This window comes from Mycobacterium sp. IDUB_37 (assembly GCF_055419245.1).
Genome location: NZ_JBVAXG010000010.1, coordinates 57,672 through 156,484 on the forward strand (window position 1 = coordinate 57,672; position 98,813 = coordinate 156,484).

Consider the following 98,813-nt stretch of genomic DNA (forward strand, 5'->3'; position numbering starts at 1 on the left):
ACGCCGATCCTGCGCAACTTCGAACTCGCCAAGCTGATCAACCTCAACCCCGAGGACGAGGTCAACGGACGCCCGCATGGCATGCGTTCGGAGGTTGTTCGCTGCCTGTACCGGGTGGCCGAGGGTGGCGCCGGCCTGGCTGCCGCGTTGGACGAGGTGCGTGCCCAGGCGTCCGCGGCAATCGCCGGCGGTGCGCGGATCATCATTCTGTCCGACCGTCACTCCGACGAGGAGTGGGCGCCGATACCGTCACTGCTGGCGGTCGGCGCGGTGCACCACCACCTGGTGCGGGAACGCACACGTACCCACGCGGGACTCGTCGTCGAGTCCGGTGACGCGCGCGAGGTGCATCACATGGCGATGCTGGTCGGGTGTGGCGCCGCTGCCGTCAACCCCTACCTGGCGTTCGAGTCGATCGAGGACATGCTCGACCGGGGCGTCATCGACGGTGTCGCTCGCACCAAGGCACTGAACAACTACATCAAGGCCGCGGGCAAAGGCGTCCTGAAAGTCATGTCCAAGATGGGCATTTCGACTTTGGCGTCCTACACCGGCGCGCAGTTGTTCCAGGCGGTCGGCATCTCCGAAGAGGTGCTCGACGAGTACTTCACCGGGTTGGCTTGTCCCACGGGTGGTATCACCCTCGACGACATCGCCACCGATGTGGCGGCCCGGCACGCGCTGGCCTACCTGGACCGGCCCGACGAGCGCGCGCACCGCGAACTCGAGGTCGGTGGGGAGTACCAGTGGCGCCGCGAGGGCGAATACCACTTGTTCAACCCGGAGACCGTCTTCAAGCTCCAACACTCCACCCGCACCGGGCAGTACAAGGTATTCAAGGAATACACCCGCCTGGTCGACGACCAGAGCGAGCGGGTGGCATCGCTGCGCGGCCTGTTGAAGTTCCGCGCGGGCATGCGGCCGCCGGTGCCGATCGAGGAGGTCGAACCGGCCAGCGAGATCGTCAAGCGCTTCTCAACCGGCGCGATGAGCTACGGGTCCATCTCGGCTGAAGCACATGAGACGCTCGCCATCGCGATGAACCGGCTGGGTGCCAGGTCCAACAGCGGTGAGGGCGGCGAGAACGTCAAGCGGTTCGACCCTGATGCCAACGGTGACTGGCGCCGAAGCGCGATCAAGCAGGTTGCCTCGGGGCGGTTCGGTGTCACGTCGCACTACCTGACCAACTGCACCGACATTCAGATCAAGATGGCTCAGGGCGCCAAACCCGGTGAGGGCGGCCAGCTTCCAGGTCATAAGGTCTACCCGTGGGTGGCCTCGGTGCGGCACTCGACGCCCGGCGTCGGGTTGATCTCACCGCCGCCGCACCACGACATCTATTCGATCGAGGATTTGGCGCAGCTGATCCACGACCTGAAGAACGCGAACCCGTCCGCCCGGGTGCACGTCAAGCTGGTCTCGGAGAACGGCGTCGGCACCGTCGCCGCCGGTGTCTCGAAGGCCCACGCCGATGTGGTGCTGATCTCGGGCCACGACGGTGGGACCGGCGCGACCCCAATGACGTCGATGAAGCATGCGGGCGCGCCCTGGGAGTTGGGCCTGGCCGAGACCCAGCAGACGTTGCTGCTCAACGGATTACGTGACCGGATCGTGGTCCAGGTGGACGGCCAGCTCAAGACCGGGCGCGACGTGATGATCGCGACGCTGCTCGGTGCCGAGGAATATGGTTTCGCCACAGCGCCTTTGGTGGTGGCCGGCTGCATCATGATGCGGGTCTGCCACCTCGACACCTGCCCGGTCGGAGTGGCAACCCAGAACCCGGTGCTGCGCGAGCGGTTCGCCGGCAAGCCCGAGTTCGTCGAGAACTTCTTCATGTACATCGCGGAGGAAGTCCGGGAATACATGGCGCAGTTAGGCTTCCGCACCATCAACGAGGCCGTCGGCCAGGCGGGCGCACTGGACACCACCCTGGCGCGTGCGCACTGGAAGGCGCATCGGCTGAACCTGACTCCGGTGTTGCACGAACCCGAATCGGCGTTCATGAACCAGGACCTGTACTGCAGTTCGCGTCAGGACCACGGTCTCGACAAGGCACTCGATCAGCAGTTGATCGTGATGAGCCGCGAGGCACTGGATTCGCAGAAGCCGGTTCGCTTCTCCACCACGATCAGCAACGTCAACCGCACGGTCGGCACCATGCTCGGCCACGAGGTGACGAAAGCCTATGGCGGCCAAGGGTTGCCGGACGGAACCATCGACATCACGTTCGAAGGTTCGGCCGGCAACAGCTTCGGAGCCTTTGTGCCCAAGGGGATTACATTGCGTATCTACGGTGATGCCAACGACTACGTCGGAAAGGGGTTGTCCGGCGGTCGGATCGTGGTGCGACCGTCCGACAAGGCACCGCAAGACTATGTCGCCGAAGACAACATCATCGGGGGCAACGTGATTCTGTTCGGTGCCACCAGCGGCGAGGCTTACCTGCGCGGCGTGGTCGGCGAGCGGTTCGCGGTCCGTAATTCCGGAGCACACGCCGTGGTCGAGGGCGTGGGAGATCACGGTTGCGAGTACATGACCGGCGGTCGGGTGGTCATCCTGGGCGCCACCGGCCGCAACTTCGCCGCCGGCATGTCGGGAGGTGTGGCATACGTCTATGACCCCGACGAGAAGTTGCCGGACAATCTCAACACCGAGATGGTCGCGGCCGAAGCCCTCGAAGAGGACGATGTGGAGTACCTGCACGGCACCCTTCAAGCTCACGTAGATGCCACCGATTCCGCGGTGGGCCAACGCATTCTGACTGATTGGCAGGATCAGCAGCGCCACTTTGTGAAGGTGATGCCGCGGGACTACAAGAAGGTTCTGCAAGCGATCGCCGATGCCGAGCGCGACGGACAGGATGTCGACAAGGCGATCATGGCGGCGGCTCATGGCTGACCCGACCGGCTTCCTGAAGTACACCAACCGGGAACTGCCCAAGCGGCGTCCCGTTGACCTGCGGTTGAAAGACTGGAACGAGGTCTACGAAGAATTCGATACCGGGGCCCTGCAACATCAGGCAACCCGGTGCATGGATTGTGGCATTCCCTTCTGTCACAACGGTTGTCCACTGGGCAACCTGATTCCGGAATGGAATGACCTGGTCCGCAGGGGACGTTTCCGTGACGCGATCGAGCGTCTGCACGCCACGAACAATTTCCCCGACTTCACCGGCCGGCTCTGTCCGGCGCCCTGCGAGCCGGCCTGCGTGCTCGGCATCAACCAGGATCCGGTGACGATCAAGCAGATCGAGCTCGAGATCATCGACAAGGCGTTCGATGAAGGCTGGGTTGAACCGGTGCTGCCGCACTGCGAGACCGGACGGGCGATCGCCGTGGTGGGGTCCGGCCCGGCTGGATTGGCTGCGGCCCAGCAGCTCACGCGTGCCGGGCACCAGGTCACCGTGTTCGAGCGGGACGACCGCATCGGTGGCCTGCTGCGCTACGGCATCCCGGAGTTCAAGATGGAGAAGCGAATTCTCGATCGACGGTTGGACCAGATGGTGGCCGAGGGCACCGAGTTCCGGGCCGGCGTCAATGTGGGTGAAGACATCACCGCCGAGCAGTTGCTGGCCGACTTCGACGCGGTGGTGCTGGCCGGTGGTGCGACCGCATGGCGCGACCTGCCGATTCCGGGCCGCGATCTGGGCGGCATTCACCAGGCGATGGAGTACCTGCCCTGGGGTAACCGGGTGCAGGAGGGCGATGACGTGCTGGGGCCCGACGGCGAGCCGCCCATCACCGCCAAGGACAAGAAGGTGATCATCATCGGCGGCGGCGACACCGGTGCCGACTGCCTGGGCACCGCGCACCGTCAGGGCGCGGCCAGCATTCACCAGTTTGAGATCATGCCGCGACCGCCCGAAACCCGTGCCGCATCCACCCCGTGGCCGACCTACCCGTTGATGTACCGGATCGCGTCGGCGCATGAAGAAGGTGGCGAGCGGATCTTCTCGGTCAATACCGAGGAGTTCGTCGGCGAAGACGGCCACGTGACCGCCCTCAAGGTGCACGAAGTGCAGATGCAGGACGGCAAGTTCGTCAAGGTCGACGGGTCCAACTTCGAACTCGAGGCAGATTTGGTGCTGCTGGCGATGGGGTTCGTCGGTCCGGAAAAGCCTGGCCTACTGACCGAGCTTGGGGTCAAGCTGACCGAACGCGGCAACGTTGGCCGTGGCGACGACTTCGACACCTCGGTGCCCGGCGTGTTCGTGGCCGGCGACATGGGGCGCGGCCAGTCACTGATCGTCTGGGCGATTGCTGAAGGTCGCGCCGCGGCGGCAGCCGTGGACCGCTATCTGATGGGTTCCAGCGCGCTTCCAGCACCGATCAAGCCGACGGCCGCGCCGTTGACTTAGACAGGGTATAACCACACCAGTCACATCTGAAACATTTGATAAAACTTCGGCGCGTCGTCGCGGGTTTGCTCGTTACCAGGGTGTCTAATTGCTGACTGTGGGCTTGATCACACCAGGGGCACGTCGGGTAGCCCTCGAGCCTAGGTTGCAGGGACCGATCGCAGGAGTAATGACCGTGCACATGAACCCAGTTCCCCAGTCCAAGATGGCGCGTATCGCCTGGTCATTGCTTCGGCATCCGGTGAAGAGCCGCGAGTTCCCGGCCAGGAGTGAGCGCCTGGTCACCGCAGCCGATCTGATGCGATTCGCCGTCTAGCTACCTGACGCGGGGGAGTGCGGTCCTTGCCGCCGCCCGGTTGGTGGTTTGCTCAGCTCAACAGACCGGACTCGCGGATGGCCTCGGCCAGCGGCTCCAAAACTGCGGGATCGTGCGGTGGCGCCAGGTAGACGATACCGAGATCGAGTCCCTCGGCTCCCAGCGCGGCAGCATTGTCGATCAGTTGCGCATAGTTGAGATCTGCGCCCAGGCCCAGGTGGGCCGACAAGGTGATCTCTTTGGGGTCGCGGCCGATGTCCGCGCAACGCGCCGCCAGGACTTCCCGCTTGCGGGCGAATTCCTCGGGCGTGCCGCCGGCGAAATTCCAGTGCTGCGCGTAGCGCGCCGTGATGGGCAAAGTGCGCTTCTCACCGCTGCCACCGATAGCGATGGGAGGGTGCGGCCGCTGGGGGCCCTTCGGCTCGTTGCGCGCGTCCTTGAGTTGGTAGAACTTGCCGTCGAAACTGGTCGTCTCCTGGCTGAGCAGGCCGATCAGCACCTGGCAGGCTTCCTCGAACCGGTCGAAGCGCTCCTTGACGGTGCCCAGTTCGATTCCGTAGGCACCCGACTCTTCTTCGTTCCAGCCGGCGCCGATGCCCAACTCGAGTCGCCCGTTGGAGATGACGTCCAGGGTGGCGGCCATGTTGGCCAGCACTGCTGGGTGGCGGTAGTGGATACCGGTGACCAAGGTGCCGAGCCGGAGTCGCTTGGTGGCCTGGGCCAGCGCTGTCAGAGTGGTCCAGCCTTCGAGGCAGGGGCCGGTGGAATCGCTGAAGATCGGATAGAAGTGGTCGAACGTCCAGCCCGACTCGAAGACATCGATCTCGTCAGCGGCCTGCCAGACGGACAGCATGTTCGGCCACGTGGTGTTCTGCGGTGAGGTTTTGAACGCGAATCGCATGGCATCGACATTAGGCCGCGATTCTTATGGGTTGCTGTTGTCCCAGTAAACTCGAGGTCGCGATGACCCTAGGAATGGATACCAAACTCACCCTGTTGGCTGCCGGCCTGATCTTCCTGCTGGCGCTCGGCCTCGGGGTGTGGAAATACCGCCAGATCATGGTCACCGAGGACCACCGAGCGCATGTCTACGTCGACATCGCGCACCGCGCGGCGCTGCTCTACGCCTTCGCGACCATGCAGTTCGCGGTGTTCGTGGAGCTCAGCGCCTGGCCCACCTGGGTTAATCTCACTGCGACCGGGGTGGCGGTCTTCTTCTTCGTCGCGGCCATCGTCGGTTACATCTTCCACGGGGCCCGTCGCGACACTGAGAACCAGTTTGAGCATCCGGTGCGGGGTACCGGTTTGTTCATGGCCCTGCTCATCGTTGGCGAAATGGGTGGATTCGCCGTGGTTCTGGCCGGTTTCGTCGTCAAGCAGTTGCTCTGATGGATCCGGTAGCCGCACTGCGAGAGATCGCCTATTACAAGGACCGGAGCCGTCAGGAGTCCCGGCGGGTGATGGCCTATCGCAATGCCGCCGACATCATCGAGCGCCTCGACGAGGCCGCGCTCGAGCGTCACGGCCAGGCCAACAGCTGGCAGTCGATTCCGGGCATCGGGCCCAAGACCGCGAAGGTCATCGCGCAGGCGTGGGCCGGCCGCGAGCCCGACCAGCTGGCCGAATTGCGTGCTGCGGCACAAGATCTCGGTGGGGGAGAGATTCGATCGGCGCTACGCGGAGATCTGCACCTGCATTCCAATTGGTCGGACGGGTCCGCGCCGATCGAGGAGATGATGGCCACTGCCGCATCTCTCGGACACGAATACTGCGCGTTGACCGATCACTCGCCGCGACTGACCATCGCCAACGGTCTGTCACCGGACCGGTTACGCAAGCAACTCGACGTCATCGACGGGCTGCGCGACCAGTTCGCGCCGATGCGCATTCTCACGGGGATCGAGGTCGACATCCTCGATGACGGCAGCCTCGATCAGGAGCCGGAATTGCTGGACCGCCTCGACATCGTAGTGGCCAGCGTGCATTCGAAGCTGGCGATGGACGCCGCGGCGATGACTCGACGGATGGTGCGCGCCGTCTCCGACGGTCAGGCCGATGTGCTCGGTCACTGCACGGGCCGGCTGGTTGCGGGCAACCGGGGGATCAGAGCGGAATCCAAGTTCGACGCGGAGAAGGTCTTCACCGCCTGTCGAGACCACGGCACCGCGGTGGAGATCAACTCCCGTCCGGAGCGTCGCGATCCACCGACTCGCCTGCTCAACCTTGCCCGCGACATCGGCTGCGTATTCAGCATCGACACCGACGCGCATGCGCCCGGCCAACTGGACTTCCTCGGCTATGGTGCGCAACGGGCGCTGGACGCCGAGATTCCAGTCGAGCGGATCGTCAATACCTGGCCGGCCGAGCGGTTGTTGGAGTGGGCTTCTTCCTAGGCCGCAGTTGCCTATCGGCAGCGTTTCGCAGACTGACCTGGTTTGAGGACCGCGGTGCCCATTTGCCCTGCAATACTGCCTGATCATGGGCGACTCGTTCGACGCGTGCGACATGCAACTTGCCGAGATTGCCTCACTCGTGCGACAGCGCAATTCGATCGACGCGCGAATCGGGGACATCCTGGATCGCCCCGCGTCCGTGGGCAATATCGGCGAATGGATTGCCGCCAAGGTCTTCGACATTGAACTCGTTGCCGCTGCGAACAACGCCGCGTTTGACGGTTACTTCACCAACGGACCGCTGACGGGTCGTACGGTGAACATCAAGGCTTACGGGGGCCAGGAAAGCCTGCTCGACGTCACCAGGAACCCGACGCTGGACTACTACCTTGTACTGACGGGACCGAAAGGTACGCCCCTTTCCCTACGAAAAACGTTGCGACCGTTCTGCATCGAGTCGGTGTACCTCTTCGATGCGGTTGCATTGTTGGCCGCGCTGGAGGCGACCGGAGTCAAAATTGGTGTCGCAACCAGTATTCGTGCCGTGCAGTGGAATGCAGCAGAGATCTATCCCCGCGCGGCGAACCCTTCGTTGATCCCAACCGACAGACAGAGAACACGGTTGGCGATGTTTCGTGCCAAGGACGACGCGATCTGCCCGCGAGAGGGGCCCGTCGTCGCCACGGCCGAGCGCGGCGTCGGAGCGTCCGAATGGCTGAGCGTCTATGACAACCGGGAGCAGCCGGGACCTATGGGCGTCGATAGTCACGTCACCGTATTTGCGGCCTTCACCGTTACCGAAGGTTTGATGATCAACGGATCGGACTCCGTTCAATGGCCGCTGCGTGACCTTGACTGGAAGGTCCGCGTCGGCGCGGATCAGACCGAGCAGCTACTCATTGCTCTGGGGGCGCAGTCCGTCCACGACATTCTGAAGATCGTCGCAGAACGGTTCGGGGACAGCACATTCCGGCCAGTCCCATCTGGTCTTGATGACTGGCTCACCAAGCGCGGTGTGAGGTTTTCCCGTTCCGAGGAATGGCACGACAACTGATTTGCCTAGCCATGTTCGTCAGTCCGGCAGTTGCGGCATCTCCAATCCTGGGTCGCGCCCGACGAGCACGGCGCGCGTCAGCGCCGATCTGCCATAACGGCGGTGGATCTCATCGATCGCGGCATCGACCGCGAGCGAGTCGTCATTGAAAGGCAGCATCAGTTGCTGGGCGCCGCTGCGGTCGATGCCGGACACCGCGAAACCGATTAGGGTTAAACCCTTCTGGCCGATGACGGGCTCTGCTGAGGCGATCAGATGCCGGGCTGTCGCGAGAATGGGTTGCGTCGACGAGGTCGCCCACGGCATGGTCTGCGAACGGGTGGCCCGGCTGAAGTCTTCGAACCGCAGCCGCAGCACCACCGTTCGGCCGGTGCGCCCGGCAGCGCGCATCCTGCCGGTGATCCGGTCGATCAGGTTGACCACGACCGCGTCCTTCTCAGCGGGAGACATGTTGGTGCCTGCGCGACCCAACGCCCGCTGCGCGCCTACCGAGCGACGCCGCACTCCGGTGGTCACCCGACGGCGATCGATGTTGCGGGACAACGCAAACAGTTGGCGACCCATGGCCCGACCGACGATCGTGGCCAGCATCGACTCGCCGAGCTCGGCGACCTGTGCGACGGTCGTGATCCCGTGCGCGCTCAATTTGTCGGCGGTGACCGCGCCCACCCCCCAGAGTCGGCGCACCGGCAACGGGTGCAGAAATGCCAGCTCCTGATCGGGCGGTACCAGCAGTAGGCCGTCGGGCTTGGCTTCCTGACTGGCCACCTTGGCGAGGAACTTCGTGCGGGCGATCCCGACCGTGATGGGCAGACCGACCCGTTCGCGCACGTCGACGCGCAGTTGGGCGCCGATCTCGACCGGCGTCCCGCTCACCCGACCCAGCCCGCTGACGTCCAGGAAGGCCTCGTCAACCGAGAGCGGCTCGACGATCGGGGTGCAGTCGCGGAACACCTCGAACACGGCGTCGCTGGCTTTCGAGTAAGCGCTCATCCGCGGCGGAACCACCACCGCACGCGGACACAACCGGCGTGCCTGGGTCCCGCCCATCGCCGTACGCACGCCGTAGGCCTTGGCTTCGTAGCTGGCGGCCAGCACAACTCCGCCGCCGACGATTACCGGGCGGCCCCGTAGTCCCGGGTCGTCCCGTTGTTCGACGGAGGCATAGAACGAATCCAGGTCCGCGTGCAGGATGGACGCATCAAAGCGCACGAACATATGTTCGCATGGCGTACCGACAGGTGTACTACTGCTGCTCGCCGTAGATGCTGCTCAGCCAGATGTGGGTGAGGGTGTCGACGATGCGGTCTTCGGCGACTGAGGGCTGCTCGGCCGCGAGGGTGGTCATGATGGTGCGCTCGTTCATCAGGTTCAGCGACGTGGCGAGATCTGCTGCAGGAATGGTCTCCGGTGCGGCACCACGTGCGCGTTCGGCAATGATGAGGGCCTTGGTGTGGTCGATCCAGCGCTGCATGAAGCCCGACCACATGATGCGGAACTCAGGACTGGTGGCCAGCACCCCGAGGCCGGCTCTTGACACCGCGCGGTGGGAACTGAACGCGGTGAAGAATGCTTTGATGCCGCCGCGCCACATCCGTCGGGGATCCGTGGGCACCCGCTGCACAGCTCCGTCGAACTCGGCGTCGGCGCGAGCGATCAGGGGCTCGAGCAGTGAGAGCAGCACTGCCTCTTTGGACTTGAAATAGAAGTAGAACGTCGGCCGGGAGAGCCCGGCGCCCTTGGCGAGGTCGTCGACAGAGATGTCGGCGAACTGACGGTCCTCGAGTAGCCGTTCGGCGGTGGCGAGAATGGCCTGCTCGCGGTCGTCGCCAGAGGGTCGGTTGGAGCGGCGGCTTCGCGAGGCACGCCCCGTACTGACACTGGTCACCCGCGCCACTCTACCTGGAGTCGACAGCCCGTTGACGTCCTCAACACCATGTAGATAGCGTGGCTACATGACGGAGCACCTTGACGTTGTCATCGTGGGCGCCGGTATCTCGGGGGTGAGTGCCGCCTGGCACCTGCAGGACCGCTGCCCGACCAAGCGCTATGCAGTTTTGGAAAAGCGCGCGAATATGGGCGGCACGTGGGACCTCTTCCGCTATCCCGGCATTCGATCCGACTCCGACATGTACACGCTGGGATTCCGCTTCCGCCCCTGGACCGAGCGCCAGGCGATCGCCGACGGTGGGCCGATTCTGGAATACGTCAAGAGCACCGCGGCCATGTACGGCATCGACAAGCACATCCGTTACAACCAGAAGGTCCTACTTGCCGACTGGTCCAGCGCCGCGGACCGCTGGACCGTTCATCTCGAAACCAACGGCGAGCTGAGCACGCTCACCTGCTCGTTTCTCATGTTGTGCAGCGGCTACTACAACTACGACGAGGGCTTCACCCCCGACTTCACGGGTGCCCAAGACTTCGCCGGTCAGATAATCCACCCGCAACACTGGCCCGCGGATCTCGACTACGAGGGCAAGAACGTCGTCGTGGTCGGCAGTGGCGCTACCGCCGTCACTCTGGTTCCGGCGCTGGCGAATTCGGGCGCGAAGAACGTCACGATGCTGCAGCGCTCGCCCACCTACATCGTGACGCAGCCCGAGCAGGACCCCATCGCCAACAAGCTCAACCGCTGGCTACCTGAGAAGCAGGCCTACACCGCGATTCGGTGGAAGAACGTGCTGCAGCAATCGATCATGTACAACGCCTGCCAGAAGTTCCCGCGCCGCATGCGGAAAATGCTGATGGGCTTCGCGCGGCGGCAACTGCCCGAAGGTTACGACGTGCGAAAGCATTTCGGCCCGCATTACAACCCGTGGGACCAGCGGCTGTGTCTGGTGCCCAACGGCGACTTGTTCCGCGCCATCCGGCACGGGAAGGCCGAGATGGTCACCGACACCATTGAACGGTTCACCGCAACCGGAATCCGATTGAACTCAGGCAGCGAGCTTCCGGCCGACATCATCGTCACCGCAACGGGTTTGAACTTACAGCTGTTCGGCGGTGCGACGGCCTCGATCGACGGGCGGCCGGTCGACCTGACCAAGACGATGGCCTACAAGGGGATGATGCTATCCGGCATCCCCAACATGGCCTACACGGTGGGCTACACCAACGCATCGTGGACCCTGAAGGCGGACCTGGTTTCCGAATTCACCTGCCGTTTGTTGAATCACATGGACGACAACGGTTTTGATACCGTCGTGGTCGACAAGCCGGCAGCCGATGTCGAAGAGCGGCCGTTCATGGAGTTCACTCCCGGCTACGTGTTGCGTTCCCTCGACGAGTTGCCCAAGCAGGGCTCACGCACGCCGTGGCGGCTGAATCAAAACTACCTGCGCGACATTCACCTCATCCGCCGCGGAAAGATTGACGACGAGGGTCTCCGGTTCGCCAAAAAGCCGGTAGCGGTGGGTGTTTAGTCTCCTGCAGCGACGACGACAATGCCGTCGTCGTCGCTGTAGGCCAGATGGCCCGGTACGAACGTCACCCCGCCGAGTGTGACTTCGACGTCGCGCTCGCCGGCGCCGGTCTTGGTGCTTTTGCGGGGATTGGTTCCCAAAGCCTTGATGCCGATCTCGATTCCCCGCAATGCGGCGGCGTCGCGCACTGCACCGTTCACTACCAAGCCTGCCCATCCGTTGGCTCGCGCCAATTCGGCGATCAGATCACCGACCAGCGCGGTATGCAGGGAACCGTCGCCGTCGATCACCAGCACCCCGCCGCTACCCGGCTGTGACAGCACTGATTTGAGGAGCGCGTTGTCCTGAAAGCACCGGACAGTACTGATGGGGCCCACGAATTCGTCGCGGGCTCCGAACTGGCGAAATTGCAGATCGCAGCTGCGTACGTCGGGGCCGATCTCGTCGACTAGGTCGGCCGTCGGGCGGAATGACGTTGTCAACTTCGTTAACTGCCGGTCTAGCGGCGGCGCAACTGCCGGACCAACAGAATGGCCAGCAGACTGAGGGTGAGCGCGACCGCCCAGGGCAACGGAGATTGCAGCGGCGAAGTCTCGGAGACCTCTGCGGGCAGCGGATTCTTCGCGCGCTCGACAGTCGATTTAGCTTGTGCCGCGGCATCTTTGGCGGCGTCCAGTTGTCCATTTGTTTCAGCATGTTGTTGCAGGGCCGCCGGCTCGATGGCCGGCCGCTCGGCGGGCGGTGCTGCTACCGGTTCAGCCTTCTTGGCGGGCACCTTCTTAGCGATTGCCTTCTTCGCGGGTGCCTTCTTGGCCGGCACCTTCTTGGCGGGTGCCTTCTTCGCGGGAGCCTTCGCGGCCTTGGCGGGTGCCTTCTTAGCGGGCTGCTTCTTGGCCGGCGGGTTAGGTTCGGATTCGGGGTTATTGTCGGGTCGATCCTGCGGGTCTGCCATGCGGCCGCTCCTTTGCAACGTTGTCGTCGCTTACCAATGCGCTGAACGTGGGTCCCATCATGCCAGCCCAGCGCGCGCTGCCGTCCGGGCTGTCCGGCCTAGCCTGCAGCTCCTAGGGCCTGCGTCGTATCTGCCAGATTGCGGCTACAGCGACGGCGGCGATCGCGGCGACGGCGAAGGCCCAAGAGGGCGGGCTCGGGTCGGAATCAGGGGGAGCGGGGCTCGCCAGGGTGGTGGCGAACGAAGACTGAGGCTGCGCAGCGGCGACACTCGGCGTGAGGAGAGCGCACCCGAGCATGAAGATGCACAGCAGTGCCAGCCTCGCGCTTGCGTACATCAGGAAAGCCCGAGGCGTGCCAGCAGGTCAGCTTCGATGCCGTCGAGTTGCGCCGAGATGGCCGCGTGGGCGGCACGGCGACGCTGCGTCGGCATGTTTTCCGCGGCCGTGACGGCCACCGACATGTCGGATAGCCGGTCACTGATTGCCGCGACGAACTGCTTGGTTTCGGGATCCCTCGGCTTCTTCTCTTGCACCGCCCGCAGCGACTGCTCGGCCCCGGCAATTCGAGCGGACAACTGTGCCCCATGCCCGGAGAACTGGCCGATCTGAGCCAACGGTATGCCCAGTTGGTCGGCGCGACGCTGATCGATCAGGCCGCGCGCGGCGATGGCAGCCCGGTAGATCAATGGGGTCAGAATCGGAGCCAGCAAACGTGAAACCGTCAACGCCCGACGGATCCGGGTGGGCGACAACAACTTGCCTTCCTGAACCGCCTTAAGCTCGGCCTCGGCGACCTTCAATGCCGATCGGTCGCTGTCCTTCTGCGACCTGACCTGCGCCTTGAGCGCCTTATCCGCAGACTTCTCGGTCGATTTGATGCGTCGCCGCTCGTTCTTGGCCGACAACCTCGCCTCTAGCTTGGCGCGGGCCTTGATCGCGCGGGCTTCGGCGCGACGAGTCGCGCGGCTCTTTCGCTTGCCGAACAGGCCCATTCCCGGCCGCCCTCCCGGTATCTCGTGGACTAACGCGTGTGCGCGAGCGCTGGGCCAACCCTAATCCGCACAGGCTGTGGTCAGCCCGCCAGGTCATTGATCCGGTCGCCGGATATGTGGTTAGGCGGGATCAGAAGCGGGGACGTGACGATCGCAAGCGCGGCCGTGACGATCGCAAGCGCGGCGTGAGTCGGGCGCAGCGGGTCGTCACATTGGGGCCAGCCGAGCGCGGCGGGTCGCGACTTCAGACTAGGCGTCGAGCCCCTCGGCGCGGCGCAACTCGTCGATCCGCTCGATGACCTTCTCCTGGGCAGCCGCTGGCAACCCGTACGCTCGCGCAGCAATCCTGCGGACGCCGTCTTCACGCACCGTGGAGAAGAACTGCAATTCCTTGTCGAGCTTCTCGTAGAACTCGTCGTCGGTGAAGAACGACGCCTTGATCCGGAAGAAGTTGGCGAGGGCCGCCATGGTTGCGGACGACGGGTTCGTGCGGTTGCCCGAGCGTAGCTGCGACAGGTAGGGAGCCGACATCGTGATGCCCTCCGCCTTGAGAGCGGCAATCACCTCGGCGGAGGTGTGCGGGCCCCTGCCCGGAGGGTAGACGGTGTCGAACAATCGGTTCAGGCGGGCAGCGAACGTCGTGCTCATCGATATGACCTCCACCGGGCTTTAAGCGCAAACGGTTACTAATAGTTATTTGCTGACTATGGTAGCGACTGTTTCTGTCGACCACCAAGTGCAAACGCGGGCGTATTCAGTGCGGGCATTGCGGGCGACCGTGTAGGACGCCCCCGACGAGCATCCAAACGAAACGGCTGGGTGTCCACCAATTGGCCGAAGTTCACAGGTTACCCGCAGAATCCGCGGTCAAGCAGAGCGCAGTCGCCAGCCTGGTACGTGGCCGCTGAATCGGCCGCGCAGCCAATGTCGATCCCAAAGAACTGCCTCCCGGCAACCAGTGCACGATCGGGACGCTCAGACCATCTAATTTGCTGCCCAGCGTAACTGAACACACGTCAACGCGATGCGACGGGGTCCGAAACGCGCTGCGATGGCGTTGAGGAGGGAGTTCGGTCCGATTGCGACCGAGATTGACACCCGTCGGATGATACTAGCCGGAAGCGTTCACTCTAGGGGATGTCCGATACCGCGGCGGGCGACTTTCGCCGCCGCCGAAGAGTTTGCGCTACGGCAACCGTTGCCGTCGCAAGCAGGACGGCAGCTGTAACCCAGATGGCCACCCAGCGCCATCCCAGCGCAGTGTCGAACAGCATCCACAACCCGAAGAGCAGAAACAGCAGGCTGGCCAGCAAGTGCAGCAGCTGCTCGGGCAGCCGTTGGTGCAGCAACAGTCCGGCGCCGATCGCCAGACCGTCGGCCAGGAGCATGCCAACGGTGGAGCCGATCCACACACCGACCCAGTTGTGGTCGCTGGCCAACGTCACGGTGGCCAGCGATGTCTTATCGCTGATCTCGGCAAGCACGAACGAGGACACCACGGTCAACAGTGCGAAGCGGGGCTCGTGCGGCGCAGAAACGTCGTCGTCGCTGTCGGAGCCTTCGCGCCATGCCCACACCGCGAAGATCAGAAATGCGATCGCCGCGGCAAAGGCCATCGGGCGGGCCGGCAGCGTCGCTCCGAGGAAGTGGCCGATGGCCACCGAAATCCCGTGCACGCTGAACGATGCGATGGCAACCCCGGTCAGCACCACCCACCAGCGGTAGCGCAACGCGTAGGTCATGGTCAGAAGTTGAGAACGGTCGCCCAATTCGGCAAGGAATACCACGCCGAGGCTCAGGAGGGTGGCTGCGAGCATGGCGGGCGACCTTTCGACGCGCGTGCAATGGCCGTCTATGGGTCATTCGGTCAGAGCACATCGGTCGAAGGTCTCGCCCACCGTCGGTTCGGATCGGTTCGTCGGCCGGGCTTGCGCCAGTATGTCGACACGACGATTTGGGGCTACTCCCCTTCGCTAACGAATTCCAGGCTAGCGGGCGTTTCGACCCCCCGCTAGCTGAGCGCGGAAGTTCGGATACCCGTATTAATTGGTTTGAATTCGCTTATGCGGCAAGCAGCATCGCCAGAATTGCGGTGTCGGGATGGCTGATCGGGTCGACCCCGACACGGCTCACCATCGACGTGATGGTGCCGTCTGCTTCGGCCTCGACCCATGCGGCCCGGTGTTCCAGACCGAGATACGGCAACCCCGGCAGCAGGACGCAACCTGACGCAGCTCCTGTGCACTCCGGAAGCGACGGCGTCGTCTCCGAAGGCGGATGCAACATCAGTAGCGCGGGCGGCTGGTGCTCTGCGAAATACCCTGGCCTGATTGCGCTTTCGCCAACGACGGTGCCTTCGGCGAGGACCAGGCCGACGGTGCCGGGCACGGGTTCGTCGGGCAGTTCCTCGCGAGCGCCGAACACTGTTGTGGTGGAGAGCAGACCGGGTAATGACGCGACCCGAACCGCAACCATCAACAGTTGCGCCCATTCCTTGGTGGAATCGGGCCAACGCCCAGAAATGACAAACCCTTTCAGCGCACCACGAGCGTGAAAGGGGGCGACCCCAATGGGACTATGTGATCCAGCATCCATCTTGCCCTCCGTGACGCCTTCAATCCGAAGTAACCACGCTGGTAGATCGAATAAATGGTAGCTCGAATAATCAAGGATGCGCGGGGTTTTGGCGTACTGCAACTCGACACGGCCACTGCATGAGAGCGTTACAAATTAGCAATGCAATCGCCAAGCGGCATGCCAAAAAGGCGAGGGCGCCGCGCAATTTCGCGCGACGCCCCAACCCTGACATGAAACGAACTACGGGAAGATCAACCCCGAGGTCTTCGAAGTGGCTGCCTCGTAACGGGACTGAACGTCTGCCCAGTTGACGACATTCCAGAAGGCCGTGACGTAGTCGGCCTTGACGTTCTTGTACTGGAGGTAGAAGGCGTGCTCCCACATGTCGACCTGCAACAGCGGGATGATCCCGAGCGGAACATTGGCCTGCTGGTCGTACAACTGGAAGGTCAGTAGCCGGCCGCCCAGGGTGTCGTAGCCCAGAACTGCCCAACCCGAACCCTGCAGACCATTGGCCGCCGCGCTGAACTGGGCGCGGAACTTGTCGAACGAGCCGAACTGGTCGTCGATGGCGGCGGCGAGATCGCCCGTCGGCTTGTCGCCGCCGTTCGGCGACAGGTTTTTCCACCAAATCGAGTGATTGACGTGGCCGCCCAGGTGGAAAGCCAGGTTCTTCTCATTCAAGAAGATTGCGGAGTGGTCCTCCTTGGCGCGCGCCTCCTCGAGCTTTGCAACCGCGTCGTTGAGACCCTTTACATAGGTGGCGTGGTGCTTGCTGTGGTGGATCTCGTTGATCTGACCGGAGATGTGCGGCTCTAGTGCTGCGTAGTCCCAGTCCAAGTCGGGCAGGGTGTATTCAGCCACGGCTTTCCTTCCTTCGATGAGCGGATCGTCTGACGTACCGTTCGCAGGGCCCCGCCGTGCGGCGGCCTCACATATTCAACCCTGCTCTATGACCGCTTATGCCGCAAGGACGACCCCCGCGTAAGTGAGCCCAGCGAGGTATACCCAGTCGTGGCGATCGCAAGCGCGGCGCGTGGCGATCGCAAGGCCGGCGCGTGGCGATCGCAAGGCCGGCGCAGCCGGCCGCCGCGGGTCGCCACCATGGATGCAGCCGGCCGCCGCGGGTCGCCACCATTGAAGTCGTGACGATCGCAAGCCCGGCTTCCCGCTGCCGGGCCGGCGAGCGACCGTATCTACACAGGGACGGTGTTGGCTCGGGATCAGCCGCCGCGCGCAGGGGTTGAGTTCATTGCAGGGCCGGCCGAGCCGACCCCGGGCGAAATCAGGAGAGTGCGATGAGCGCGAGGATCCCCAGCAATGCCAGAGCGATCAAGCCGGCGCGCAGCGCGGCGACGACGTAGGCCTGGTTCCACGCGGGAGATCCCGAGTATGAAGACGACGGCGTCGATCCTGGGCCGAACGAATGTGTGGCCATCCAACGCCTTCCACCTGACAAGTCCATCACGCTGAAAAAGGTTCAAGTGAGTTGAATCACAGAACCATCTCGTGTACGCGAGCATAGCGCTAAGTCGACGACTTGGAAAACCGGCGGACGGCGCGCCAGGCCCCCGCGATCGCAGGACACTGAGCTGCGGATACGTACCTTTGGGCCGATCTCGGTCGCTAGTCGGATACGGCCGGTTTGGTCTCACACGAGGACGGGTAGACCCTCTGGTTAGAAGTGCTATCCATTCGCTCGAACTATTGTCAAACTGACAATTCCCGTGGTCCGTTACCGCGATGTTATCCACAGTTGCGCCTCAACCGGGCCGATAGAGGCTGTGTCCAATGCCTAGTGAGGTTGTGGATAAACCTGTGGAAATTGTGGATAGCTTTTAGTTGCTGTGGCTTAGGTCACGTGTGTCGCTGCGCACTCGGGCGCCAGCAAAAATGGACAACATCGAAGCGCCAAAATCACGCTTCGGCGCCAAGCTGCCGCTGACTCGCGCCACTCTCGGCGCCGCGCGCCGCGGCGCGGTTAGGCTAGTCCGGTGATCCAGGTGTGCTCCCAGTGCGGCACTCGATGGAACGTGCGCGAAAAGCAGCGCACGTGGTGCCCCCGCTGTCGAGGCGCGCTGATGGCACCGCTGGTGGATACACCGCCGGCCGATCCCCGATGGGCCACCCAGGCCGGACCGCAAGCCGCGTCGCCGAGGCGTCCGGCGCCACGGCTGCCACCGGGATTCCGCTGGATTGCGGTGCGACCTGGCGCCGCACCGCCAATGCGCGGCGGCCGACGTCCACTCGGGCCGACGCCCCGCTACGCTGTGATACCACGCTGGGGTCTGGCAGATCGGTCACCCCAGTCGCTGCCCAGTTCGACGGAAGCCGAGGCGGTCAAGACCGGACCGAGCCCTCATGCCGTACGCATTCTGCTGTTCGTCGCCCAGTTGGTGCTCGCTGGTGCGGCGCTTGTGTACGCGGCGCGGTACGTGTTGTTGATCATCAACCGCGGCATGCTGTTGCACTCCCTGCTGGCCGGCGCTGCGAACTATTTGGGGATCGCCGCGAGTGTGGCCGTTCTGGGGACGACGCTGGCCTGCTACGTGGTGCTGATCATGTGGTTGATCGGCCGGCGAAGCGCAGCGTTCAAGCATCACGGGCTGCCGGAGCATCGCACGACCCGTCGGTTGTGGGCCGGCTGCCTGCTGCCGTTCGCCAATCTGGTGATGGCGCCCGTGTACGTCATCGAACTCGCACTCGTCGAGGACCACTATGCGCGGCTGCGGAAGCCGATCACCTTCTGGTGGCTTGCCTGGGTCGCCAGCTACGCGGTTTCGTTGTTCGCGATCCTGACCTGCCTCGCCAGCGACGCCCAGGGCATCGCCAACAACAACGTCACGGTGGTCGTCGCGTACCTGGTTGCGGCAGTCACTGTGGCCGCTGTCGGGCGGGTCTTTGAAGGCTTCGAACGGAAACCGGTCGAACGCCCCGCCCATCGCTGGCTATTCGTAGAACGCGACTCGTCCGACCGGCCAGCGCCGCCCGTATCTTCCGCAGCGGTTGAGCTGGAGGGACAGGAACCGGCAGCATAGTGCTATGACGCGGGCGGATGAGCTCCTCGCCGGACACCCCTTCGTGGTGGCGCATCGTGGTGCGTCGTCTGCCCGCCCGGAGCACACGCTTGCCGCCTACGATCTGGCGCTCAGAGAGGGCGCCGACGGCGTCGAGTGTGACGTCCGGCTGACCCGCGATGGCCATCTGGTTTGCGTGCATGACCGCCGCCTGGACCGCACCTCGTCCGGGGCGGGGCCGGTCAGCACTTCGACACTGGCCGAGATGCATGAGTTGGAGTACGGCTCCTGGCACGACAGCTGGCGTCCAGACGGAACCCACGGCGACACCAGCCTGTTGACGCTGGACGCGCTCATCGAGCTGGTTCTGGATTGGAACCGGCCGGTGAAGATCTTCGTCGAAACGAAGCACCCGGTGCGCTACGGCTCGTTGGTGGAAACCAAGTTGCTGGCACTGCTGCATCGTTACGGCATTGCCTCGCCGGCCTCGGCGGACCGTTCCCGCGCCGTGGTGATGTCGTTTTCGGCAGCCGCGGTATGGCGAATCCGGCGCGCCGCGCCCATGCTGCCCACTGTGTTGCTCGGCAAGACCGGGCGCTATCTGACCAGCAGCGCGGCCACCGCTGTCGGAGCGACCGCGGTGGGTCCGTCGGTGGCTGCGCTGCGGGACTACCCGCAATTGGTAGATCGCTCCGCAGCGCAGGGCCGGTCGGTGTACTGCTGGACCGTCGATGCCTACGACGACATCGATTTCTGCCGTGAGGTCGGGGTGGCCTGGATCGCCACAAACCACCCCGGCCGCACGAAGGCACGGTTGGAGAGCAGAAAGGCGGACGAGAAGAGCGGCTGAGCCGCTCGCTGCCGTTCGGTGTGCTTAGAGGTGTCCGCCCGCAGCGTGCGGCGCGCCCGGACCATCCGGAGCCCTCTGCACGTCGCGGGCGACAAAGGTCTCCAATTCGAACATGTTGGAGCCGGCCCGATCGGCGACTCGCACCAGGGTGGACATCAGCGCCACTTCCTCAACCTGCTCCTTGAGGAACCACTGGATGAACTGCTCGCCCAGGTAGTCGTTCTCGTCGCGGGCTACCGCGGCCAGCCTGCTGACCTGATCGGTCACTGCGCGTTCCTGATCCAGCGCGAGCGCAAGCGCCTCGCGCGGCCGGTCGAACTGATTGCGCACGCCGTCCACACCGGGGATTTCCACCCGCAGATCGCGGTCGAGCAGATGCTGCACCAGCATCATCGCGTGATTCCGTTCCTCGACCGCCTGCGCGTAAAAGTGCTTCGCCAACCGTGGCAGGTCCTCACTAGCAAAATAAACTGCAATGGCAATGTATTGCTGTGCGGCCGTGAATTCATTGAAAATTTGTTCCTGCATTAGTGCATGGAATTTCGTCTTAGGGCCGTCGTAATCCGTCATGAATCGAAGGTTATCCCAGCTAGAAGCGCATCTGCAACGAAGGTGTGACTTACTCAGGAAAGGTTTTCCTAAGTGTGAAAGCGAGATAATGTCATTCTCGCGCAGGCCAGGTTTACCTAAGTAAGGCAAGGCTGTATTGAAATTCGGCAAACCATCAAAGGCCATTCCATATGGCGAATGTCACACTCGGTGACGCTCAGGGTTGTGCGTCGAGCGCGGCGGCCGGAACCGCCTCATCTGCGGCCAGCGCTTCGAACAACTCGCGGGCGGCGTCGTGATTCCACACGACCACCGAACCAACACCGTTGTCGGTGAAGTCACCGATGGGAACCGTCATGGGAACGGTCCGCCCGTGCAGTGCCCAGCCGAGGCGGGCCAGGTCCCAGGTGTGGTCGCCGCGGTCAACGGTCAGGGCGCTTGCGGTAGCCCGTGGCACGCTGAACCAACGCCACGGATTCAGCCAGACGGCGGGGCTCTCGGCGCGATGCAGCAGCGCCGACATGAACTGACGCTGGTTGATCATCCGGTCCAGGTCGGCGCGCGGTGTGGCCCGAGTCCTGACGTACCCGAGGGCGCTGCGGCCGTCCAGCTTCTGGCAGCCGGCATGTAGATCGAGACCCGCCAACGGGTCGCGAATCGACTCGGTGGGACAGACCGTCACCCCGCCGAGCGCGTCGACCAGTGCGGCAAATCCGCCGAACCCAACCTCCGCGTAGTGGTCGAGACGCAACCCGGTGGCTTGCTCCACTGTCTGCGCCAGCAGTGGCGCGCCGCCCAGCGCGAACGCGGCGTTGATCTTGTCCTTGCCGTGTCCGGGAATTGGCACATACGAGTCACGCGGTATGGAGACCATCGTTGTCGCAGTGCTGGACCCCAGCCCCGCCACATGCACCAACATGATCGTGTCGGTACGACCGGTGCCGACGTCGCCACCGGTGGCCAGATCCTGTTGCTGCTCGGCGGACAGATCTCCACGGCTGTCCGAACCGACAAGCAGCCAATTGGTGCCGCGTCCGGGCGCTGGCCGGTCAGGGTAGTCGGCCAGCACCGTTGCGCGGTGCACGGCGCCGTCGAACCAGAGCATGCCGGCCAGGACGCCGGCGGTGGCCAGAAGGAGCAGGACCACGGCACCTAGCGCCGCGGTCCGCAGCCAGCGCCGCTTGCCGCGCTTGCGACGCGTTTTCGGGGCGACCGGTCGTGGTGGCGCGGCGGTGCGTGCAGGCGGTGGCCCGGCGGCTGGCGGCGCCACTCCGGAGGGTGGGACGGAGCGGGCTGAAACAGAGGGGGAGGGTCGTGGCGGCGGGACCGGACGGGCCGGCGGCGCTGGCGGCCGGGTTTCACGGCGAATGACCTGCGACGGTTCCCGATGCGGGGGTGGTGGGATCGGACGCGATCTTCGGGGATCTGGCCGCTCCGGTGATCGATCGCCGTTCACCTGGATAACTTACGTGGTGGAAGCCCCTCCGGGCAGTCACCGACAGGTGGGTCAGGGGCGGGCGCGCAGCCCATTGACGAACGGGCAGCCCATCAGGACGCGGATGGCTTGGCTGAGGCCGTTCATGTCGTCGACCGGCTTGTGAAAAGCCAGCCGGATGTCGCGGTCGCCGTCGCTTCCCTCGACGCGGAACCGCACGCCGTACCGATCAAGGCCGAGGGGACGAACGTGCCCGCGGCGCATCGGTGCCGGCAGCCGGGACACCAGGCGTGCGACCACATCGTTGTGAGCTGTCGCGAGGTGCCACAGCAGCGTCGACTCGATCTCGCAGAACGGGTCGGGCCGGGCCGACAGTAGATCGCCCACGCTGACGGGTTCAGCCCCGGTGGCGTCGGTCACCACCACCGAGTCGATCTCGAGGCGCAGCAAGGTGTACCGGGTGTCCTCCTCGTCGACCGGACTCGATTTTGGCGTATCGATCTGCAAGAGAACCGGATTGGGATTCTCGGTTGCGATCAGATCCAGCAGTTTGGTGACCGCTCCGGGAGGAATCTGGTGCAGTCGACCACGGACCCACACCAGCGAGCGGACGGGTTCACGCACCGGAAGCGGCGCGTAGTCGGTCAGCTCGAGGAGCGCTTGTGATCCGCAGACCGCGCTCGACGTGTCCGCGGTACTCGGAACCGCGACGGCGAAGGTGCCGTCGTAGAGCAGGTGGTGGACCGGGGTGGCTACCGGATCCGCACCATCGACCGCGAGCAGGGCGCCACCGGCCCGAACACAGGCGCTGCGAATGCGTTCAGCAGTCGTCGGCGTGGGTTGTGTGACCGGTAGCACAGTTACCTCCAGCTTTTTAGGTAAGCCTAAGATAACTAATTCGGTAGGAGGTCGCAAGGGCCGGTTCCCACCGGGACGCCGTTAGGGTTGTTACGTGACCCGTATCGCTTACCTCGGTCCGGAGGGGACGTTCACCGAGGCGGCGCTGCTTCAGATAACGGCCGCCGGGCTGGTTCCCCGCGCCGAGCCTGAAGCGGTCGAGCGCGTACGGGTCGCGAGCACGCCCGCCGCGCTGGACGCGGTCCGAGATGGCGCAGCGGAATACGCGTGCGCGCCGATCGAGAACTCGATCGATGGATCGCTGGCGCCGACATTGGACAGCCTGGCCCTCGGTTCGCCGTTGCAGGTGTTCGCCGAGACGACGCTGGACGTGGCATTCAGCATCGCCGTTGCGCCCGGCCGCAGCGCCGCCGACGTCCGCACCGTGGCCGCCTTTCCGGTCGCCGCTGCGCAGGTGCGGCAGTGGCTAGCGGCCAATCTGCCCGCCGCCGAGCTGTGCCCCGCCTACTCCAACGCCGATGCCGCGCGCCAGGTGGCCGAGGGTCAGGTCGACGCCGGCGTGACCTCGCCGTTGGCCGCCGCGCACTGGGGTGTGGCGACGCTGGCCGAGGGAGTGGTCGACGAGTCCAACGCGCGGACCCGGTTCGTCTTGATCGGGCCGCCGGGGCCGCCTCCGGCGCGAACCGGGGCCGATCGCACCTCGGCGGTTTTGCGGATCGAGAATGCGCCCGGCGCTCTGCTGCAGGCGTTGACCGAGTTCGGCATGCGCGGGATCGACCTGACCCGTATCGAGTCCCGGCCCACCCGCACCGGCCTGGGCACGTACATGTTCTTCGTGGATTGTGTGGGGCACATCGACGACGACGCCGTCGCCGAGGCACTCAAGGCGCTGCACCGCCGCTGCGCAGATGTGCGCTACCTCGGTTCCTGGCCCACGGGTCAGGCCGCGGGGGTGTCGCCTCCCGCTGCGGACGAGGCATCAAGGTGGTTGGCGCGACTGCGGGCCGGCCAGTCGGATTCGGGACCACTGGGGGATTTGAAGTAATGAGCGGGCGGTTAATTCTGCTGAGGCACGGCCAGTCGTTCGGCAACGTCGAACGCCGGTTGGACACCCGGCCGCCGGGTGCGGAGCTGACGGAGCTGGGGCGTGACCAGGCTCGGGCGTTCGCGCTGGGCGGGACCGAACGTCCGGCGATCCTCGCGCATTCGGTTGCCGTTCGCGCGCTGCAGACGGCAGAGGTAATCGGCACGGAGCTGAAGGTCGCGCCCATCGAGCTCAGTGGAATCCACGAGGTGCAGGTCGGCGACCTGGAGAACCGCAACGATGACGAAGCCATCGCCGAATTCAACGCCGTCTACAAGCGATGGCATCTCGGTGAGCTCGACCTGCCGCTGCCCGGCGGCGAGACCGCAACCGAGGTGCTGGACCGCTACCTGCCGGTGCTCACCGATCTTCGGATGCGCTACCTGGACGACGACGGGTGGGATGGCGACATTGCGGTGGTCAGCCACGGCGCCGCAATCCGATTGGCCGCTGCGGTACTTGCGGGTGTGGACGGCAGTTTCGTGCTGGACAACCCGCTGGACAATGCCGACTCCGTGGTCTTGACGCCCATCACGGATGGGCGGTGGAGCTGCGTTCGGTGGGGGACGCTGATGCCGCCGTTTTACCCGGAATCGGCCGCGACGCCGGTTGAGGACGCCGTCACATCAAGCTCCGACCCGATGGGCTGACCGGATCCCGATTTCCACGCAGTCGCAGCCGACCGCATCGCAGTCCACGACGAAAGCGTGGCTGAACAGCTCGGGAGCGACGCAATCCGGCTCGGTGCATTCCGACCGGCCCAGCGAGTGACGAATGAAGGTGCCGTGGCAGTGATCTAAGCCTGCCCGGCAGTCGCGGCAGCCTGTGCTCATATCCCGTTCATAGCACTAGCCGCGGACAAACCGGGGATGCACGCCGCGCGGTAGCCTGCAGATCGGCTCTCTGCGATCAGCCCCAGCCCAATTCGTGGAGCCTGTCGTCGTCAATGCCGAAGTGGTGCGCGATCTCGTGGATCACGGTGATGGCGACCTGTTCGACCACCTCATCGTCGGATCGGCACACGTCCAGCAGTGCGTCGCGATAGATCGTGATGGCGTCCGGCAGTGCCCCCGCGTAGTCGGAGTCGCGCTCGGTCAGCGCGACCCCCTCGTACAGGCCGAGCAGATCGCCCTCGTCGGGATGTCGGTCGGTGACCAACACCACGACGTTGTCCATCGCAGCCGTCAGTTCGGCGGGTATCAGGTCGAGCGCGTCGGAAACCAGCTCGTCGAACCGCTGTGGATGCATCCACACGGCCACGGATCAGTTCGCCGGTGGGGCCTCGGCAGGCGGTGCCCCGCCCCCGCCGTCAGCCGGCGGTGGTTCCGCGGGCGGCTGTTGCGCCGGCGGGGCCTGGGTCGCTGGGGATGAGGGTGCGCGGGTAGGCGTCACCACCGGCTGCTGATTGGGCAGGTGCTGGTTGCCGGGCGGAGCGGTCGGGGTCTGCTGCTGTTGGGTGGGAGCCGACGGCTGCTGGGTTGGCACCTGGACGGGGATCGAGGGCAGCGTGAGCCGCTCTTCGGGGATGTCGGGCGGCGGCACCGGCGATTGCCCGTTGATCAACAGCGGTCCCTTGGCGCTGTTCAACAGCGTGGCCCAGCCCCCGTTGCCCAGTGTCGCGCCGATGCTGCAGGCGACCTCACGGTTGCCGGCGGCCCAACTGGGCAGCGACACCGTGGGGTAGATCAGGGTCAAGGTGGTGGTGCGCAGCTTGATGGGTGCGAGGTAGGCGTCGGTCAGCCGCGTGCACGAATCCTTGATGAAGCCGTCCTGCTCGGCCTCGGGCGGCACCGCGGCGGGGAACTTCTCCGCCAGGTTGACCGTCCCGGTGACTTCCATCGCGTGCGGGGCCCCACACTCGACCGGAACGTCGACCGGCTGGTTCGTGGTCGAGTCGATACCCAGGCAGGTGCCGGCCGGCCAGACCTTGGACTGGTCGATGTCGGCGACCTTGCCCTTGAACGCGACCTGCTCGTTGTTCGGACCGGGCAATTGCAGACCGCACAACATCCGGCGTTCGCCGCCTTGCCGCCATGCCCGGTCACCCGACCACAGCATGCTGACGGTGAACTTGCTGTTGGGATCGAACTTGGCGCCCAGGTAGCGACGGACAGCGGGCTCGCATTGTTCCGAGTTGATCTGCTGAATGCGGGCTGGTGATGGTGGTGCGGCGGTGGGCCCGTATTCCGAGCCGGGGAAGGTCCGCATGTCGATGGACTCGGCGACCTCGAACCGGTGGTCAGCGGCGCAGTTGACGATGGTGGCGGACTCGGGCGTGCCGTTCGGCCAGGTGAGGCATTCGCCGCTGTTGGCGCGGTTGAAGGCAGCGTTGGACTTGGAACCGGTACTGGGTATTGGGTCGCTGTTCATGAAACCGGCGAGCCGGCCGGGCCCGGTGCCTATCGCGGGAAGGGCGGTCACCAGGCCGGCGATCAGCAAGCCGCCCAACGCGGTGAGGAGCAGACCGCGCCGGGTGGCCGACGCCTGCAGAGCGTGTGGCCAGCGAACCCCGCCGGACGGCGTCGCCGCGGGTACGTCAGCAGCTGCGGTCTCGTCGGCGACGACGGTCGAGTCTTCTGGCACGTGGGTTGCAGCGGGCGCTTCATCGGCTGGATCGATGACGTCTGTCGTGTGGGGTGCGTCGTGCGTCGCGGCGGCAGCCGTCGGCTCATCCACCTCGCCACCGGCGGCGTGGTCTGGCTCCGATTCTTTTTGGGACGCGTCCAACATCCGCTCCATTCTGACAGGGCTTACCCAGGAGCGTTACTAATGTTGCAGATGTGATACCCCGGGTGGGCTGCGAGCCGCCCCAGAGTCGTCCAACGACCTAGCTGACGCGATCCGACTGCCCCGCCAAAAGTAGTCTTGCGGCCGTGATCGACCTCAAGCAGCTCCGGGAAGACCCCGACGTGGTCCGACGTTCCCAACTCAGCCGTGGTGAAGACCCGGCCCTGGTGGACGCCCTATTGACCGCAGACACCGCGCGCCGGGCGGCGATCTCGTCCGCCGACTCGTTGCGCGCCGAGCAGAAGGCCGCCAGCAAGAGCGTGGGCAAGGCGTCGCCAGATGAGCGTCCCGCCCTGTTGCAGCGCGCGAAAGATCTTGCCGAACAGGTGAAGGCCGCCGAGACGGATCAAGTTGCCGCCGAGACCGCGTTCACGGCGGCGCATATGGCGATCTCCAATGTCGTCATCGAGGGCGTTCCCGCCGGCGGCGAGTCCGACTTCGCGGTCCTCGACGTGGTGGGCGAGCCCCCGCGGCTGGACAACCCGAAGGATCACCTGGAACTCGGCGAGGCGCTGGGCCTGATCGACATGGCGCGCGGCGCCAAGGTGTCCGGGTCCAGGTTCTACTTCTTGACCGGCCGCGGCGCACTGTTGCAGCTGGGCCTGCTGCAACTGGCACTGCGCGTGGCGGTGGAGAACGGCTTCATCCCGATGATCCCGCCGGTGCTGGTGCGTCCGGAGGTGATGTCGGGCACCGGATTCCTGGGTGCTCACGCCGACGAGATCTACCGCTTGGAGGCCGATGACCTGTACCTGGTCGGAACCTCTGAGGTGCCGTTGGCCGGCTACCACTCCGACGAGATCCTGGACTTGTCCAACGGGCCCCTGCGCTACGCGGGCTGGTCGTCGTGTTTCCGGCGGGAGGCCGGCAGTTATGGCAAGGACACCCGCGGCATCATCCGAGTGCACCAGTTCGACAAGGTCGAAGGCTTCGTCTACACCGTGCCGGACCAGGCCGAGGCCGAGCATCAGCGGTTGCTGGGTTGGCAGCGAGAGATGCTGGCGCACATCGAGGTGCCCTATCGCGTGATCGACGTGGCCGCGGGTGACCTCGGCTCGTCGGCTGCTCGCAAGTTTGACTGCGAGGCGTGGGTGCCGACGCAGGCGACCTACCGGGAGCTGACCTCGACCTCGAACTGCACCACGTTCCAGGCGCGCCGGCTGGCAACCCGCTATCGAGACGCCAACGGCAAGCCACAGACGGCCGCGACCCTCAACGGCACGCTGGGCACGACGCGCTGGTTGGTCTCGATCCTGGAGAACCATCAGCAGCCGGACGGCAGCGTGCGGGTGCCGGCCGCGCTGGTTCCATTCGTCGGAACTGAAGTTCTGGAGCCGGCCTGAATCCGTTTCGGGGCGCTCGCGAGCAGGTATTCCTCAGCTAGACATTTCACCTTGCAGGTGCCATCTTCGGGATAACGCCTGTTGACGCGGTTGGGAAGCTGGGGGAGTTTGCGATGAGCTGGCTCGTCCGCTGGTGGCGGCAGCCCGATCACTACGAGCAGCTGAGTTCGCATCTGCGTGCACGGGGTATGGCCACCATGACGCGCGTCTCCACCGCGTCCATCGCCATGTCCCTGTCGCTGGTCGCGCTGGCAACGATATGGGCACCGACCGGGCCGCACGGATCGGTCATGATCGCGTGTGCCCTTGCAGCGTGTGTCGGAGCTGCCGCCAGCGCCCTGCTGTGGGTCTTGCACTGGCCCACCCGCGCGCAGGCGATCTCATTCGCAGTTCTGTCCAATGCCAGCATCGCGCTGTCCACCCTGGCGCAGAGCCACCCGGTTGCCGCAATGCTGAGCTGCACGACCTTCGCAACGATGGCGACGTATATCGCGCTGTTTCATACGGCGCCGCTGATGGCTTACAACTTCGCCGTCGCGGCGCTGGTGGGAGCCTTCGAGGGCGTTCGGATGGCCCATGCATACAACCTGGTGGCAGCGTTGTGTGCCTACTCCGTGGTCCTGGCGCTGAATCTGGCGGTCCCGGTTGGCTTGCAAACGGTGGTGCAGGTGCTAGGCGTCGATGCCGTGCGAGCCGAACGCGACCAGCTCACCGGCTTACTGAACCGAGGCGCATTCCACCGGCGCGCCAAAAGACTCCTGAATCGCGGTGGCGAGCGACCGGCACATCTTGTGGTGACGGTGATCGACCTGGATCGCTTCAAACAGCTCAACGATAAGTACGGGCACAGCGCCGGCGATGATGCGTTGGTCTCGGTGGCGCGGGCCCTCCGGGAGAACACCGACGACACCGCCGTGATCGGCCGGGTCGGCGGCGAAGAGTTCGTCATTGCCGACCGGTGGGATCCCGAGGAGACCACACAGCGGGCGCGCGCACTGTGCGAGGCGATCGCCGCGCTGCCGTTGAACCTAACCGCCAGCCTGGGCACCGCGAGTATCTACCTTGGTGGCCGCGTCGGCCCCAACGGCGACCTACTCCTCGAGCTGATCTCAGCGGCCGACGCTGCGATGTACGTCGCCAAACGGGAAGGTGGGAATCGTGCCCGCCATCACCGCCAACCACCCGTCAAGGGAGTTGACTACCTCGGCGGTGAGATTAGCGCCTGAGCGACGGCCTAACGGGCCCCTCCCGGACCATAACCTTGCAATCTGGTGGCTAAACATTCGAAATCAATGGTTTTGGGTACCCCAACCGAACTAGCATTCGGCTGAACGAAAGATCCGGGGACCGAAATGTGATCCTCGGCGCTGTCGTTCAGGGGGAGCAACAATGGGGCGGCTCGGATTGTGGTGGCGTCAGGCCGATCACTATGACCAATTGAGTACCTTCCTGTCCGGACGTCGAATGTGCACCCTGGCCCGGACAGTCATCTCGCTGATCGCCGGGTTTCTGGTAATCGACGCCCTCGCGACCATCTGGACGCCCACCGGACCGAAGACAACCGTTCAGATCACCTGCGCCGTCGTAGCAGCCGTCGGCGCCGCCGCGGGATCGGCCTTATGGGCGCTGCGCTGGCCGAATCGCACCCAGGCGATCGCATTCGCGATCGTCTCCAACTTGAGCATCGCGCTGGTTGCGCTGGGCCAGAGCGATCCGATCGTTGCCATGCTCACGTGCACCACGTTTGCAGCCATGGCGTTCTACATCGCCCTCTTCCACACACCGATCCTGATGGTTTATAACTTCGCTGTTGCCATCGCGGTGGGCGCTTTCGCGGGTCAGCGGATCGCGGCTACGTACAACTTCCTCACCGCCGTGTGCGGAATGTCGTTAGTCCTGCTGCTGAATCTGGCCGTACCCTTCGGCATCCAGACAGTGGTGCACGTACTTGGAGCTGATGCGGTACGCGCCGAACGCGATCAGTTGACCGGGTTGCTGAACCGCCGCGCATTTCACCGACGGGTCAAAGCCCGCATCGTCGGGGATTTCGAACAGCTGCCGCATCTGATCATCGCCATGATCGACCTGGACCGATTCAAGCTCATCAATGATCGCCACGGGCACATGGCCGGCGACAAAGCGCTGGTCGCGGTAGCACGCGCGCTGCGTAGCGGTGCGCAGGAGACCGCGATCATCGGTCGGGCGGGAGGAGAAGAATTCGTCCTCGCCGACTACTGGTCCGAGCCCGACATCGACCGGCGCGCACGTCTTCTGTGTGAGGCGATCGCTGCGCTGCCGTTCCGCATGACGGCAAGCATCGGCACTGTCCGCGTGCCGCTCCACGATGCAGTCGGCAATCTCGACGACTTGCTGGTCGAAATGATCGCCATGGCCGACACGGCGATGTACATCGCCAAACGCCGAGGTGGAAATCAGGCTCATCACCACGGTTCCCCGGGGTCGCGAAAGTCAGGTGTCCGAGCCGACGGAAACGACTACGGCGGCATCAGCGCCTAGTCGGCCTGGTCCATTTAAGCCGCGACCTTGGGCTTCGGCACCTCGGCGGTCCGCTCGTGCCGGTGCTGGCGCTCGATGGTGGCGAAATAGAACGCGAACGCGAACGCGAAGCTGGTGAACAGGCTGCTCACGAAGAACAGCCAGGGCCGCTTGAAAGCACGCCGGTAACCGTCGGTGATCGAGAACAGCGGCAGCAGAATGACGTTCGCGATCGTGTAGTCCTGACTCGCGGACCCGGCGGCCGGGTTGGTGAACATCAACTGGATGTACTGCGTCCAACTGCCCGGACCCCAAATCGGGTTGTGGGTGCCGGTGATCCCGTGTGGTGCGTATCCCTGCACGAAGCGGATGTTGAAATACCAGCCCAGCGCGACCGAGGCGACACCGACGACGTAGTACACGATTTCCAGTGGCGAGAACAGCGGCCCGTTCGCGGGCCTGGCGTAGACCGCCGGATTCGACTTGACGATCCACAGGATGACGGCGATACCGAGGACAGCATGAGCGATGAGCGACACCATGGCCGAAGTCTCACCCCGCGGCCAAAGTTTTGTCAATATTGTCAAAACAAGTTCACAAGGTAGGTTACGTAGGTGGTCCGGCCAGCACAGACGGTGCGCAGCGAACGCACCCGCGAGGCGCTGCGACAAGCTGCGCTGGTGCGGTTCCTGGCGCAGGGGGTCGAGGACACTTCGGCCGAACAGATCGCTGCGGATGCCGGCGTCTCGCTGCGCACCTTCTATCGCCACTTCAGCTCCAAGCACGATTTGTTATTCGCGGACTACACGGGATTGAACTGGTTCCGAACCGCGCTGGATGCCAGGCCCGTCGACGAGTCGGTCATTGAGTCCGTGCAGGCGGCCATCTTCGCGTTCCCGTATGACGTCGAGGCCGTGACGAAAATTGCAGCTCTGCGGGGTGACGAGATCGATCCGGGCCGGATCATCCGACATATTCGCGACGTCCAGGCCGATCTCGCCGACGCCATCCAGGCCCAGCTGCAACGGCGCCGTCGCACGGTGGAACAAACACCCGACGCCCAGTTGCGTATCACCGTGACCGCTCGCTGCATTGCCGCCGCGGTCTTCGGGGCGATGGAGGCCTGGATGCTCGGACCCGAGTCCGGCCAGGATCGGTCGCTCGGTGAGTTGGCCCGGGTGAGCCACGTGGCCCTCGAGGCCCTGCGGGCCGGTATCACCGACACCTGGGCAGCGCCACAAGTTTCGTCATAATTGACAAAACTTGGCGTGCGTGACAGCCTCCGATTCGGGAGGTCAGCATGTCTGAAACGGAAACCGGATACGACGCGATCGTCATCGGCGCAGGCCACAACGGACTCACCGCGGCGGTACTGCTGCAGCGGGCCGGGCTGCGCACCATCTGCCTGGACGGCAAGCTGTATGCGGGCGGCATGGCGTCAACCGTCGAGCTATTCGACGGCTACCACTTCGAAATCGCCGGATCGGTGCAGTTCCCTACCTCGGCCGAAGTGATCGGCGAGTTGGGTCTGGACACCATTCCGACGGTCGACCTGGAGGTGATGTCGGTAGCGCTGCGAGGCGTCGGCGACGATCCGCTGGTCCAGTACAGCGACCCGATGAAGATGTTCGCTCACCTCAACGAGGTGCACGGGGCGGACGCCGTCGCCGGCATGGGTGGGCTGCTGATGTGGGCCCAAGCGCCGACACGTGCGCTGGGCCGCTTCGAGGCAGGCACCTTGCCCAAGACCTTCGACGAGATGTACGCCTGCGCCACCAACGAATTCGAGCGCTCCGCGATCGACGACATGCTGTTCGGGTCGGTCACGGACGTCTTGGACCGGTACTTCCCGGACCGCGAGAAGCACGGCGCCATTCGGGGCTCGATGACCGTGCTGGCGGTCAACACCCTCTACCGGGGTCCGTCCACCCCGGGCAGTGCCGCTGCGCTCGCCTTCGGCCTCGGCATCCCCGACGGCGACTTCGTGCAGATGAAGAAGCTGCGCGGCGGCATCGGCGCGCTCACCGGGCACTTGGCCGGCGTCCTGGTGGACAACGGCGGCGAAGTCAGACTGCGCTCCAAGGTGAGCGAGATTCTCGTCTCCGACGGCCGGGTCCACGGAGTGCGCACCGAAAGCGGTGACACGCTGACCGCCCCGATCGTCGTCTCCTCGATCGCGCCCGACGTCACGCTCAACGACCTGATCGACCCGTCGGTGCTGCCAGCGGAGATCCGAGAGCGCTACTCGCGGATCGACCACCGCGGTAGCTACCTGCAGATGCACTTCGCGCTCGAAGAGGCGCCGGAATTCGCCGCACCCTACGAGGCGCTCAACGATCCGACCATGCAGGCGTCGATCGGCCTCTTCTGCACACCGGAAGAGGTCCAGCAGCAGTGGGAGGAGTGTCGTCGCGGCATCGTGCCGGCCGACCCGACGCTGGTGTTGCAGGTCCCGTCGGTGCATGATCCGGATCTCGCGCCGGAGGGCAAGCACGCGGCTTCGGCGTTTGCGCTCTGGTTCCCGATCGAGGGCGGCGCAGACTACGGCCAGGCCAAGGTGGAGATGGGCCAGCGGGTGATCGACAAGATCACGCGGCTGGCACCCAACTTCGAGCGCAGCATCATCCGCCACACCACTTTCACGCCCAAACACATGGGTGTCATGTTCGGCGCACCGGGCGGTGACTACTGCCACGGCCTGCTGCACTCGGACCAGGTTGGCCAGAACCGGCCCGGCCCCAGGGGCTACATCGGGCAGCCGATCCCGGTGCAGGGTCTGTACCTGGGCAGCGCCGGCTGCCATGGGGGCCCCGGGATCACCTTCACGCCCGGTTACAACGCCGGCCGAGCGGCACTCGAGGACCGCTAGCCGCGATTGCAAGGCGGCGGTACGCCGGGCGCAGCCGACGCCGAGCGTGCGCCCAGCGCGGCGAGCGTGCGCTGAGAGCGAGAAATTCGACGGGAGGGCACTCTGGATGCACTTTCGGCGCGGTGACCGCGCGCTTGGCGCCCATGGTGATCGCAGGGGCGGGTCGTCACAACAGGCGAAGCGGGTCGCAGCGGGTCGCGACGATCGAACTAGAGTCAGCCGCGGGCGTCCAGCAGTTCTTCGAGGCAGGCGATGAATTCGTCGGGACGTGCCGGGGTGAAGGCCGGCGCCGAACCGTCGATATCGAGTGTGATCAACGTGGACCTGATCGGCCGATAGATGTCCAGGGGCAGCCAACGGCGAAAGTCCGGGCTACCCCAGAGGTTGAACCGAACCGTGAACAGGCCCAGCGCCTCGACCTTGTAAGCCCGAATCCGATTGAGCCCGATCACTTTCGCGGTGCCGGAGGGGAAGTGGTAGCGGCGCAGTGTGATCGCCATCTGGTCCAGTTGCACCGCACCGTCGTCGTAGCAGAGTTCCACTGGTGTGCTCATGCCCGCGCGCTCCTCAGCTCATGACCTTTGGTGGTCAGGCAGCGGCCATCGGTGAGTCGCCATTGCCACCCATGCAGGTTGCAGGTCAGCGTATTGCCCTCGACGACGCCGAACTTTGACAGGTCGGCCTTGAGGTGGGGGCAGCGACGCTGCATCTCCCAACCGTCGAGCGTGATCGACGCGGAGTCGTCGTGGGTCTCGGCGAACCAGCCGTCGGCGTAGGCGATTCGTTCGTCGGTCAAGCACTTGAAGAACGTGTAGAGGTACTCGTTGTAGCCACCGACGCGCCAGGCCTTGAACCGGGTGGACAGGAAGATGGTGTTGACCCAGTCCGGCTCGTTGTCACGCAGCACGGTCCGCACCAATTCGGGTTCGATCGCAAACCCGTACCGGACCTTCTCGTCGGGAATGCGTTCCCGCACGGCACGTTTCGGAAAGTCCAGCACCACCGTCTCCGGGCCGATCACCAATTCCGCCGGATAGCCGATGCCGTCGCAGATCTCGTTGCTGCCCAACATGATCGGCTCGAACAGGGCGCGCAGCGGCTCCAGCAGCGGCTCGCCGGTGGCGGACGCCCAGCCCGCCTTCTCGGCAGCAAGGACGGGAGCCATGCGTTCGGCGAAGTCGGCGATGTAGGCCGCTTTCCCGGTGGTGAAAATCGCCTCGACCTGCTCGGTGGGTAGTGGGTGGTTCAGCGACGTCAGCGTCGTACCGGTGAAATCGGCGACCGATCCGGGCATCATCAGCAGGCCACCCGCATTGCCATGAATGCGCATCTGGTCGAGGAACACCATCTGGTCGGGGAAGATGTTCGCCGGATCGCCGCAGTCGTCGTTGAGGTGGCGCAGTTCGGGATCCAGGAAGCACGGCGGCCCCGCGGACGGCACCACCCAGGTCGCCCCGACCTGGGCGATGTATTGGCGGGCGCGGTCCATCTGGCGCTGCCGCTTCTGGGTGCCGAATGCTTCCTTGGCGCGGGCGGGCATGTCGTAGACCATCGGGTACCAGATCGCGCCGGAATATTGCAGCAGGTGCACATCGATATGACCGAAGTCTGCAGCCAGCACGTCCAGATCGACCGGACGGGCGTCGTTCATGTTGAAAACCGTGGTGTCGCCGTCAGACACCACCAGCGCGGAGTCGCCGATCGGGCCGTCCGCCGGAGCGCGCAGGGCGATGATCATGATGTCGAGGTCGCCCTTGGGCCCGGACAGTTGGTGCTGGACGGAGTCCGTCGTCTCGAAGAACCGGTGGAAGCCGAGCTTCTGCAACTCGCTGCGTAGATCGGGCACCGGGAAGTCGGGCAGCAGCACTACGGCGTCTTTGTTGACGTGCGCGGTCAACAGCTTCGCGTCGAAGTGGTCCTTGTGCAGGTGCGACACATACAGGTAGTCGCAGTCGCCCAGCGCGTCCCAGTCCAGCGCGGTGTTGTCCGGGAACGGGATCCAGGACGCGAAGTACGCCGGGTTGACCCACGGATCGCACAGGATGCTGCCCGCCCGGGTTTGGATCAGAAAGCCGGCGTGGCCGACGCTTGTGACCTGCACGAATGCCTTTCCAATACGCTGCAGACGCGCTTGCGGCTGCCGCGTCTTCAGCGCCCCAGTTTAGCTTGAGTCAGAGGTCCGGGTCCTGCCACAGCCGCCGGTAGTAGTCGATGCGTACCGGATCGGGCTCGATTCCGTAGGCGTCGAAAAACTCTGCCTCCCAGCTTCGGCCGGGATAGTTCCAGCCCAGCGACAGCGTTGCCACTGCCAGATCAGCCCACCGGTCAGCGACGCCGAGTTCCCCGAGGTCGACGTGCCCGCAGTAGTTGCCGCGAGGGTCGACCAGTGTGTTGGGTGCGCACGCGTCGCCGTGGCAGACGACGAGGCGGTCAATCGGGGGTGGATCGGGGAGGTTCGCTCGATGCGCCGGGCGCAGGACGGGCAAGCGACTGCGCACCGACCAGTCGAACGGGCACAACGAGACCGGCAGGCTGTCGTGCATTGTGCGCAACCCCACACCGATCGCCCGGACCGGAACGGCGGGCGTCTCCTGCCAACGGGGATGCACCGCCGACACCCCGGGTAGCCCACGGGTGTGCAGCCATGCGTGTCCCTCGTCGTATCCGGAATCCAGGACCTGCGGCACCGGGATATAGCCCGCGGCCCAGCGCAACCGGCGCGCTTCATTCGCGAAGTCGGCAGCGTGCGGCCCGCCAACTTTGACGAATTCGGCTCCCGAATCCACCCGAAAGGTGATGTCGCCCAGTTCGTTGAGCCACACCGCGCGCACCGGCCGGCCGGCCGCGAGCCGCCGCACCACCTCGGGCACCACAGGTCGAGACAACGGATATCCCATGCTCACCTCGCCCTGTTCGCGGTCAGGTTCATCCCACTTCGGACGGCGGACAGCTATGAGCATTACGCTGAACAGCTGTGGAACCGGCCTACGGCACTGCCATAACGATCGCCCGCCTGATATTTCGCATACAGGGTCTCAAGATCACTGTGACCGGGATGGAGAACTTACCGCCTACCGGCGGCGCCGTTGTCGCCATCAATCACACGGGTTATCTGGACTTCACCCTGGCAGGTTTGCCGTTCTACCGGCAGAAGCTTGGTCGCAAGGTGCGCTTCATGGCCAAGCAGGAGGTGTTCGACCACAAGATCACCGGGCCGCTGATGCGCTCCTTCCGCCACATTCCGGTGGACCGGGAAAGCGGCGCCGCCTCTTACAACGCGGCCGTGGAAAACCTCAAGGCTGGTGAGCTGGTCGGCGTTTATCCCGAGGCGACGATCAGCCGCAGCTTCGAGATCAAGGAATTCAAGACCGGTGCTGCCCGAATGGCGGTCGAGGCCGGCGTCCCGATCATCCCGCATGTCGTCTGGGGCGCTCAGCGGATCTGGACCAAGGGACACCCGAAGAAGATCTTCCGCCCCAAAGTGCCGATCCAGGTGATCGTCGGCGAACCCATCGAACCCACGCTGCCCACTCCCGAGCTGACCGCGCTATTGCACTCCCGGATGCAGCACCTGCTGATCCGCGCGCAGGAGCAGTACGGACCGCACCCCGCAGGCGAGTTCTGGGTCCCGCACCGACTGGGCGGCGGCGCCCCGTCGTTGGCCGAAGCGGCGAGAATGGATGCTGAGGAAGCCGCCGAGAAGGCGGCTCGCCGGGCACAGAGGGCTCATCCGACAGATGGACGCTGACGAAGCCGCGGCCACTGTGGTGGCACCGCATCGATCGAGGCAGGGGTAGAAGGAGAAATCAACGATGGCTGAGCCAGTCTTCCGGTTTCTGGAGTATCTCGTTCCGTCGGCCATGGCGCTCAACGGCAACAAAATCACCTACCAGGGCCTGGAGAACATCCCCGAGACCGGCGGGGCGATCATCGCTCTCAACCACACCAGCTATGTGGACTGGATTCCCGCGTCGCTGGCCGCCAAAGCACGTAAGCGTCGACTGCGGTTCATGATCAAGGCAGAGATGCAAGAGGTCAAAGCGGTCAACTACGTGATCAAGCACATTCAATTGATCCCGGTGGACCGCACCCTGGGGGCCGAGGCCTATGGGGTTGCCGTGCAACGGTTGCGGGAGGGCGAACTCGTCGGGGTGCACCCGGAGGCGACCATCAGCAGGAGCTTCGAGCTCAGGGCCTTCAAGAGCGGCGCGGCTCGCATGGCGGTCGAAGCGCAGGTGCCGATCATCCCGATGATCGTGTGGGGTGCCCACCGGATCTGGCCCAAGGATCATCCGAAGAAGCTGATCCGCGGCAAGGTTCCGATCATGGCGGCGATCGGGCCGCCACTGCAGCCGGGGACCGACCCTGCTGCGCTCAACGCCACGTTGCGCCAGGCGATGAACGCGATGCTCTATTGGGTGCAGGAACAATACCCACATCCGGAAGGTGAGTACTGGGTGCCGCGGCGGTTGGGCGGCAGCGCACCGACGCCGGACGAATCCAGGGAATTCCGCATTGCCGAACTGACCGAGCGAGCGCAAAAGCGTGGCTATGACGGCGTGACGTCGAAGGAACCGAAAGACAAAGGCGAACCGCGCTGACGACACCTGCCAGCTACGACAACCGAATCACTGCAGTGGCTCAATGACGGATGCCAAGCGGTTCCCGCTGCTGAACCAGCCGGCGCTCATCGGGTGCGATGTGGACGGCACCCTTTTCACCGACGACGAGACCCTCAGCCCGCGCACCCGTGCGGCCGTGCGGGCCGCGGTGGCCGGCGGAGCGCACTTCGTATTGGCCACCGGTCGTCCTCCCCGCTGGATCCGGCCGGTTGTCGAGCAACTCGGGTTTGCACCGACGGCGGTCTGCGCGAACGGCGCCGTCATCTACGACCCCGAACATGACACGGTGATTGCGGCGCGGACGCTGAGCGTTGACACGCTGGCAGCACTGGCCGAGATCACCGCGCGCGTCATCCCCGGTGCCGGACTGGCCGTCGAACGGATCGGCGCCCGCGCTCATGACACGGCGACCCCGCAGTTCGTCAGTTCGCCGGGCTACGAGCACGCGTGGCTGAATCCGGACAACACCGAGGTTTCTTTCGAGGACCTGCTCAGCACGCCGGCGATCAAACTGCTGATCCGCAAGGCCGGCGTGCTCAGCGCGGACCTGGCTGCCGCGATGGCCCCGTACGTCGGCGACGAGGGCGATCTGACCTATTCCACCAACAAAGGTCTGCTGGAGGTCGTGCCGCGGGGCGTCAGCAAGGCCACCGGCCTGCGCGAGGTCGCCGAACCGCTCGGGATCGCCGACCGGGACATGATCGCTTTCGGCGACATGCCCAACGATGTCCCAATGCTGCGCAGTGCCGGTCTCGGTGTGGCGATGGGCAACGCGCATCCCGAGGCGCTGGCCGCCGCGGACGAGGTCACGACATCCAACACTGACGACGGCGTGGCACGCGTACTGGAGCGGTGGTGGTCTTGATGATCAGAGCCGGGATTGTGTGGGAGACTGCCCGCGTGTTCGCGAATCGGCAGGTGGCGTGCCGCCGCTGCGATCGGAGGGGACCGGAGGACAGCTAGTGGGTTCAGAACCAGACCCACCGAAGGGTGGTGGGACCGAGGGCAGCGGCCCAGGCAAGCCCGACACGCCGCCCAAGCTGCTCCCGCACGGCAAGATCGAGCCCCAAGGCCAGCCGAAGCCCGACCGGCCGACACCGCCCAAGCTGCTCCCACACGGTCAGACCGAATCCCAGGACGCGGCTGGTCCCGGCAAGCCGGACCGGCCGACGCCACCCAAGCTGCTCCCGAACGCAAAGGCTGAGCCCGGGGACGCGGCCAGTCCCGGCAAGCAGCCGGACAAGCCGCCGCAGCCACCCCAGGCGGGCGGGCCGCGCAAGAGCTCTCTCGGTGCGAACCGGCCGGTCAAGAGTGGGTCCCCGATACCGGAGCCGCCGCCGGCACTGAAACCGTTGGGCAGCATTCAGTTTCAAGACGCGGGCACAACCAAGCCGCGTCCGCCGACACCCGCCGAGTTGCGGGCCCGGCAGAAGATCGAGGACCAGGAGCGCGAGGCCGAAGAGGCGCGACTGGCGGCCGAGGCCAAGCGCCAGAAGCAGAAGCGAATCCTGATGGGCTCGGCGGCTGCCGTCGGCGTGGTGGGCCTGGTGGCAGGCCTCGGCTATTGGTTGTTGTCACCGGACAACGTCACCGCGCAATGCGTCCAGGAGGATGCGAACGGTCAGCCGGTGATCGTCCCCGACAGCTACTGCACCGGCCACACCCCGGGAATGAACGGCTTCTTCTTCTGGGGCGGCCACCAGTACCGCTACTACTACGGCAGCAGCGGATCGGTCGGACAACGGCCGATTGGCGGCTCTACGTCCATACCGGGCGGTGCGCACGTCACCACCAAGTCAGGCACCACGATCCAACGCGGCGGCATCGGCGGCAGCGGCGGTAAAGGCAGTGGTGGCTCGTGAAACGTTTCAGGGCTGAGCCGCGCGCGAATTGGTCTTCAATCGTCGAATCGCAGGGACTCGTCTACGGGACACCGGCGCGGGACGCGCGCGGGGCCGACCGGCCGTACTGGGACGAGTCGGTCTACTACGAGTTCGAGATGGACGAGATCCTCGCGCTCGAAGCCGATGTCGAGCTCTTGCACTCGATGTGTCTGAATGCCGTCGAGCAAGTGGTCTTGTTGGAGCGGTACGCGGATTTTGGCCTGCCGCAATGGAGTTGGCCCCACATCGCCGAATCGTGGCGTCGATCCGACCCACATGTGTACGGCCGCTTCGACTTACGCTACGACGGGCGACGACCGGCGGTGCTACTCGAGTACAACGCCGATACGCCGACCACACTGCTGGAAGCCAGCATCCTGCAGTGGTACTGGCTCAAAGACAAGTTTCCCCATGACGATCAGTGGAATTCGTTGCACGAGCAGCTCGTTGACCGCTGGAAGGCGCTCACCGACATTCTTCCCAGCAACGAGTTGCACTTCGCCTGGTCGGGCGTGGAGGCCACCGGTGAAGACCAGATCACCACGACCTACATGATGGAAACCGCCGCCGAGGCTGGATTTCAGACTGTCGGGCTGCTGATCGAAGACGTTGGCTGGGACTCCGCCCTGAAGCGGTTTGTGGATCTCGAAGAGGACCCGATCCGCGCCATCTTCAAGCTGCACCCGTGGGAGTGGGTGCTCGACGACCAGTTCGGCAAGCACGTGGTGTCAACCCTGCCGCAGACGATGTGGATCGAGCCGCTGTGGAAGACGCTGCTCTCTAACAAGGCGATCCTTGCAGTCTTGTGGGAGATGTACCCCGGGCATCCGAACCTGCTGCCCGCCTACCTCGACGATCCGCACGAACTCACCGAATACGTACGCAAACCCAAGCTCGGGCGGGAAGGCGCGAATGTCACCATCGTCGGTGCTGGGATGGAGACCGCGACTGGCGGCTTCTACGGCGAAGAGGGTTTCGTCTATCAATTGCTGGACCCGCTGCCGGAATTCGACGATATGCGACCGGCATTGGGCGCCTGGATTGTCGGCGACACGTCCGCCGGACTTGGCATCCGCGAGACCTCCGGACTCATCACCGACGATGGCGCGGCTTTCGTCCCACACCGGATCCCTCTCAAATGACGTCTACCGAAATGACTTCCACCGAAATGAACGGAGTTGATCCTCGATGACGACAAACGTCGTGGCGCTGCATTCGGACAACTATTGGACCGGTCTCGGTGCCGGCGCCGCCGCCATCGTCCTCTACTCGATTGTCGGACTTGTCCTGATGCTCATCGGGTTCTACGCCATCGACCTGACCACGCCGGGGCCGCTGCGCAAGATGGTCCAAGCGGGGAAGCCGAACGCCATCATCGTGGCCTCGGCCGGGATGGTCAGCATGGCCTTCATCGTGGTGCTGGCCATCTATACGTCCTCGGGCAGGCTTGCCGAAGGGCTCGGTGCGTCGGCGGTTTTCGGCCTGGTCGGGATTGCCGCGCAGGTGGTGCTGATGCGGGTCGCTGCTGTGGTGATCGGTGTCGACATGCACGCGTTGTTCGATTCTGACGAGTACAGCTACGACTCGCTGATTGTGGCCGCGGCGCAGTTCGCACTGGGCATTGTGGTGGCCGTCGCCATTCTCTGACGTTGCTGCACTAATCCGCGGACATGATTCCCGCGGCAAGCCGTTGCGGCAGGTAGTGCATCAGCAGCGGAACGAGTCCGGCAAAAGGCGTGCCGCCGATGTGCAGTTCCACTGGATCTATGTCGAGTGGGCGCAGATCTATGGTTGCCGTGACGTGTCGCGGGGGAACAAGAAGCCCGCTGAACGGCAAGTGCACCACCAGCGGAATCGTCGTGCTCAATGGCGCCGGCAGTGAGATCGGTATCGTCTCGTCGACAATATGCTCCCCATTCAGAAAGCCGTCCGCCGCGACGGCGGGAGCATCGATCAGTGCACCCAGGGCTGCCAGTCCGTTGCCGGTCGCCAACGCTTGCTTGAGCGTCTCGGCGGTGCCGGCCATCGCGTCGAGCATCGTGACCGGCGGTCCCACAAGCGCATACGTGAGAACCAACGGCAGCCCGAATTCCGCGTTGGAGTGCGCGCCTATCGGGGTGAGGCTCGCGAAAACGATCCCGGTAACGCTTGGCACTGCCAGCGCATTGATCGTGTGAGCGGCGTTCTGGGTAACTAAGCGAGGTAGCGTCTCGGGCGGCATCAGATCGGCGAGGTACTGCAGATTCTGCCCAGGAATGTGGGCGACTCCGAAGATGTGTCCCAGTGGGCCGACCAATGAGGGGCGCACCGCGACTTCGAAGGAGTCGCCATCAACGGAAAGCGCGACGTTGTTGACATCGTAGCCGGTGATGAGCAGGCGTAGCTGGGCTTTCGCCACGTCACCCACAGCGGCACCGAAATCCCCCGCCACAGCTTTGGTGCACGCCTTCTGCAGGGTCTCCGAATAGGTCGGCAATCCATTCACAATTCCGGTGGCAGCGCTATTCAATTCGGTACCGAGGGCCTGTCCGAACCCGACCTGGGTGGTTATCAATTGTTGCGCGTGGTAAGCCGCGTCGAAGGCCAAGACTTGTTGGGTGCTGACCGCGACGGTCGTCGGTGCCGACACGATAGGGATGTTCTGAGCCAAATTGCTAAATTGCGAAGCCAGGTGCCGTCCGTAACGCTGCTCATTGGCAATGACCTGGTTCAGGAATGGGAATGGCCGAGCGGACCAACCGGCGCCGAGGGCCTGCAGGTTCACGGTGGTGTTCTCGAAAAGTCGCTGGTATCCGCCGCGTCCTGCCCCGCTCTCGGCGGACTGCACGACGCTCCCGGCGTTGGCCTGCTCGGTGCTGAGGTACGCAGCCGCACTGCCGTTCATCACGCCGACGAACTCGGCGTAGAAGGCGCCCGCTCGGGCGGTGACGGCTTGGAACTCTTGGCCGTAGCTACCGAAGAACTGGGAGACGGCGGCTGATACGTCATCAGCCGCGGCGGCTGGGATACCAGTTGTCGGGTTGGCCGCAGCGGCGGCTGCCCCCTCGAGCGCGGAGCCGATTCCGGCCAACTTTCCGGCCGCGGCCACCACCGCATCCGGCGTCGAGACCACGAATGACACGGCTTCCCCCAACTGGCTCGAACCACCCGGTGACCACAAAGGGTACCGACCAATCCGGTTGCGGGACAGACCGAATGATCCCGTGCGCTAGGACGGGTTAGTGATTGCCAGCGCGAGTTGCTGTGGAACGTAGTTGATCAGCAGCGGAACCAGTCCCATGAACGGGGTGCCGAAAACCGTGGCTTCAAAGTTGACGTTGGGGAGGGTGATTGTGGGAGGGAACGGTGGCGGTAGCTGGGTCGCGATCGTCTCACCCGGAATATCTACTGTCGCCGACAGGTAGTGCGGCGGCACGAGGAGCCCATAGAACGGAATGTGCGGAGTGATCGATCCGCCCTTGGGTGTCGGGATGACGATGTTAGGAGGGAAAGGAGGAGACGGCAGCGGCGCTGTTGGGATAACGATGTCCGGCAACGGCACCGGAATACGTTCATCGACAAGCACCTGGCCGTTCAGGAAACCGTTCAATATATTGCCCGGCGCATCAACCAGTGCGCTCGCCGCGGACAGCAGGTCCCCGGAGAAAACGGCCTGATTGATCGAGGTCAGGCTCGATAATGCAGCATCAAGCGCCGCGAACGGAGGTCCCGCCAGAGAATATGTCAATACCAGGGGCAACGAGTAGGTGAGCGAGGTGAATCCGGTTTGGGGAGCCGTCAACGGAATCGTGACCTGCGCCTCCACGTTGGTCAGCGTCAGCGCGTTCAGTACGTTGGAGAAATTCTGCGCGATCTGCCGGAAGGTGGATGGTGGCATCAGGTTCGTCAAGTATTGAGCCTCTTGCCCAGGGAGATTGAAGACCGTGAAAAAATCCTCCAACGGGCCGATCAAGCGAGGGTATGCAACGCCGGTCACGACTGGCGGATTGGTCGGATCGAGAATATTTCCATTCAGCGCAAATGAATAGTTGCTGGTGTCGTACCCGGTGATTAAGAGGTCGCGGTAGCCGCCGGCCAGTTGAGTTATTGCGGCCTGGTAATTGCCGGTCTGCGCGAAGGTTTGAAAGGCCGAACCGGCGGTGGAGAAGAATTGCGGCAATCCCGCTACCAGAGACGTGAGACCGGCGGAAGACGCGGTGAAAAATGTTTGGGCAAAGTAAAGCTGCGTGTCGATGAAATTCTGAATGTAGTAGGCCGCGTTGAACGATTCGAGTTCCGCAACGGCGACTTGGAAGGCTGCGGGGAGCGTGGCTGCGTTGGTCGGGAAATTCCGCACAGCGCTGGCCAGTGCGGTCGCGAACCCTCGTGCGTAAGTTCCCTGGTTGGCCAGGAACTGCCGCAGGAAGGGCAGCGGGTTAGCGGCCCAACTGGCGCCAAGTGTTTGCAGGTTGGTTGCGGTGCTGGTGAGGAGCTGCTGGTAGGCGCCGCCCGGGACGGTAGCGGCGGCCGCGGCGTTAGCGGCGTCGGCTGACAGATAGGCCGCCGCGCCGGCGTTCAGCCGCTGTACAAATTCGGCTTGGAATGCGGCACCTCGGGCGCTGAGTTCCTGAAACTCTTGGCCGTACGATCCGAAAAGCCGAGCAACGGCCGCCGATACCTCATCGGCCGCCGCAGCTGCGATACCAGTCGTTGGACTCGCCGCGGTGGCGGCCGCGCCTTGCAGTGCGGCGGCGATACCCTCTAGGTCCCCCGCCGCCGTAGTCAGCAACTCAGGCGTTGCGACCATGTATGACATGGCCATTCCTCTCAGCTGACTTCCCCTGTTGGTGCTGGAATCAGCAAATCCAGCCTAAGCTTGGCGACGCTACGCGCGTTGGGTTTTGAGGTTTCCCGTCGGCGTCGGCTCCAAACGTCGTCCGTCGACCTCATCGCGTAGGCAATCGATCGCCGTGACTGCCTCGAGCCGACGAGGTGAGCGCCTAGGCAGAAGTGTAGGTCGTGTCCGAACGCGAGATGGCCGGTGGTGTCCCGGCAGATGTCGAAGCGGTCTGAGCCGGTGAACCTGCCGGGATCGCGATTGGCCGATGCGCAGCAATACCCTTGCGCCCTTGGGAATTACCGTGCCGACGATCTGGCACTCTGACGTCGCCCTTCTGGTGGCCGTGTCGACTACGACACCATGGAGCTGGTCGAGCGCAGCTCGCGGAGCGCGCTGATCATTCCGGCTGCGCTCGTCAACCAGCCCAGGCCGGCGGTTGATGCGCGGCCTGTTGCGATATGCATCCACCAATGCGAGGAGCTGTCGTATCGGCGGCGCGCGGCATTGGCCGGTGCGTTGCTGAACTCAGGGCTCACCGTTTCCGAAACCGCACGGCGGCTCGGCTACTCGGAGACCGCCGCGTTCACCCGCGCTCATGTTCGGTGGAGCGGGTCGCCGCCGAGCGTATCTCGTGGCGTGCGGTCAATTCGGGGCCGCTCGAAAACGCGGCTAGATCAAGCCGTTGACCTTGTTGTCGCCGAGAAATAGCCCGCCCTTGCCGGCCGCCACCGCTGCCAGGCGTCAAGCCGACCCCGCCGTTGCCGCCGTCGCCGCCTACTCCGATCAGTACTGCATCGCCGCCGGCCCCGCCGTCACCGCCCGTTCCGGCGGTTTCGCCGGTACCGGCGTTGCCGCCCGCTCCGCCAGCGCCACCGGAACCGAAGATCGCCCCAGCGGCTCCGCCGTCGTCGTTGATGGTGCCGGGAATGATGCCGCCGTTGCCGCCGGCACCGCCATTTCCGAACAGCCTGCCGCCCCTACCGCCATTCACGCAAAGCTGGGAATTGGACACCAGCCGTTGGCCAATTTGGCGGCATATAATTCTATCGGAGGGGCGATATTATCAATGGTAAACGCCTTCACATAATCCGCAAAGTTTTTGGCGGGACCGTGCACGCCACCAATGAAGCGACATCGATGGTGTGCGGCCGGTACGCCAGCCCCGGTAACCGTGCGGCCATCATCGCCACCGGATCGCCGAGGACGGGACCCGAAAGGCCGCTCAGAAACGCCCACTCGTGCTCGTCGCTGCCGAAATAGACTACGGTGTCGAAGGTTTCGTGGAACCGGCGCCATGACCAACGCAGGGTCTCATTGCGCCATAGTGTCTGGCAGCCGGCCTGGTCGACGACCACCTGGCCGATCTCGCGGCATCGCTGCAGAAAGCCGAGGTCGTACAAGCGGTTGTGTTGAGCCGGCTCGGAGCGTTCGTCGGGGAGGTCGACCACCACGATGTCGTATGACTCGATTGACTGGTGCACGAAGTCCCAGCCGTCGCGGTAATGCACGGTGATCGGGCCGATTCCCGCTTCGGCCCTGCGCAATTCGTCGATCGTGTAGCCGTAGGGCAGGTGTTCTGCACACAGCCGTACCGCTTCGCGGTCGATATCGACGTGATCGACATGCGTGGCCCCGGCGGCTACTGCCAGTTGGCTCACCACGCCCTCGCCTGAGCCGATCACGAGCACCCGATTGATCTTCTCGGCGAGCAGCATTGCCGGTACCAGCAGTGCCTCGTGATAGACGAGCTGACTGAACTCGGTGCTTTGTCGTTCGTCGTCGCTGAACAATGCGATGCCTTGCTCGGTACGGCCGATCACCAAATGTTGATACTCGGTGTGCACTTCGCAGATGACCTTGGACATATTCCAATGTCTGGTCAGGCCCGGCGCCAACGGCTCGGCAATTGTCCGTCCGGTTTCGACCTCAGACGCGAAAGATGTTGGCAACGGATGAAACCCATTGAAGTCCACCGATGCATAACTGGCGGTATACGCGCCGGAATCCTCGATCTGCACGCGATCGCCGGGACACAGTGTGACCGGAAGTGGATAGCTTTGATAGAGCACATCGTCCCCGTCGCAGGTCGGACCCGCGAGCACGGCATCCGCGGTGGGGTCACCACCACGCGACGTCCTCAGCCGGTACCGGATGTACTCGTTCTCGGTTTCCGCAAGGCCGCCGTACCGTCCGATATCGAGGTATACCCAGCGCCGGCCGTCGGTGCCCGTTCGGACCGAGACCACTTCGGATTCGATGGTTCCAGCCGACCCGACGATGACGCGGCCCGGCTCCGCTACGAGTTGCGGTGTCTGAGAACCGAAATGACGTACCACGGCCGCGGCGATGATGTCAGCAATGGTTGCCAGTGCCGGCGCGCCCGCCACATAGGGAAGAGGGAATCCGCCGCCGACGTTGAGGGTCGAGATGCCGCCTACCGCGTTGAATACTTCTGCTGCACAACGGATGCCGAGATCCCATGCGCTGGGGTCGAGTTGCTGGGAGCCGACGTGAAAGCAGACACCTTGGGCCTGAAGTCCGAGTTGCCGGGCACGGTTGAGTAAGCCCGCGGCCGCATCAGGGGTACAGCCGAACTTGTGCCCGAACGGCGTCACCGACGACGGAAATGCCGGTGCTATACGACATTCCACGCCCGAACCAGGGGCGTGCTCGGCGATCGCGACCAGATCGTGTTCGGTGTCGAAGGCGAAGCGGCGAACCCCACGGGCGAACGCCTGAGCGACCGCCGACGGCTTCTTGACGGTGTTCCCGAACGCCAGAAGCGCGCTGTCGATGCCGGCAGCCACGCAGGTGTCGACTTCTCCGACCGATGCGACATCGAATGTGGCGCCCTCGGTCGCGAGCAGGCTCAGGATCGGTGCTGCCGGATTTGCTTTGACGGCGTAGCGAATCTGCGCGTCCGGCAGGGCGGACTGTAGGGAACGGTAGTTCTCCTGCACCCGGCCGAGATCGATACTCAGGTAGGGCGTGTCGGGCACATTGGCAGGGTAGCGGCCAACTAGGTGTCGACCTACGTGGCCAGGATTGTGCTGGTCGCGCGGGCTACCTGCGTTCGTTGCGCAGTATTCAGTTCGCGGTCATAATTTTAGGAGTGCATGTCGGGCATGCCGTGGTGATGAGGTTTCAGGCATTCGACACAGGAATCAACGATCATTTCTGACCTTCCCCGCTCCGGCGACGCTGCGGAGTCTGCGCGGATGCAAGCCGTGGAGCGCTTTCGCGTTCTTGCTGCACCTGCTGACCCGGTCTTCCAGCGGCTCGCAAGGCTGGCCGCCTGGACCTTGAAGGCGCCGATGGCCGTCGTGTCGATCGTCGATTCCGACCGAGTCTGGTTCGCCGGTGCGTGCGGGCTGGACGCTGGGTTGCGCTACGTGGCGCGCGACCAAGGCTTGTGCGTAGTGCTCATTGAGGGCGTTGTTGACCACGTGGTGGTCGAGGACGCGTTGACCGACCCTCATACCATCGACAACCGGTTGATCAGCGAGTATGGGATCCGGTTCTATGCCGGCGCTCCGATCGTGGACTTGGGCGGGCACCGGTTGGGTGCCGTAGTGGTGATGGATACTGAGCCGCGCACCGCGTCCGGCGAGCAACTCGCTGCTCTCGACGACTTCGCTGCTCTGGTGATCGAACAGCTGGGATTGCGGTTGTCAGTGGTGGACTCACCGCGGGTGGAGCGACGATTGCGGGTGGCCGCCGAGTTCGCCCTTGATGACGCCCGCTCGGATCGGGACGCCGCCCGCCGCGACCTCGACATGGCTCGGCAGGCGCGCGACGATGCCCGTCTCGACGGCCTCGAAGCACGCCAAGACCGCGACCTTGCCCGTTCTGATCGTGACGATGCGGTGCGGGATCGTGACATCGTCGAGCGGGAACGAGATTCAGTCGAGGCCTATGCGGCGGTCCTGCAAAAGACCTTATTGCCGCCGTCGCTGCCCGCCATCGACGGATTGACCCTCGCGGCGAGCTATCACCCGGCATCCTCGCGTCGGGTCGGCGGGGATTTCTACGACGTGTTCGGTCTGGGCGAGAATCGGTGGGCATTCTTTATCGGCGATGTCGAAGGCCATGGCGCGGACGCCGCGGTGGTGACGTCGCTGATTCGGTATACGTTGCGTTCGGCCGCGCTGCATCATCGCGATCCCGTGCAGGCACTGGTGGAGTTGAATTCGGTGATGTTGCGTGAGGCGGTCCCGCGCCGGATGTGCACGGTTTTGTTGGGAACGATTCAGCCGTCGGGGGACCACGACGGTTTCTGGGTGACTATTGCCACCGGTGGCCATCCGCCGGCGCTGCTCGTGGACGCCGTGAGCGGGACCGTTGCCCCGGTTCGCTCCAGCGGCGGAATGCTGGTGGGCGTAGTACCGGATGCAACATTTGATGCCTGCAGCGTGCGCCTGCGCCTGGGTCAGAGTCTTCTTTTCTATACCGATGGTCTCGTTGAGGCGCGTCGCGGCGCCAAGCCGTTTGACGACGACAGTCTGACCGCCTTCGTCGCCGAGCGGGCAGAGTTGGCCCCCGGCGCCCTGATCGACGAACTTGCCACGTTGATTCCGAAGCTCGATCCCGACGATGACGTCGCGGTGCTGAGCATCGGCGCCGACCGGCGGGGGATGTAGTTCGCGTCAGTTCGGCGGGTGCGACGGCAGCGAGAAGTGTTCGGCGGGGACGTTCGGGCCGCTCGGCGGTTCCGTCGAAAGCGGAGTGGTGATGCCGTCGAGGACGACGTTGATATTGCCGGTGAGCCGCTCGAAGTTCAGCGTCCCGTGTTGGAAGTTCTGCGTGACCTGCAACGGCTCTTGGATTTCCGCGCTGGTCGGCAGCCCTAACGGACCGCGCTCGTAGCTTTGCGCTGCCCACGCGTCGTAGATGGCGCCGGTGACCGGTTGGGGTCCGGTCGCAGGAGAGTAGTACATCGCGCCCTTCGCGAAGGTCGCGTACCGAGCCCCGCCCTCGGCGTCCAGCTCCGGTGAGGTCGGCGCGCCCAGCACGCTGGTCATGCCGCCGATCTCCTGCCAGTGCTGGTAGATCGCGCCGCCCTCCAGCGCCTTGATCAGTTCCTCGGGCGGGTCCATGAAATGTGCGGCGATGTCGCGGATCTCGTCCATCAGTGCGTATGCGGCGTTACCCGGGCAGTCGGTGTTGCCGACGTCGCGGTGAGTGAAGATGGTCGGCAGCTTGGCGATCGCGCCGCCCGGATAGACGGTGTAGGAGCTACCGGCCGACTCCAGTTCCACGGTGCCCTTCGGGTCGACCTCGTCCAGGCCGAGCCGCCAGCCCAGCAGGCGGCCAACCGTGCGAATCTGGATCGGAGTCGGCGGCACGTCGTCGAAGTTGCCGAGCATCGCCACGCCCCAGGTTTCCCGGTTGAATCCACCGGTGTGGAAACCCTGGACCGGCTTGGTGAGCCCGCCAGCGCTGCCTTCGAACACCTGGCCGTACTTGTCGACCAGCGCGTTGTAGGCAATGTCGCACCAGCCCAGCGTTTTGCTGTGATACGTGTAGATCGCCTTGACGATGCCGGCTGACTCCAGCGGTGAGTAGTCGTTGCTACCGGCGGTGTGGTGCACCACGCCTGCCCGCACAGACCGGCCGTACTCGGGGCTCCCACACCGAAGCGACTCGTCGGCGCCCCACTGCGCACGGCTGATGATGGCCGGTGCCTGACCCGCCATGGTGACGCCGACGGGCGGATTCCAATGCGTTTCCGGCGCCAGCGGCGGCGAGATGAGTACGGCCGAAATGTTCTGTCCGAAAGGCTGTTCCTTGGTGGCCGGCCGGTAGCCGAGGCCGCCTTTCTCCGACGGGGCCGGTGCCGGCGGTGCCTCAGTCACCGGCGCGTCGGTCGGTCGGGTGACGGCGATCTGCACGGTCGTCGTGGTGCCGACGAACACCGGGTCGGTTCCGCGCGGTGCCCCGCTTGTCTCGCCGACCCGGCCGGGGTCAGGCGCGGCGGTTTCATATTCGGTCTGATACCAGGGACCCCACGATCCATCGGGGCGTTTGGCGCGCACCCGGGCGGACGTGCCGACCAGATCTCCGGTCAGCGCTACCAGTGAAAAAGGGGTGTCCTGGCTGAGTTCCCGAATGGTGACCCCGCCGCCGAGCCCGACCAGGGGCTGTTCGGCGAGTTTGGTGTCGCGAGGCGTCGGAGTCGGACTGCTGCCGGTGGGGAGGCACACCAGGACCCACGAGACGATGACCACCGTCGCTAAGACGGCGGTGAGCATCATCGTGGGCGCACGGCGGCGGGACACCAGGCCGATGTTACGTGTGTGTCTAATGTTTCTTATGTGGCGACACGGGCTAAGCGGCCCGAAACCTGTCGACGACACCGCAGAGGATTTGTGTCTGGATGAGGTGACGTGACCCAGTCCAGTGCGACTCTGCGGTGTCGTCAGGTGACAGGCTTATCGGCCTAGTCGCGATCGCAAGCTCGGCGTAGCCGGGCGCAGCGGGTCGCGACCATCGAACATTGAATTAGACGGGCGGCAGCGCTGCTGCGGCTACCCCGGGCAGGGAAGGCACGGCCGCGGCCGCCGCCCCCGGAAGGGCTGTCGCCGCGCCGGCTGCCGCACCGGGCACGGCTGCTGCCGCGCCCGGAAGTGCTGCTGCCGCACCGGGTAGTGCTGCCGCGGCACCGGGAAGTGCGCCGGCGGCACCGGGAAGAGCGCCGGCAACGCCGGGTAGTGCGCCGGCCGCGCCGGGCAATGCACCAGCCGCTGCACCGCCTTGAACCTGTTGCATGATCGCCGGCATTATCAGGCCTTTGAGCAGGTCGATGGCCTGAGTGGCGCCCAACTGGTTCGCCATTTGCATGACGTCGCTGACCAGTCCGCCGCTGCCGCCGCCACTGCCGCCGCCGACCGGCGACAGGCCGGTGCCGCCGCCGAGGCCGGACGTGTCCCCAAGGATCGGATAGGTGCCGTCGGCACCCGGGTCCAGTCCGACCGGCGCCGAAATCGGAACCTCGCCGGCGCCGGTGGCCGGGCTGAGCGCTGACGGGCTGGTGAGGCCCGGCGCTACCCCGGTCGGGCTGGTGAGGCCGGGATTGGCCAGCGCGGGGTTGACGCCCGCGCCCGCCGGGGATGTCAAGGTGGTGCCCGGCAACGCGAGCGAGCCGGGAGTGGTCGGCGTCAGAGCAGTCGCGGGACTCAGACCGGCGCCGCCCAGGCCTGGGCTGGCCAACCCTGGGGTACCGAGGCCGGTCGTCCCGAGGCCTGAGGTGGCAGCGCCAGTGCCGCCGAGGGAGGGTACCGGCGGGATGTTGACCCCGAACTGCGACAGCCCTTGCGACAAGGCGGAAATCAACTCGTTCGGCAGGTCGGTGACGCTGGCTGCCCGCTTGAACTCGTGATGTTCCGTCGGCTTGATGTCGGCGGTCGACTCGTAGACGAGAAAGTATGCGCACGGACTTGCGACTGCCAGGGCGGCGACCGCGCTCATGGCTTTCGAAAGCTTGCGTCGGCGACGATTCGGCACGGAAGTCTCCTCAAATGTGGACAACTCAAAACTGGGTCGAGATTCGTACGAGGGGCATGAAGCCCACATGACTGATGGTACGAGTGAGACTGATGTGACTAGAGTGGCGAGATCGAATTGTGAGGTGAGTGGTTCGAAGGTGTGACGTTCGACCGAACAATCGGCCCCGGCGGGCCCCACTCACGGTCATCTCGAACGGTCCAAAAGACCACTACACGGCCCCAGCCGGGACTCTTGTCAGACCACGGAACGACCTTTCCCGGTCTGGCACTTGGGAAAAGCCTGCCTTGTGCGACCCGCCAAATCGGGTTTTGCTGGCAAGGTCGGATACCCTAGGCAACCGATGACTTCTCCTTCCGGTCGTTATGACCTCTATGTCGTCGGCTCCGGATTTTTCGGCCTGACGATTGCCGAGCGCGTGGCCACCCAACTCGACAAGCGGGTTCTTGTTGTCGAGCGGCGCCCGCACATCGGCGGTAACGCCTATTCCGAAGCCGAACCGGAAACCGGCATCGAGGTGCACAAGTACGGCGCGCACCTCTTTCACACCTCCAATAAGAAGGTGTGGGACTACGTCCGCCAGTTCACCGAGTTCACCGGCTACCAGCACCGGGTGTACGCGATGTACAACGGGCAGTCCTACCAGTTCCCGATGGGGCTGGGCCTGGTGTCGCAGTTCTTCGGCAAGTACTTCACCCCGGAGGAAGCGCGCCAGCTGATCGCCGAACAGGCTGCCGAGATCGACACCGCAGACGCGAAGAACCTTGAGGAGAAGGCGATCTCGCTGATCGGCCGCCCACTGTACGAGGCGTTCGTGAAGGGCTACACCGCCAAGCAGTGGCAGACCGATCCCGCGGAGCTGCCGGCCGCGGTGATCAACCGGCTGCCGGTGCGCTACAACTTCGACAACCGGTACTTCAACGACACCTATGAAGGCCTGCCGGTGGATGGTTACACCGCGTGGCTGCAGAACATGGCTGCCGACGACCGCATCGAGGTCAGGCTCGACACAGACTGGTTCGAGGTTCGCGACGAACTGAGCGCCCTCAACCCGGACGCTCCCGTCGTGTACACCGGGCCGCTGGACCGCTACTTCGACTACGCGGAGGGTCGGCTGGGTTGGCGCACCCTGGACTTCGAGCTGGAAGTGCTGCCGGTCGGCGACTTTCAGGGCACACCGGTGATGAACTACAACGACTTCGACGTGCCCTACACCCGCATTCACGAGTTCCGTCATTTCCATACCGAGCGTGACTACCCGACCGACAAAACGGTGATCATGCGCGAGTACTCGCGCTTCGCCAAAGATGAAGACGAGCCCTACTATCCGATCAATACCGACGCCGACCGCGCCCTGTTGGCTGCCTATCGGGCCAGGGCGAAGTCCGAGACTGCGGCAGCCAAGGTGCTGTTCGGCGGACGCTTGGGCACCTACCAATATCTGGATATGCATATGGCCATTGCCAGCGCTTTGAGCATGTACGACAACGTCCTCGCCCCGCACCTGCGTGATGGGGCCGCGCTCACTGAAGGGGCCAGCTGATGACCGCCGTGAGCCTGCTGTACCGGATCATCCTGCCGCGCCCGGGCGAACCCCTCGATGTGCGCAAGCTGTACCTGGAGGAGTCGACCACCAACGCGCGGCGTGCCCACGCGAGCAGTCGGACGTCGCTGCAGATCGGCGCGGAGTCCGAGGTGTCGTTCGCGACGTACTTCAACGCGTTCCCGGCCAGCTACTGGCGGCGCTGGTCCATCTGCAGCTCGGTAGTGCTGCGGGTCGAGCTCACCGGAACCGGCCGCGTGGACCTCTACCGCACCAAGGCCACTGGGGCCCGGATCTACATCGAAGGGCACCCGTTCGCCGGCACCGAAGAGAGCCCGGCAGTCCTCGAGGTCGAGGTCCCGCTCAAGCCGTTCGAAGACGGCGGCTGGATATGGTTCGACATCACCACCGATACCAAGGTCAGCCTGCTCAGTGGGGGTTGGTATGCCGACGTTCCGGCGCCGGGGACGGCGAACATCGCGGTAGGCATTCCGACGTTCAACCGGCCGTCCGACTGTGCCAACGCGTTGCTTGATCTCACCGCCGATCCGTTGGTGGACGCGGTCGTGAGCGCCGTGATCGTGCCCGACCAGGGCACCCGTAAGGTCCGTGACCACCCGGATTTCCCGGCGGCCGCGGAACGACTGGGCAATCGCCTATCCATCCACGACCAGCCCAACCTCGGCGGCTCCGGAGGCTACAGCCGGGTGATGTACGAGGCGCTGAAAAACACCGACTGCCAACAAATCCTGTTCATGGACGACGACATCCGCCTCGAGCCGGACTCGATCCTGCGGGTGCTGGCGATGAGCCGGTTCGCCAAGACCCCGATGTTGGTGGGCGGCCAGATGCTCAACCTTCAGGAGCCGTCGCACCTGCACATCATGGGCGAGGTGGTCAACCAGGCGAACTTCATGTGGACCGCCGCCCCGCACGCCGAGTACGACCACGACTTCGCCGAGTACCCGCTCAACGACAGCGAGGACAAGAGCAAACTGCTGCACCGGCGCATCGACGTCAACTACAACGGCTGGTGGACGTGCATGATCCCGCGTCAGGTCGCTGAGGAGCTGGGTCAACCGCTGCCGCTGTTCATCAAGTGGGACGACGCAGACTACGGACTGCGTGCTGCCGAGCACGGCTACCCGACGGTCACGCTGCCCGGTGCGGCGATCTGGCACATGGCCTGGAGCGACAAAGACGACGCTATCGACTGGCAGGCCTACTTCCATCTGCGCAACCGACTGGTGGTTGCGGCGATGCACTGGGACGGCGATGTCACCGGGCTGGTCCGCAGCCACCTGAAGGCGACCCTGAAACACCTTGCCTGCCTGGAATATTCAACGGTCGCAATCCAGAACAGGGCGATCGACGACTTCCTCGCCGGCCCGGAGCACATCTTCTCCATCCTGGAATCGGCACTGCCGGAAGTGCATCGGCTGCGCAGGGAATATCCGGATGCGGTGGTCTTGCCGGCCGCCAGCGAGCTACCCCCGCCGGCTCACCAGAGCAAGGCGATGAAGCCGCCGGTGAACCCGTTGACGATCGGCTACCGACTGGCCCGCGGGATCGTGCACAACCTCAAAGTCGCCGACCCGACCGCCCACGAGCGTCCCGAGTTCAACGTGGCGACGCAGGATGCGCGTTGGTTCCGGCTCTGCACGGTCGACGGCGTCACCGTCACCACGGCCGATGGTTGCGGCGTGGTGTACCGGCAGCGCGACCGCGCCAAGATGTTCTCGTTGCTGTTCCAGTCGCTGCGTCGGCAGCGTCAGTTGACCCGCCGTTTCGACCAGATGCGCCGGGCCTACCGCGACGCCTTGCCCGTGCTGTCCAGCAAACAGAAGTGGGAGATGGTGTTGCTGCCTGGTCCCAACCAAGAGTCGGCGCATGGCTGAAGTCCTTTCCCCAGCGGAACCGCCGCACGGCGAAGTCGCCATGATGGTTGCCGTCCAGTCGGCGTTGGCGCAACGCCCCGGGGTGCTGCCCACCACTCGCGCAATGTCGCACTTTGGTGAGCACAGCATCGGCTGGCTGGTCGTAGCGCTGCTCGGGGCGATCCTGTCGCCGAGCAGGAGGCGCGACTGGGTATTGGCCGGCGCCGGCACTTTCGCGGCACACGCCGCAGCCGTCGTGGTCAAGCGGATAGTCAGGCGCAAGCGGCCGCATCATCCTGCCGTTGCGGTCAATGTCGGCACCCCGAGCCAGCTCAGCTTCCCGTCGGCGCACTCCACGTCGACGACGGCTGCGGCGATCCTGCTGGGCCGGGCCGGCGGGCTGCCCGCCGGTGTCCTGCCCGCGGTGCTGGTGCCGCCGATGGCGTTGTCGAGAATATTGCTGGGTGTGCACTACCCCAGTGACGTTGCCGCCGGCGTCGCGCTCGGCGCAGGGGTTGCTGCATTAGCCGTCCGGGTGGACAAGAGGTGGGTGCGATGAGCGAGGACACCGCAGAGGTGACTGGATCTCCGAAGAACATTGTGACCGGGGTGATCAAGGCGATGCGCCCACGTCAGTGGGTGAAGAACGTGCTCGTGCTGGCCGCGCCATTGGCGGCGGCGGGACGCGGCGGCCGCTACGACCTCTTCGATCTCGCAGGCAAGGTTTCGATCGCCTTCGTGGTGTTCAGCCTGGCGGCCTCGGCGGTGTATCTGGTCAACGACGCGCGCGACGTCGAGGCTGACCGGGAACACCCCACCAAGAGGTTCCGGCCGATCGCCGCCGGCGTGGTGCCCGAATCGCTGGCCTACTCACTGGCGGTGGTGCTGGCCGCGGTATCGCTGGGCCTCTCCTTCTGGCTGACGCCCAACCTGGCCGTCGTGATGGCGGTCTACCTGGTCATGCAGATGGGCTATTGCTTCGGCCTCAAGCACCAAGCTGTCATCGACATCTGCATCGTGTCGTCGGCGTATCTGATTCGTGCCATCGCGGGCGGCGCGGCCACCGATATCCCACTGTCCCAGTGGTTCCTGTTGACGGCCGCCTTCGGATCGCTGTTCATGGTGGCCGGCAAGCGCTACGCCGAGTTGCAACTGTCCGAACGAACCGGCGCGGCGATCCGCAAATCGCTGGAGAGCTACACCAACAGCTACCTGCGATTCGTCTGGACGTTGTCGGCCGCCGCAGTGGTCATGTGCTACGGACTGTGGGCATTCGAGCGCGACCGCTACTCGGGATCCTGGTTCGCGGTATCGATGATTCCGTTCACCATCGCGATCCTGCGCTACGCCGTGGACGTCGACGGTGGTCTGGCCGGCGAGCCGGAGGACATCGCGCTGCGCGACCGCGTGCTGCAACTGCTGGCACTGGCGTGGATCGCATCAGTTGGTGCCGCCGTTGCCTTCGGCTAGTCAACGACTCAAAGCCCTGCAAGTCGCTGCCCTGCAAGCTCGGGCCCGCCGGCCGGCGGCCCGCCGGGTCAAGTGGCCCGTTTTTCCGTACCAGATCGTGGTCCGGATCAGCCTGTGGATCAGCGTGGTGGTGGTTGCCGTGCTGTTCGGTTGGGGCGCTTGGCAACGGCGCTGGATTGCTGACGACGGTCTGATCGTGCTGCGCACGGTGCGGAATCTGTTGGCCGGTAACGGCCCGGTCTTCAATGCCGGCGAGCGGGTCGAGGCCAACACCTCGACCGCCTGGACATATTTGCTCTACGTCGGCAGTTGGTTGGGCGGGCCACTACGGCTGGAGTACGTGGCGCTGGCTACCGCGCTGATCCTGTCGGTGCTGGGCGTGGTGCTGCTCATGTTGGGCACCGGCCGGTTGTACGCGCCCAGCCTGCGCGGCCGTCGGGCAATCATGCTCCCGGCCGGGGCTCTGGCGTACATCGCGGTACCGCCGGCGCGTGATTTCGCCACTTCCGGGCTGGAAGCCGGGCTGGTGCTGGCCTATCTGGGGCTGCTGTGGTGGATGATGGTTTGTTGGGGGCAGCCGCTGCGGGTCCGCGCGCAGAGCCGCTTGTTCATCTGCGCGCTCGCCTTCGTCGCTGGATGCAGCGTGCTGGTGCGGCCCGAGTTGGCGCTGATCGGCGGCGCGGCATTGATCATGATGCTGATCGCGGCGCGAAGTTGGCGGCGTCGGGCACTGATTGTGGCGGTCGGCGGAATCCTGCCGGTCGCTTACCAGATCTTCCGGATGGGCTACTACGGGCTGCTAGTGCCGGGGACCGCGTTGGCCAAAGACGCCGCCGGGGACAAGTGGGAACAGGGCTTCACCTATCTGGCCAACTTCAACGGGCCGTACTCGCTGTGGATACCGGTCATCGTGCTGGTGCTGCTGGGCGTCGTGGTGACGGCCTCCCGACGGCGTCCGTCGTTCATGCGTCCCACCCTCGCGACCGACTACGGCCGGGTGGCCCGGGCGGTGCAAAGCCCCGCCGCGGTGGTGACTTTTATGGTCGTCAGCGGGTTGTTGCAGGCGTTGTACTGGATCCGGCAAGGTGGCGACTTCATGCACGGCCGGGTGCTGCTCGCGCCGCTGTTCTGTTTGCTGGCTCCCGTTGCCGTGGTGCCGGTGGTGATCCCCGATGGCAAGGATTTCTCGCGGCGGACCGGGTACTGGCTGGCCGGAGCCATCAGCGTGCTGTGGCTGGGCGTCGCCGGCTGGTCGCTGTGGGCAGCAAACTCACCGGGGATGGGCGACGACGCCACCCACGTCAGCTACGCGGGCATCGTGGACGAACGGCGCTTCTACGCACAGGCGACCGGTCGAGCGCACCCGCTGACGGCGGCCGATTACCTCGACTATCCGCGGATGGCCGCGGTGCTGGTGGCGCTCAACAACACTCCGGACGGCGCCTTGCTGCTGCCGTCGGGCAACTACACGCAGTGGGATCTGGTGCCGATGATCCCGGCGGGCAGTGCCCCGGGCATTCCGGCCAACCAGAAGCCGCAACACGCAGTGTTCTTCACCAACCTGGGCATGCTGGGCATGAACGTGGGGCTCGATGTCCGGGTGATCGACCAGATCGGGCTGGCCAACCCACTCGCCGCACACACCGAGCGGTTGAAGCACGGCCGCATCGGACACGACAAGAACCTGTTCCCGGACTGGGTGGTGGCCGACGGACCGTGGGTCAAGTGGCCGCCGGGCATCCCGGCCTACCTCGATCAACAGTGGGTAGCCGAGGCCGAGGCAGCCTTGAAGTGCCCGGCCACGCAATCGGTGCTCAACTCGGTGCGCGCACCCATGAGCGTGCGCCGGTTCGTGTCCAACGTGCTGCATGCCTACGAATTCACTCAATACCGGATTGACCGGGTTCCGCTTTATGAACTCGTCAAATGCGGTCTCGAGGTGCCGCGGGTGCCACCCACTCCGCCGCATGAATAAGTGATGGCTCACAATTTTTTTAGCTTTCTCTCAAGACTGCTCGACACGGTCTTCGGCTTGCCGACCGATATGGCCAGCAACGTCGTATTTGCGCTCAACCAGCGCGCACCGTGCGGTGGGCACATTTCGAGACGCCGTTTTCGAATCGGATTACACGTTTGAAAGTCGCGTCAGACCGCCGCCGAAAGACGCCACGACCGACGGGCTGGAGGAGAGCTGGAGCCTCAAGGTGTGGTTGACTACACGAGCACTGCAGCGCCGCGTGCGTGCAGTCTGACCCAGTTCGGGACGCGACCCCCAAGCATCGTGATGCGTAAGGGCGCGCCCACAAGGATGAGGATGAGGAAGCAAGGATGAAGCTTGTTGACAGGTTTCGTGGCGCCGTAACCGGTACGCCACGCCGACTCATGGTGGGTGCCGTCGGCGCGGCCCTGCTGTCGGGTCTGGTGGGCTTCGTCGGCGGTTCGGCGACCGCGAGTGCGTTCTCGCGTCCCGGTCTGCCGGTGGAATACCTGCAGGTGCCGTCGGCCGCGATGGGCCGCAACATCAAGGTCCAGTTCCAGAGCGGTGGAGCCAACTCGCCGGCGCTGTACCTGCTCGATGGCATGCGCGCCCAGGAAGACTACAGCGGCTGGGACATCAACACCCCGGTTTTCGAGTGGTACCTGCAGTCGGGCATCTCCGTGGTCATGCCGGTCGGCGGCCAGTCCAGCTTCTACAGCGACTGGTACAACCCGGCTTGCGGTAAGGCCGGTTGCACCACGTACAAGTGGGAGACCTTCCTGACCAGCGAGCTGCCTGCCTACCTGGCGAGCAGCAAGAGCGTCAAGGCGACCGGCAGCGCTGCCGTCGGTCTGTCGATGGCCGGCTCGTCGGCTCTGATCCTGGCCGCGTACCACCCGGACCAGTTCATCTACGCCGGCTCGCTGTCGGCGCTGCTCGACCCCTCGCAGGCCATGGGCCCGTCGCTGATCGGTCTCGCCATGGGTGACGCCGGTGGTTACAAGAAGGACGACATGTGGGGCCCGGTCGAAGGCGGGGCTTGGCAGCGTAACGACCCGACTCTGCAGGTCGGCAAGCTGGTTGCCAACAACACCCGCCTCTGGGTTTACTGCGGCGACGGCAAGCCGTCGGACCTCGGTGGCAACAACCTGCCCGCGAAGTTCCTGGAAGGCTTTGTGCGGACCAGCAACCTGAAGTTCCAGGAGGCGTACAACGGCGCTGGTGGCCACAACGCCATCTTCAACTTCGACGCCAACGGCACGCACGACTGGCCGTACTGGGGCGCTCAGGTCCAGGCGATGAAGGGTGACCTGCAGTCGACCCTGGGTGCGACCCCCGGTGCCGGTCCGGCCACCGCGGCAACCGCCCCGACCCCGGGCACCTAAACCGTTGTCTGAACCCTTCGGGGTTTGAGAACAAATCAAAACTGACGGCGGCGACCCACCCGGGTCGCCGCCGTTAGTTATTGGCACGTTAGCTCCGCTATACCCCGTCGATACCGGGTGTGGTTAGCTACCTTGCGGGTTGTGCCTTGCCGCGCACCCACCACGAGCTGAACGCAGAACGCTGCAATACACGATGGAGGGTGGACATGAGGGGTCTGTCGGTGCTGCTACGGCTGCTCTGCGTAGCCGTGATCGCTGTCGCATTCGGTGGGGCGATGACCGGAGCACGTATTGGCCCCATGGGCCCCGCAGGTACGGCGCAGGCGGCCCCCTACGAGACGCTGATGGTGCCATCGGGCGCGATGGGCCGCGACATTCCGGTGGCCTTCCTCGCCGGCGGGCCGCACGCGGTGTACCTGCTGGACGCCGCCGACGCGAACCCCGACGTGAGCAACTGGGTCACCGCGGGCAACGCGTTCGGCACGCTGGCCGGAAAGGGCATCTCGGTGGTGGCGCCGGCCGGTGGCGCATTCAGCATGTACACCAACTGGGAGCAGGACGGCAGCAAGCAGTGGGACACGTTCCTGTCTAGCGAGCTGCCTGACTGGCTGGCTGCCAACAAGGGCCTGGCTCCCGGCGGACACGGCGTCGTCGGCGCCTCGCAGGGCGGTTATGGCGCGATGGCGCTGGCTGCGTTCCACCCGGACCGCTTCGGCTTCGCCGGTTCGTTGTCGGGCTTCCTGTACCCGTCGGAGACCTTCACCAATGGCGCGATCCTGGCCGGGCTGCAGCAGTTCGGTGGCGTGGACGGCAACGGCATGTGGGGAGCCCCACAGTTGGGTCGCTGGAAGTGGCACGACCCGTGGGTGCACGAGGCCTTGCTGGCCCAGAACAACACCCGCGTCTGGGTCTGGAGCCCGACCACCGGGGCGGCCAGCAATCCCGCTGCCATGATGGGCGCCGGCGAGGCGGCGATGGGTACCAGCCGGACCTTTTACCAGCATTACCGCGAGGTTGGCGGGCACAACGGGCACTTCGACTTCCCCGGTGGCGGCGACAACGGCTGGGGTTCGTGGGCCGGACAGCTCGGCGCCATGTCAGGTGACATCGTCGGCGCGATTCGCTGATCGACCATTGATCTAGCTGGCCGGCGCCGCGTCAAACGGTGCCGGTTCAGGACGGATGGCTCCGCGCAACGAGCCGGTACCGTGTAGGCAGTGCAGCAGAGCGGTACAACCGCATCATGCCTGCGCCGGTGAGTTTAGGGCGCGACGGTGCGCTTACCTTGCACCACTCGCCCAGCCCATTGCCCGGGGCCTTTCCGGGCCCCTACCGGACTTCGTTAGCAGGAGAACATGGCCAATACCGCCCGGCGCAAACGCCGCCGACTGCTCGCCTGGGCAGCGGCGGCCTCGATGGCTCTGGTTGTGGCCTTGGTCATCGTGGCCGGGGTCATGTTGTTGCGGCACCACGACGTGCCGCCCAGCGCGGTGCCCCCGGGCGTGCTGCCTCCATCGCCCACCACGTCCCATCCGAGCCATCCGCGTCCTGCCTCGCAGGACGCTTCCTGCCCCGATGTGCAGCTGATCTCCATTCCCGGTACCTGGGAGTCCTCCCTGACCGACGACCCGCTGAACCCAGTTCAGTTTCCGCGGGCCTTGCTGCTCAACGTGACCGCACCGATCGCTCAGCAGTTCCCTGCGGGCCGGGTGCAGACGTACACCGTGCCCTACACGGCGCAGTTCCGGAATCCGATGTCCGCCGACAACCAGATGACGTACAACGACAGCCGCGCCGAAGGTACCCGCGCGACGGTCAAGGCCCTGACCGACATGAACACCAGGTGCCCGTTGACCAGTTACGTGATCGTCGGCTTCTCGCAAGGCGCGGTGATCGGCGGTGACGTCGCCAGTGACATTGGTAACGGCCTCGGTCCCGTCGACGAGGATCTGGTCCTCGGTACCACGTTGATCGCCGACGGGCGCCGCCAGGACGGGGTGGGCAACAACGTGCCCCCCACGCCGCCAGGTGTGGGAGCCGAGATCACCCTGCACGAGGTGCCGATCCTGTCCGGGCTGGGGTTGACCATGACCGGCGCGCGACCGGGCGGCTTCGGTGCGCTCGACACCCGGACCAACGAGATCTGCGCCGAGGGCGACTTGATCTGTGCCGCCCCGAAAGAGGCATTCAGCCCCGCCAACCTCCCGGCCACCATGAATACGCTGGCCGGAGGCGCTGGTCAGCCCATCCACGCGATGTACGCCACTACCGACTTCTGGAATTCCGACGGACTGTCCGCCACGCAGTGGACGTTGAATTGGGCGAAAGCCGTCCTGGACAAGGCGCCGCACCCGAAGCACAGCTGACACCAGACTTGCGATCGGCCCGCGTCTGGCCTTGCAGGCCGTTCAGTCACAGCTTGGCCACGATCCGGTCTCAGTAGCCGCCCCACTGGAGCGGGAGCAGTCGACACAGCCCCTCTCGATGGGGCAGCGGACGCGCCCAGGCGTACCTTGTGATTTGGTCTGCCGCCATCCGGCCCTTAACATTAAGAGAAAATTAAGAGCATGTGGTTGACCCGGCTGGGTCAAAGTCGGCAATGACGAGCGCCCGCGTGAGTGGAAGCTGGTTGGGGCCGGGCCGCGCGTAGATCTTTAGTCGGCTGGATCGTCAGTAGCCGACCCGGTGGCGCAGGTCATCGGATAGGTGAGTACCCGTCGGTTCAGGCCGGCAAAACAGAGCTCGCCGGCTCGGAGAGATCAGGGTCGGCAACTAAAGAGTTTGTGACAGGAGAGGGCGGAATGGCCTACCACAACCCGTTCATCGTGAACGGAAAGATCAAGTTCCCCAAGAACACCAACTTGGTCCGCCACGTCGAAAAGTGGGCCAAGGTTCGCGGCGACAAACTGGCCTACCGCTTCCTGGACTACTCCACCGAACGCGACGGCGTGGAGCGCGACATCTCGTACTCGGACTTCAGCTCCCGCAACCGCGCCGTCGGAGCACGCCTGCAGCAGGTCACCCAGCCGGGCGACCGGATTGCCATCCTGTGCCCGCAGAACCTGGACTACCTGGTTTCCTTCTTCGGCGCGCTGTACTCGGGCCGGATCGCGGTGCCGCTGTTCGACCCTGGCGAGCCGGGTCACGTCGGTCGCCTGCATGCGGTGCTCGACGACTGCACTCCGTCCACGATCCTCACCACCTCGGACTCCGCCGAGGGAGTGCGCAAGTTCATCCGCGCCCGTTCGGCCAAAGAACGTCCCCGGGTGATCGCCGTCGACGCGGTGCCGACCGAAGTCGCCTCCACCTGGGTGGAACCCGACGCCGACGAGACCACCACGGCCTACCTGCAGTACACCTCCGGCTCGACCCGTACTCCGACCGGTGTGCAGATCACCCATCTCAACCTGCCCACAAATGTGCTTCAGGTACTCAATGCGTTGGAGGGCAACGAAGGTGACCGCGGCGTCAGTTGGCTGCCGTTCTTCCACGACATGGGCCTGATTACCGCCCTGTGCGCCCCGGTGTTGGGCCAGAGCTTCACGTTCATGACGCCGGCCGCGTTCGTGCGCCGGCCCGGCCGGTGGATCCGCGAGCTGGCTCGCAAGCCCGGAGAGACCACGCAAGGCACCATTTCGGCCGCCCCTAACTTCGCGTTCGAGCACGCCGCCGTTCGCGGTCTGCCTCGCGACGACGAGCCGCCACTGGACCTGAGCAACGTCAAGGGGATCCTCAACGGCAGCGAGCCGGTCTCGCCGGCGTCCATGCGCAAGTTCTATGAGGCGTTCGCGCCTTACGGTTTCCGGATGTCCTCCATCAAGCCCTCCTACGGCTTGGCAGAGGCGACGCTGTTCGTGTCGACCACTCCGATGGATGAGGAACCGAAAATCATTCACGTCGACCGCGACGAGCTGAACAAGCAGCACTTCGTCGAGGTGGCCGCGGACGCGCCGAACGCCGTCCCGCAGGTCTCCGCCGGCAAGATCGGCGTCGATGAGTGGGCGGTCATCGTCGACGTCGACACCGCCAGCGAACTGCCGGACGGACAGATCGGCGAGATCTGGTTGCACGGCAAAAACCTGGGCGTCGGCTACTGGGATAAGGAACAGGAGACCGTCGACACCTTCAAGAACATCCTCAAATCCCGCGTATCGGAGTCACACGCCGAAGGCGCCCCTGACGACGGCACCTGGGTGCGCACGGGTGACTACGGCACCTACCACAACGGGCACCTCTACATCGCGGGCCGAATCAAGGATCTCGTCATCATCGACGGGCGTAACCACTACCCGCAGGACCTCGAGACCACCGCACAGGAGGCCACCAAGGCGCTGCGGATCGGCTACGTCGCCGCGTTCTCGGTATCGGCGAACGAGTTGCCGCAGAAGGTATTCGACGACCCGCACGCCGGCCTGAAGTACGAGTCCGACGACAGCTCCGAGCAACTTGTGATCGTCGGTGAGCGGGCGGCGGGTGCGCACAAGCTCGAATATCAGCCGATCGCCGACGACATCCGGGCGGCCATCGCCGTCGGGCACGGGGTGACCGTGCGCGACGTGCTGCTGGTGCCGGCCGGCACTATTCCGCGAACTTCGAGTGGCAAGATCGGCCGCCGCGCCTGCCGCACGGCCTACCTCGACGGCAGCCTGCGCAGCGGCGTCGGCTCCCCGTCGACCTTCGCCACGTCCGACTGACGTCGGATCCAACACGATCAAGGTAGCCATGGCTGACACAGAAGACGCTCAGGAGAACTCGCCCGCCAAGAAGACCGAGCTTACGGTCCCCGAGATGCGCAAATGGTTGCGCGAATGGGTGGGCAATGCCATCGGGAAGTCGCCTGATTCGATCGACGAGTCGGTGCCGATGGTGGAGCTGGGCCTGGCGTCGCGTGACGCCGTGGCCATGGCCGCCGACATCGAAGACATGACCGGTGTCACGCTCTCGGTGGCGGTCGCGTTCCAGCACCCCACAATCGAGTCGCTGGCGACGCGGATCGTCGAGGGCGAGCCTGAACGGCCCGAGGACGACGACGCCGATGCCGCCGACTGGACCCGCAATGGTCCCGCCGAGCGCGTCGACATCGCGATCGTCGGCCTGGCGACCCGCCTGCCCGGCGACATGAATTCCCCGGATGAGACCTGGGCGGCGCTGATGGAAGGCCGCGACGCGATCACCGACCTCCCCGAAGGCCGCTGGTCAGAGTTCCTCGAGGAGCCCCGCCTGGCCGAGCGCATCGGACAGGCGCGCACCCGCGGCGGCTACCTGAAGGACATCAAGGGCTTCGACTCCGAGTTCTTCGCGGTCGCCAAGACCGAAGCCGACAACATCGACCCGCAGCAGCGGATGGCGTTGGAGCTGACCTGGGAGGCGCTCGAGCACGCCCGTATTCCGGCGTCGAGCCTGCGTGGCGAGTCCGTCGGCGTGTACGTCGGGGTCACCAACAACGACTACGGATTCCTGGCCATTTCGGACCCGACCGTCGCGCACCCCTACGCGATCACCGGTAACTCCGGTGCGGTCGTCGCCAACCGGGTTTCCTATTTCTTTGACTTCCGTGGACCGTCCGTCATGGTCGACACCGCGTGCTCGAGTTCGTTGGTGGCCATGCACCAAGCGGTGCAGGCGCTGCGTAACGGCGAGGCCGACGTAGCGATCGCCGGCGGGGTTAATGCCCTGGTCACCCCAGCTGTGACGCTTGGTTTCGACGAGATCGGTGCCGTGCTGGCACCGGACGGCAAGATCAAGTCGTTCTCTGCCGACGCCGACGGCTACACCCGCTCCGAGGGTGCCGGCATGCTGGTGCTCAAGCGGGTGGACGACGCCCGTCGCGACGGCGACCAGATTCTGGCTGTTATCGCCGGTAGCGCGATCAACCACGACGGCCGCTCCAACGGCCTGATCGCTCCCAACCAGGACGCCCAGGCCGATGTGTTGCGCCGGGCCTACAAGGACGCCGGCATCGATCCGCGCACCGTCGACTACATCGAGGCGCACGGCACCGGCACCATCCTGGGCGACCCCATCGAGGCAGAGGCACTGGGACGCGTCATCGGCAAGGGCCGTGCGGCGGATCGTCCCGCGCTGCTGGGTGCCATCAAGACCAACATCGGCCACCTGGAGTCGGCCGCCGGCGTGGCCAGCATGGCCAAGGTGGTGCTGGCGCTGCACCACGACAAGTTGCCGCCCTCGATCAACTTCGCCGGGCCCAGCCCCTACATCGACTTCGACGCAATGCGGCTGAAGTTCGTCGACACCGCGACCGACTGGCCGCGTTACGGCGGCTATGCACTGGCCGGGGTATCCAGCTTCGGCTTCGGCGGCGCCAACGCGCACCTGGTGGTGCGCGAGGTCCTGCCGCGTGACGTGATCGTGCGTGAGCCGGAACCGGAGACGGTTCCCCAAGCTCCGTCGGTGTCGTCCGGTGGCGGCCTGATCGAGGGTGAAGGCCACTCGCTGCGCTTCGACGACTTCGGCAACATCATCACCGACGATGTACAGGCTGCCGATGAGCCTGAGTACGAGTTGCCGGGCGTCACCGATGAGGCGCTGGCCCTCAAAGCCGCCGCGTTGGAAGAGCTTGCCGCAGAAGGACTCCCGGACCCCGTGTATCCGTTGGTGATTTCGGCGTTCCTGACCTCACGCAAGAAGGCCGCGGCCGCTGAACTCGCGGACTGGTTGGAAAGCCCCGAAGGCCAGGAGTCATCCCTGGAGTCGATCGGCCGCGCACTGTCGCGGCGCAACCACGGCCGGTCGCGCGCGGTGGTGCTAGCCCACAACCATGAAGAAGCCATCAAGGGCATGCGCGCTGTCGCCGAGGGCAAGCAGAAGCCCAACGTCTTCAGTGTCGACGGTCCGGTGACCAACGGTCCGGTGTGGGCCATGGCCGGTTTCGGTGCCCAGCACCGCAAGATGGCGAAGAGCCTGTACCTGCGTAATGAGGTCTTCGCGCAGTGGATCGAGAAGGTCGACTCGCTGATTCAGGACGAGCGCGGTTACTCAGTGCTCGAGCTGATCCTGGACGACTCGCACGACTACGGCATCGAGACCAGCAACGTCACCATCTTTGCGATCCAGATCGCGCTGGGTGAGCTGCTCAAGCACCACGGCGCAAGGCCTACCGCGGTGGTGGGCCAGTCGCTGGGCGAGCCCGCATCGGCGTATTTCGCGGGCGGGCTGTCGCTCGAGGACGCGACCCGGGTGATCTGTTCGCGCTCGCACCTGATGGGTGAAGGCGAGGCGATGCTGTTCGGCGAGTACATCCGGTTCATGGCGATCGTCGAGTACTCCGCCGACGAACTCAAGACGGTGTTCGCGGACTTCCCGGGTCTCGAGGTGTGCGTCTACGCCGCGCCCAGCCAGACCGTCATCGGCGGGCCGCCCGACCAGATCGACGCGATCGTCGCCCGGGCTGAATCCGAGGGCAAGTTCGCCCGCAAGCTTCAGACCAAGGGTGCCGGCCACACCTCGCAGATGGACCCGCTGCTCGGGGAGTTCTCCGCGGAGTTGCAGGGCATCAAGGCGAAGACCCCTTCGATCGGCATCTTCTCCACGGTGAATGAGGGCAGCTTCGTCAAGCCCGGTGGCGAGCCCCTCCACGACGTCGACTACTGGATCAAGGGCATGCGCCACTCGGTGTACTTCACCCACGGCATCCGCAACGCCGTGGACAGCGGTTTCACCACCTTCCTGGAGCTGGCTCCCAACCCGGTCGCGCTGATGCAGATCGGTCTGACCACAGCGGCGGCCGGCCTGCATGACGCCCAGTTGATCGCGACCCTGGCGCGTAAGCAGGACGAGGTCGAGTCGATGGTGTCGACGATGGCCCAGCTCTATGTGCATGGCCACGCTCTGGACGTACGCACGCTGTACAGCCCGGCAGGTGGTCCGCAGGATTACGCGAACATCCCACCGACCCGGTTCAAGCGCAAGGAACACTGGCTGGACGCGCACTTCGCCGGCGACAACTCGGTGCTGATGCCGGGTAACCACGTCGCACTGCCGGACGGCCGGCACGTGTGGGAGTACACGCCGCGGGAGGTCACGCCGGACCTGGCTGCCTTGGTGCGTTCCGCCGCAGCGGCGGTGCTGCCGGACGCCCAACTGACGGCTTCGGAAAAGCGCGCGGTGCCGAGCCAAGGCGCCCGGTTGGTGACGACGTTGACGCGTCACCCCGGTGGTGCGTCGGTTCAGGTGCATGCGCGGATCGACGAGTCGTTTACGCTGGTCTATGACGCGCTGGTGGCGCGCAGCGGTTCCGTTGCGGTGTTGCCCGTTGCGGTCGGGGCCGGCACGGCGATCGCGGGAGGCGAGGCCGGCAGCCCGGCCATCGCCGAAGCTGCCGTCGAGGACGAAGCTGAGACGCTGACCGACACCCTGACCAACCGCTACCTGCCGTCTACCGTCGGTAGATGGTCGGCGGAGTCCGGTGAAACGATCGCCGAGCGGTTGGGCACCATCGTGGCGGCGGCCATGGGCTACGAGCCCGAGGACCTGCCGTGGGAAGTGCCGCTGATCGAGCTCGGCCTGGACTCGCTGATGGCGGTACGGATCAAGAACCGGGTCGAGTACGACTTCGACCTGCCGCCGATCCAGCTGACCGCTGTCCGGGACGCCAATCTCTATGCGGTCGAGAAGCTGATCGAATACGCGATCGAGCACCGCGAAGAGGTCGAGCAATTGCACGACTTCCAGAAGACGCAGACGGCCGAGGACATCGCGCGGGCGCAGGCCGAATTGCTGAGCGGGGCTAAGCCGTCAGCGGTGACCGCGCCGGCACCGGATGCGGAACCGGACCAAAAGGCCGAGCCGGAGCCGGAGACGGTTCCGGAGGCGACCACTGCGCCGCCACCGTCGGACGTGCCGATTCCGCCGCCGCCGACCAACCCGGCTGGACCTTCGGGCTCCAACGGCAACTCCAACGGCGAGGCTGACAAGCCGAATCTCGCCGGTGCTGCCGAGGCGCTCAACTCCGAGGCCGTCGCCAAGGCGCTGAACTCCGACGTGCCGCCGCGTGATGCGGCCGAGCGGGTCACGTTCGCCACCTGGGCGATCGTCACCGGCAAGTCCGCGGGTGGCATCTTCAACCGGCTGCCCAAGCTGGACGAGGAGAAGGCCGCCAAGATGGCGACGCGCCTTTCCGAGCGCGCCGAAGGTCCGATCACCGTCGACGACGTGCTGAGCTCGGAGAACATCGAGGCGCTGGCAGACAAGGTGCGCGGCTATCTGGAGGCCGGCGTGGTCGACGGGTTCGTCCGCACCCTGCGGCCGCGGCCGGAAGGCAGTACCCGGCCGCCGGTGTTCGTGTTCCACCCGGCTGGTGGATCGACCGTCGTGTACGAGCCGCTGCTCAACCGGCTGCCGGCCGACACCCCGATGTTCGGTCTCGACCGTGTCGAGGGCTCGATCGAGGAGCGTGCCGCGCAATACGTCCCGAAGCTGATCGAACTGCAGGGCGACGGGCCCTACATCCTGGCCGGCTGGTCGCTGGGCGGGGTGCTGGCCTACGCGTGCGCGATCGGGCTGAAGCGGCTGGGCAAGGATGTCCGGTGGGTCGGCCTGATTGACGCCGTCCGCGCCGGCGAGGAGATCCCGCAGACCAAGGAAGAGGTCCGCAAGCGCTGGGACCGCTACGCCAAGTTCGCCGAGAAGACGTTCAACGTCACCATTCCGGCGATCCCGTACGAGCAGCTCGAGGAGCTCGACGACGAGGGCCAGATTCGGTTCGTCCTCGACGCCGTCGGCCAGAGCGGTGTGCAGATCCCGGCCGGGATCATCGAGCACCAGCGCACGTCGTACCTGGACAACCGCGCGATCGACACCGCTGAGATCCATCCATTCGATGGGCATGTCACCCTCTACATGGCCGATCGCTACCATGACGACGCGATCATGTTCGAGCCGCGGTACGCGGTCCGCAAGCCGGACGGCGGCTGGGGTGAGTTCGTTGCCGACCTCGAGGTCGTGCCGATCGGTGGCGAGCACATCCAGGCCATCGACGAGCCGATCATCGCCAAGGTGGGCGAGCACATGACCGGAGCCCTGAACGACATCGAGGCGCAACGATCGAGTGAGGTAGGCAAGTAGTGACGGATATCGTTCCAGACCCAGCTCCCGTAGTAGTGCATTCCACCGCCGAGAAGCTGGCCGAGCTGCGGGCTCGTCTGGAACAGGCCAAAGAACCCGGCGGCGAGAAGGCCGCCGCCAAGCGCGACAAGAAGGGCATCCCGAGCGCCCGCGCCCGCGTCCATGCGCTGGTCGATCCCGGGACTTTCTTTGAGATCGGGGCGCTGTGCAAGACCCCGGGTGACCCCAACGCGCTTTATGGCGACGGCGTTGTCACCGGGCACGCACTGATCGACGGCCGACCGGTCGGGGTGTTCTCGCACGACCAGACGGTGTTCCAGGGCACGGTCGGCGAGATGTTCGGCCGTAAGGTCGCCCGGCTGATGGAGTGGTGCGCGATGGTCGGCTGCCCGATCGTCGGTATCCAGGACTCCGGTGGAGCCCGCATTCAGGACGCGGTCACCTCGCTGGCCTGGTACGCGGAGTTGGGCTCGCGCCACGAAGCTTTGTCCGGAGTGGTGCCGCAGATCTCCCTGATCTTCGGCAAGTGTGCCGGGGGAGCGGTTTATTCGCCTATCCAGGACGACCTACTCGTCTCGGTGCGTGACCAGGGCTACTTCTTCGTCACCGGTCCTGACATCATCCGTGAAGTCACCGGCGAGGACGTCACTCTTGACGAACTCGGCGGCTCCGATGCGCAGGCCAGTTACGGCAACATCCACCAAGTGGTGAATTCCGAAGCCGAAGCGTTCCAGTACGTGCGCGAGTTCCTGTCGTTCCTGCCGTCCAACTGCTTCGGCACGCCGCCCGTCATCAATCCCGGAATGGAAACCCAGGTCACGCCGACCGACCTGGAACTGGACTCGATCGTGCCGGACTCCGACAATGCTGCCTACGACATGCACGAGATCCTGCTGCGCATCTTTGACGACGGCGACTTCCTCGACGTCGCGGCGCAGCACGGGCCCGCGATCATCACGGGGTATGCCCGGATCGACGGGCGCCCGGTGGGCGTGATCGCGAACCAGCCGATGTACATGTCCGGGGCGATCGACAACGAAGCCTCCGACAAGGCGGCGCGGTTCATCAGGTTCTGCGATTCGTTCCAGATTCCGCTGGTGTTCGTGGTGGACACGCCCGGCTTTCTGCCGGGGGCCGAGGAAGAGAAGCGCGGCATCATCAAGCGCGGCGGCCGGTTTCTCTACTCCGTGGTCGAGGCGGACGTGCCGAAGGTGACAATCACGATCCGCAAGTCATACGGCGGTGCCTACGCGGTGATGGGCTCCAAGCAGCTGACCGCCGACTTCAACTTCGCCTGGCCCACCGCCCGTATCGCGGTGATCGGCGCCGAGGGGGCCGCGCAGTTGCTGATGAAGCGCTTCCCGGACCCGACCACGCCCGAAGCGCAGCAGATCAAGAAAGACTTCATCGAGGGCTACAACCTCAACATGGCGATCCCGTGGACGGCCGCCGAACGCGGCTTCATCGACGCGGTCATCGACCCACACAGCACCCGGCTGCTGTTACGCAGGTCGATGCACCTGTTGCGGGACAAGCAGAACTGGACGCGGTTGGCGCGCAAGCACGGCCTGATCCCCGTTTAGAAGCTAGCTCCCGCCACTGACGGTGGCGCCCGTGGCGCCGGTGGCGCCCGGCGTACCGCCCGCACCCGGTAGGCCGCCTGCCCCGCCCTTGCCGCCGACCACGGTGTCCAAGCCCGTCGCCGACTTGGCGACGCCGCCCGCACCGCCGGTGCCGCCGTTGCTGCCCGAATTCAGGCCATTGCCGCCTGCGCCACCCTCGCCTCCGGTGGCGGTAATTCCACCCTTACCGAAAGCGGAGCCCAGGCCGCCCACTCCACCGGTGCCTCCACCAGCCCCGCCATTGCCTCCGACACCACCGGCGCCGCCGGTCGAGTTTCCGGTTCCCGGAGTGTCGGCGCCGCCGCCGGCACCGCCGGTCCCTCCGAAACCGGTAATCCCGAGGCCGCCCGCGCCGCCTTTGCCGCCGGTCATGGCGTCGCTGTTGAACGCATTCAGAAATACGAAGCCGTTCCCGCCCAGCCCACCGGTGCCGCCGTTCAACTGACCAGTCCCGCCGGCGCCTCCATTACCGGCTGAGACCGATGCATTGACGTAGGTAAAGGCGGTTCCGCCGATCCCCCCGTTGCCGCCATTGCCGCTGCTGCCAGTGCCGCCGACACCTCCATCGGTAGCGACGGCAGCAGCTGCAGCTGCGCCGTTTTGAACACTTGCGCGACCGCCTGTCCCGCCTGTCCCACCAGTGGTGCCGTTGCCGCCGACTCCCGCCTTGCCACCGGTCGCGGTCGCCGTCGACGTAGCGTTGCTGATTGTCGCCTCACCGCCGGTTCCGCCGTTTCCTCCTTTGGCGGTCATGCCGCCGCTAGTGCCGTCCGCACCCGTCCCGCCAGTGGCGTTTCCGGTGCCCGCGTTGATGGCACCGCCACCATTACCACCGCTTCCGCTGGTGCCGGTGCCGCCTACGCCGCCCTTGCCGCCACTCGCGCCGACGACATCAACCGTCCCGTTCGGGTTGAAGATTCCAGCAACCCCGGCATTGCCACCGTTGCCGCCGTTCACCGAACCGGCGCCGCCGTTGCCACCCGTGCCGGCTGCGACGGGCCCTAACCCGGCCGACCCTAGGACGCCCTTGGACGTGGCTTGCCCAGCATTTCCACCATTGCCGCCGTTTCCGCCGTTCGTGCCTGATCCGCCGGCCCCGCCATTTCCGCCGGTGGTGATTGCCGTAGAAGTGGCGTTGGTGATGCTGGCATTGCCGCCGTTCCCGCCGGCTCCGCCAGTGGCGGTGGCGACGCTGGCGCCTGTCCCGCCGGCTCCTCCGGTGGCCGCTCCGGTGCCGTTCGCCGTTGCAGTGCCGCCGTTTCCGCCGGCCCCACCATTACCTGAGCTCACGCCGATGCCCGCTGCGCCGGTGCCGCCAATAGCGGCACCGGCGCCGTCCGCCACTGCGTTTCCGCCGCTTCCGCTCGCCCCGGCCCCGGTAGTCCCGACCCCACCGCTGCCACCGAGGCCCCCGAGAGCGTTACCCGCACCGGTGCTGTGCGCGCTGCCGCCGCCGCCGCCGCTGCCCCCGGTGCCTGCGCTGCCGACTCCGCCCTTGCCACCGACTCCACCGACGGCGTCTCCGGGACTGGTGCTGTAGCCGCCGGCGCCCCCTGTGCCGCCGGCACCACCGTTGGCACCCGTACCGCCGTTCCCGCCGACACCGCCGTTGACACCGGTGCCGCCGTTGCCGCCGCTGCCGCCGTTACCCAGGCCGCCGGCGGTGCCGCCGATACCGGTGAGGCCACCCACACCGGCCGCGCCGCCGACTCCGCCAGCGCCGCCATCGCCATAAACCGGGCCCGCATCGACGCCGTTGCCGCCCTGGCCGCCGGTGCCGCCGGTCCCGCCCACGCCGCCGTTGCCGCTGAACCCGCCGTTGCCAACACCGCCGGCACCACCGGTGCCGCCGGCGCCTCCGTTACCGGCCTGGCCGCCCGCGCCGGCGCCGGGGCCGCTATCGACTGCTCCGTTCCCGCCCTGGCCACCCGCGCCGCCTACGCCGCCGGCGCCGCCGGCGCCGCCGACGCCCTGCGCCCCGGCCACACCCTGGAACATGCCGGCCTTGCCACCGGGGCCGCCAACGCCGCCCTGGCCGCCGGTGCCGCCGGTGCCGCCATCAGTGCCGGTACCGCCCATACCGTTGTTCGTGCCCGCCAGCCCTGCTGCACCGACGGCGCCGGCACCCCCGGCGCCCCCGGCGCCGCCAAAACCGCCCGGACCGCCGACGCCGCCGTTGCCGAAGAAGAACCCGCCGTTGCCGCCGGCCCCACCGTTGCCCCCCGCCAAGCCGGTTCCGCCCATGGCGCCTGCGCCGCCGACTGAGCCCGCGACACCCGAGCCACCCGAGCCGCCATTGCCGCCGTTACCGAACAAGCCGGCATCGCCACCGCGGCCGCCCGCTTGCCCGACCGCTCCCGAGCCGCCGTTTCCGCCGTTGCCCCACAAAATCCCGCCTGCTTGACCAGCGGCGCCGGTGCCCGCTGCGCCGGCCTTGCCGTCGCCGATCAGTGGACGCCCGATCAATGTCTGCGTCGGTAAATTGATGATGTAGAGGGCTAAGCGTTCCGTCAGCTGAATTGGCAGGTTGAACAAATCCAACGCGAACCCGACCGGCTGTCGCAGTGGCGCCGGCACGAAGTTGTTGAGGAACAGCAGCTCCAGTTGCACGACAACATCGATGGCATCGGCCGACGGATAGGCAACGCTGGAACCCAGCATGGTCGCGACGAAATTGGCGTTGTATGCCGCCGCCTGCTTCTGCAGCGCTTGAAATTCCTGGCCGTGGGTGGCGAACAGCGATGAGATCGCGGCTGACACTTCATCGCCGGCGGCGGCGGCCAATGAGGTGGTTGGGCCCGCAGCCATGGCACTGGCCGTCTGCAGCGACGAACCCACGTTTTGTACTGCCGAAGCCGCGTCCGTAAGTAGCTCCGGCGTGACGGTGACGTAGGACATCGCGGCCTCCCCCTAGCGCGCCGACCGACGAATAGCCTCGGCAGACGAAAAGTGATCGGTCGGCTGGCGCTCGCGCGGCGCTCGGCGGCCGTGGCGCCAGAGTCTACGGCATCCGCCGACTTCTATTTCGCATTCTGTATGAGTGCGACGGAGTGACAGCTACTACGCAGGTTCGACCAAGGTAAGCGTCGGTCCGTACACGTCGTAGGCGAAGCGGACCAGCGTCCCCTGATCGCGGGCCGTCTGCAAAATCCCAAGCCACGCAGCAAAATTCGGGTTGTTGCGGTTCAGGACATAGATGGCGGCGTGGCGGCCGAACAACACTTTCACCGGAGCGTCGGTTCCGCCGATCATGAGTTCGTGGACGGTGTCCTGTTCGATCACCGGTCCGGCAGAGGTGCCGGTCGTTGCTGAGGTTTGGCCGGCGCTGATCGCCTCACCTGGCACTCCGCATCCCGCCACGACCAGCGTCGCCGCTGCGGCTACCGCACAGCCGAACTTTCTCATAGCCGCAGTGCTCCGTCGGCCAGTTCCTCGAAGCGGTCCAGCGCCTCGTCGGTGTCGGCATCGATGCCGCGAAGCGGTCCGCGGTCGGCCAGATAGCGCTGCGCATAAAGCCTGGCCACGAGTGCCTTGCGATCGTTGCCGCGGGCTTCCTGCTCCCACGCCGCCTGCTCGGTGAGCAACGCCCCGGCATAGACGTCACCCATGAACTGGGCGAGGGGGAAGAGGCGGGCCTCGGCCGCCCCTCGGTTCACCTGGTCCAGCTTGGACCACGCGGTGACCGCCTCGTCGAGATCCTCGATCCGGTCGGCGACCAGTCGGGTGGTCTCGTCGTCCGCAGAGACCGACACCGCGTCCCGCAACCGAGCCAGCAGCGCTTCGTGGGCCTGGGTCTGCTCGATGCCGCGCCGTACGTCCAGGCACAGAATGTTGTCCGGGCCCTCCCAGATCGTGTTGACCTGCCCATCCCGCAAAAGCCTTGCTACCGGCCAGGTTTCGATATAGCCGTTACCGCCGTGGATCTCGATCGCATCGGAGGCCGCGGTGATCCCCAACCTGCAGACCTTCAGCTTGGTGACCGGCACCGCGATGCGCTGGCGCACCCGTCGTGGTTGCCGGTGGTTGGCGGCTCCGGTGCCGTCGAACACCAGCGCCAGCGCGGCTTCGACGTCGACGATCATTTCCGCGAGCTTGCGGCGCATCAGGGGCTTGTCGATCAACGCCCCGCCGAACGCCCGCCGCTGCCTCGCGTAGCACAGCGACTCGACCAACGCTCGGCGCGCATTGGCCAGCCCGAACAAGGCAATGCCCAGTCGCGCGGCGTTGGTCAGCTCCATCATGCGTCCGAGGCCCTTCCCATCGGACGCGCCGGTGCTTTCACTGGGCTCGCCAGACAGCAGGAATGCCTCGGCATCGACGAACTCCACCTCGCCCGAAGCGACCGACCGGGTACCGAGTTTGTCCTTGAGGCGCCGGACCCGGACCCCGTTGCGGGATCCGTCCCGGCGGGTGCGCAACACCAGGAAATTAGCGACGCCGCGGCTTGAATCGGGTGCGCCCTCTGGTTTGGCCAGGACAACGAACGCCTCGCCCGCGCAATTGGAGGCGAACCATTTGAAGCCGTTCAGCAGCCACGAGTCGCCGTCGCGGCGGGCCGTCGTCTCCAGCGCGCCCAGATCTGAGCCGCCGGTTCGTTCGGTCAGCAACTGGGCCGTTTCGCCCGCCCACTCGCCGGACTCGAACTTGGCCAGCACATGGTCGCGCACGTCAGCCGGTGCGTACGCGGCGACCAGTGACTGGACCATGCCGCCACCGGTGCCCAGCGCACAGCCCATGCCGATATCGGCCTGATTGAGCAGATAGTTGGACGTGAACATCGCCAGGGACGAGCGGAAGCCCGCATCCCGCGCGGCCTGCCGCAACGCCTGCTGCGAGTCCAGGACCGCACGTTTGGCCGCCGTGAACGATGCCGGCATGACGACACGGCTGACGTCATGCCCCCATCGGTCGTAGCGCTCGAGCCGCGGTGGGTTGCGGTCGGTCTCTTCAGCCCACCTCGCCACCGGTCCGCCCATCAGGTCGCCCATGCCGGTCAGATGGGGCTCCACCACCGCCAGGTCTTCGGGCCTGAAGTAGTAAGCCATGGTGGACTGCAAGGTGGGATCCGTGCGGTACCAGTTGAGACCCACGGCGCCGCCGTAGTTTTCGGTGCGGTAGCGCTCCGACTTTTCCGGCGTCGAGAACGGCAACCGGTCGACGGCCTCCGAGTCGTAGTCACCATTCATATAGCGACGGTATTACAGCGGCGCCTGATATTCGGTGGTGTATTGCTCAGCCGGAGCCCAGTTGTGTTCGGCCGGTATCGAGACGACGACCCATGCGCTGGTCGCACCTCCCCGAATGGGAGCGGTGATGGTGAGCGACGCCAGGCCGGTGCCGTCAAGGTCGACGCCGGTATACGCGGTTCCCGGGTCACCCGGGCCGCAGGGCGCCGAGGACGGCCGAGGCCCTTCGATCAATCCGACGTTGTAATGCTCGCCGGGACGGCTGGGTATGCCCAGCTTTATGTCGGCGACCACCGTCGAACCGGAGGTGTGAAAGGCCGCCGTGCCATGCCCCTCCGATACATGGGGCACCTGGATAGCCGTCTGGACTCGGCTGAAGTCGCAATTCCGCGGGGCTGAACTGATAGGTATCGGACCGGATGCGGCGGCATTCGTCGCCAGCGCCACCCCCGAAGCGGCCAACAGTGTTATTGCCGCAGCGGATATCCCCACCTGATTCAGCTGACGCATATTGTCCACCATTTCGTCGCACGGGTATGTGGCGAATCTAGATATTGACTCGAATTTGCGCAAGCAAACTTAGTGTTCGAAATCAGTTTCGCGCGATGTGCTCGATTGGCGTTGATTTAGCAGTGCGGCGTTGGTATTCGACGTCAGTGCAACATTTTTCGATGTTGCCGGCTTGCGGCGCTGAGCCGGCAGTCAACGGTTCTCGGACAGAATGAGATAGTCCGTCAGCGCATTGCCCACCGCGGCGGCCCCCGACGCGGTCGGGTGTAGCGGTACACCTGCGCCTTTGGTGACATAGCCCTCGACGTACCGCTCGGCGGGTGGCGCGCACATATCGTGGTCCGCGGACAGCGGGCGGGTGTCGAAGAATTCGATCCCCTTCTCGCTCGCCAACTGCCGCTGCCGGTCGTCGAGTTCGTCGACTTTGGCCTGTAGGTAGTTCGCGTCGCCCGGCAGGACGGGTTGGCTGGGAAAACAGCCACCGGGCCGAATGAAGGTCCCGTAGCCCACCACGACGATCCGCGCGCGCGGCGCATTCGTTTTCAGCTGATCGATCATCGCCGCCCATACCGGTACCTGCGCGGCGATGGCCTCGGAAATGCGGTCGACGTTTTCGACGACGAACTTCGTGACACACGGCTTCGGCTCCGCGTCCCTGGCCACACACGACTCCGCGTCGCCCGCCAGTCCGACGTCGTTGGCGCCGACGGTCAGCGTGATCAGGTCCGTCGGCGGGCCGATCATGTCGCTCTGACGGGGAATCAGCGCCAGGTCGGTCTGCTGCTCTCGATTGACGACGTCGTCGGATGTTGCTCCGCTACAGGTCGCGTCGTGGAACGCGGAAGCATGGAGGCGGTGCGCCAGCAAGGACGGATAGTTGTTGGTCGATTTGTGACACGCTCGGGGGGCCGCCGTCTCCGGCACTCCTGGCGCGGCTGCGAACGAGTCGCCCATGGCGACGTAATTGGGCCGTGCGGCCGAACCCGGGCCGACCGGGGGTGCATCGGCGCAGCCGCCGCAGGCGATCAGCCAGGCGCAGCCCACCAGCAGAGCGATGCCAAGGCGTGCCGACCGCATGCAACCAAGTGTTCCATCCCTGTTCGACCGCTGGCCTGGTGTAATGAACCTGCCACACTGCGCAGAAGTGAAGTCCTCGAAGGAGATTGATGTCCGGCGGGATATCGCGGCGTCATCTGGGTGTCGCGACGGGTGCGATGCTGGCGGCCGGGGTCGCGGCTTGCGGATCTCGCGATGACGAACCTGCGGAGCTCTCCCGAACGTCACCCCCGCCCGGGCCCGGCGCGGCAGTCTCGGCGCAGTCGTTGGGCTACACCGTCAACGTCAACAAGGCCGGTGCCCCGGGCTACGTCTTCATGGTCTCCGGCAGCACGGCGGCAAACCCCGGCAGTGCTACGCGGCCGGCGGCGCTGATCATCGCCGACAAGACCGGCAAGCTGGTGTGGCAACGCGAACTGCCGCCCGGCGTGACCGCCGGCAACCTCCGGGTGCAGAGCTACCAAGGCAAACCGGTGCTGACCTGGTGGCAAGGTCTCAAACAGAGCAGTCACGGACTCGGGTTCAGCTACATCGCCGACCAGCACTACAACGTGATCACCACCTTGACTCCCGAAGGTGACTTGTCGGCGGACATCCACGAGTTCCGGTTGACCCCAGAGGGACATGCCTTGATCACCTCATACCAGGAGGTGACCGCCGACCTCAGCGGCGTGGGCGGGCCCAAGGACGGTGCGATCTACAACTGCCTGGCCACGGTGATCGATGTGGCGACGAAGAAGACGGTATTTCGGTGGGACGCGCTGAGCCACATTTCGGTCGCTGATTCGCCGGCCAAGTACAGCGCCGGTCAGGTCTTGGACCCGTACCACATGAACTCGATCTCGTTGGATCCCTCGGGCAACCTTTTGATCAGCATGAGGGCACTGTCCACGGTGTTCAATATCGACCCGCGGACCGGCGCCATCAACTGGCAACTCGGTGGCAAGCACTCGACGTTCGCGCTGGGCGACGGCGTCGAGTTCGCGTATCAACACGACGCGGAGATGCCCGACCCGAATACCCTGACGCTGTTCGACAACCATTTCGAAGGCAGCGCCGGGCAGACCCGCGGGGGATCGGTGCCGACCGCGCTGAAGTGGATCCGTCTCGACCAGGCCGCCCGCACGGCCACTCTGATCCGGGCCCAGACCCACCCCGGCAACCTCAGCACCGGTGCCATGGGCAACCTGCAGCAACTGGCCGGTGGCAACACGTTCTCCGGGTGGGGTACCGCGCTGCACATCGCGGAGTTCAACCCGGCCGGCGACATGGTTTTCGACGCAAGCCTCACCGGTGGCACCTACCGGGCATTCCTCGACGAGTGGTCCGGTGATCCCGTCGAACCGCCGCGTTTGGTCTTCGCCGGAAACACCGTGCATGCCGTCTGGAACGGTGCCACCGCGGTCGTCCGCTGGCGACTGTTACACGGGCCGCAGAGCACCTCGATGACGCCGCTGGTCACCGTTGACTGGGCAGGCTACGACACCGCAATCCCGGTCGACCCGCACGCCGGCGGCTACTACCAGCTTCAGGCGCTGGACGCCGGCGGCGCCGTGATCAACCGGACGCCGCCGCTGCCGCCGCCGCGCTGAACGTACCGGCGGCCCAAGAGCCTACGGCTTGATCCGGATCTTGCCCGGTGACCAGAGTCCGCTGCGGGTGGCCTCGCCGAGGTCCAGACGTGCGGGCGGCGCATCGACGAGCGTGTCGAACTTGCGCAGTGATCCCCAGTCACGGGCCCAGTCCCGAGATAGGTAGGTGGCCATCACGTGGGCCCGCAGCAGCAGGTCGGTGATGCCCAGCAAGCCGCCGTTGGTGCCGTCTTCCCAGGTGTCGGTGTCCAGCTTCTTCGCGTTGTAGTCCGGGGTGATCCGGAACCGCGGAATCTCGGTGACTCCGTTGGTGTGCAGCATCGGCTGCTGGCAGGGGAAGGCCAGCCCGACTGCCCAGTCCAGCAGCACCGGCTGGGTCGAACCGACGTACTCCTGCAATGACCGCAGTTCCGGCACCCGTGGCGGGGTGATCGCGACCCAGTCCTCCGGAGTCAGCGACAGGTCCTCGGCCACCACCCGCACGGCGACAGTGTCAGCGGGCATCTTGTCGCGGGCGAAGCGCAGGTTGCGCCATGCTTTGGGCTGCTCGCCGTAAAGGTCGTCGGGCACCAGACGCCCCGCCGGGACCAGCGGGCCGACACCGGGCCTGGCGTACTCGAGCACCACGGTCTGCCCAGTCGTGTAGTGGTGCAGCACGCTGTTTCCGGTGATCTTGCCGGCCGCGGTGATCACTATTAGCGGATGCCCGGCCAAATAATCCCCATCGGGTTTGGGCAGCGTGTACCACGCCGACGTCAGCCTGCTCTCCTGCTGTGCACCGCTGGTGAAGGTCCCGGCCAGCGGTACCCGGCCGGGATCGAGCTGGTACGGCAGCGGCACCGTCGACCCGTTGATGCCCGGGTTCTTCAGCTTCGTGGGTGCGTCCCAGTCGTAATCGGTGCCCGGTTGGTTGGGCTTCATCACCATCGCCTCGGCGACGGTGTGTTCCGGCACGCCGTTCGGCGAGAAGCCGACGGGAGCGGTCCCACCGAGGGGGCCGAGCGGGCCGTAATCGCCTGGCAGCGGTGTCATGAACCCGGCATTGGTGTCGGGTTCGACCAGCACGTCGTCGGCCAGACCGCAGCCGCCGGCGAAGGCCCGCAGATTGGACCAGCCGTTGGAATAGGTCGGGTACTGCCGCACAATCCCGATCCCCATCGAGGCGACGAAAACCAGCGCCATGAAGCCGGCCGCGAGCGACACCGGGGCCGCTGTCAAGCCGCGGGCTACCCTGCCGTCGCCGCTGGTGCGCGGCGCGAAATGCAGCCAGGCCGCGTACACCGCGGCGAGCACGAACAAAGCGAAAAAGACTGTGCTGACACTGATTCCGGCGATCTTCGGCATGGTGCTGTTGAACGGCACCCCGTAGCTGGACACATACCACCAACCATTCGTGGTGGCGAAACACAGGGCCACCACGAAGAACACCGCAGCCAGGAACGCCATCCGGTTACGCGACCAGCGCAACACCGCCGGCGACACCAGCACCGTCGTCAATGCGGCCATCGCGGCCCCCACCGCGGCGAACAGACCGAAGTGGTGCACCCACTTGGTTGGGGCGAACATCAGGAAGAACATGGTGCCGAAGATGACGCCCATCAGCCGCCAAGCCGGCCCCCGCGCCACCCCGGAAACCCGCTTGCGCCGCAACATGATGAAAACCGCGGTGAACAGGCACAACGCCGCGATCAGGAATCCGAACCGGCGCGACAGCGAACCGTCGACAGTGGGCAGGAACAGGTAGTAGTAGCGCAGGTTCTCGGTGTACCAGGCCTGGCTGGGCCCGATCGCGCTGCGCACCCTGGTCGCTTCCATCACCGTCGACAACGTCTGGTCGGCGAACACCACGGTCAGGATGATGGTGCCGGCCGCCAGCATCGGGGCGAGCAGCGGCAGCAGGCCACCGACCATGCGTCGGCGCTTGGCCAGGATTCGCAGGATCGGACGGCCACCGGCCACCAGTGCGGCCACCGCGATCAGGCCGGTGGGCTGCACGCCCAAGGTGAACGCGGCCGCGATGATCGCCAGCGCCGCCGGCGTCAACCGGCTGTATCGCATCGAACGCTCGATCAGAACGTAGGTGACCAGCGAGCCGAGCGCGATGATGCCTTCCGGACGAAGACCGTTGTTGAACGGCATCCATGCCGTCAGCAGCACCATGGCCGCCGCCCAGTTGGCGGGCTTGCTGGCTGCCACCGCCGGCCCCAACCGGGGCAGCACTTCGCGCGAGAGCAGCAGCCAGCAGACCAGCCCGGCGAACAGGTCGGGCAGCCGGATCCAGATGCTCGAATCGCTGACGTGCGTCATCAGCGCGAGCAGGTTGTAGTACCAGCCGAAGGGGTCCTCGGGGCTGCCGAACCAGCGGAAGTAGTTGGACATGTAACCGGCGCGGTCAGCCACCCGCGCCATGCCCAGGATGTAGCCGTCGTCCGAGGAATTGGCGCCCATCACGTGCCAGAGCACGAACGAAAAGATCATCACACCGTCGAGCAGCGTGAACTTGCGCCAGTTCTGCGGAATCCACCGCTGCATCCGGTGGCCGTCCAACTGGTCGAGGCGCCAGAGCGCGATCAGCGCGACGATGGTCGCCACGATCGCACCGATGATCGCCAGCAACTTCAGGGTGGTCGGCGTGGTGGAGAAGCGGGTGTCGACGGTGGCCGACAGGCTCAGTCCGGGCGGCGCCGGACCGGTCAGGTCGGTGAAGACCCCGACGATCTGCGGGCGCAGGTTGGGGTCCGGGAAGCCGCTGCGCAGCGGCGCGCCACCCGGATCTTTAAGGCCGACGAAGTTGGCGAACGTCCCGGCGTGCGTCGAGGTGATGTCGATGCGCTCACACTGTGGCCCGGCGACGAGGTCGCGCGGAACGGACAGGATCACCACGTTGCGGTCGGTGACGTCCACCCGTTGCGCACTGACCACGACGAACAGCGCGTTGAGGTTGGCGTCCTTGCCCTGTTTGGGTGCGGTGCCCAGCACCACCCCGCCCGTCGGGGGCATATCCCGCACAATGCCGCACGGCACCGAGGCGATGAAGTCGACGGGCGTCAGCGAGATCAGCGGCGACGTGACGCTGTTGAGCTGGCCGTTCTGCGGCCAGTTCAGCATCGCGGTGGTCTGCACCACCGGCAGCAGTGGCGTGGCGATCGACAAGATGAAGCCGACCAGGCCGGCGACAGTGGCGACCAAGCGCGTCATCCGGAGTTTTCGGCCGTCGTCATTGGCCGCGGTGGTGGTCCGCTCCTCATTCGTGACGCTCATGGGAGTGCCCTAATCGGTCCTTGCCGGCTCCAGCCGTACACAGTCATCACACCCTGTTGGACGACCGCTTCCGGCGCCTGATCGGCCGGCACCAAGCGGTAGTACTGCTCCACCGAGCCCCAGTCGCGATACCAGTCACCGCTCAGATACGTCGAGATCGTCGAGGTCCGCAGCAGTCCCTGGGTGAACATGAACGGCCCGCCGGAGTTGGCGGACTGCCAGAGGTTCGACGACACCGCGGTCTGCTTGTGATCGGGCAGGATGCGGTATCCGGGCAGTTCGGCAATGCCCAGGTGCTCGGAGAACGGCCGCTGGCAGGGGAAATTGGCTGCGGTCGCGACGTCCATCAGCACCGGGGTCTGCGATCCGATCAGTTGTTGTAGCGATTGCAGCTCCGGCACCCGCGGCGGCGTGAACGCGAACCACTGCTCGGAACTCAGGTTCGGGTCGTAGGCGACGATGCGTGCGACGTTCGCTTCGGGCGGGGCCCAATAGAAGGGGAACCGCAGATTGCGCCACGCCGGCTGCGGGCCGAGGTCGATCGGGAAGATCTCACCGAGTGGCGCGACGCTGCCGTCGGGCTTGGACACGCCCCACTGGAGTTTCAGCGACTGGCCGTACATGAAGTCGCCGTCCTCTTTGTAGGACCAGATGGCGCCGGCGGCCGAAACCACCACGATCGGGCGATCCGGCCGGCGCGGCGGCAACTGATACCAGGCCGACGTAGCGCGGGCCGCGAGCGTGTTCTCGCCGTAGCTGCCCATCACCGGGGTGCGGGCGGGGTCCAGGCCGAACGGCAGAAACGCGTGCGATCCGTTGACGCCGGCCGGGCCCTTGCCGCCGGCGGTACCCGCGGAGTCGGTGATAGCGGCGTTGGGCTTGTTGGGGGAAGCGTCGGAATTGACGACCCCCGGCTTGCTCACCACCGGGTCGGACTGCAGGTTGTCGCCTACCCCTTCGGGTTTGAAGCCGACAGGGTTAACGCCGCCCAGCGGGCCGTCCGGTCCGAACTGCTGGCCCGGTACCGGCGCCAGCATGCCGGCGTTGGAGTCGGGCTCGGCGAGCACATCGTCGGCCATGGCGCAGCTGCTGGGGGAGAGTTCCGTACTGAGCGCGGCCAGGTTGGCCTTGGCGTTGGTGTAGAGCGGATAGCGCAACACCGCTCCCTTGGCCAACGAGCCGACTTCGCCCAGCACCATGATCACCGCGACCACCAGCAGCGGCGAGGAGGCCAGCACCCGGTTACGCCGGTTGTTCTTGACCTCGGTGTGGCCGGCTGAGACTGTCTGGAAGTCCATCCGGAAGTGGTACCAGGCGCCCAGCAGTCCGGTGAGGATCGACAAGGTGAGGAACATCGAGGTCACCGGGTGGCTGGCGACGACGGGCTGGATGTCGTACCACGGGACGCCATAGTTGCCGACGTAGAACCAGCCGTTGATGCCCGAGGTGGCCCAGGCCAGTACGAACAGCAGCGCGGTCACATACAGCGCCAGGTTGCGTCGGCTGTGCAGGCCGATCCTCGCGACAGTGAAGGCGGTGAGGCCGGCCAGCGCGCCGGCCAGCCCGGCGAAGGCGCCGAACTGGATCGCCCATTTGGTGGGGGTGCCGTGCAGCAGTAGCAGGCCGATCGCGGTGGTGCCGACCAGTCGCCAGGCGGGTCCGGTGGCCAGGCCGGGAATCCGGCCGCGACGCAGCAGCACGAACAGCATCCCGAACATGCACAACAGCAGGACCAGCACCGCGAACCGCCGGGCCATCGAGCCGTCGGCGTTGCTCTCGACGGTGAGGAAGTAGTAGCGCAAGAAGTCCTGATACCAGGCGATCGTCGGCCCGACCTTGTACTTGATACGAGCCGACTCGGCGACGGTGGCCAACGTCTGAGAGCGGAACACCACCACCGTGATCAGCGACAACGAACCGGCCAGTACCAGCAGCGGGGCCAGCAGTCCGTCGGTTGCCCGGCGCCGCCGGATCGTCTGGGCGATAGCGCGGGCGCCGGGCAGCAGCGCGGCGACGGCGATCAAGCCTTGTGGGGCCAACGTCGCGGTGAGAGCGGCGACGATGATCGCGACTGCGGCCGGAGCCAACCGTCCCAGCGCGATCGAGCGTTCGACCAGGGCCCAGGTGACCAGCACACCCAAGGTGATCAACGGTTCGGGCCGCAAGCCGTTGTTAAACGGCATCCAGGCGGCCACGAACACCGCGCCCGCGGTCCAGACCGCGACCCAGTTGGCGGCGACGCCGCTCTTGCCGGGCCCTAGCCGCCGCAGCACGAAATGACTGATGAGCAGCCAGCACGCGATGCCGGCCAGGGTGGCCGGCAACCGCATCCACACGCTGGCCGTGCTGACCGCGGCCATCTTGGACAGGACTCCGAAGTACCAGTCGAACGGCGCATCCGTGGTACCGAAGTAGCGGTAGTAGTCCGGGACGTAGCCGGCCTTCGGGGCCACCCGCGCGATGGTGAGGTTGTAACCGTCATCCGATGTGGTGGCGCCGATGACGTGCCAGAGCAGCAGCGTCCCGATGACACCGACATCGGCCAACCAGGTGCCCAGGCCGACCCGCCGAAATGTCTTGCGAGGCAGTCGCGGGCGGTAACGGGACAGCCACGCGATGGGGGAGCGCCAATTGCGCAGCGTGCCGCCGCCCCGGCTGAACCTGTCCAACGCCACCAGCGCCAGGATGGCGGCCAGTACGGCAAGTGCTCCCAGACCCATCGCGAGGCTCTTGATGGCGGTGGGCGCGATGATAAACCGGGTGTCGACGTCGACCCGGGCTGACAGTCCGGGCTGCGCGGGCACCTTCAGATCGGTGAATATCCCACCGACCTGTGGCTTCTTCTCCGGCGGCAAATTTCCGCGGGCCCCTGCCGTGCCCCCCAAGCCGACGAAATCTGCGCCCGCCCCATCGGCGTCGGCCCAGATGTGCAGCACTTTGCAGGCTTCGCTCGCGATCGCGGAGCGGGGCGCCACCGCTGCCACCGTGTCCCGGAATGCGACGACGACGGTGTCCTTGTTGGCCCGCACGAACAGCCCGTGCTTGCCGGTCTCGAAGCCGTCGGTCGGAAGAGTGGAGAGCACCAGGCCGCCGCCGGCGGGCAGGGTGGCCATGGCCGAGCAGGGGATGGAGACGTCGATGGCCCGCGGTGCCCCTGACACCAGCGCGGCCGTGATCTGGCTGACGTTCCCTTCTGCATTGGCGCCCTGCGGCCACAGGATTGCCGCCGTGGTCTGCTGCACCGGAAGCAGCGGAACCAGCAGGCACAACAGCAGACCGGCGGTGCCGGAGACGACGGCTACCAGTCGGGCGATCCGGTGAGATCGCTCATTACCGTCGGGGGACACGATGGTCGATCGTAGGCGACGCGGATAAGGGAGTTGAGGATGCGGGGCCGCCGGGTGGCCCGCGAGCGTGCACAGAATTACGGCAACACGCCGCAAATTGCGGGATTCTCTGCACCTTCGCGACGGGCTGCGGCGGCGCAGACGAAACGCTGAGCGGCCTGTTCGGTTCTCTTTCTGCGCAGCAAGTCACAATAATGAGGCTTGGGGAGCTGAGGGTGGCCGACAACCCGGGAGGGTGGCAGCGCGATGACACACACACCACTCGGGTTTGGTGTGCTGGGGCCGCTTCAAATGGTGGTCAACGATGCCGCGGTATCGGCCGGGGCCGCCAAGCAGCGGGCGGTGCTGGCCATGCTGTTGATCAACCGCAACAGGCCGGTGTCCGTCGACGCGCTGACGGACGCGGTGTGGGACGGCGATCCGGTGCCGGCGGCGCGCACCAGCATCCAGTCCCACATCTCCAACCTGCGCCGACTGCTGCGTGACGCCGGAGTCGACCCGGTCCGGGTGCTGGCCAGCGTGCCGCCGGGCTATCAGCTCAGCGTCCCCGACACCAACTACGACCTGGGACGGTTCGGCGCGGCAAAGAACGCCGGCATCCAGGCCTCCGCAGCGGGACGGTTCGACGAAGCAAGCCGGCACTTCTCGGCGGCGCTGGCGGAGTGGCGCGGACCAGTCCTCGACGACCTGCGGGACTTTGATTTCGTCCAAGCCTTCGCCACCAAGGTCGTCGAAGACAAGGTGGCGGTTCACAGCGCACGCGCCGAAGCCGAGATCAACAGCGGGCGCGCCGACGCCGTGATCGGCGAACTCGAAACGCTCGCCGCCGAGCACCCCTACCGCGAGCCGCTGTGGGCGCAGCTGATCACCGCGTACTACGTGACCGAACGCCAATCCGACGCGCTCGCCGCTTATCGGCAGCTGAAGACCGCGCTGGCCGACGGGCTCGGCATCGACCCCGGTCCCACGATCAGCGCTCTGCACGAGCGGATCCTGCGCCAAGAGCCGATCGTCACCAAGCTGGCCGCCACCAGCACCCGCAAACGAGGTAGCTTCCGCGTCGAGACGGCCGCCGTCACAACCGAGTCGGCAATCGTGGCGACGCTCCGCGACGGCGACGGGCGCGTGCACCGGCTCAATGCCACGACCACTCGCATCGGTCGGCTGCCGGACAATGACGTCGTGCTCGACGACAGCGACGTCAGCAGACATCACGCCGTGATTGCCAACACCGGTACAGGTTTCGTGATCACCGATCTCCGCTCGACCAACGGTGTGGAGGTTCAAGGCCAGCTGATCCGGGGCAGTGCCCCCCTGACCCACGGCGACCACGTTCTGATCGGCGGCCTCGGGTTCTATTTCGAGATCCGGACGTCCTGACGGGGCAGTTCGGCTCAGCCGTGCGCCCCAGCCCCGCCGAATAAGCTGCCGCCGCTCCCTCCTGCGCCACCTTGACCGCCGTCCCCATCGGGATCCCCATCTCCGCCGACGCCGCCGCTACCGCCGCTACCGCCACTGCCGATCAGGTTGCCGGCTCCGCCGCGGCCGCCACCCCCGCCGGCCCCGCCCGCTTTTCCAGTACTGCCGGTTCCACCAGCCCCGCCGCCGCCCCCGGCGCCACCGTCACCGAACAACCCACCGGTCCCGCCGGCGCCACCAGTGCCGCCGACCCCACCTTCCCCGTCCGCATTGGCGGGGAGGCCGCCGCCTACGCCACCTCGTCCCCCCACGCCACCGTTGCCGAATATTCCTCCGGCACCGCCGGCGCCACCGCCACCGCCTGCAGTGCCGGTGTTCGTGGCGGGCCCAGCCGCGGTGATACCCCCACCGCCTCCGGCGCCTCCGGCGCCCCCGCTGCCGAACATGGCGGCCGCGCCACCGACGCCTCCCTTACCAGCGAGCGCACCGGGGTCACTGATGTTGTCAGTGAGTGCAATTCCTGCTTTACCGCCGCCGCCGCCCGCACCCCCGGAACCGATCATCTGGGTGCCACCGGCGCCGCCTGCACCACCGTTGGCGCCGCTGGACTGGCCGTCGACGCCACCTTTTCCGCCCAGCCCGCCGTCGCCGCCGACGCCGACGAGTCCGCTACCTCCGGCTCCGCCCGCCCCGCCGTTGGCGCCAGGATTGCCAGCTTTGCTGTCACTTACACCACCCTCGCCGCCTTGCCCGCCGTCGCCGCTGATGCCGAATAGCTCGCTACCTCCGGCCCCGCCCGCGCCGCCGTTAGCGCCCGCACCGTCGGCAGCCACGCCTCCGTCGCCGCCTTGCCCGCCGTTGCCACCGGTGCCGAACAGCCCGCCGCCTCCGGCTCCGCCCGCGCCCGCGTTGGCGCCATTGCCTTTACTGCTCACGCCACCCGCGCCGCCTTGTCCACCATTTCCGCCAATGCCGAACAGGTGTGAGCCGCCGGCACCACCCGCGCCCCCGTTCGCGCCGCCTTCCTGACCGACACCCGCGTTCGCGCCCTCGCCCCCGGTGCCGCCATTGCCGATGAGCAAGCTCGCCCCGCCGGCCCCACCGGCGCCACCGTTGGCACCGACCGTCAAGGCGACGCCGCCGTTTCCGCCGTTTCCGCCGTTTCCGCCATTGCCGAATATCGCTCGACCGCCTTCACCGCCCGAGCCACCGTTGGCTCCGGTGTCATCGGCGACCCCGGCGTCGCCGGCCGTACCACCGTCGCCGCCGTTGCCGAAGAGTCCGGCCCTCCCTCCGGCACCGCCATTTCCGCCGCTGGCGCCTAGGTCATTGAGACCGCCGGCGCCGCCGTGTCCGCCGGCACCACCCGAGCCGGCCAACCATCCGCCGCGGCCGCCGGCGCCGCCGGCCCCGCCGTTGTTGCCACCGGTCTGAGTGACCGCGTCGGGGAGGGCGGTCCCACCGCGTCCGCCCACTCCGCCGCTACCGATCAGACCGGCGGCACCGCCTGCCCCGCCACTACCGCCGTTTAATCCGCTGACGATTGTGCTGCCACCAAACCCGCCGGCGCCGCCGTTGCCGTACAGCCACCCGCCGTGTCCGCCGGCCCCGCCCGCCGCACCGGCCCCGCCGGCGCCGCCCCAGCCCCCGTTGCCGATGAGTCCGGCCGATCCGCCGCTGCCGCCCGCCACGCCGTCAGCCGTCTGCGCAAAACCATTGCCGCCGCTGCCATACAGCAACCCACCGGCCCCACCGTTCGGGTTTGTGGCGCTGCCGTGGGCGCCGTCGCCGATCAGCGGACGCCCGAGTAAAGCCTGGACAGGTGCGTTGATCGCGCTCAGCAGGGTTTGCTGCACATTCTCGGCCTCGGCGCCGGCATACTGCGCGGCGCCCCCGGCCATGAGCTGGGCAAACTGCTGATGGAAGGACTCCATATGAGCGCTGAGAGCTTGATAGGTCTCCGCGTGGCCGCCGAACAGCGCCGCTACGGCGACCGAGACTTGGTCGGCACCTGCGGCGATCAGCGTCGTGGTCGGCGAAGCGGCGGCGGCGTTGGCCGCTGCGATGCTCGAATTGATGCTTGCCAAGTCTGCGGCCGCGGCTGACATCAGATCCGGTCCGGCAATCAAGTAGGACATTCCCCCGCCTCCTGAATGGAGACACGGTCCAGCCACTGGTTGTTAGCCCTAAAAATTGTCCCCCGCGTAAACCATATAGAGCTTGAGCAGTTGCGGGAAGATCTGGATGTCAGATTCGGCAGGGACCTTCGGGAATTGAAAGGTCTTTCGCCAGATGGCCTACCGGAGAGGGCGGCTAACTCTTACGCAGTGGCGCCGGCTGCCACAGACCGCCTCGGGTTGCGGTGCCCAACTCCAGGCGGGCGGGCTGGGCGTCGGGGTAATAAGGCGTCAACCGCTGCAACGCACCCCAGTCCCGGAACCAGTCGCCTTTGAGGTAGCTGGCCACCGTAGTCGCGTGTACCAGCAATTCTGTGACGCCGAGCGGGCCGCCGCCGTTGTTGTCCATCACGGGAGAGTTCGCCTCAGCGCCGAACCGGTCCGGCAGGATGCGCCACGTCGGCGTTTCGTCGACGCCGTTCTGATGGCCGAATGGCCGTTGGCAGGGGAATGCCAGTCCCACCAGCCAGTCGAGAAACACCGGGTCCTTCGAGCCCACCACATCCTGCAGGGTGCGCAGCTTCGGAAGGCGCGGCGGGGTGAGGCCGATCCAGTGTTGTGGGGCCAAGTCGTCGTCATCGGCAACCAGCCTGATTTGAGTAGCGGAATCAGGGATGGCGCTCAACGGCGCGCGCAGGTTGCGCCAGGCCGGAACCGCGCCGACGTCGGCGAAGCCCATTGAACCGCTGTGCTTTCCAGCTGTGGCCTCTTCGTCGGTGGCCCACTGCACCTGGACCTCGCGAGGATCGAAACGTCCCGCAGCAGTCACCACCAACAATGGTGTCTTGGTGCGCTGGTCCTTCGGTGGCAGGCGGTACCAACCTGACCGCAGCATGGCGGGCACCTGGATGCCGGCCCGCCAACTGCCGAGCACCGGCGTGCGGGCGGGATCGAGGCCGAACGGCAACCTGGCGCGCGAACCGTTGATCCCGGCTGCGGCCGTAGTGCCGCCCTCGGTGCCGGCCTCAGTGCCGGTCACCACCCCGTCGTCGTTGATGAAGCTGCGGTCGCCCGGGCGTTCCATCACCGGATCGGCGGAGACGTCCGCGGGAATTCCGTTGGGCGTGAACGCTTCCGATAAACCGGCTCCCAGGGCGTCGGCAACCGGTGCGCTCACCGGTAGCAACATCCCGTCATCGGGCTCGAGTTCCACCAGCACATCCTCGGCCAGCCCACAGGTCTTGCCAGTCAGCGCCTGCAGATTGGAGCGTCCTACCGTCCATGCCGGGTATTGCGTGGTCATCGCCAGGGTCAGCGAAACCACCTCGAACGTCACCAGTGCCCACGCGGCAATTGCCAACGGGGACTGGACGACTCCCGCCGCCCGCGCCCCGGCCCGGGTCCTCGGCGGGCCGTCCTCGGTGGCGATGAAGTGGAACCAGGCCGCCAACAACAGCACCAGCACCGTCAGCGCGAGGAACGCGGTGGTGAAGCCGAAACGCCACTGTGGGAACGAATTCGACCATGGCACACCGAAACTCGATACGTACCACCAGCCGTTGACGCTGGCGAACGACAATGCGACCAAGAACAGCACCACGGCCGCGAACATGGTGCGATTGCGCCGCGAACGCATCGCCGCACCGGTCACCGCGACCGCGGCCAGCGCGCCCAGCGACCCGGCCAATCCCGCGAAGACGCCGAAGTGGTGGGTCCATTTGGTGGGGGTGAACATCATCGCCAGGAACGAAATGATGGTGATGCCGACGATGCGGCGACTCGGTCCGGCGGCGGTGCCCGGAATTCGTCCCTTGCGCAGTGAAACGGCCACGGTGATCGCGAGCGCGAGAATCAGCGCCAGTACCGCGAAGCGTCTGGCGACCGATCCGTCCGGGCTGGCCATGAACAGCCGCTCATAGCGGATGTGCTCGTCGAACCAACTCAGGCTCGGCCCGAGCGCGCGCTTGAGACCGGTCGCCTGCATCTCACCGGCCAGCGTCTGGTCCCGGAAGATCAGGATCGTGGTGACTGTGGTGGCAGCCAGGATCGGCGCCAGCAGCGCCAGAGCGCCGAACTGCCGGGAGCGCCGATGCACGATGGTGCGCAGCGGCCCGATGGCTACCAGCAGCGCGCCGATAGAGGCAATGCCGGTTGGCCCGGAGAACAGGGTCAACGCGCCGATGATGCAGGCGGTCGCTACCGGCAGCAGACGACTGGTCGCCACCGCCCGCTCCACCGAGCACCAGGTGAGCAGGATGCCCAGGGCGATGATAGGTTCGGGCCGCAAGCCGTTGTCGAGGGGCAACCAGACCGCCAGGAACATGCCGGCCGCGGTCCATTTCGCCGCCCGGTTGGTCTTGACGGCGTGGCCGAGGCGCGGGATGACTTCCCGGCTGATCACCCACCAGCAGGTCAGCGCCATGAGCAGGGTCGGCAGCCGCATCCAGATGCTGGTGGTGCTGACGTGGGCCCACAGCGCCAGCAGGTCGTAGTACCAGCCGAACGGCGCCTCCGGGGTGCCCAGCCAGCGGTAGTAGTTGGCCATGTAGCCGGCGTGTTCGGACACGCGGGCCATGGTCAGGATGTAGCCGTCGTCAGAGGTGTTCGCGCCGACGAAGTGCCACCACACCAGCACCGCCATGACCAGGGCGTCCAGCGCCCCGACGGACCACCAGCGGGCTGGCAGGAAGCGCCGATGCCGGGTGCCGTCGCCGGTGTCGAGGATGTGCAGTGCGATCAGGGCCGCCAGGGTCAGCACCACCCCGAGGACCATCGCGGCCAACTTCAGCGGCGTCGGTTTGCTGCTGTAGCGGCTGTCGATCGTCGCTTTCAAGCTCAAGCCGGGTGGTGCCGGTCCGGACAGGTCGGTGAACACGCCGACGATCTGCGGGCGGAAGTCGTAGCCACTCTTCTCACCGCGCAGCGGATCCCCCGGGTGCTCAGTGGCCGGTCCTTGCTTGAGCCCGACGAATTCGCCGGTGACCCGGTCGGCGTGTGCGGTGAAGGTCAACCGCTCGCAGGACGGGCTCAGCACCTGGCTCATCGGCGCGGTGACCACCGGAACGTTGCGCACGATCAGCACCAGGTCCTCGTTGACCCGCTGGATGAGCAGACCCCGGTCGATGGCCTTCGGGGCTTGCTTGGGCACCGTGGACAGCAGCAATGTCTTGCCGGCGTTCTCTGGTCCGGTCATTCCGGCGGCCGCCTGGCAGGGCACCGAGATGTTCAGATCGGTGGCCACATAGCTGATCAGTGGCGCCTCGATACTGCTGAAGGTGCCATTCTGCGGCCAGTTCAGCTGGGCGGTGGTTTGGTCGACCGGCAGCATCGGGGTGGCCAGTGCGAGTGCTGCTCCCAGCAGGCCCGCAACGATGGCGACGAGACGAGCAACCCGGTGGTTTGCCGCCGCATCGCTCACGGAGGTAGATGGTAATTCGTGGACCGCGTTCGGTGACGTTTCGGTGGCCATCAGGTGCTCGGCGTCGGCTTACGGATGGCCACCACGAACGGGCCGATGGTCTCGACGGCGAAACGCGGGTCGGCGAACAGCGCGGCTTTGAGGTCCACGGTGTAGCGCCGCACGTTGGGTTGATTGGGGTAGACGTCTTCGGCCAGTCGCAAGGTGTAGGTGCTGCTCGCGCCGCGGCGCATCACGAAAACGGTCGGCGGCGGCCAGGGCAGCTTGTCCAGCGCCGCGACGAACTCGTCGGCCGACTTCAGCTTCGACCAGCTTTCGATCTGTGCGGCGCGCTTGTCGAATTGCGCCAGCGGGTTGGCGTAGTGCGACGTCAACCCCTGGAAACCCCAATACGGGTAGAACGACAGGAAGCTGTAGTCGGCCGTCAGCACCACGGTTTGATCGCGAGGCTTGCCGGTGACTTTTCCGATGGCGGCATCGACGGCCGAGTAGTACTTCTCCGAACCGGGCGGTCGCCGGTCGCCGCGCTGTCCGTCGCCGTCGGTGTCGGTGTAGGCGATGGTCAGATCTGGCCGCAGCACGTCGGGAATGTCCTGGCTGAACGCGATGGCTCCGGCCAGGCCGATCGCCGCGGCCACCGGCAGCACCCCGCGCCCGCCGATCCAGTCCCGGCGGATCGCCTGCGTCACCTCGATGAAGCCGAACACGCCGGCCGCCACCAGCAGCACCGACAGGGTGGGCTGCAGGCGGAACGACAGCAGCGTGGTGCGTGCCAGGGTGGTCAGCATCGACAGCAGCGACCACAGGTAAACGGCCAGCACGCCGATCGCCAATCCGGCGGCCCGCACCGAGTAACGCGCCCGCGCCACCAGCCAGAGGGCCCCCAGCAGGCACATCGCGCCCAGCAGCGAGAACTGCAGCATCGGGAAGGTCAGCTGAGCGCCGTCGGCGGGCAGGTAGTGGAAGGCGCTGCCGGTGTTGCTGACCGGTGCGCTGAGCGACCTGAGCAAGAACGGCAGCCAGGTGGTGGACGCGATGGCCATCGCGATCACCGCGATGACGACCAGTCGGCGCAGCGGGTCGAGCGCCGCTTTGCGCCCGGCCGTCCGCCAGCGCGCAGCGGCCAGCCCCAGCGCCATCAACGTCACGGTGAACGCGCTGTAAGCGACCAGCAACGTGTACCAGGTGGCGGCGAAACCCAGGAAGATCCCCGCGGCGACGATCGCCGCCCACCCCTCACCGCCGAGTGTGCGGCCAGCTTCACGTTCGGGCTCGAGTGTGCGGCCAGCTTCACACTCGCGGCCGGCGGCGCGCAGGCCCGACCAGGTGAGCACCAGCATCGGCGGCAGCAGCACAGTGATCATCGCGGCGTACGGCTCCGGTGAGCTGTACGCCAGCGTCACCGCCGTGGTGGCGATGGTGACCAGCAACGCGTACTCGAACCGAACCATCCGCCACCACAACACCAGCGCCACCGCGGCCGCGATGGTGATCGATGTGATCGCCCAAGGTTTGTACATTTCCCACGCGGGGGTTCCGGTCAGCGCCGCCGCGCGGCCGCCGATCCAGAACCAGCCCGGCGGATACATCGGCGGCAGCCCTTGGTAAGTCATGTCACGCAGGGCCGGGCTGTCGGTCAGCCTGGTCAGGTATTCGGTGCGAAACTGCTGGTCGACGGAGATTCCGAACAGGTACAGCTTGGTGGCGCCCAGCGGCATACCCAGCGTCACGACGGTGAATGCGGACACGAACACCAGTCCGCCCAGTTGCGCCAGTCGCCGAAAGCGTCCTTGCCGCCACACCCAGCCGACCGCGAGCAGGCCGGCCAGGCAGCTGACCTGCCCGACGGTGGTTAACGCGTGCAACTGGTTGGACGACGGGAAAGCCGGCCACTGCACCCGCGAGATAGCGGCCAGCGAAACGGCGGCAACCACAATGGCGACGAGCACTGCCGCGGCCATCTGGCCGACGCTCGCCAGCGCGTTGCGCATGGTCAGATGGGCAGCTTGCGGAAGATGCTCCGTGGAACGTGTCGCAGCACCATCATCACGTACCGGAATGCTCCTGGCGCCCAAACCAATTCCTTACCTTTTGCCGACGCGGTCACCGCGAGGTTGGCGACGTACTCCTTGTCGACAGTCAGCGGGGCTTCCTTGACGTGAGCGCTCATCCGGGTGCGTACCTGGCCTGGGCGGATCACCAGAACCCGGACGCCGTATTCGCGCAGCGCCTCCGACAGTCCGAGGTAGAAGCCGTCCAGGCCGGCCTTGGTCGAACCGTAGACGAAGTTGGATCGTCGCACCCGCTCGCCGGCCACTGTGCTCATCGCAATGATCTGGCCAAAACCCTGGGCGCGCATCTTCTCGCCCAGCAGCACGCCGACTGAAACGGCGGCGGTGTAGTTGATCTCGGCGATCTGCACGGCCTTGCGCTGGTTCTGCCAGAGCTCTTCGGCGTCGCCCAGCAGGCCGAACGCGACGATTGCCACGTCGATGTCGCCGGCGTTGAAGCACTGCTCGATGACCTTCGGGTGGCTGTCCGGCTCCAAGGCGTCGAAGTCGACCAGTTCCACCGAACGCGCGCCGGCCGCCTTCAGCTGCGCGACCGCGTCATCACGGCCGGGATCCTCGGGCATGGCCGCCAGCACGATTCGCGCGGAGGCGTTGCGCAGATAGCGTTCGCAGATTGCCAGTCCGATCTCGGAGGTGCCTCCGAGCAGCAGGATGGACTGCGGGTTTCCTACGGCGTCCAGCACCATCTAGAGCAGCTCCAAGCGTCGGGCCATGTCAGAGGCGAATACCCCCGACGGATCGGCCTTGCGGCGCAAGGCGATCCACTCGTCGATCCGCGGATACATGGCGTGGAAATTCTCCGCGGTGGTGCGCGAGTCTTTGGCGGTGTACACGCGGCCGCCGAATTCCAGTACCCGTTGGTCGAGTTCGTTGAGGAACTCGTTCACCCCGGCCTTCACCGGAAAGTCCATCGCGACGTTCCAACCCGCCATGGGGAAGCTCAGCGGAGCCCGGTTGCCCGGACCGAAAAGCTTGAACACGTTCAATGCCGAGTAGTGGCCGCGCGTTTGGATCCACCGGATGATGGCCTTGAACTCGTCCATCGCGTCCGGTGGGACCAAGAACTGGTGCTGAGCGAAACCCGTTGGGCCATAAGCATTGTTCCACCCGCTGACCAGGTCGAGCATGTGGTAGAACTGCGACAGATTCATGATCTTGTCGGAGTACGTTCCGCCGAGTCGGTAGTACACCTCGCCGATCGCCATGAACGACAACTTGTTCATCGCGCTGACCGGAAATACGTTCGGCACCGTCAACAGCTGCGGCGCGTCGAATTTCAGCGGGTTCTTGGCGAGTTTCGCCGGTAGTTGATCCAGCCTGGCCAGGCTGCCCCGGCTGACCGACGCCCGACCGAGCTTCGGCGGCGGACTGATCAAGTCGAACCACGCACTGGAGTAGGTGTATTTGTCTTCGCTGCCATCGAGGTGGACCGCGACCGTCTCGTCGAGATCTTTCGTTGCGACGCCGTCGGCGATGAAGTACGCCGTCTCGGTCGGCGTCATCGCGATGCTCGCGCGCAGCACGATCCCGGTCAGGCCGTTTCCGCCGACGGTGGCCCAGAACAGCTCGGCGTCCGCACCGTCGGGTGTCAGGTGGCGGACCTCGCCGCTGGCCAGCAGCAGATCCATCGATTGCACGTGGTTGCCGAAGCTGCCGGCGCTGTGGTGGTTCTTGCCGTGGATGTCGCAGGCGATCGCGCCGCCGACGGTCACCTGCCGGGTGCCGGGCAATACCGGAACCCACAACCCGAACGGGAGCGCCGCCTTCATCAGCTGGTCGAGGCTCACCCCGCTGTCGACGTCAGCCAGGCGTGTTTCGGCGCTGATCGAGTGGATCTTGTTCAGTGCGGTCATGTCGATGACCAGGCCGCCGCCATTCTGGGCGTTGTCACCGTACGAGCGGCCGAGCCCCCGTGCGATCACGCCACGGGACGGGCCGCCGGAGTCGGCGACCTGGGCCACGGCCTTGGCGATCACCTCCGGGTCCGGCGTGGACAGGACCTGAGCCACCGACGGCGCGGTGCGGCCGAAGCCCGTCAGCCGCTTCGTCGTGGTGGGAATATCAGCGCTCAACATCGTGAAAGAGGGTACCGCCTGCGTCGACGGCGATGCGGCACGCTCAGCGGATACGGAAGATCACAGTTCGCTGCACGATGAAATTGATCACCGTCGCGGTGCCCTGGGCGATCACGAATGCGACGGGTACCGCCCACCCTTGGTAGTGCATCAAGTCGAGGCTCACGTGGTTCAGTCCGACCTGAACGGCGAACGTGACCGCGTACAGCGCCATCACCCCGATGAACCGGGCTGTGCTCGGCGACGCCTGGAACGTCCATCGCCGGTTGATGAGGTACGCGGTGATGGTGCCGACGATGAAGCTGATCGCCTTGGACAGATCGACCTGTAGTCCCACCACTTTGTAGAGGAACACGTACAGGCTGAAATCGACGATCCCGGCGAAGCCGCCGGTCACGACGAAGCGCCAGACCTGCGTCTTCAGACTCAGCGGCTGCTGAGCCGGTATCGGATTGGCCATCCGGGGGAGTCTAGCCGCGACCCGAGCCGAGCAGGGCCCGATGGCTCGGGCCCGCCGCGCCCGGCTGCGCCGCGCTTGCGACCCGAGCAGGGCCCGATGGCTCGGGCCCGCCGCGCCCGGCTGCGCCGCGCTTGCGACCCGAGCAGGGCCCGATGGCTCG

The 98,813-nt window shown here is 65.7% G+C and carries 76 protein-coding genes (1 of these 76 only partly in view); 36 read left to right on the plus strand and 40 right to left on the minus strand.

Features of this window, described 5'->3' with window-relative positions; all coding sequences use genetic code 11:
- The 3 genes from gltB to ACZY1I_RS26435 form a co-directional block, all read left to right on the plus strand.
- On the plus strand, positions 1–2,898 hold the 3' portion of the coding sequence (gene gltB, locus ACZY1I_RS26425; RefSeq protein WP_463759423.1) for a glutamate synthase large subunit. It extends 1,686 nt beyond the left edge of the window; only the last 2,898 of its 4,584 coding nucleotides appear in the window; the start codon falls outside the window, past its left edge; it ends in the stop codon at positions 2,896–2,898.
- Positions 2,891–4,357 (plus strand): glutamate synthase subunit beta, encoded by a 1,467-nt coding sequence (locus tag ACZY1I_RS26430; protein WP_463759425.1) that lies wholly within the window; start codon positions 2,891–2,893, stop codon positions 4,355–4,357. Before gltB ends, ACZY1I_RS26430 begins: the two co-directional genes overlap by 8 nt.
- Before the next feature lie 181 nt (positions 4,358–4,538).
- A complete protein-coding gene (locus tag ACZY1I_RS26435; protein WP_463759427.1) occupies positions 4,539–4,673 on the plus strand; it encodes a hypothetical protein in 135 nt (44 codons plus the stop codon).
- Positions 4,674–4,725: 52 nt separating this feature from the next.
- Here the strand turns inward: ACZY1I_RS26435 and ACZY1I_RS26440 are convergent, their stop codons facing one another.
- Positions 4,726–5,574 (minus strand): LLM class F420-dependent oxidoreductase, encoded by an 849-nt coding sequence (locus ACZY1I_RS26440; protein WP_463759429.1) that lies wholly within the window; start codon positions 5,572–5,574, stop codon positions 4,726–4,728.
- A 26-nt stretch (positions 5,575–5,600) separates the two neighbouring features.
- On the opposite strand from ACZY1I_RS26440, the gene ACZY1I_RS26445 reads away from it, so the two are divergent.
- The 3 genes from ACZY1I_RS26445 (at position 5,601) to ACZY1I_RS26455 (ending at position 8,120) form a co-directional block, all read left to right on the plus strand.
- The gene (locus tag ACZY1I_RS26445) at positions 5,601–6,062 is read left to right on the plus strand and encodes a hypothetical protein (protein WP_463759432.1); all 462 of its coding nucleotides are present in this window, start codon (positions 5,601–5,603) and stop codon (positions 6,060–6,062) included.
- Positions 6,062–7,066: a PHP domain-containing protein gene (locus tag ACZY1I_RS26450; protein ID WP_463759434.1), complete on the plus strand. Its 1,005-nt coding sequence runs from the start codon at positions 6,062–6,064 to the stop codon at positions 7,064–7,066. The genes ACZY1I_RS26445 and ACZY1I_RS26450 overlap by 1 nt, the downstream gene beginning before the upstream one ends.
- Before the next feature lie 85 nt (positions 7,067–7,151).
- Positions 7,152–8,120: a DUF6998 domain-containing protein gene (locus tag ACZY1I_RS26455; RefSeq protein ID WP_463759437.1), complete on the plus strand. Its 969-nt coding sequence runs from the start codon at positions 7,152–7,154 to the stop codon at positions 8,118–8,120.
- An 18-nt stretch (positions 8,121–8,138) separates the two neighbouring features.
- Here ACZY1I_RS26455 and dinB read toward each other — a convergent pair whose 3' ends face one another.
- Together dinB and ACZY1I_RS26465 are read right to left on the minus strand one after the other, a co-directional pair.
- Positions 8,139–9,338, minus strand: a complete 1,200-nt coding sequence (gene dinB / locus ACZY1I_RS26460) for a DNA polymerase IV (protein WP_463759439.1) — start codon at positions 9,336–9,338, stop codon at positions 8,139–8,141.
- Positions 9,339–9,366: 28 nt separating this feature from the next.
- Entirely contained in the window at positions 9,367–10,008 is a 642-nt protein-coding gene (locus ACZY1I_RS26465) for a TetR/AcrR family transcriptional regulator (RefSeq protein ID WP_463759441.1), read from the minus strand.
- A gap of 67 nt (positions 10,009–10,075) precedes the next feature.
- Between ACZY1I_RS26465 and ACZY1I_RS26470 the strand changes: the two genes are divergently transcribed.
- Positions 10,076–11,545: a flavin-containing monooxygenase gene (locus ACZY1I_RS26470; protein WP_463759444.1), complete on the plus strand. Its 1,470-nt coding sequence runs from the start codon at positions 10,076–10,078 to the stop codon at positions 11,543–11,545.
- On the opposite strand, the gene rraA is transcribed toward ACZY1I_RS26470, so the two are convergent.
- The 8 genes from rraA to ACZY1I_RS26510 form a co-directional block, all read right to left on the minus strand.
- Positions 11,542–12,027, minus strand: a complete 486-nt coding sequence (gene rraA / locus ACZY1I_RS26475) for a ribonuclease E activity regulator RraA (protein ID WP_463759446.1) — start codon at positions 12,025–12,027, stop codon at positions 11,542–11,544. The genes ACZY1I_RS26470 and rraA overlap by 4 nt on opposite strands.
- A gap of 17 nt (positions 12,028–12,044) precedes the next feature.
- Entirely contained in the window at positions 12,045–12,497 is a 453-nt protein-coding gene (locus ACZY1I_RS26480) for an Rv3852 family protein (RefSeq protein ID WP_463759449.1), read from the minus strand.
- Between the two features lie 336 nt (positions 12,498–12,833).
- Positions 12,834–13,490 (minus strand): DUF6474 family protein, encoded by a 657-nt coding sequence (locus ACZY1I_RS26485; RefSeq protein ID WP_463759451.1) that lies wholly within the window; start codon positions 13,488–13,490, stop codon positions 12,834–12,836.
- 249 nt (positions 13,491–13,739) lie between these two features.
- Positions 13,740–14,138: a transcriptional regulator gene (locus ACZY1I_RS26490; RefSeq protein ID WP_463759453.1), complete on the minus strand. Its 399-nt coding sequence runs from the start codon at positions 14,136–14,138 to the stop codon at positions 13,740–13,742.
- Between the two features lie 482 nt (positions 14,139–14,620).
- Positions 14,621–15,307: a TMEM165/GDT1 family protein gene (locus tag ACZY1I_RS26495; protein ID WP_463759456.1), complete on the minus strand. Its 687-nt coding sequence runs from the start codon at positions 15,305–15,307 to the stop codon at positions 14,621–14,623.
- Between the two features lie 244 nt (positions 15,308–15,551).
- Positions 15,552–16,085, minus strand: a complete 534-nt coding sequence (locus ACZY1I_RS26500) for a peptidase (RefSeq protein WP_463759459.1) — start codon at positions 16,083–16,085, stop codon at positions 15,552–15,554.
- Between the two features lie 222 nt (positions 16,086–16,307).
- Positions 16,308–16,931 (minus strand): superoxide dismutase, encoded by a 624-nt coding sequence (locus ACZY1I_RS26505; protein WP_463759462.1) that lies wholly within the window; start codon positions 16,929–16,931, stop codon positions 16,308–16,310.
- A gap of 421 nt (positions 16,932–17,352) precedes the next feature.
- Entirely contained in the window at positions 17,353–17,505 is a 153-nt protein-coding gene (locus ACZY1I_RS26510) for a hypothetical protein (RefSeq protein ID WP_463759464.1), read from the minus strand.
- 556 nt (positions 17,506–18,061) lie between these two features.
- Here ACZY1I_RS26510 and ACZY1I_RS26515 point away from each other — a divergent pair.
- Positions 18,062–19,105, plus strand: coding sequence for a DUF4328 domain-containing protein (locus tag ACZY1I_RS26515; RefSeq protein ID WP_463759466.1), 1,044 nt, complete (start codon positions 18,062–18,064; stop codon positions 19,103–19,105).
- Positions 19,106–19,109: 4 nt separating this feature from the next.
- The gene (locus tag ACZY1I_RS26520) at positions 19,110–19,934 is read left to right on the plus strand and encodes a glycerophosphodiester phosphodiesterase (RefSeq protein ID WP_463759469.1); all 825 of its coding nucleotides are present in this window, start codon (positions 19,110–19,112) and stop codon (positions 19,932–19,934) included.
- Between the two features lie 24 nt (positions 19,935–19,958).
- Here ACZY1I_RS26520 and ACZY1I_RS26525 read toward each other — a convergent pair whose 3' ends face one another.
- From ACZY1I_RS26525 to ACZY1I_RS26535, 3 genes are all read right to left on the minus strand, one after another.
- The gene (locus ACZY1I_RS26525; protein ID WP_463759472.1) at positions 19,959–20,504 is read right to left on the minus strand and encodes a ferritin; all 546 of its coding nucleotides are present in this window, start codon (positions 20,502–20,504) and stop codon (positions 19,959–19,961) included.
- 196 nt (positions 20,505–20,700) lie between these two features.
- On the minus strand, positions 20,701–21,939 hold the full coding sequence (locus ACZY1I_RS26530; protein ID WP_463759475.1) for an LCP family protein: 1,239 nt from the start codon (positions 21,937–21,939) through the stop codon (positions 20,701–20,703).
- A 51-nt stretch (positions 21,940–21,990) separates the two neighbouring features.
- On the minus strand, positions 21,991–22,776 hold the full coding sequence (locus ACZY1I_RS26535; protein WP_463759477.1) for a DUF2470 domain-containing protein: 786 nt from the start codon (positions 22,774–22,776) through the stop codon (positions 21,991–21,993).
- 94 nt (positions 22,777–22,870) lie between these two features.
- Here ACZY1I_RS26535 and pheA point away from each other — a divergent pair, with 94 nt between their 5' ends.
- Both pheA and ACZY1I_RS26545 read left to right on the plus strand, forming a co-directional pair.
- Positions 22,871–23,821, plus strand: coding sequence for a prephenate dehydratase (pheA, locus tag ACZY1I_RS26540; RefSeq protein ID WP_463759480.1), 951 nt, complete (start codon positions 22,871–22,873; stop codon positions 23,819–23,821).
- Complete coding sequence (locus tag ACZY1I_RS26545) at positions 23,821–24,510, plus strand: histidine phosphatase family protein (RefSeq protein ID WP_463759482.1); 690 nt, start codon at positions 23,821–23,823, stop codon at positions 24,508–24,510. The genes pheA and ACZY1I_RS26545 overlap by 1 nt, the downstream gene beginning before the upstream one ends.
- On the opposite strand, the gene ACZY1I_RS26550 is transcribed toward ACZY1I_RS26545, so the two are convergent.
- The 3 genes from ACZY1I_RS26550 to ACZY1I_RS26560 form a co-directional block, all read right to left on the minus strand.
- The gene (locus tag ACZY1I_RS26550) at positions 24,487–24,693 is read right to left on the minus strand and encodes a hypothetical protein (RefSeq protein ID WP_463759484.1); all 207 of its coding nucleotides are present in this window, start codon (positions 24,691–24,693) and stop codon (positions 24,487–24,489) included. The two genes, ACZY1I_RS26545 and ACZY1I_RS26550, sit on opposite strands and share 24 nt — an antisense overlap.
- A 76-nt stretch (positions 24,694–24,769) precedes the next feature.
- Positions 24,770–25,120: a metallopeptidase family protein gene (locus ACZY1I_RS26555; RefSeq protein ID WP_463759488.1), complete on the minus strand. Its 351-nt coding sequence runs from the start codon at positions 25,118–25,120 to the stop codon at positions 24,770–24,772.
- Positions 25,121–25,123: 3 nt separating this feature from the next.
- Entirely contained in the window at positions 25,124–26,599 is a 1,476-nt protein-coding gene (locus ACZY1I_RS26560) for a septum formation family protein (RefSeq protein WP_463759491.1), read from the minus strand.
- Between the two features lie 134 nt (positions 26,600–26,733).
- Here ACZY1I_RS26560 and serS point away from each other — a divergent pair, with 134 nt between their 5' ends.
- From serS to ACZY1I_RS26575, 3 genes are all read left to right on the plus strand, one after another.
- Positions 26,734–27,990 (plus strand): serine--tRNA ligase, encoded by a 1,257-nt coding sequence (gene serS / locus ACZY1I_RS26565; protein ID WP_463759495.1) that lies wholly within the window; start codon positions 26,734–26,736, stop codon positions 27,988–27,990.
- Positions 27,991–28,103: 113 nt separating this feature from the next.
- Positions 28,104–29,216, plus strand: coding sequence for a GGDEF domain-containing protein (locus tag ACZY1I_RS26570; RefSeq protein ID WP_463759498.1), 1,113 nt, complete (start codon positions 28,104–28,106; stop codon positions 29,214–29,216).
- A 163-nt stretch (positions 29,217–29,379) separates the two neighbouring features.
- Positions 29,380–30,507 carry a GGDEF domain-containing protein gene (locus ACZY1I_RS26575; RefSeq protein ID WP_463759500.1) on the plus strand — a complete coding sequence of 376 codons (1,128 nt, stop codon included), beginning with the start codon at positions 29,380–29,382 and terminating at the stop codon, positions 30,505–30,507.
- 14 nt (positions 30,508–30,521) lie between these two features.
- On the opposite strand, the gene ACZY1I_RS26580 is transcribed toward ACZY1I_RS26575, so the two are convergent.
- Entirely contained in the window at positions 30,522–31,028 is a 507-nt protein-coding gene (locus ACZY1I_RS26580) for a DUF2834 domain-containing protein (protein ID WP_463759503.1), read from the minus strand.
- A gap of 72 nt (positions 31,029–31,100) precedes the next feature.
- Here ACZY1I_RS26580 and ACZY1I_RS26585 point away from each other — a divergent pair, with 72 nt between their 5' ends.
- Together ACZY1I_RS26585 and ACZY1I_RS26590 are read left to right on the plus strand one after the other, a co-directional pair.
- Positions 31,101–31,739, plus strand: a complete 639-nt coding sequence (locus tag ACZY1I_RS26585; protein WP_463759505.1) for a TetR/AcrR family transcriptional regulator — start codon at positions 31,101–31,103, stop codon at positions 31,737–31,739.
- A gap of 47 nt (positions 31,740–31,786) precedes the next feature.
- Positions 31,787–33,355, plus strand: a complete 1,569-nt coding sequence (locus ACZY1I_RS26590; protein ID WP_463759507.1) for a phytoene desaturase family protein — start codon at positions 31,787–31,789, stop codon at positions 33,353–33,355.
- A gap of 215 nt (positions 33,356–33,570) precedes the next feature.
- Here ACZY1I_RS26590 and ACZY1I_RS26595 read toward each other — a convergent pair whose 3' ends face one another.
- From ACZY1I_RS26595 to ACZY1I_RS26605, 3 genes are all read right to left on the minus strand, one after another.
- Positions 33,571–33,909: a hypothetical protein gene (locus ACZY1I_RS26595; RefSeq protein WP_463759509.1), complete on the minus strand. Its 339-nt coding sequence runs from the start codon at positions 33,907–33,909 to the stop codon at positions 33,571–33,573.
- A complete protein-coding gene (locus tag ACZY1I_RS26600) occupies positions 33,906–35,456 on the minus strand; it encodes a Rieske 2Fe-2S domain-containing protein (RefSeq protein WP_463759511.1) in 1,551 nt (516 codons plus the stop codon). The genes ACZY1I_RS26595 and ACZY1I_RS26600 overlap by 4 nt, the downstream gene beginning before the upstream one ends.
- Positions 35,457–35,526: 70 nt before the next feature.
- On the minus strand, positions 35,527–36,252 hold the full coding sequence (locus ACZY1I_RS26605) for a phosphotransferase (RefSeq protein ID WP_463759898.1): 726 nt from the start codon (positions 36,250–36,252) through the stop codon (positions 35,527–35,529).
- Positions 36,253–36,329: 77 nt separating this feature from the next.
- Here ACZY1I_RS26605 and ACZY1I_RS26610 point away from each other — a divergent pair, with 77 nt between their 5' ends.
- From ACZY1I_RS26610 to ACZY1I_RS26635, 6 genes are all read left to right on the plus strand, one after another.
- A complete protein-coding gene (locus ACZY1I_RS26610) occupies positions 36,330–37,103 on the plus strand; it encodes a lysophospholipid acyltransferase family protein (protein WP_463759514.1) in 774 nt (257 codons plus the stop codon).
- A gap of 64 nt (positions 37,104–37,167) precedes the next feature.
- Positions 37,168–37,956, plus strand: coding sequence for a lysophospholipid acyltransferase family protein (locus ACZY1I_RS26615; RefSeq protein ID WP_463759517.1), 789 nt, complete (start codon positions 37,168–37,170; stop codon positions 37,954–37,956).
- 43 nt (positions 37,957–37,999) lie between these two features.
- Positions 38,000–38,842 (plus strand): HAD family hydrolase, encoded by an 843-nt coding sequence (locus ACZY1I_RS26620; protein WP_463759519.1) that lies wholly within the window; start codon positions 38,000–38,002, stop codon positions 38,840–38,842.
- Between the two features lie 97 nt (positions 38,843–38,939).
- Entirely contained in the window at positions 38,940–39,839 is a 900-nt protein-coding gene (locus ACZY1I_RS26625) for a hypothetical protein (protein WP_463759523.1), read from the plus strand.
- A complete protein-coding gene (locus tag ACZY1I_RS26630) occupies positions 39,836–41,002 on the plus strand; it encodes a glutathionylspermidine synthase family protein (RefSeq protein ID WP_463759526.1) in 1,167 nt (388 codons plus the stop codon). The genes ACZY1I_RS26625 and ACZY1I_RS26630 overlap by 4 nt, the downstream gene beginning before the upstream one ends.
- Positions 41,003–41,069: 67 nt before the next feature.
- On the plus strand, positions 41,070–41,507 hold the full coding sequence (locus tag ACZY1I_RS26635) for a DUF350 domain-containing protein (protein ID WP_463759900.1): 438 nt from the start codon (positions 41,070–41,072) through the stop codon (positions 41,505–41,507).
- Between the two features lie 10 nt (positions 41,508–41,517).
- On the opposite strand, the gene ACZY1I_RS26640 is transcribed toward ACZY1I_RS26635, so the two are convergent.
- The 4 genes from ACZY1I_RS26640 to ACZY1I_RS26655 all read right to left on the minus strand — a co-directional run bounded on the left by ACZY1I_RS26640 (position 41,518) and on the right by ACZY1I_RS26655 (position 47,678).
- On the minus strand, positions 41,518–42,981 hold the full coding sequence (locus ACZY1I_RS26640; RefSeq protein WP_463759530.1) for a PE family protein: 1,464 nt from the start codon (positions 42,979–42,981) through the stop codon (positions 41,518–41,520).
- A gap of 87 nt (positions 42,982–43,068) precedes the next feature.
- Positions 43,069–44,661: a PE family protein gene (locus tag ACZY1I_RS26645; RefSeq protein WP_463759533.1), complete on the minus strand. Its 1,593-nt coding sequence runs from the start codon at positions 44,659–44,661 to the stop codon at positions 43,069–43,071.
- A gap of 601 nt (positions 44,662–45,262) precedes the next feature.
- Complete coding sequence (locus tag ACZY1I_RS26650; protein WP_463759535.1) at positions 45,263–45,691, minus strand: hypothetical protein; 429 nt, start codon at positions 45,689–45,691, stop codon at positions 45,263–45,265.
- Positions 45,692–45,758: 67 nt separating this feature from the next.
- Positions 45,759–47,678 carry a spermine/spermidine synthase domain-containing protein gene (locus ACZY1I_RS26655; RefSeq protein WP_463759538.1) on the minus strand — a complete coding sequence of 640 codons (1,920 nt, stop codon included), beginning with the start codon at positions 47,676–47,678 and terminating at the stop codon, positions 45,759–45,761.
- A 219-nt stretch (positions 47,679–47,897) separates the two neighbouring features.
- Between ACZY1I_RS26655 and ACZY1I_RS26660 the strand changes: the two genes are divergently transcribed.
- Positions 47,898–49,319, plus strand: a complete 1,422-nt coding sequence (locus ACZY1I_RS26660; protein WP_463759542.1) for a PP2C family protein-serine/threonine phosphatase — start codon at positions 47,898–47,900, stop codon at positions 49,317–49,319.
- A gap of 6 nt (positions 49,320–49,325) precedes the next feature.
- Here the strand turns inward: ACZY1I_RS26660 and ACZY1I_RS26665 are convergent, their stop codons facing one another.
- Positions 49,326–50,960 (minus strand): N-acetylmuramoyl-L-alanine amidase, encoded by a 1,635-nt coding sequence (locus ACZY1I_RS26665; RefSeq protein WP_463759903.1) that lies wholly within the window; start codon positions 50,958–50,960, stop codon positions 49,326–49,328.
- Between the two features lie 220 nt (positions 50,961–51,180).
- Entirely contained in the window at positions 51,181–52,182 is a 1,002-nt protein-coding gene (locus ACZY1I_RS26670; RefSeq protein WP_463759544.1) for a PirG, read from the minus strand.
- Positions 52,183–52,525: 343 nt separating this feature from the next.
- Between ACZY1I_RS26670 and glf the strand changes: the two genes are divergently transcribed.
- The 11 genes from glf to ACZY1I_RS26725 all read left to right on the plus strand — a co-directional run bounded on the left by glf (position 52,526) and on the right by ACZY1I_RS26725 (position 72,101).
- Positions 52,526–53,725, plus strand: coding sequence for a UDP-galactopyranose mutase (gene glf, locus ACZY1I_RS26675; protein WP_463759547.1), 1,200 nt, complete (start codon positions 52,526–52,528; stop codon positions 53,723–53,725).
- Positions 53,725–55,623 carry a glycosyltransferase gene (locus ACZY1I_RS26680; protein ID WP_463759550.1) on the plus strand — a complete coding sequence of 633 codons (1,899 nt, stop codon included), beginning with the start codon at positions 53,725–53,727 and terminating at the stop codon, positions 55,621–55,623. The genes glf and ACZY1I_RS26680 overlap by 1 nt, the downstream gene beginning before the upstream one ends.
- Positions 55,616–56,161, plus strand: coding sequence for a phosphatase PAP2 family protein (locus tag ACZY1I_RS26685; RefSeq protein WP_463759554.1), 546 nt, complete (start codon positions 55,616–55,618; stop codon positions 56,159–56,161). Before ACZY1I_RS26680 ends, ACZY1I_RS26685 begins: the two co-directional genes overlap by 8 nt.
- Positions 56,158–57,072 (plus strand): decaprenyl-phosphate phosphoribosyltransferase, encoded by a 915-nt coding sequence (locus ACZY1I_RS26690; RefSeq protein ID WP_463759556.1) that lies wholly within the window; start codon positions 56,158–56,160, stop codon positions 57,070–57,072. Before ACZY1I_RS26685 ends, ACZY1I_RS26690 begins: the two co-directional genes overlap by 4 nt.
- On the plus strand, positions 57,059–59,047 hold the full coding sequence (aftB, locus tag ACZY1I_RS26695) for a terminal beta-(1->2)-arabinofuranosyltransferase (protein WP_463759559.1): 1,989 nt from the start codon (positions 57,059–57,061) through the stop codon (positions 59,045–59,047). The genes ACZY1I_RS26690 and aftB overlap by 14 nt, the downstream gene beginning before the upstream one ends.
- A gap of 353 nt (positions 59,048–59,400) precedes the next feature.
- A complete protein-coding gene (locus ACZY1I_RS26700) occupies positions 59,401–60,435 on the plus strand; it encodes an esterase family protein (protein ID WP_463759562.1) in 1,035 nt (344 codons plus the stop codon).
- Between the two features lie 275 nt (positions 60,436–60,710).
- Complete coding sequence (locus tag ACZY1I_RS26705; RefSeq protein WP_463759905.1) at positions 60,711–61,562, plus strand: alpha/beta hydrolase-fold protein; 852 nt, start codon at positions 60,711–60,713, stop codon at positions 61,560–61,562.
- 228 nt (positions 61,563–61,790) lie between these two features.
- Positions 61,791–62,801 carry a carboxylesterase Culp6 gene (gene culp6 / locus ACZY1I_RS26710; RefSeq protein WP_463759565.1) on the plus strand — a complete coding sequence of 337 codons (1,011 nt, stop codon included), beginning with the start codon at positions 61,791–61,793 and terminating at the stop codon, positions 62,799–62,801.
- A gap of 435 nt (positions 62,802–63,236) precedes the next feature.
- Positions 63,237–65,129: a long-chain-fatty-acid--AMP ligase FadD32 gene (fadD32, locus tag ACZY1I_RS26715; RefSeq protein WP_463759568.1), complete on the plus strand. Its 1,893-nt coding sequence runs from the start codon at positions 63,237–63,239 to the stop codon at positions 65,127–65,129.
- Between the two features lie 28 nt (positions 65,130–65,157).
- Positions 65,158–70,518 (plus strand): polyketide synthase Pks13, encoded by a 5,361-nt coding sequence (gene pks13 / locus ACZY1I_RS26720; protein WP_463759570.1) that lies wholly within the window; start codon positions 65,158–65,160, stop codon positions 70,516–70,518.
- An 8-nt stretch (positions 70,519–70,526) separates the two neighbouring features.
- Positions 70,527–72,101, plus strand: a complete 1,575-nt coding sequence (locus ACZY1I_RS26725) for an acyl-CoA carboxylase subunit beta (RefSeq protein WP_463759907.1) — start codon at positions 70,527–70,529, stop codon at positions 72,099–72,101.
- A 3-nt stretch (positions 72,102–72,104) separates the two neighbouring features.
- Here the strand turns inward: ACZY1I_RS26725 and ACZY1I_RS26730 are convergent, their stop codons facing one another.
- From ACZY1I_RS26730 to ACZY1I_RS26750, 5 genes are all read right to left on the minus strand, one after another.
- On the minus strand, positions 72,105–75,038 hold the full coding sequence (locus tag ACZY1I_RS26730) for a PE family protein (RefSeq protein WP_463759573.1): 2,934 nt from the start codon (positions 75,036–75,038) through the stop codon (positions 72,105–72,107).
- A 162-nt stretch (positions 75,039–75,200) separates the two neighbouring features.
- On the minus strand, positions 75,201–75,545 hold the full coding sequence (locus tag ACZY1I_RS26735) for a hypothetical protein (protein WP_463759576.1): 345 nt from the start codon (positions 75,543–75,545) through the stop codon (positions 75,201–75,203).
- Positions 75,542–77,326 carry an acyl-CoA dehydrogenase family protein gene (locus tag ACZY1I_RS26740; RefSeq protein WP_463759578.1) on the minus strand — a complete coding sequence of 595 codons (1,785 nt, stop codon included), beginning with the start codon at positions 77,324–77,326 and terminating at the stop codon, positions 75,542–75,544. The genes ACZY1I_RS26735 and ACZY1I_RS26740 overlap by 4 nt, the downstream gene beginning before the upstream one ends.
- Positions 77,327–77,338: 12 nt before the next feature.
- Positions 77,339–77,836 carry a hypothetical protein gene (locus ACZY1I_RS26745; protein ID WP_463759580.1) on the minus strand — a complete coding sequence of 166 codons (498 nt, stop codon included), beginning with the start codon at positions 77,834–77,836 and terminating at the stop codon, positions 77,339–77,341.
- Positions 77,837–78,028: 192 nt separating this feature from the next.
- Positions 78,029–78,913 carry an SGNH/GDSL hydrolase family protein gene (locus tag ACZY1I_RS26750; RefSeq protein ID WP_463759582.1) on the minus strand — a complete coding sequence of 295 codons (885 nt, stop codon included), beginning with the start codon at positions 78,911–78,913 and terminating at the stop codon, positions 78,029–78,031.
- A gap of 89 nt (positions 78,914–79,002) precedes the next feature.
- On the opposite strand from ACZY1I_RS26750, the gene ACZY1I_RS26755 reads away from it, so the two are divergent.
- A complete protein-coding gene (locus ACZY1I_RS26755; RefSeq protein WP_463759585.1) occupies positions 79,003–80,484 on the plus strand; it encodes an arylsulfotransferase family protein in 1,482 nt (493 codons plus the stop codon).
- 21 nt (positions 80,485–80,505) lie between these two features.
- On the opposite strand, the gene embB is transcribed toward ACZY1I_RS26755, so the two are convergent.
- Together embB and ACZY1I_RS26765 are read right to left on the minus strand one after the other, a co-directional pair.
- Entirely contained in the window at positions 80,506–83,745 is a 3,240-nt protein-coding gene (gene embB, locus ACZY1I_RS26760) for an arabinosyltransferase EmbB (protein WP_463759589.1), read from the minus strand.
- Positions 83,742–87,092: an arabinosyltransferase domain-containing protein gene (locus ACZY1I_RS26765; RefSeq protein WP_463759591.1), complete on the minus strand. Its 3,351-nt coding sequence runs from the start codon at positions 87,090–87,092 to the stop codon at positions 83,742–83,744. The genes embB and ACZY1I_RS26765 overlap by 4 nt, the downstream gene beginning before the upstream one ends.
- Positions 87,093–87,338: 246 nt before the next feature.
- On the opposite strand from ACZY1I_RS26765, the gene ACZY1I_RS26770 reads away from it, so the two are divergent.
- Positions 87,339–88,472: a BTAD domain-containing putative transcriptional regulator gene (locus ACZY1I_RS26770; RefSeq protein ID WP_463759597.1), complete on the plus strand. Its 1,134-nt coding sequence runs from the start codon at positions 87,339–87,341 to the stop codon at positions 88,470–88,472.
- A gap of 14 nt (positions 88,473–88,486) precedes the next feature.
- Here the strand turns inward: ACZY1I_RS26770 and ACZY1I_RS26775 are convergent, their stop codons facing one another.
- The 6 genes from ACZY1I_RS26775 to ACZY1I_RS26800 form a co-directional block, all read right to left on the minus strand.
- On the minus strand, positions 88,487–90,649 hold the full coding sequence (locus ACZY1I_RS26775) for a PE family protein (RefSeq protein ID WP_463759600.1): 2,163 nt from the start codon (positions 90,647–90,649) through the stop codon (positions 88,487–88,489).
- Between the two features lie 175 nt (positions 90,650–90,824).
- On the minus strand, positions 90,825–94,097 hold the full coding sequence (locus ACZY1I_RS26780) for an arabinosyltransferase domain-containing protein (RefSeq protein WP_463759602.1): 3,273 nt from the start codon (positions 94,095–94,097) through the stop codon (positions 90,825–90,827).
- A complete protein-coding gene (locus ACZY1I_RS26785) occupies positions 94,097–96,037 on the minus strand; it encodes a galactan 5-O-arabinofuranosyltransferase (protein ID WP_463759604.1) in 1,941 nt (646 codons plus the stop codon). The genes ACZY1I_RS26780 and ACZY1I_RS26785 overlap by 1 nt, the downstream gene beginning before the upstream one ends.
- Positions 96,038–96,039: 2 nt before the next feature.
- Complete coding sequence (locus tag ACZY1I_RS26790) at positions 96,040–96,804, minus strand: decaprenylphospho-beta-D-erythro-pentofuranosid-2-ulose 2-reductase (RefSeq protein ID WP_463759607.1); 765 nt, start codon at positions 96,802–96,804, stop codon at positions 96,040–96,042.
- A complete protein-coding gene (locus ACZY1I_RS26795; protein ID WP_463759610.1) occupies positions 96,805–98,193 on the minus strand; it encodes an FAD-binding oxidoreductase in 1,389 nt (462 codons plus the stop codon).
- A gap of 43 nt (positions 98,194–98,236) precedes the next feature.
- Positions 98,237–98,653 (minus strand): GtrA family protein, encoded by a 417-nt coding sequence (locus tag ACZY1I_RS26800; protein WP_463759613.1) that lies wholly within the window; start codon positions 98,651–98,653, stop codon positions 98,237–98,239.
- Positions 98,654–98,813: the final 160 nt, after the last annotated feature.

Excerpts from the sequence above, each read along its gene's own strand:
- ACZY1I_RS26430 (WP_463759425.1), top strand. The coding sequence starts at position 2,891 with ATGGCTGACCCGACCGGCTTCCTGAAGTACACCAACCGGGAACTGCCC.
- ACZY1I_RS26435 (WP_463759427.1), top strand. The coding sequence starts at position 4,539 with ATGAACCCAGTTCCCCAGTCCAAGATGGCGCGTATCGCCTGGTCATTG.
- ACZY1I_RS26440 (WP_463759429.1), bottom strand. The coding sequence starts at position 5,574 with ATGCGATTCGCGTTCAAAACCTCACCGCAGAACACCACGTGGCCGAAC.
- ACZY1I_RS26445 (WP_463759432.1), top strand. The coding sequence starts at position 5,601 with ATGGGTTGCTGTTGTCCCAGTAAACTCGAGGTCGCGATGACCCTAGGA.
- ACZY1I_RS26450 (WP_463759434.1), top strand. The coding sequence starts at position 6,062 with ATGGATCCGGTAGCCGCACTGCGAGAGATCGCCTATTACAAGGACCGG.
- ACZY1I_RS26455 (WP_463759437.1), top strand. The coding sequence starts at position 7,152 with ATGGGCGACTCGTTCGACGCGTGCGACATGCAACTTGCCGAGATTGCC.
- dinB (WP_463759439.1), bottom strand. The coding sequence starts at position 9,338 with ATGTTCGTGCGCTTTGATGCGTCCATCCTGCACGCGGACCTGGATTCG.
- ACZY1I_RS26470 (WP_463759444.1), top strand. The coding sequence starts at position 10,076 with ATGACGGAGCACCTTGACGTTGTCATCGTGGGCGCCGGTATCTCGGGG.
- ACZY1I_RS26480 (WP_463759449.1), bottom strand. The coding sequence starts at position 12,497 with ATGGCAGACCCGCAGGATCGACCCGACAATAACCCCGAATCCGAACCT.
- ACZY1I_RS26485 (WP_463759451.1), bottom strand. The coding sequence starts at position 13,490 with ATGGGCCTGTTCGGCAAGCGAAAGAGCCGCGCGACTCGTCGCGCCGAA.
- ACZY1I_RS26490 (WP_463759453.1), bottom strand. The coding sequence starts at position 14,138 with ATGAGCACGACGTTCGCTGCCCGCCTGAACCGATTGTTCGACACCGTC.
- ACZY1I_RS26495 (WP_463759456.1), bottom strand. The coding sequence starts at position 15,307 with ATGCTCGCAGCCACCCTCCTGAGCCTCGGCGTGGTATTCCTTGCCGAA.
- ACZY1I_RS26500 (WP_463759459.1), bottom strand. The coding sequence starts at position 16,085 with ATGGATGCTGGATCACATAGTCCCATTGGGGTCGCCCCCTTTCACGCT.
- ACZY1I_RS26510 (WP_463759464.1), bottom strand. The coding sequence starts at position 17,505 with ATGGCCACACATTCGTTCGGCCCAGGATCGACGCCGTCGTCTTCATAC.
- ACZY1I_RS26520 (WP_463759469.1), top strand. The coding sequence starts at position 19,110 with ATGACGCGGGCGGATGAGCTCCTCGCCGGACACCCCTTCGTGGTGGCG.
- ACZY1I_RS26525 (WP_463759472.1), bottom strand. The coding sequence starts at position 20,504 with ATGACGGATTACGACGGCCCTAAGACGAAATTCCATGCACTAATGCAG.
- ACZY1I_RS26545 (WP_463759482.1), top strand. The coding sequence starts at position 23,821 with ATGAGCGGGCGGTTAATTCTGCTGAGGCACGGCCAGTCGTTCGGCAAC.
- ACZY1I_RS26550 (WP_463759484.1), bottom strand. The coding sequence starts at position 24,693 with ATGAGCACAGGCTGCCGCGACTGCCGGGCAGGCTTAGATCACTGCCAC.
- ACZY1I_RS26560 (WP_463759491.1), bottom strand. The coding sequence starts at position 26,599 with ATGGAGCGGATGTTGGACGCGTCCCAAAAAGAATCGGAGCCAGACCAC.
- ACZY1I_RS26570 (WP_463759498.1), top strand. The coding sequence starts at position 28,104 with ATGAGCTGGCTCGTCCGCTGGTGGCGGCAGCCCGATCACTACGAGCAG.
- ACZY1I_RS26575 (WP_463759500.1), top strand. The coding sequence starts at position 29,380 with ATGGGGCGGCTCGGATTGTGGTGGCGTCAGGCCGATCACTATGACCAA.
- ACZY1I_RS26580 (WP_463759503.1), bottom strand. The coding sequence starts at position 31,028 with ATGGTGTCGCTCATCGCTCATGCTGTCCTCGGTATCGCCGTCATCCTG.
- ACZY1I_RS26590 (WP_463759507.1), top strand. The coding sequence starts at position 31,787 with ATGTCTGAAACGGAAACCGGATACGACGCGATCGTCATCGGCGCAGGC.
- ACZY1I_RS26595 (WP_463759509.1), bottom strand. The coding sequence starts at position 33,909 with ATGAGCACACCAGTGGAACTCTGCTACGACGACGGTGCGGTGCAACTG.
- ACZY1I_RS26605 (WP_463759898.1), bottom strand. The coding sequence starts at position 36,252 with ATGGGATATCCGTTGTCTCGACCTGTGGTGCCCGAGGTGGTGCGGCGG.
- ACZY1I_RS26615 (WP_463759517.1), top strand. The coding sequence starts at position 37,168 with ATGGCTGAGCCAGTCTTCCGGTTTCTGGAGTATCTCGTTCCGTCGGCC.
- ACZY1I_RS26620 (WP_463759519.1), top strand. The coding sequence starts at position 38,000 with ATGACGGATGCCAAGCGGTTCCCGCTGCTGAACCAGCCGGCGCTCATC.
- ACZY1I_RS26645 (WP_463759533.1), bottom strand. The coding sequence starts at position 44,661 with ATGGCCATGTCATACATGGTCGCAACGCCTGAGTTGCTGACTACGGCG.
- ACZY1I_RS26660 (WP_463759542.1), top strand. The coding sequence starts at position 47,898 with ATGCAAGCCGTGGAGCGCTTTCGCGTTCTTGCTGCACCTGCTGACCCG.
- glf (WP_463759547.1), top strand. The coding sequence starts at position 52,526 with ATGACTTCTCCTTCCGGTCGTTATGACCTCTATGTCGTCGGCTCCGGA.
- ACZY1I_RS26680 (WP_463759550.1), top strand. The coding sequence starts at position 53,725 with ATGACCGCCGTGAGCCTGCTGTACCGGATCATCCTGCCGCGCCCGGGC.
- ACZY1I_RS26685 (WP_463759554.1), top strand. The coding sequence starts at position 55,616 with ATGGCTGAAGTCCTTTCCCCAGCGGAACCGCCGCACGGCGAAGTCGCC.
- ACZY1I_RS26690 (WP_463759556.1), top strand. The coding sequence starts at position 56,158 with ATGAGCGAGGACACCGCAGAGGTGACTGGATCTCCGAAGAACATTGTG.
- ACZY1I_RS26700 (WP_463759562.1), top strand. The coding sequence starts at position 59,401 with ATGAAGCTTGTTGACAGGTTTCGTGGCGCCGTAACCGGTACGCCACGC.
- ACZY1I_RS26705 (WP_463759905.1), top strand. The coding sequence starts at position 60,711 with ATGACCGGAGCACGTATTGGCCCCATGGGCCCCGCAGGTACGGCGCAG.
- culp6 (WP_463759565.1), top strand. The coding sequence starts at position 61,791 with ATGGCCAATACCGCCCGGCGCAAACGCCGCCGACTGCTCGCCTGGGCA.
- fadD32 (WP_463759568.1), top strand. The coding sequence starts at position 63,237 with ATGGCCTACCACAACCCGTTCATCGTGAACGGAAAGATCAAGTTCCCC.
- pks13 (WP_463759570.1), top strand. The coding sequence starts at position 65,158 with ATGGCTGACACAGAAGACGCTCAGGAGAACTCGCCCGCCAAGAAGACC.
- ACZY1I_RS26730 (WP_463759573.1), bottom strand. The coding sequence starts at position 75,038 with ATGTCCTACGTCACCGTCACGCCGGAGCTACTTACGGACGCGGCTTCG.
- ACZY1I_RS26735 (WP_463759576.1), bottom strand. The coding sequence starts at position 75,545 with ATGAGAAAGTTCGGCTGTGCGGTAGCCGCAGCGGCGACGCTGGTCGTG.
- ACZY1I_RS26740 (WP_463759578.1), bottom strand. The coding sequence starts at position 77,326 with ATGAATGGTGACTACGACTCGGAGGCCGTCGACCGGTTGCCGTTCTCG.
- ACZY1I_RS26745 (WP_463759580.1), bottom strand. The coding sequence starts at position 77,836 with ATGCGTCAGCTGAATCAGGTGGGGATATCCGCTGCGGCAATAACACTG.
- ACZY1I_RS26750 (WP_463759582.1), bottom strand. The coding sequence starts at position 78,913 with ATGCGGTCGGCACGCCTTGGCATCGCTCTGCTGGTGGGCTGCGCCTGG.
- ACZY1I_RS26755 (WP_463759585.1), top strand. The coding sequence starts at position 79,003 with ATGTCCGGCGGGATATCGCGGCGTCATCTGGGTGTCGCGACGGGTGCG.
- embB (WP_463759589.1), bottom strand. The coding sequence starts at position 83,745 with ATGAGCGTCACGAATGAGGAGCGGACCACCACCGCGGCCAATGACGAC.
- ACZY1I_RS26770 (WP_463759597.1), top strand. The coding sequence starts at position 87,339 with ATGACACACACACCACTCGGGTTTGGTGTGCTGGGGCCGCTTCAAATG.
- ACZY1I_RS26775 (WP_463759600.1), bottom strand. The coding sequence starts at position 90,649 with ATGTCCTACTTGATTGCCGGACCGGATCTGATGTCAGCCGCGGCCGCA.
- ACZY1I_RS26780 (WP_463759602.1), bottom strand. The coding sequence starts at position 94,097 with ATGGCCACCGAAACGTCACCGAACGCGGTCCACGAATTACCATCTACC.
- ACZY1I_RS26785 (WP_463759604.1), bottom strand. The coding sequence starts at position 96,037 with ATGCGCAACGCGCTGGCGAGCGTCGGCCAGATGGCCGCGGCAGTGCTC.
- ACZY1I_RS26790 (WP_463759607.1), bottom strand. The coding sequence starts at position 96,804 with ATGGTGCTGGACGCCGTAGGAAACCCGCAGTCCATCCTGCTGCTCGGA.
- ACZY1I_RS26795 (WP_463759610.1), bottom strand. The coding sequence starts at position 98,193 with ATGTTGAGCGCTGATATTCCCACCACGACGAAGCGGCTGACGGGCTTC.
- ACZY1I_RS26800 (WP_463759613.1), bottom strand. The coding sequence starts at position 98,653 with ATGGCCAATCCGATACCGGCTCAGCAGCCGCTGAGTCTGAAGACGCAG.